Source organism: Actinokineospora inagensis DSM 44258 (assembly GCF_000482865.1).
GTDB classification, from domain to species: domain Bacteria; phylum Actinomycetota; class Actinomycetes; order Mycobacteriales; family Pseudonocardiaceae; genus Actinokineospora; species Actinokineospora inagensis.
Map to the genome: position 1 here is coordinate 1 of NZ_AXWW01000007.1, position 113778 is coordinate 113778.

The 113778-nt window shown below is 70.4% G+C and carries 115 protein-coding genes (1 of these 115 only partly in view); 74 read left to right on the plus strand and 41 right to left on the minus strand.

The features are described 5' to 3' along the window. Positions 1–143: 143 nt before the first annotated feature. From H504_RS0102120 to H504_RS0102130, 3 genes are read right to left on the minus strand one after another with little or no spacing between them, the layout of a single operon-like run. Positions 144–1289 (minus strand): hypothetical protein, encoded by a 1146-nt coding sequence (locus H504_RS0102120; protein WP_026421400.1) that lies wholly within the window; start codon positions 1287–1289, stop codon positions 144–146. 24 nt (positions 1290–1313) lie between these two features. Beyond that, positions 1314–2606 (minus strand): hypothetical protein, encoded by a 1293-nt coding sequence (locus H504_RS0102125; RefSeq protein WP_026421401.1) that lies wholly within the window; start codon positions 2604–2606, stop codon positions 1314–1316. 2 nt (positions 2607–2608) lie between these two features. Next, complete coding sequence (locus H504_RS0102130; protein ID WP_026421402.1) at positions 2609–3118, minus strand: SigE family RNA polymerase sigma factor; 510 nt, start codon at positions 3116–3118, stop codon at positions 2609–2611. A gap of 105 nt (positions 3119–3223) precedes the next feature. On the opposite strand from H504_RS0102130, the gene H504_RS0102135 reads away from it, so the two are divergent. Together H504_RS0102135 and H504_RS0102140 are read left to right on the plus strand one after the other, a co-directional pair. Then, on the plus strand, positions 3224–3589 hold the full coding sequence (locus tag H504_RS0102135) for a F0F1 ATP synthase subunit epsilon (protein ID WP_026421403.1): 366 nt from the start codon (positions 3224–3226) through the stop codon (positions 3587–3589). A 29-nt stretch (positions 3590–3618) separates the two neighbouring features. Further along, positions 3619–4053, plus strand: a complete 435-nt coding sequence (locus tag H504_RS0102140; protein WP_026421404.1) for a DUF2550 domain-containing protein — start codon at positions 3619–3621, stop codon at positions 4051–4053. On the opposite strand, the gene H504_RS0102145 is transcribed toward H504_RS0102140, so the two are convergent. Then, positions 4050–4433: a hypothetical protein gene (locus tag H504_RS0102145; protein WP_026421405.1), complete on the minus strand. Its 384-nt coding sequence runs from the start codon at positions 4431–4433 to the stop codon at positions 4050–4052. The two genes, H504_RS0102140 and H504_RS0102145, sit on opposite strands and share 4 nt — an antisense overlap. 197 nt (positions 4434–4630) lie before the next feature. On the opposite strand from H504_RS0102145, the gene H504_RS32940 reads away from it, so the two are divergent. Next, positions 4631–5935, plus strand: a complete 1305-nt coding sequence (locus H504_RS32940; RefSeq protein ID WP_051385413.1) for a helix-turn-helix domain-containing protein — start codon at positions 4631–4633, stop codon at positions 5933–5935. 35 nt (positions 5936–5970) lie between these two features. Beyond that, positions 5971–6963 carry an NsdA family TPR-like regulatory protein gene (locus tag H504_RS0102155; RefSeq protein ID WP_026421406.1) on the plus strand — a complete coding sequence of 331 codons (993 nt, stop codon included), beginning with the start codon at positions 5971–5973 and terminating at the stop codon, positions 6961–6963. Between the two features lie 918 nt (positions 6964–7881). On the opposite strand, the gene H504_RS0102165 is transcribed toward H504_RS0102155, so the two are convergent. Beyond that, positions 7882–8454, minus strand: a complete 573-nt coding sequence (locus tag H504_RS0102165) for a cob(I)yrinic acid a,c-diamide adenosyltransferase (protein WP_026421408.1) — start codon at positions 8452–8454, stop codon at positions 7882–7884. Positions 8455–8526: 72 nt separating this feature from the next. Here H504_RS0102165 and murA point away from each other — a divergent pair, with 72 nt between their 5' ends. Continuing rightward, a complete protein-coding gene (gene murA, locus H504_RS0102170) occupies positions 8527–9798 on the plus strand; it encodes a UDP-N-acetylglucosamine 1-carboxyvinyltransferase (RefSeq protein WP_026421409.1) in 1272 nt (423 codons plus the stop codon). 191 nt (positions 9799–9989) lie between these two features. Continuing rightward, positions 9990–11747: a gamma-glutamyltransferase gene (gene ggt / locus H504_RS0102175; RefSeq protein WP_035303073.1), complete on the plus strand. Its 1758-nt coding sequence runs from the start codon at positions 9990–9992 to the stop codon at positions 11745–11747. A gap of 55 nt (positions 11748–11802) precedes the next feature. Here ggt and H504_RS0102180 read toward each other — a convergent pair whose 3' ends face one another. Next, complete coding sequence (locus H504_RS0102180; RefSeq protein WP_035303074.1) at positions 11803–12090, minus strand: hypothetical protein; 288 nt, start codon at positions 12088–12090, stop codon at positions 11803–11805. Between the two features lie 90 nt (positions 12091–12180). Here H504_RS0102180 and H504_RS0102185 point away from each other — a divergent pair, with 90 nt between their 5' ends. After that, a complete protein-coding gene (locus tag H504_RS0102185; RefSeq protein WP_026421412.1) occupies positions 12181–14196 on the plus strand; it encodes a protein meaA in 2016 nt (671 codons plus the stop codon). On the opposite strand, the gene H504_RS0102190 is transcribed toward H504_RS0102185, so the two are convergent. Next, positions 14193–14750, minus strand: a complete 558-nt coding sequence (locus H504_RS0102190; RefSeq protein ID WP_026421413.1) for a cysteine hydrolase family protein — start codon at positions 14748–14750, stop codon at positions 14193–14195. The genes H504_RS0102185 and H504_RS0102190 overlap by 4 nt on opposite strands. Positions 14751–14848: 98 nt before the next feature. Between H504_RS0102190 and H504_RS0102195 the strand changes: the two genes are divergently transcribed. Then, a complete protein-coding gene (locus H504_RS0102195; RefSeq protein WP_026421414.1) occupies positions 14849–15796 on the plus strand; it encodes a GlxA family transcriptional regulator in 948 nt (315 codons plus the stop codon). A gap of 338 nt (positions 15797–16134) precedes the next feature. After that, entirely contained in the window at positions 16135–16917 is a 783-nt protein-coding gene (locus H504_RS0102200) for an enoyl-CoA hydratase-related protein (RefSeq protein ID WP_026421415.1), read from the plus strand. Between the two features lie 48 nt (positions 16918–16965). On the opposite strand, the gene H504_RS0102205 is transcribed toward H504_RS0102200, so the two are convergent. Together H504_RS0102205 and H504_RS0102210 are read right to left on the minus strand one after the other, a co-directional pair. Next, positions 16966–18489 carry a chitinase gene (locus H504_RS0102205; protein WP_026421416.1) on the minus strand — a complete coding sequence of 508 codons (1524 nt, stop codon included), beginning with the start codon at positions 18487–18489 and terminating at the stop codon, positions 16966–16968. Positions 18490–19367: 878 nt separating this feature from the next. Continuing rightward, complete coding sequence (locus tag H504_RS0102210; RefSeq protein WP_035303076.1) at positions 19368–19910, minus strand: NUDIX domain-containing protein; 543 nt, start codon at positions 19908–19910, stop codon at positions 19368–19370. Between the two features lie 35 nt (positions 19911–19945). Here H504_RS0102210 and nucS point away from each other — a divergent pair, with 35 nt between their 5' ends. Beyond that, positions 19946–20605, plus strand: coding sequence for an endonuclease NucS (nucS, locus tag H504_RS0102215; RefSeq protein ID WP_035303078.1), 660 nt, complete (start codon positions 19946–19948; stop codon positions 20603–20605). Between the two features lie 6 nt (positions 20606–20611). Here the strand turns inward: nucS and H504_RS0102220 are convergent, their stop codons facing one another. Both H504_RS0102220 and H504_RS0102225 read right to left on the minus strand, forming a co-directional pair. Beyond that, positions 20612–21703 (minus strand): HigA family addiction module antitoxin, encoded by a 1092-nt coding sequence (locus H504_RS0102220; protein WP_026421419.1) that lies wholly within the window; start codon positions 21701–21703, stop codon positions 20612–20614. A 10-nt stretch (positions 21704–21713) separates the two neighbouring features. Then, on the minus strand, positions 21714–22010 hold the full coding sequence (locus H504_RS0102225) for a type II toxin-antitoxin system RelE/ParE family toxin (protein WP_026421420.1): 297 nt from the start codon (positions 22008–22010) through the stop codon (positions 21714–21716). Positions 22011–22238: 228 nt separating this feature from the next. Between H504_RS0102225 and H504_RS0102230 the strand changes: the two genes are divergently transcribed. Continuing rightward, positions 22239–23447: an MFS transporter gene (locus H504_RS0102230; protein WP_026421421.1), complete on the plus strand. Its 1209-nt coding sequence runs from the start codon at positions 22239–22241 to the stop codon at positions 23445–23447. Between the two features lie 4 nt (positions 23448–23451). Here the strand turns inward: H504_RS0102230 and H504_RS32945 are convergent, their stop codons facing one another. Both H504_RS32945 and H504_RS0102240 read right to left on the minus strand, forming a co-directional pair. Beyond that, positions 23452–24336: a protein kinase family protein gene (locus tag H504_RS32945; protein WP_035303080.1), complete on the minus strand. Its 885-nt coding sequence runs from the start codon at positions 24334–24336 to the stop codon at positions 23452–23454. A gap of 31 nt (positions 24337–24367) precedes the next feature. Beyond that, on the minus strand, positions 24368–24841 hold the full coding sequence (locus H504_RS0102240; protein WP_026421423.1) for a glycine-rich domain-containing protein: 474 nt from the start codon (positions 24839–24841) through the stop codon (positions 24368–24370). A gap of 339 nt (positions 24842–25180) precedes the next feature. On the opposite strand from H504_RS0102240, the gene H504_RS0102245 reads away from it, so the two are divergent. The 6 genes from H504_RS0102245 to H504_RS39335 all read left to right on the plus strand — a co-directional run bounded on the left by H504_RS0102245 (position 25181) and on the right by H504_RS39335 (position 30578). Further along, positions 25181–26869 carry a sodium:solute symporter family protein gene (locus H504_RS0102245; protein WP_026421424.1) on the plus strand — a complete coding sequence of 563 codons (1689 nt, stop codon included), beginning with the start codon at positions 25181–25183 and terminating at the stop codon, positions 26867–26869. A 10-nt stretch (positions 26870–26879) separates the two neighbouring features. After that, a complete protein-coding gene (locus H504_RS0102250) occupies positions 26880–27143 on the plus strand; it encodes a hypothetical protein (protein WP_026421425.1) in 264 nt (87 codons plus the stop codon). Between the two features lie 114 nt (positions 27144–27257). Further along, positions 27258–29036 carry a 3-hydroxyacyl-CoA dehydrogenase family protein gene (locus H504_RS0102255; protein WP_026421426.1) on the plus strand — a complete coding sequence of 593 codons (1779 nt, stop codon included), beginning with the start codon at positions 27258–27260 and terminating at the stop codon, positions 29034–29036. Positions 29037–29152: 116 nt separating this feature from the next. Further along, complete coding sequence (locus H504_RS0102260) at positions 29153–29815, plus strand: DUF433 domain-containing protein (RefSeq protein WP_026421427.1); 663 nt, start codon at positions 29153–29155, stop codon at positions 29813–29815. Positions 29816–29849: 34 nt separating this feature from the next. Then, complete coding sequence (locus H504_RS41790) at positions 29850–30221, plus strand: PIN-like domain-containing protein (protein ID WP_169735306.1); 372 nt, start codon at positions 29850–29852, stop codon at positions 30219–30221. 150 nt (positions 30222–30371) lie between these two features. Then, entirely contained in the window at positions 30372–30578 is a 207-nt protein-coding gene (locus H504_RS39335) for an FmdB family zinc ribbon protein (protein ID WP_084467312.1), read from the plus strand. Here H504_RS39335 and map read toward each other — a convergent pair. After that, the gene (map, locus tag H504_RS0102270) at positions 30575–31339 is read right to left on the minus strand and encodes a type I methionyl aminopeptidase (RefSeq protein WP_026421429.1); all 765 of its coding nucleotides are present in this window, start codon (positions 31337–31339) and stop codon (positions 30575–30577) included. The genes H504_RS39335 and map overlap by 4 nt on opposite strands. Positions 31340–31385: 46 nt before the next feature. Between map and H504_RS0102275 the strand changes: the two genes are divergently transcribed. Further along, on the plus strand, positions 31386–31652 hold the full coding sequence (locus tag H504_RS0102275; protein WP_026421430.1) for a helix-turn-helix domain-containing protein: 267 nt from the start codon (positions 31386–31388) through the stop codon (positions 31650–31652). A 385-nt stretch (positions 31653–32037) separates the two neighbouring features. Here the strand turns inward: H504_RS0102275 and H504_RS0102280 are convergent, their stop codons facing one another. Continuing rightward, positions 32038–32973, minus strand: coding sequence for a carbohydrate kinase family protein (locus H504_RS0102280; protein ID WP_035303132.1), 936 nt, complete (start codon positions 32971–32973; stop codon positions 32038–32040). 216 nt (positions 32974–33189) lie between these two features. On the opposite strand from H504_RS0102280, the gene H504_RS0102285 reads away from it, so the two are divergent. Further along, positions 33190–33369, plus strand: coding sequence for a hypothetical protein (locus H504_RS0102285; protein ID WP_026421432.1), 180 nt, complete (start codon positions 33190–33192; stop codon positions 33367–33369). Between the two features lie 54 nt (positions 33370–33423). Here the strand turns inward: H504_RS0102285 and H504_RS0102290 are convergent, their stop codons facing one another. Both H504_RS0102290 and H504_RS0102295 read right to left on the minus strand, forming a co-directional pair. Further along, on the minus strand, positions 33424–33786 hold the full coding sequence (locus H504_RS0102290) for a HesB/IscA family protein (protein ID WP_026421433.1): 363 nt from the start codon (positions 33784–33786) through the stop codon (positions 33424–33426). A 120-nt stretch (positions 33787–33906) separates the two neighbouring features. Next, positions 33907–34932, minus strand: a complete 1026-nt coding sequence (locus H504_RS0102295) for a glycerate kinase family protein (protein WP_026421434.1) — start codon at positions 34930–34932, stop codon at positions 33907–33909. Positions 34933–34975: 43 nt separating this feature from the next. Between H504_RS0102295 and H504_RS0102300 the strand changes: the two genes are divergently transcribed. Both H504_RS0102300 and H504_RS0102305 read left to right on the plus strand, forming a co-directional pair. After that, the gene (locus H504_RS0102300; protein ID WP_026421435.1) at positions 34976–35626 is read left to right on the plus strand and encodes a DUF3043 domain-containing protein; all 651 of its coding nucleotides are present in this window, start codon (positions 34976–34978) and stop codon (positions 35624–35626) included. 10 nt (positions 35627–35636) lie between these two features. After that, on the plus strand, positions 35637–36620 hold the full coding sequence (locus tag H504_RS0102305) for an aldo/keto reductase family protein (RefSeq protein WP_026421436.1): 984 nt from the start codon (positions 35637–35639) through the stop codon (positions 36618–36620). A 238-nt stretch (positions 36621–36858) separates the two neighbouring features. Here the strand turns inward: H504_RS0102305 and H504_RS0102310 are convergent, their stop codons facing one another. Continuing rightward, on the minus strand, positions 36859–37134 hold the full coding sequence (locus tag H504_RS0102310) for a hypothetical protein (RefSeq protein ID WP_035303083.1): 276 nt from the start codon (positions 37132–37134) through the stop codon (positions 36859–36861). Positions 37135–37323: 189 nt separating this feature from the next. Here H504_RS0102310 and H504_RS0102315 point away from each other — a divergent pair, with 189 nt between their 5' ends. From H504_RS0102315 to H504_RS0102340, 7 genes are all read left to right on the plus strand, one after another. Next, the gene (locus H504_RS0102315; RefSeq protein ID WP_026421438.1) at positions 37324–38217 is read left to right on the plus strand and encodes a helix-turn-helix domain-containing protein; all 894 of its coding nucleotides are present in this window, start codon (positions 37324–37326) and stop codon (positions 38215–38217) included. A gap of 5 nt (positions 38218–38222) precedes the next feature. Further along, entirely contained in the window at positions 38223–38426 is a 204-nt protein-coding gene (locus H504_RS39340; protein WP_026421439.1) for a DUF397 domain-containing protein, read from the plus strand. Positions 38427–38431: 5 nt separating this feature from the next. Beyond that, positions 38432–38755, plus strand: a complete 324-nt coding sequence (locus H504_RS0102325) for a DUF397 domain-containing protein (RefSeq protein WP_026421440.1) — start codon at positions 38432–38434, stop codon at positions 38753–38755. Next, positions 38748–38936 (plus strand): DUF397 domain-containing protein, encoded by a 189-nt coding sequence (locus H504_RS43520; protein WP_084467313.1) that lies wholly within the window; start codon positions 38748–38750, stop codon positions 38934–38936. The genes H504_RS0102325 and H504_RS43520 overlap by 8 nt, the downstream gene beginning before the upstream one ends. Before the next feature lie 76 nt (positions 38937–39012). Next, a complete protein-coding gene (locus tag H504_RS39350; RefSeq protein WP_342668748.1) occupies positions 39013–39198 on the plus strand; it encodes a DUF397 domain-containing protein in 186 nt (61 codons plus the stop codon). 5 nt (positions 39199–39203) lie between these two features. Beyond that, positions 39204–39383: a DUF397 domain-containing protein gene (locus H504_RS0102335; RefSeq protein ID WP_026421442.1), complete on the plus strand. Its 180-nt coding sequence runs from the start codon at positions 39204–39206 to the stop codon at positions 39381–39383. Positions 39384–39574: 191 nt separating this feature from the next. Continuing rightward, a complete protein-coding gene (locus H504_RS0102340) occupies positions 39575–39871 on the plus strand; it encodes an Imm1 family immunity protein (protein WP_169735307.1) in 297 nt (98 codons plus the stop codon). 49 nt (positions 39872–39920) lie between these two features. Here the strand turns inward: H504_RS0102340 and asnB are convergent, their stop codons facing one another. After that, a complete protein-coding gene (asnB, locus tag H504_RS0102345) occupies positions 39921–41849 on the minus strand; it encodes an asparagine synthase (glutamine-hydrolyzing) (protein ID WP_026421444.1) in 1929 nt (642 codons plus the stop codon). Between the two features lie 300 nt (positions 41850–42149). Between asnB and ctaC the strand changes: the two genes are divergently transcribed. Together ctaC and H504_RS0102355 are read left to right on the plus strand one after the other, a co-directional pair. Next, a complete protein-coding gene (ctaC, locus tag H504_RS0102350) occupies positions 42150–43106 on the plus strand; it encodes an aa3-type cytochrome oxidase subunit II (protein WP_084467314.1) in 957 nt (318 codons plus the stop codon). Between the two features lie 31 nt (positions 43107–43137). After that, complete coding sequence (locus H504_RS0102355; RefSeq protein ID WP_026421446.1) at positions 43138–43539, plus strand: cytochrome c oxidase subunit 4; 402 nt, start codon at positions 43138–43140, stop codon at positions 43537–43539. A gap of 717 nt (positions 43540–44256) precedes the next feature. On the opposite strand, the gene trpD is transcribed toward H504_RS0102355, so the two are convergent. The 3 genes from trpD to H504_RS0102370 are packed head-to-tail and all read right to left on the minus strand — an operon-like array spanning position 44257 to position 46170. Next, on the minus strand, positions 44257–45294 hold the full coding sequence (trpD, locus tag H504_RS0102360) for an anthranilate phosphoribosyltransferase (protein WP_026421447.1): 1038 nt from the start codon (positions 45292–45294) through the stop codon (positions 44257–44259). Positions 45295–45298: 4 nt separating this feature from the next. Continuing rightward, on the minus strand, positions 45299–45709 hold the full coding sequence (locus tag H504_RS0102365) for a hypothetical protein (RefSeq protein ID WP_026421448.1): 411 nt from the start codon (positions 45707–45709) through the stop codon (positions 45299–45301). A gap of 53 nt (positions 45710–45762) precedes the next feature. Then, a complete protein-coding gene (locus tag H504_RS0102370) occupies positions 45763–46170 on the minus strand; it encodes a hypothetical protein (RefSeq protein ID WP_026421449.1) in 408 nt (135 codons plus the stop codon). Positions 46171–46253: 83 nt separating this feature from the next. On the opposite strand from H504_RS0102370, the gene ctaE reads away from it, so the two are divergent. From ctaE to H504_RS0102395, 5 genes are all read left to right on the plus strand, one after another. Then, positions 46254–46883: an aa3-type cytochrome oxidase subunit III gene (gene ctaE / locus H504_RS0102375; protein ID WP_084467315.1), complete on the plus strand. Its 630-nt coding sequence runs from the start codon at positions 46254–46256 to the stop codon at positions 46881–46883. Positions 46884–46948: 65 nt separating this feature from the next. Next, positions 46949–47746, plus strand: a complete 798-nt coding sequence (qcrC, locus tag H504_RS0102380) for a cytochrome bc1 complex diheme cytochrome c subunit (protein ID WP_026421451.1) — start codon at positions 46949–46951, stop codon at positions 47744–47746. Continuing rightward, positions 47743–48876: a cytochrome bc1 complex Rieske iron-sulfur subunit gene (gene qcrA, locus H504_RS0102385; RefSeq protein WP_026421452.1), complete on the plus strand. Its 1134-nt coding sequence runs from the start codon at positions 47743–47745 to the stop codon at positions 48874–48876. The genes qcrC and qcrA overlap by 4 nt, the downstream gene beginning before the upstream one ends. Continuing rightward, complete coding sequence (gene qcrB, locus H504_RS0102390) at positions 48873–50504, plus strand: cytochrome bc1 complex cytochrome b subunit (protein ID WP_026421453.1); 1632 nt, start codon at positions 48873–48875, stop codon at positions 50502–50504. The genes qcrA and qcrB overlap by 4 nt, the downstream gene beginning before the upstream one ends. Before the next feature lie 90 nt (positions 50505–50594). Next, positions 50595–51533, plus strand: a complete 939-nt coding sequence (locus H504_RS0102395) for a serine hydrolase (protein ID WP_245614039.1) — start codon at positions 50595–50597, stop codon at positions 51531–51533. A 331-nt stretch (positions 51534–51864) separates the two neighbouring features. Here the strand turns inward: H504_RS0102395 and H504_RS0102400 are convergent, their stop codons facing one another. Next, positions 51865–52143: an Lrp/AsnC family transcriptional regulator gene (locus H504_RS0102400; protein WP_026421455.1), complete on the minus strand. Its 279-nt coding sequence runs from the start codon at positions 52141–52143 to the stop codon at positions 51865–51867. A 65-nt stretch (positions 52144–52208) separates the two neighbouring features. Between H504_RS0102400 and H504_RS32950 the strand changes: the two genes are divergently transcribed. Continuing rightward, a complete protein-coding gene (locus H504_RS32950) occupies positions 52209–52616 on the plus strand; it encodes a YbaB/EbfC family nucleoid-associated protein (protein ID WP_051385415.1) in 408 nt (135 codons plus the stop codon). Here the strand turns inward: H504_RS32950 and H504_RS0102410 are convergent. Beyond that, positions 52595–54304 (minus strand): DEDD exonuclease domain-containing protein, encoded by a 1710-nt coding sequence (locus H504_RS0102410; protein WP_425394026.1) that lies wholly within the window; start codon positions 54302–54304, stop codon positions 52595–52597. The two genes, H504_RS32950 and H504_RS0102410, sit on opposite strands and share 22 nt — an antisense overlap. 110 nt (positions 54305–54414) lie before the next feature. Between H504_RS0102410 and H504_RS0102415 the strand changes: the two genes are divergently transcribed. The 6 genes from H504_RS0102415 to H504_RS0102440 all read left to right on the plus strand — a co-directional run bounded on the left by H504_RS0102415 (position 54415) and on the right by H504_RS0102440 (position 62260). Beyond that, positions 54415–55767 (plus strand): NYN domain-containing protein, encoded by a 1353-nt coding sequence (locus tag H504_RS0102415; protein ID WP_026421457.1) that lies wholly within the window; start codon positions 54415–54417, stop codon positions 55765–55767. A 48-nt stretch (positions 55768–55815) separates the two neighbouring features. Next, positions 55816–57597, plus strand: a complete 1782-nt coding sequence (locus H504_RS0102420) for a D-alanyl-D-alanine carboxypeptidase family protein (protein WP_026421458.1) — start codon at positions 55816–55818, stop codon at positions 57595–57597. 220 nt (positions 57598–57817) lie between these two features. After that, positions 57818–58003 (plus strand): hypothetical protein, encoded by a 186-nt coding sequence (locus tag H504_RS0102425; protein WP_051385416.1) that lies wholly within the window; start codon positions 57818–57820, stop codon positions 58001–58003. Between the two features lie 568 nt (positions 58004–58571). Continuing rightward, positions 58572–59627: an NlpC/P60 family protein gene (locus H504_RS0102430; RefSeq protein ID WP_026421460.1), complete on the plus strand. Its 1056-nt coding sequence runs from the start codon at positions 58572–58574 to the stop codon at positions 59625–59627. A gap of 103 nt (positions 59628–59730) precedes the next feature. After that, positions 59731–61089: a peptidase MA family metallohydrolase gene (locus H504_RS32955; RefSeq protein ID WP_051385417.1), complete on the plus strand. Its 1359-nt coding sequence runs from the start codon at positions 59731–59733 to the stop codon at positions 61087–61089. A gap of 19 nt (positions 61090–61108) precedes the next feature. After that, the gene (locus tag H504_RS0102440; protein ID WP_026421461.1) at positions 61109–62260 is read left to right on the plus strand and encodes a glycosyltransferase family 4 protein; all 1152 of its coding nucleotides are present in this window, start codon (positions 61109–61111) and stop codon (positions 62258–62260) included. On the opposite strand, the gene H504_RS0102445 is transcribed toward H504_RS0102440, so the two are convergent. After that, positions 62247–65066 (minus strand): NACHT domain-containing protein, encoded by a 2820-nt coding sequence (locus H504_RS0102445; protein ID WP_026421462.1) that lies wholly within the window; start codon positions 65064–65066, stop codon positions 62247–62249. The two genes, H504_RS0102440 and H504_RS0102445, sit on opposite strands and share 14 nt — an antisense overlap. A 75-nt stretch (positions 65067–65141) precedes the next feature. Then, positions 65142–66893, minus strand: a complete 1752-nt coding sequence (locus tag H504_RS0102450) for an AMP-dependent synthetase/ligase (RefSeq protein ID WP_026421463.1) — start codon at positions 66891–66893, stop codon at positions 65142–65144. Positions 66894–67017: 124 nt separating this feature from the next. Between H504_RS0102450 and H504_RS0102455 the strand changes: the two genes are divergently transcribed. From H504_RS0102455 to H504_RS0102490, 8 genes are all read left to right on the plus strand, one after another. After that, the gene (locus tag H504_RS0102455) at positions 67018–67398 is read left to right on the plus strand and encodes a hypothetical protein (protein WP_026421464.1); all 381 of its coding nucleotides are present in this window, start codon (positions 67018–67020) and stop codon (positions 67396–67398) included. 10 nt (positions 67399–67408) lie between these two features. Continuing rightward, a complete protein-coding gene (locus H504_RS0102460; protein ID WP_026421465.1) occupies positions 67409–68197 on the plus strand; it encodes a metallophosphoesterase family protein in 789 nt (262 codons plus the stop codon). A 34-nt stretch (positions 68198–68231) separates the two neighbouring features. Further along, positions 68232–68669, plus strand: a complete 438-nt coding sequence (locus H504_RS0102465) for an SRPBCC family protein (protein WP_026421466.1) — start codon at positions 68232–68234, stop codon at positions 68667–68669. Next, complete coding sequence (locus H504_RS0102470; protein ID WP_026421467.1) at positions 68670–69788, plus strand: ArsA family ATPase; 1119 nt, start codon at positions 68670–68672, stop codon at positions 69786–69788. A 52-nt stretch (positions 69789–69840) separates the two neighbouring features. Then, positions 69841–70209: a hypothetical protein gene (locus H504_RS0102475; protein ID WP_026421468.1), complete on the plus strand. Its 369-nt coding sequence runs from the start codon at positions 69841–69843 to the stop codon at positions 70207–70209. Then, positions 70206–71120, plus strand: a complete 915-nt coding sequence (locus tag H504_RS0102480; protein WP_026421469.1) for an ROK family protein — start codon at positions 70206–70208, stop codon at positions 71118–71120. The genes H504_RS0102475 and H504_RS0102480 overlap by 4 nt, the downstream gene beginning before the upstream one ends. Positions 71121–71202: 82 nt before the next feature. Continuing rightward, complete coding sequence (locus tag H504_RS0102485) at positions 71203–71442, plus strand: hypothetical protein (protein WP_026421470.1); 240 nt, start codon at positions 71203–71205, stop codon at positions 71440–71442. 6 nt (positions 71443–71448) lie between these two features. Then, a complete protein-coding gene (locus H504_RS0102490) occupies positions 71449–71667 on the plus strand; it encodes a hypothetical protein (protein ID WP_026421471.1) in 219 nt (72 codons plus the stop codon). Positions 71668–71893: 226 nt separating this feature from the next. On the opposite strand, the gene H504_RS0102495 is transcribed toward H504_RS0102490, so the two are convergent. Continuing rightward, positions 71894–73282 carry a class II 3-deoxy-7-phosphoheptulonate synthase gene (locus tag H504_RS0102495; protein WP_026421472.1) on the minus strand — a complete coding sequence of 463 codons (1389 nt, stop codon included), beginning with the start codon at positions 73280–73282 and terminating at the stop codon, positions 71894–71896. 126 nt (positions 73283–73408) lie between these two features. On the opposite strand from H504_RS0102495, the gene H504_RS0102500 reads away from it, so the two are divergent. Continuing rightward, complete coding sequence (locus H504_RS0102500) at positions 73409–74461, plus strand: DUF2891 domain-containing protein (RefSeq protein WP_026421473.1); 1053 nt, start codon at positions 73409–73411, stop codon at positions 74459–74461. Here the strand turns inward: H504_RS0102500 and H504_RS0102505 are convergent. The 4 genes from H504_RS0102505 to H504_RS0102525 form a co-directional block, all read right to left on the minus strand. Continuing rightward, entirely contained in the window at positions 74458–74685 is a 228-nt protein-coding gene (locus H504_RS0102505) for a hypothetical protein (RefSeq protein ID WP_026421474.1), read from the minus strand. The genes H504_RS0102500 and H504_RS0102505 overlap by 4 nt on opposite strands. Positions 74686–75140: 455 nt before the next feature. Continuing rightward, positions 75141–76496: an amidase family protein gene (locus H504_RS0102515; protein ID WP_026421475.1), complete on the minus strand. Its 1356-nt coding sequence runs from the start codon at positions 76494–76496 to the stop codon at positions 75141–75143. Between the two features lie 9 nt (positions 76497–76505). After that, positions 76506–76964, minus strand: a complete 459-nt coding sequence (locus H504_RS0102520) for a TspO/MBR family protein (protein ID WP_035303094.1) — start codon at positions 76962–76964, stop codon at positions 76506–76508. Between the two features lie 807 nt (positions 76965–77771). Further along, on the minus strand, positions 77772–79454 hold the full coding sequence (locus H504_RS0102525) for a DUF885 domain-containing protein (protein ID WP_026421477.1): 1683 nt from the start codon (positions 79452–79454) through the stop codon (positions 77772–77774). Positions 79455–79566: 112 nt separating this feature from the next. On the opposite strand from H504_RS0102525, the gene H504_RS32960 reads away from it, so the two are divergent. From H504_RS32960 to H504_RS0102540, 3 genes are all read left to right on the plus strand, one after another. Then, positions 79567–80217, plus strand: a complete 651-nt coding sequence (locus tag H504_RS32960) for an LppM family (lipo)protein (protein WP_051385418.1) — start codon at positions 79567–79569, stop codon at positions 80215–80217. Between the two features lie 243 nt (positions 80218–80460). Continuing rightward, positions 80461–80676 (plus strand): hypothetical protein, encoded by a 216-nt coding sequence (locus tag H504_RS0102535; RefSeq protein ID WP_026421478.1) that lies wholly within the window; start codon positions 80461–80463, stop codon positions 80674–80676. Next, positions 80673–80888, plus strand: a complete 216-nt coding sequence (locus H504_RS0102540; protein ID WP_245614041.1) for a cold-shock protein — start codon at positions 80673–80675, stop codon at positions 80886–80888. The genes H504_RS0102535 and H504_RS0102540 overlap by 4 nt, the downstream gene beginning before the upstream one ends. Positions 80889–80948: 60 nt before the next feature. On the opposite strand, the gene H504_RS32965 is transcribed toward H504_RS0102540, so the two are convergent. Further along, positions 80949–81509: a GNAT family N-acetyltransferase gene (locus H504_RS32965; protein WP_051385419.1), complete on the minus strand. Its 561-nt coding sequence runs from the start codon at positions 81507–81509 to the stop codon at positions 80949–80951. Continuing rightward, positions 81506–81688, minus strand: coding sequence for a hypothetical protein (locus H504_RS0102550; protein WP_026421480.1), 183 nt, complete (start codon positions 81686–81688; stop codon positions 81506–81508). Before H504_RS0102550 ends, H504_RS32965 begins: the two co-directional genes overlap by 4 nt. Positions 81689–82206: 518 nt before the next feature. On the opposite strand from H504_RS0102550, the gene H504_RS0102555 reads away from it, so the two are divergent. Beyond that, on the plus strand, positions 82207–83157 hold the full coding sequence (locus H504_RS0102555; RefSeq protein WP_026421481.1) for an acyl-CoA desaturase: 951 nt from the start codon (positions 82207–82209) through the stop codon (positions 83155–83157). A gap of 25 nt (positions 83158–83182) precedes the next feature. Here the strand turns inward: H504_RS0102555 and H504_RS0102560 are convergent, their stop codons facing one another. Together H504_RS0102560 and H504_RS0102565 are read right to left on the minus strand one after the other, a co-directional pair. Beyond that, a complete protein-coding gene (locus H504_RS0102560) occupies positions 83183–83644 on the minus strand; it encodes a hypothetical protein (protein WP_026421482.1) in 462 nt (153 codons plus the stop codon). Continuing rightward, positions 83641–84408 carry an alpha/beta hydrolase gene (locus H504_RS0102565; protein ID WP_026421483.1) on the minus strand — a complete coding sequence of 256 codons (768 nt, stop codon included), beginning with the start codon at positions 84406–84408 and terminating at the stop codon, positions 83641–83643. The genes H504_RS0102560 and H504_RS0102565 overlap by 4 nt, the downstream gene beginning before the upstream one ends. A 189-nt stretch (positions 84409–84597) precedes the next feature. Here H504_RS0102565 and H504_RS0102570 point away from each other — a divergent pair, with 189 nt between their 5' ends. Beyond that, positions 84598–85320, plus strand: a complete 723-nt coding sequence (locus H504_RS0102570) for a lysophospholipid acyltransferase family protein (RefSeq protein ID WP_026421484.1) — start codon at positions 84598–84600, stop codon at positions 85318–85320. A 10-nt stretch (positions 85321–85330) separates the two neighbouring features. Here H504_RS0102570 and H504_RS32970 read toward each other — a convergent pair whose 3' ends face one another. After that, positions 85331–86419 (minus strand): hypothetical protein, encoded by a 1089-nt coding sequence (locus H504_RS32970; RefSeq protein ID WP_051385420.1) that lies wholly within the window; start codon positions 86417–86419, stop codon positions 85331–85333. A gap of 43 nt (positions 86420–86462) precedes the next feature. Here H504_RS32970 and H504_RS0102580 point away from each other — a divergent pair, with 43 nt between their 5' ends. Beyond that, positions 86463–86966, plus strand: coding sequence for a polyadenylate-specific 3'-exoribonuclease AS (locus H504_RS0102580; RefSeq protein ID WP_026421485.1), 504 nt, complete (start codon positions 86463–86465; stop codon positions 86964–86966). Between the two features lie 102 nt (positions 86967–87068). Continuing rightward, entirely contained in the window at positions 87069–88094 is a 1026-nt protein-coding gene (locus H504_RS0102585) for a 6-phosphofructokinase (protein ID WP_026421486.1), read from the plus strand. A 24-nt stretch (positions 88095–88118) separates the two neighbouring features. Here H504_RS0102585 and metF read toward each other — a convergent pair whose 3' ends face one another. After that, positions 88119–89000 carry a methylenetetrahydrofolate reductase [NAD(P)H] gene (gene metF, locus H504_RS0102590; RefSeq protein ID WP_026421487.1) on the minus strand — a complete coding sequence of 294 codons (882 nt, stop codon included), beginning with the start codon at positions 88998–89000 and terminating at the stop codon, positions 88119–88121. Positions 89001–89140: 140 nt separating this feature from the next. Between metF and H504_RS0102595 the strand changes: the two genes are divergently transcribed. From H504_RS0102595 to H504_RS0102610, 4 genes are all read left to right on the plus strand, one after another. Further along, a complete protein-coding gene (locus tag H504_RS0102595) occupies positions 89141–90247 on the plus strand; it encodes a polyprenyl synthetase family protein (protein WP_245614042.1) in 1107 nt (368 codons plus the stop codon). 2 nt (positions 90248–90249) lie between these two features. After that, a complete protein-coding gene (gene crtI, locus H504_RS32975) occupies positions 90250–91770 on the plus strand; it encodes a phytoene desaturase family protein (protein ID WP_035303100.1) in 1521 nt (506 codons plus the stop codon). A gap of 140 nt (positions 91771–91910) precedes the next feature. After that, entirely contained in the window at positions 91911–93254 is a 1344-nt protein-coding gene (locus tag H504_RS0102605) for a hypothetical protein (RefSeq protein WP_157440163.1), read from the plus strand. After that, on the plus strand, positions 93233–94150 hold the full coding sequence (locus H504_RS0102610; protein ID WP_035303102.1) for a phytoene/squalene synthase family protein: 918 nt from the start codon (positions 93233–93235) through the stop codon (positions 94148–94150). The genes H504_RS0102605 and H504_RS0102610 overlap by 22 nt, the downstream gene beginning before the upstream one ends. Here H504_RS0102610 and H504_RS0102615 read toward each other — a convergent pair. Continuing rightward, complete coding sequence (locus H504_RS0102615) at positions 94119–94487, minus strand: Rv2175c family DNA-binding protein (protein WP_026421491.1); 369 nt, start codon at positions 94485–94487, stop codon at positions 94119–94121. The two genes, H504_RS0102610 and H504_RS0102615, sit on opposite strands and share 32 nt — an antisense overlap. A gap of 670 nt (positions 94488–95157) precedes the next feature. Here H504_RS0102615 and H504_RS0102620 point away from each other — a divergent pair. Next, on the plus strand, positions 95158–97332 hold the full coding sequence (locus H504_RS0102620) for a Stk1 family PASTA domain-containing Ser/Thr kinase (protein ID WP_035303145.1): 2175 nt from the start codon (positions 95158–95160) through the stop codon (positions 97330–97332). 3 nt (positions 97333–97335) lie between these two features. Here H504_RS0102620 and H504_RS0102625 read toward each other — a convergent pair whose 3' ends face one another. Together H504_RS0102625 and H504_RS32980 are read right to left on the minus strand one after the other, a co-directional pair. Then, entirely contained in the window at positions 97336–97908 is a 573-nt protein-coding gene (locus tag H504_RS0102625) for a GNAT family N-acetyltransferase (RefSeq protein ID WP_026421493.1), read from the minus strand. Continuing rightward, positions 97905–98444 carry a YbaK/EbsC family protein gene (locus H504_RS32980; protein WP_035303103.1) on the minus strand — a complete coding sequence of 180 codons (540 nt, stop codon included), beginning with the start codon at positions 98442–98444 and terminating at the stop codon, positions 97905–97907. The genes H504_RS0102625 and H504_RS32980 overlap by 4 nt, the downstream gene beginning before the upstream one ends. Positions 98445–98641: 197 nt before the next feature. Between H504_RS32980 and H504_RS0102640 the strand changes: the two genes are divergently transcribed. The 4 genes from H504_RS0102640 (at position 98642) to H504_RS0102655 (ending at position 102150) form a co-directional block, all read left to right on the plus strand. Continuing rightward, positions 98642–99052 (plus strand): SAV_6107 family HEPN domain-containing protein, encoded by a 411-nt coding sequence (locus H504_RS0102640; RefSeq protein WP_026421495.1) that lies wholly within the window; start codon positions 98642–98644, stop codon positions 99050–99052. Further along, the gene (locus H504_RS0102645; RefSeq protein ID WP_026421496.1) at positions 99049–99813 is read left to right on the plus strand and encodes a maleylpyruvate isomerase N-terminal domain-containing protein; all 765 of its coding nucleotides are present in this window, start codon (positions 99049–99051) and stop codon (positions 99811–99813) included. The genes H504_RS0102640 and H504_RS0102645 overlap by 4 nt, the downstream gene beginning before the upstream one ends. Before the next feature lie 867 nt (positions 99814–100680). After that, a complete protein-coding gene (locus H504_RS0102650; protein WP_026421497.1) occupies positions 100681–101412 on the plus strand; it encodes a VOC family protein in 732 nt (243 codons plus the stop codon). 9 nt (positions 101413–101421) lie between these two features. Further along, positions 101422–102150 carry a VOC family protein gene (locus H504_RS0102655; RefSeq protein ID WP_026421498.1) on the plus strand — a complete coding sequence of 243 codons (729 nt, stop codon included), beginning with the start codon at positions 101422–101424 and terminating at the stop codon, positions 102148–102150. A gap of 264 nt (positions 102151–102414) precedes the next feature. Here H504_RS0102655 and H504_RS0102660 read toward each other — a convergent pair whose 3' ends face one another. After that, positions 102415–107151 carry an ATP-dependent helicase gene (locus H504_RS0102660; protein ID WP_026421499.1) on the minus strand — a complete coding sequence of 1579 codons (4737 nt, stop codon included), beginning with the start codon at positions 107149–107151 and terminating at the stop codon, positions 102415–102417. Between the two features lie 281 nt (positions 107152–107432). Here H504_RS0102660 and H504_RS0102665 point away from each other — a divergent pair, with 281 nt between their 5' ends. The 7 genes from H504_RS0102665 to H504_RS0102695 all read left to right on the plus strand — a co-directional run. Beyond that, complete coding sequence (locus H504_RS0102665; protein WP_026421500.1) at positions 107433–109376, plus strand: Hsp70 family protein; 1944 nt, start codon at positions 107433–107435, stop codon at positions 109374–109376. A 79-nt stretch (positions 109377–109455) separates the two neighbouring features. Next, the gene (locus H504_RS0102670) at positions 109456–109650 is read left to right on the plus strand and encodes a DUF3046 domain-containing protein (RefSeq protein ID WP_026421501.1); all 195 of its coding nucleotides are present in this window, start codon (positions 109456–109458) and stop codon (positions 109648–109650) included. Positions 109651–109818: 168 nt separating this feature from the next. Beyond that, the gene (gene recA / locus H504_RS0102675; RefSeq protein WP_026421502.1) at positions 109819–110859 is read left to right on the plus strand and encodes a recombinase RecA; all 1041 of its coding nucleotides are present in this window, start codon (positions 109819–109821) and stop codon (positions 110857–110859) included. Continuing rightward, complete coding sequence (locus tag H504_RS43805; protein WP_084467318.1) at positions 110859–112001, plus strand: RecX family transcriptional regulator; 1143 nt, start codon at positions 110859–110861, stop codon at positions 111999–112001. Before recA ends, H504_RS43805 begins: the two co-directional genes overlap by 1 nt. Positions 112002–112519: 518 nt before the next feature. After that, positions 112520–112801, plus strand: coding sequence for a hypothetical protein (locus H504_RS0102685; RefSeq protein ID WP_026421504.1), 282 nt, complete (start codon positions 112520–112522; stop codon positions 112799–112801). A 54-nt stretch (positions 112802–112855) separates the two neighbouring features. After that, positions 112856–113638 (plus strand): hypothetical protein, encoded by a 783-nt coding sequence (locus H504_RS0102690; RefSeq protein ID WP_026421505.1) that lies wholly within the window; start codon positions 112856–112858, stop codon positions 113636–113638. 37 nt (positions 113639–113675) lie between these two features. Continuing rightward, on the plus strand, positions 113676–113778 hold the beginning of the coding sequence (locus H504_RS0102695) for a fumarate reductase/succinate dehydrogenase flavoprotein subunit (protein WP_026421506.1). The gene runs 1808 nt beyond the window's last position; only the first 103 of its 1911 coding nucleotides appear in the window; its start codon is at positions 113676–113678; the stop codon falls past the right edge of the window.

Here is a 113778-nt window from a genome sequence, read left to right on the forward strand (position 1 = left end):
TCGGCGGGTCCCGAGGCGCGCGGTGCTGGTTGGTGGGCTTCGTCGATTTGTGTCCGGTTTCGAGGGGTGCGGTGCCGGTTGATCGTGGTGCTTCACCGCACGACGGTTTCCGGGGGTGGCGATGGTTTGTTGTGGTGGTCGGCTCAGTTCAGTTCTTGGGTGCGGATGACGTCCCAGGCGAGGACTTCGACTTCGGTGGCGGTGGGTGGGAGGAGGGCAAGGTCGTAGCCTGCGCCTTGCCAGTCGGTGTTGGGGGAGTCGCGGTAGCGGAGGTTGCCGCTGGGGGCTTCTACGAGCCAGCCGAGGTTGTCGGGTAGGGCTACGTGCAGGCTGAGGGGCTGGGTGATGTCGACTGGGTTGCCCACCAGCCAGCGGGTGATGCGGGCTGAGTTGTCCCGTATGGCCACGTAGTAGCGGCTGCCGTCGGTTTGGTTGGTGAGGATTTCGATGGCGACGGCGCTGCCGCCGTTTGGAAGGCCTGCGATGGATTGGGCGCCGACTTGGACGCTTCCCGCCACGGGGTCGACCAGGCAGGCCGCCACCAGGTCGGGGTAGAGGTTGGTGCTGATCGGCGGTGAGTTGCTCGTGTCGTCGCGGGGGCGGTTGACGTGGCCGGGTTTTGATTGCAGGGTGCGGATTTCCGGTTCTGTTTCGCGGAGCACCGGTCTGGCGTAGTGGGTGGGAATGTGTTGGGCGTAGGTCGCCCTGCTCGGGTCGCCGGTGATGACGCGGAGGTCGTCGGGGATCGGTGGGTTGTCCAGGCGGGTGAACCAGGCGTCGTCGAGGTCGGTCATCGGTGTCCACTGGCGGGTGCTCTTGCCGTCGTCGCCGACCGTCCACTCCGGGGAGACGCTGAGGTCGGTGCCGACGGCGATGATGTAGCGGCTGTCGGTGCTGAACAGGAAGGCGTACCCGTTGCCCTGGTCCGGGACGAACCAGTCGGTCAGGGTGTCGGAGACGACCAGTCCGACGGCGGTTCGGCCACCGGTCAGGGCTTGTGTCGCGATGGCGACTTTCCCGCGTTCGGTTTGACCTGCCCAGTACACGTGCGGGTGGTCGCCGCCCAGCATCTCGGGTGCGAGCCCCAGCAGCCCGGCGCTGAGCGCTTTCGCGGCGATCTGGAGGAAGTCCTGGTCGCCTGCCAGGTCTCCCTTGGCGGGTGCTTGTGGTGTCGTGGTTGTCTTCGAGGTGGATGGCGGTTCGTGGTCCGGCCACAGCACGGTGATCCCGGCGAGCAGTGCCACCGTGATCACGCCGCAGACCAGCAACCTTCCCCGGGTGATCCGCATGGTTCCCCAGTCCTTTGTAGAGTGTCAGGTGATGTTCTCCACCACCGGTTCCCGGTTGTCGGTGGTGAGTTCGGCCTGGGTGGCCGCGGCGGGGACCCAGGCGACCTCGTCGCCCGCGTCCTGCCACGGTTGGTCCGGGTCGGTTCGGTACCGGAGGTGGGTGTTCCTGGCGGCCAGCAGCCACCCGGCGTCCTCGGGGAGGCGGGCTCGCACCAGCAGGTGGCTGCCCGGGGTGACCGGGTTGCCGTACGTCCACGTGTTGTTCCCGCCGTCACCGCGGACGGCCAGGTACACGTTGTGGTCGGGGCTGTCACCGGAGATCTCGACGGCGGTGACCTTCAGGCCGGTTGGCAGGTCGGCGTCGACCACGCACTCGACGCGGAACGATCGGGCGAGTGGGTCGAGGAAGCCCGCGTCGGTCAGTTGCGACCGGATGTCGCCCTCCAGTTGGGCTTGGTCGGTGCCGGGAAAGGTGAGGGCGACCGGCGGCGTGGGGTCGGGTTCCGGGGTCACGGGGGCCTGCACCGGGTCCGCGGGCCACTTGGCGGCGCGTACGACCCGGAGTTCCTGGTACGTGCTGTTCGGGTCGCCCGCCACGACGCGCAGGCCCGCTGTCGGGTCTGGCACCCTGGTCCACCACGCGCCGTCGCCGTCGACCATCGGGTCCCAGTAGCGGCGGCCCCGGTTGTCGTCCGCGACGATCCAGTTCGGGGACACCATGGGTGCGGTTGGGCTTTGGGACAGGGCAAGGGCGGTCTTGTCGCCGGGGCCGTAGAGGAACATGAGCCCGGTGACGAGGTCCGCGGCGGTGAACCGCGTGGCGACCACCAGCTTCGGTTGGCTGCCGGTGAGCACGCCCACAACCCCCTCGCCCCGCCAGCCCGCCTCGCCCGCTTGGTGGACCGGCTGCATGACGACAGCGATTTTCCCGGCGTCAGTGGCGCCCGCCCAGTACACGTGGGGTTGCCCGAGCCGGGAGCTCGCCGGGACCGGCAGTTGGTTGCTGAACGCCGCTGTGGCCGCCTCGGTGAACGTCTCGTCGCTCGCGAGTTGACCGCGCGCGGGCGTCACGTACACGGGGTCGGTGACCATGGCGACGCCCTGGTTGTCCTGGCCGTCCTGGGCGGACACGCGCAGCACCGTCACGGTGAGCGTGCCGGTCGCGGCGACCACCGCGGTCAGCGCGACGGTGATCGCGATCCGCCGCCGCAGCCTGCGTCGCCACGCCCCGCGCAGCACCGCCGGGACGAACGCCGGATCGGGCCGGATCTCGGCGGTGGCCGCCCGCATCGCGCGGGCCAGCTCGGTGGTGTCCATGGTCATCCTCGGGTCAGGTCGGGTTCGACGAGCAGTTCGCGCAGCCGCGCCACGCCCCGGGCGGTCTGGCTCTTGACCGTCCCCGGCGACACCCCCAGTGCCGCCGCGGTGTCGGCCTCGGACAGGTCGTCGAAGAACCGCAGGACCAGTACCGCGCGCACCCGCGCGGGCAGCAGTCCCAGGGCCTTGGCGATCCGGTCCCGGTCGAGCACGGTCCCCTCGTGGCCGCCGACGCCGGGGTCGTCGGCCAGTTCCAGGGGCGCCTCGGTCACGCGGCGCGACCGCGCCCGCCACCGGTTCGCCGACGCGTTCGCCATCGCGGCCCGCACGTAGGGTTCAAGGTCCCCGCGCACCCGGCCGCGGCGGGCGTACACCCGCTCCAGCACGTCTTGCAGCAGGTCCTCCGCCGCGCCCCGGTCACCCGCGCAGAGCAGGTACGCGGTGCGCAGCAGTGCCGTGGACCGCCGCGCGACGAACTGGGCGAACTCGTCGTCCGGTCTGATCGCGGCCACCTCCTCGTGTCGCCGTGCTCCACCTGCTTCGACACCGGCCTGCCTGGGGAGGTTGTCAGGTCTGCGACTAGACTGGTGGCAACCGCTCGCTGTGAGGAGATACGCGTGGCTGAGATGTCGGTCCAACTGGTCGCCGTGGAACGACGCCTGTGGTCGGGCACCGGCACCTTCGTCGTCGCGCAGACCACCGAGGGCGAGATCGGGATCCTGCCCGGTCACGAACCGGTCCTCGGCCAGCTCGTCCCCGGCGGCGTGGTCAAGATCGTGACCACCGACGGCGAGACCATCACCGCCGCCGTGCACGGTGGTTTCCTCTCGGTGACCGCCACCTCGGTCAGCATCCTCGCCGAGTCCGCCGAGCTCTCCCACGAGATCGACGTCGACAGCGCCCGCGCCGCCCTCTCCGGCGGCGACCGGGAAGAACGCGACCGGGCCGCCGCCAGCCTGCGGGCCGCCGGACACACGGCCTGATGACGGCCTGACGGGCAGGGGGGACGGCCGTGGACATCAGCCTGGTGGTTGTCACGGCCCTGGCCGTTGTCCTGGTTGTCCTGCTCGCCCTCGTCGGCCGCCGCGTGCGGTTGCTGCGCGCGGGCGGCATCCACGTCGCCCTCCGCACCCGCGTCGACGAGTCCGGCAAGGGCTGGCACTGGGGCGTCGGCCGCTACCAGGGCGACGACTTCGCCTGGTTCCGCGTCATCAGCCTGCGCGCGGGCCCCGACCAGGTCCTGCACCGCGACGGCCTGGAAATCGCCTCCCGCCGCGAACCGGAGCACGCGGAGGCGCCCAACCTGCCGCACGGGTCGCGGGTGCTGAAGTTCGTCCTCCCCGGCGTCCCACCGCTGGAGGTCGCGATGGCCCCCGACGCGCTGACCGGTTTCCTGTCGTGGATGGAAAGCGCCCCGCCGGGCCAACGCCTCCCCTGGGCTTCCTAGCTGAGGGCCTGCATCCGCAGCCAGTGCAGCACCCACTCGCCGGTCCGCTCACCGCCGATCCCCGCGGTGTCCTGTTCCGCCAACGGCGCCGCGACCAGGGCGATCGTCCCGTCCCACAACTTGCCGAACAGCAAGGCCCTCGCCTGGGTCGGGTCCTCCCGGAGGCACAGTGACGACTGCGCCAGGGTTTCCCACCACGCCAACAACCGCGCGCAAGCCACCGGCCGTGGCCCGGACACGTAGATCTCCGCGCGCCCACGCCCGCGTCCAGTGGTGAACAGGTCAACGCTCGCCACGTGCAGCGCCGGGTGCCGCTCAGTGTGCTCCCGCACCGAGTCGCCGAGCCTGGCCAGTTCGCCCCACAAGGTCGCGGTTGTCATGCCGGTGTTTCCTCCACCCGGATCGGTCGCTTGAGCGTGCCGCCCCGGACCCCGCCCAGGCGAGACCGAGGACTGGTTTCATCCCGCCCAACGTGACGCGGGTGTCACCACGCTGCGAATTGTCGGCGATATGCCCGGGATATATTTCGCGCATCTCGGGGATGACTGCACCCCCAGGCCGTTGTTACCGTGGGTACATGAGCGGTGACCCGCGCGCCCGACCGGACCCGGCGATCTGGGACCTGCCCACGATGCGCGCCGCACTCCGCCGCCGCGACATCACCACGGTCTACCGCCTGCTCAAACGGCACGGTGTCGCCCAGCGCCGGATCGCCGCCCTGAGCGGCCAAGCCCAACCCGAGGTGTCCCTCATCGCCCGTGGCCGCCAGGTCATGGCCTACGACGTCCTCGAACGCATCGCCGACGGGCTCGGCATACCGCGCGGATACCTGGGCCTGGCCTACAGCGACCATGTGGTGGACGGGGTGGTGACGACCGTGCCGGATCGTCGGGAGTTCATGGGCCTACTGGCCAAAGTCGCCATGGGCGCGGCCGTGACCGGGGCAGATCTGGTGCTCCTCAGCAATCCCGCCACGGCAACGCCGGTTCCCGCGCGGGTGGGAGCGACCGAGGTTGGCCAACTGCGTGACCTGACCAGTGTGCTGTGGGCACAGGAACGCAGGCTCGGCGGTGGTGCGGTCCGCGAGGCGGTGATCGCCCAGTTGGGCTGGGCTCGCGGGTTGCTCCAGGCTGCCCACACCGACCACGTCGGGGTCGAACTCCGGGTGATCTTGGCGGATCTGTTCGCGCTCGCCGGTCGGGCGTCGCACGACGTCGGGTTCTCGGGTGCGGCACTGCGTTACCTGGGACAGTCGGTGGTCGCCGCGCAGGAAGCCGAGGACTCAGCCAGGGCCGCGTTGGCGCTGGGTCAGATCGGCCGGTTGTACAGCCGATTGGGCAACGCGGACGCTGCCCGGGACTCGATCAACCTGGGCATGCTGGCTGCGGAACGGGTCCGCTCCGGTTCGCTCTCGGCGCTGCTTCTGTGCAGCCAGGCCCGCGCGCACGCCGAGTCGCGTGAACCCGGCCGGGCGATCGACTACCTGTCTCGCGCCGAGGACGCCATCGCGGGCGACAACTCGCCTGCCGAGCCAAGCGGTTTCAACCCGACACTCCTTGCCAGCGAACGTGGCCGGGTGCTGACGGTTCTCACCGTGCACGATCGCAAGTACGCCACCGAGGCCATCGAGACCTTGTTAGCCTCGAACGAACGCTTGGACCCGGCCCGAACCAAGCGTCTGGCGTTTGGGCTTACCGAGCTGGCGACCTGTCACTTACGCGGTGGTGACAGGGAAACGGGTGTTCGGTTGGGGCACCAGGTAATCGACTTGGCCGCCGGGATCAGGTCTGAGCGGCTGACGGAACATCTGGGCATGCTCCGGTCTGCCGCGAGCGCGCACGCTGGTGATGCGCGGGAGTTGGCGGAACGGATTCCTGTGTAGCGGGTCGGGCAAGTGGCCATGACGAGGTGATAGCGGTGCCGGATCGTCGAGAGTTCATCGGTCTGCTGGCTGGGTTGGCCGCGCTGACCGGGGCAGACTTTGCGTTGCTCAGCAGTCCCGCCATGGCGACGCCGGTTCCCGCGCGGGTTGGTGCGACCGATGTGGCGCAGTTGCGGGAACTGGTTCGGGTGCTGTGGGCACAGGAGCGCAAGCTCGGTGGTGGTGCGGTTCGCGAGGCGGTGATCGCCCAGTTGGGTTGGGTGCGCGGGTTGCTCCAGGCTGGCCACTCCGACGAGGTGGGTCGGGACCTGCGGCGGGTGTTGTCGGATCTTCTGGGGTTGGCCGGGTGGTCGTCCCACGACATCGGGTTGCCGGGTGACGCCCTGCGGTACCTCGCGCAGGCTGCGGTCGCCGCGAAGGAAGCCGATGATCCGGCTCGCACGGCGTTGGTGTTGGGCAGCATCGGCCGCGTGCAGGTCCACCAAGGTCACTACGACGCTGCCCAGGACGTGCTGGGGTTGGGCATGGTCGTCGCCAGGCGGGTGGGCTCGGGGGAGTTGGCCGCCCACTTGTTGTGCAACCAGGCGCGGGCGCACGCCGAGTCGAACAACCCCGCTCGTGCCGTGGAATGCCTTTCCCGGGCCGGTGACGCGCTCGCCCAGTCGGGGCCGCCTGCTCCGGACAGGTTCGACGAGCGCCTGTTGGCCAGTGAACGCGGCCGGGTGCTGACCATCCTCACGTTGCACGACCGCGCACACGCGGCCGTCGCCATCGAGACCCTGTCAGCCTCAAATGAGGCCTTGGACCCAGCCCGAACCAAGCGCCTGGCGTTCGGGCTGACCGATCTTGCGACCTGTCACCTACGCGGTGGTGACAGGGAGACCGGTGTTCGGCTGGGTCATCAGGTGGTCGACTTGGCCGCCGGGATCAGGTCCGAGCGGTTGAACGAACACTTGGGCATGCTCCGGTCTGCCGCGAGCGCGCCCCCGGGTGATGCGCGGGACTTGGTGGACCGGATTCCTGTGTAGCGAGGTGGTGACAGCGGTGCCGGATCGTCGGGAGTTCATCGGTCTGTTGGCCGGCGCGTTCCAGCCCCCGCGCGCCGGCACGTTCGAGTCATCCCGCACTCTCTGCGACTGGAGAGTTATCCACACTCCCCTCGGCTACCCACAGCCCACGACGCTGCCCCCTGTCGATCTCCCCCAACCGGTAGACTGGCACCGGGGACGCCCCCCGGGAAGGGTGGGGCTGGGCTGCGGGCGGCGGCCTGATTTTAGGCTCGTGGTGGAGGAATTGACGCTGGGCCAGTCCGATTTCGATCCAGCGGCACGCCGGACTGTCGGTTGGGGTGGCAGCCCTAACCGGGCTGACTTGGCGTTGTTCAGCGGTCCTGCTGGGGCGACTTCGGTGCCCGTGCGGGTCGGGGCGACCGAGGTGGGGTGACTGCGAGACTTGACCGGGGGTCTTGTGGGCGCGGGAGCACAAGCTTGGTGGCGGGGCTGTGCGCGAGGCCGTGATCGGCCAACTGGGGTGGGCTCGTGGGCTGCTCCAGGCTTCGCACACCGACCAGGTCGAGCAGCTTCGTGTCGGGTGGACGGCCTTCCCCCGGACGGTTTCGATGAGCACCTGTTGGCCAGTGAGCGCGGCCGGGTGTTGACCATCCTCACGTTGAACGATCGCACACACGCGGCCGCCGCCATCGAGACCCTGTTGGCCTCGAACGAAACCCTGGACCGAGCCCGAACCAAGCGTCTGGCGTTTGGGCTCACGGAGCTTGCGACCTGTCACTTACGCGGCGGCGACAGGGAAACGGGGGTTCGGCTGGGGAACCAGGTAATTGACTTGGCCGCCGGGATCAGGTCCGAGCGGCTGAACGAGCACCTGGGCATGCTCCGGTCTGCCGCGAGTGCACACCCCGGTGACGCCCGCGAGTTGGCGGAACGGATCTAGCGGTCGCCGCCCGGCTTCCACAGGATGTCCCCGTCCGGGTTCGCCACCCGGGACAGCACGAACAGCAGGTCCGACAACCGGTTCAGGTACTTCGCCGCCAAGATGTTCGTAGTGTCGGGTTCGGCTTCCAAGAGTGCCCACGCGCCCCGTTCGGCCCGTCGGGTCACCGTGCGCGCTGTGTGTAGTAGCGCGGCCCCGGGTGTACCTCCAGGCAGGATGAACGACGTCAGCTTCCCCACCCGTTCGTTGTAAGAGTCGATCCAGCCCTCAAGGCGGGTCACGTACTCCTCCGTGATGCGCAACGGCGGGTATGGGGGATCCGGCACTACCGGGGTGCACAGGTCCGCGCCCACGTCGAAGAGGTCGTTTTGCACCGTCCGCAGCGTGTCCACCAACTCGTCGGACAAGCCGCCCAGGGCTATGGCGACGCCGATGGTCGAGTTGGCCTCGTCGACGTCGGCGTAGGCGGTGAGGCGGGGGGAGGTCTTGGGGACGCGGCTGCCGTCGCCGAGGGCGGTGGTGCCGGTGTCGCCGACCTTCGTGTAGACGCGGTTGATGCGTACGGACATGGGGTCAGGGTAGCGAGGGGGAAAGGCGCCCCGGGGGTTCGGCAACCGGACAGCGGGGGCATCATTGCCCCCGTGACAGAGCATTTCCAGGTCCGTGGCGGCGCCCGGTTGGTCGGCGAGGTCGAGGTGGTCGGCGCCAAGAACAGCGTGCTCAAGCTGATGGCGGCGGCGTTGTTGGCGGAGGGCACGACGACGCTGACGAACTGCCCGGAGATCCTGGACGTGCCGTTGATGGGCGACGTCCTGCGCAGCCTGGGGTGCGCGGTCGACATCGACGGTGGTCTGGTCCGGATCACCACCCCGGCCGAGTTGAACCACCGCGCCGACTCGGCGTCGATGGGGAAGCTGCGGGCGTCGGTGTGTGTGTTGGGTCCGCTGGTCGGCCGGTTGCGGCGGGCCGTGGTGGCGTTGCCGGGTGGTGACGCGATCGGGTCGCGGCCGCTGGACATGCACCAGAGCGGGCTGCGGCAGTTGGGGGCGAGCAGCGAGATCGAGCACGGGTGCGTGGTCGCGCACGCCGAGGCGCTGCGCGGGGCGCAGATCTGGCTGGACTTCCCGAGCGTCGGCGCGACCGAGAACATCCTGATGGCGGCGGTGCTGGCCGAGGGCACCACGGTGATCGACAACGCCGCGCGCGAGCCGGAGATCGTCGACCTGTGCCTGATGCTGCAGCAGATGGGCGCCAAGATCGAGGGCGCGGGCACGTCGACGCTCACCGTGCACGGCGTGACCTCGCTCGCCCCCACCGAGCACCGCGTGGTCGGCGACCGGATCGTGGGCGCGACGTGGGCGTTCGCCGCCGTGATGACCCGGGGCGACATCACCGTCAAGGGGGTCAACCCGCACCACCTCGACCTGGTGCTGGAGAAGCTGCGGATGGCGGGCGCCGAGGTCACGGCCTTCGCCGACGGGTTCCGCGTGGTCCAGCACGGCAGGCCGGGGTCGGTCGACTTCATGACCCTGCCGTACCCGGGGTTCGCGACCGACCTGCAGCCGTTCGCGGTGGCGTTGACGGCGGTCGCCGACGGCACGTCGATGATCACCGAGAACCTGTTCGAGGCCCGGTTCCGGTTCGTCGAGGAGATGATCCGGCTGGGCGCGGACGCCCGCACCGACGGTCACCACGCGGTCGTGCGGGGGGTGCCGAAGCTGTCCAGCGCCCCCGTGTGGGCGTCGGACATCCGGGCCGGGGTCGGCCTGGTGCTGGCGGGCCTGTGCGCGGACGGCGTCACCGAGGTGTGGGACGTCTTCCACATCGACCGCGGCTATCCCCGTTTCGTCGAGAACATGCAGCGCCTGGGCGCCGATGTGCGCCGAGTGGACGCCGACCCCGAGCGCGCCTGATCCAACCGTCCCGCCTGAACGGTCCACGCCGTTCCCCAGGTCCCACCGGGTGACGCCGCGCGAACTGCCGGTGGCGGTCCGGTGTGGCGAGTACAACTCAGGCCACCTGTGCGATCAAACGGGAAGAGGTCCAGATGCGTGCTCGACTTCGGGTTCGGCGCGGTGCGGGGCGCGGTGCGGCGGTGGTCTCGATGCTGGCCGTCACGGCCGGTGTCGTGGTCGCGCCGTCCGCGTCCGCCGCCGCGTTGCCGCCCAAGGTGCCCGTGGCCAAGGGGACCGGCGGCGCGGTCGTGTCCGACACGGTGCAGTCCACCCTGGCCGGTCTTGACGTGCTGCGCCGCGGTGGGACGGCGGCGGACGCGGCGGTGGCGGTGGCCGCGGTGCTCGGCGTGACCGACCCCAACGTGGCGGGTCTCGGCGGTGGCGGCTACCTCGTGTACTACGACGCCCGGTCCGGCCGGGTGTCCACCATCGACGGCCGGGAGACGGCGCCGTCCACGGCCGACGAGAAGCTGTTCATCGACCCGGCGACCGGCCAGCCGTACGCCTTCTTCGACGCCGTGACCAGCGGCCTGTCCGTCGGCACGCCCGGCAACCTCGCCCTGTGGCAGCGGGCCCTGCAGCGGTGGGGTCACTACGACCTCGACGACCTGCTGCAGCCCGCGATCAAGGTCGCCGAGGACGGTTTCCCGGTGACGACGCAGTTGAACAAGGAGATCGACCAGAACAAGGACCGGTTCAAGCAGTTCAGCTCCACCGCCGCCCTCTACCTGCCCGGCGGCGCCCCGCCCGCGGTCGGCTCGACGTTGCGCAACCCGGACCTGGCGAAGACGTACCGCGAGATCGCCCGGCACGGCACGGACGCCTTCTACAGCGGTTCGATCGGTCGTGACCTGACCAAGGCCGTGCAGAACCCGCCGCTGGCCGCCAACGCGACCGTCAAGCCCCCCAAGGGCAAACTGGCTCTTGGCGACCTGCGCGCCTACCGCGCTCTTGACCACGACCCCACCCACATCGAGTACCGCGGCGCGGACGTGTACGGCATCGCCCCGTCGTCGTCGGGTGGCACCACGGTCGGTGAGGCCCTCAACATCCTTGAGCGGACAGACCTGAGCAAGCTCGACCGGACGCAGGCCCTGCACTACTACCTTGAGGCCAGCAAGCTCGCTTACGCCGACCGCGGCCGTTACGTGGGCGACCCCAAGTTCGTCGACGTGCCCACGAAGCAGTTGCTGTCGGACTCGTTCGCCGCTGTTCGCGCATGCCGCATCGACCCGATCCGCGCGGCCGTTGCCCCTGTCGCGCCCGGTAACCCCCTCAACCCCGGTAGCTGCACGCCCCCTCCGCCCGCGGTTGCGCCAGTCGCCGACCACGAGGTCCACACCAACCACTTCGTCGTCGCCGACAAGTGGGGCAGCGTCGTCTCTTACACGAACACGTTGGAGCAGATCGGCGGCAGCGCGATCGTCGTCCCCGGTCGCGGGTTCCTGCTCAACAACGAGCTGACGGACTTCAACTTCACCCCGACCCAGGGCACCGCCCCCGACCCCAACCTGGCCGCGGGCGGCAAGCGCCCCCGGTCGAGCATGTCGCCCACCATCGTGCTCAAGCACGGTAAGCCGTGGTTCGCCGTCGGCTCCCCGGGCGGCTCGACGATCATCACCACGGTCCTGCAGATCATCGTCAACCGGATCGACTTCGGCCTGTCCTTGCCCGACGCCGTCGCCGCGCCGCGCGCCAGCCAGCGCAACACGCCCACGGTGACCGCCGAGCCCGCGTTCATCGCCGGGAACCCCGGCCTGGCCACGTACGGCCACACCTTCACCGCCCAGGCCGAGATCGGCGCCGCCGCCGCACTGGAGTTCGTCGACCACGGCCAGGTCCTGGCCGCGGGCGAACCGACTCGGCGAACCGGCACCTCAGCCGGGGTCGTCCGCCCCTCCCGGTAACCACCTCACCCGAACGGGCCGCTCCTGGTGTTTCGGGGGCGGCCCGTTCGGGTGTTCAGTCGTCCAACAGGGCGGCGATGGCCGCGCGCTCGTCGGCCGGGAAGACCAGCACCCGCAGCCCCTCGCCGTCCTCGGCCGGGACGGTGGTGGCCCGCACGCCCACTGTGCGCAGGCGTTCCTCGACGACCTGGGCGGCGGTGCGGCTGGGGACCTTGGCGATCTCGCGGAGCAGGCCGTAGTCGCGCCCGCGCTCGTCGCCGGTGAACGCCCAGCGCAGGACCAGTCCGAGCGCCCCGACCACCAGGAGCGCGACCAGCAGGAGGTACGGCGCGGGCAGGTTCACCCGCACATCATCCGCCTGTGAGCAATTCCACGGGCGGCAAACTTGTTACCGCCCAGTACCCTCGGGAGACCAGGTGAACGGAGGTTAACGGTGCCGTACCCGACAGACCGCGAGCGTGACCGCCCGTGGGTCATGCGGACCTACGCGGGTCACTCCTCCGCCGCCAAGTCCAACGAGCTGTACCGCCGCAACCTCGCCAAGGGCCAGACCGGGCTGTCAGTGGCCTTCGACCTGCCCACCCAGACCGGCTACGACCCCGACCACGAACTCGCCCGCGGCGAGGTCGGCAAGGTCGGCGTCCCGGTCAGCCACCTCGGCGACATGCGGACCCTGTTCGACGGCATCCCGCTCGACACGGCGAACACCTCGATGACCATCAACGCGACCGCCATGTGGCTGCTCGCGCTCTACATCACCGTCGCTGAGGAGCAGGGTGACCCCGACGGCGCTGAGCAGGGGGGCGTCGGCGCGCTCGCGGGCACGACGCAGAACGACATCATCAAGGAATACCTGTCCCGCGGCACCTACGTCTTCCCACCCGGCCCGAGCCTGCGCCTGATCACCGACATGGTCGCGTACACCGTCGCCACCGCGCCGCGCTGGAACCCGATCAACATCTGCAGCTACCACTTGCAGGAGGTCGGCGCGACGCCGGTTCAGGAAGTCGCGTACTCGATGTGCACGGCCATCGCCGTGCTCGACGCGGTTCGCGACTCCGGGCAGTTGCCGGAGGAGGAGTTCGGCAACGTCGTCGCGCGCATCTCTTTCTTCGTCAACGCCGGAGTCCGGTTCGTCGAAGAGATGTGCAAGATGCGCGCGTTCACCGACCTGTGGGACGAGATCTGCCGCGACCGCTACGGCATCACCGACCCCAAGCAACGCCGCTTCCGCTACGGCGTGCAGGTCAACTCGTTGGGGCTCACGGAGGCGCAGCCGGAGAACAACGTCCAGCGCATCGTCTTGGAGATGCTCGCGGTGTCGTTGTCGCGCAAGGCAAGGGCGCGCGCGATACAGCTACCGGCGTGGAACGAGGCGTTGGGGCTACCGCGCCCGTGGGACCAACAGTGGGCGCTGCGCATGCAGCAGGTCCTCGCCTACGAGACGGATCTGTTGGAGTACGAGGACATCTTCGACGGCTCCCCGGTCATCCAGGCCAAGGTGGACGAGATCCTGACCGGCGCGCGCGCCGAGATCGACCGCGTGCAGGCGATGGGTGGCGCCGTTGCCGCTGTCGAGTCCGGTTATATGAAGACCCAGATGGTTGCTTCCCTCGCCGAGCGTCGTCGTCGGATAGAAGCGGGGCAAGAGGTGATCGTGGGCGTCAACAAGTTCGACACCACGGAGCCGAGCCCGCTGCAATCCGAAGGCGCCAAAGCCATCGAGACCGTTGACCCTGTCGCCGAGCGCGAGGCCGTTGACGCTATCCGCCAGTGGCGCGCCAACCGTGACGACAAGGCCGTGCAGGACTCGTTGGAAGAACTGCGTTCGGCCGCCAAGACCGACGCCAACCTCATGGCGCCGACCCTGAACTGCGCCAAGGTCGGCGTGACCACCGGCGAGTGGGCCGCCGTCCTCCGCGAGGTGTTCGGCGAATACCGCGCCCCGACCGGGGTTTCCGGCGCGTCGGCGGCGGGTGAGGCGGGCGAGCACCTGGCCGAGGTCCGCGACCAGGTCAAGGCCACCGGCGACGAACTGGGCGAGCGGCTGCGGATGCTGGTCGGCAAACCCGGTCTCGACGGGCACTCCAACGGCGCCGAGCAGATCGCCGTGCGCGCCCGCGACACCGGGTTCGAGGTCGTCTACCAGGGCATCCGGTTGACCGCCGACCAGATCGTGTCCGCAGCCGTCCAGGAAGGAGTGCACGTCGTCGGGCTGTCCATCCTGTCCGGCTCCCACCTGGCGGCCGTGCCCGCCGTCGTCGAGGGCCTACGAGCGGCGGGCGCGGGCGACATCCCGGTCGTCGTGGGCGGCATCATCCCGCCCGACGACGCCGAGACCCTCCGGGCCGGCGGGGTGGCGCGCGTCTTCACGCCCAAGGACTACGAGATGACCCAGATCATGTCCGAGATCGTCCGCGTCGTGCGTGAAGCCCACGGCTTGTCTTAGTCCAGCAGCCCCAAGACGTCCTTGGTGCTCGCGACCGTGGCGAACCGGCCGCCGTGCAGGTTGGTCGCGGTCGCCCGGTACAGCTCGTCCGCGGTCAGCACACTGCCGTCTGGGCCCGCCTGGTCGAAGGTGAAGGTCGCGTCCAGCGCCACGTGCACGTCGTAGCCGAGGTTGCCGCCGACCCGCGCCGTCGTCTCCACGCACAGGTTGGTCTGGATGCCCGCGATCGCGATCCGGTTGATGCCGCGACCGGTGAGCCAGGCGTTCAGGTCGATGTGGCCGTGGAAGGCCGAGTTGACGTTCTTGGTGAACATCAGGTCCGGCCGCGCCCCGTCGAGTTCCGGCTTGAACTGGATCCCGGGCGTGCCCACGGTCAGCGGCGTGTCCTCGAACAGCGAGTCGTGCCGCACCAGCACGACGGGCTGACCGGCGGCGGTCCACGCGTCCAGCAGGGTCTTGATGTTGGCCTCGGCGCCCGGGTTGTTGCGCGGCCCGAGGCGGGGGTCGTCGAACCCGCGCTGGACGTCGATCAGGATGAGTGCGGTGGTCGTCATGGCCACAACCGTGCCCGGTCCGACGCGTTCGGACGAGGTGCAGAAAAGGCGCGATGCGATACTTTCCTGCCGGGTTCCGGGCGGGCATACTCGTGGTCGTGCGCACGATCGGCGTCCTCCTGCTCCCCGGCACCCGGGTCTTCGACTTCGCCGTGGTCAACGAGGTCTGGAACCTCGACCGGACCCCGCACGACCTGGGCCCCTTCGAGTTCCGCCTGTGCGCCCCGGCCACCCGCTTGTTGCCCCTGCGCCCCGCCGGGTCCGTCACCCCCACCCACGGCCTCGCCGCCCTCGCCGACTGCGACCTCGTCATCGCCCTCGGCCGCGTCGACCCGCGCGCCCCCGTCCCCACCCCGGCCCGCGTCGCCCTGCGCGCCGCCCACGCCGCGGGCGCCACCGTCGCCGCCCTCTGCTCCGGCGCCTTCACCCTCGCCGCCGCGGGCCTCCTCGACGGCCGCCGCGCCACCACCCACTGGGCCCTCCTCGACGACCTGGCCACCCTGTACCCGTCCGTCCAGGTCGACCGCGACGTGCTGTTCGCCGAGGACAACGACATCCTGACCTCCGCGGGCGTCGTCGGCGGCCTGGACCTCTGCCTGCACCTCGTCCGCCGCGACCTCGGCCCGCGCGCCGCCACCACCCTCGCCCGCCGCCTCGTCATGCCCCCCGTGCGCGAAGGCGGCCAAGCCCAGTACGTCGAAACCCCGCTCCCCACCCGCCCCGACCGCGGCGACATAGCGTCCACAGTGGACTGGGCACTCACCGCGCTGGCCAACCCCATCGGCGTCCCCGACCTGGCGGGCCGCACCCGGATGAGCCCCCGCGCCTTCCACCGCGCGTTCGTCGCCACCATGGGCGACACCCCCGGCCGCTGGCTCCTCCTCCAACGCCTCCGCCGCGCCCAACTCCTCCTGGAAACCACCAACCTCTCCATCGACCGCGTCGCCGCTCACAGCGGCCTCGGCACCCCCACCAACCTCCGCCGCCGCATGCGCTCCGAGTTCGGCACCACCCCCTCCACCTACCGCCGCACCTTCGCAGGCTAACCCTCGCGGACCAGCCGCCTGGCCTACCGTCCCGCGACCTCAGCCAACCGACTCACCACCGTGCTTCAGCACCCGTCAGCCGTCGCCGACTCCCGATGGGGCGGCCCCCACACCGGCAGGTCGGCCCCCACGCCGGCAAGTCGGCCCGCCCGCGTGTTTCGCCGGCTCGAGTCATCCACATTCCGCCCGGCTGTCCACAGCCAACAACACCACCTCCCGTCGATCTTGCCCCGCCGGTAGACTGGCCTCGGGGACGCCCCCCGGGAAGGGTGGGGGCCGGGCCGCGCGCGGGGTGTGCCTGCGGGAAGAGTGTGCGGTGGGCATCTAGGGTCGGTCGTATGGCCGAGTACCAGCACATCCTGGTTGACCGCGGTGTCGACGACGTCGACACCGTGCGGATCACCATGAATCGTCCGACCAGGCGGAATGCGTTGTCCGCTGAGCACCTTGCCGAGTTGCTGGCCGCGTTTTGCGTCGCGGGTACCTCCGACGCCAAGGGGATTGTGCTCGCGGGTGCTGGGCCGGTGTTCTCGGCCGGTCATGACTTCGCTGATGTCGCCGCGCGGGATTTGCTGGGGGTGCGTGGGTTGCTCCGCTTGTGCACCGAGCTGATGCGCACCATCCAGACCGTGCCGCAGGTGGTCGTCGCCCGGGTGCACGGCCTGGCGACTGCCGCGGGTTGTCAGCTTGTGGCCACCTGCGACTTGGCTGTCGCCGGTCAGTCGGCTGGGTTCGCGTTGCCTGGCGGTAAGGGTGGCTGGTTCTGCCATACCCCGGCCGTCCCGGTCGCGCGGTCGGTGGGCCGCAAACGTTTGATGGAGCTCGTCCTCACCGGCGACCCGATTGACGCCGATACCGCGCTCGACTGGGGGCTGGTGAACAAGGTCGTGCCCGACGACCAACTCGATGACGCCGTCAAGGATTTGCTGGCCCGAGCCACCCGGGGTAGCGCCGCGTCGAAATCCCTGGGCAAGCAGACCGTTTACGCCCAATTGGACCGTCCCGAGGCGGACGCCTACGCGATCGCGCTGGAGGTCATGGCGGCTGCCTCGCAACTGCCGGGCGCCAACGAGGGCATGGCCGCGTTCCTGGAGAAACGCGACCCGGTGTGGCCGGACTGAAACGTGCGCGGCGGGCCCCCTCGTCCCGCCGCGCACGTCCCAACCGACTTACGGCAGGGTCTTCAGGAACGGCGCCACCGTGTTGGCGAAGCCGTAACCGGCCGTGGCGTCGTGGTTGATCGACCAGGTCATCGCGCCCCGGATGTCCGGGTACGTGGTCGACGGCTTGAAGGTGCCGCAGTTGGTGCCACGCGCGAGGCAGTTGAGCGCCGCGTTGACGTTGGACGGCGACTGGTAGCCGCCACCCGCCCCGGCGGGTGACGCCGGGAGGCCGAGGCCGACCTGGTCGGCGCGCAGACCGCCCTGGAGTTGGATGCAGGCGAGCGCGGTCAGGAAGTTGACCGTGCCCTGCGAGTACACCTGCTGGTCGCAGCCGAGCATCGTGCCCGAGTTGTAGTACTGCATGTTCCAGATGGTCAGGATGTCCTTGACCGCCAGCGCCAGTTGGAAGTACGCCTGCTGGGTGGACTGGCCGTCGATGGTCTGCGGCGCGAAGGTGATGATCTTGCCGCCGTTGGCGTAGATCGTCCGCAGCGCCGAGCCCATGTACTGCGCGCTGACGCCGTTCTCCAGGTCGATGTCGACGCCGTCGAAGCCGTAGTCGCGGATCAGGGTGGACACACTGCTGCCGAACGCCGCCGCCGAGGAGGAGTCACCGGCGTAGATGGTGCCCTTCTCGCCGCCGACCGAGATGATGACCTTCTGGCCGCGGGCCTGCACGGTCTTGATGTCGGCCTTGAACTGGTCGACGGTGTAACCGCCCAGTTGGCTGGACAGGCCCGGGTCGAGGTTGAACTCCACCGCGCCGCGGGTCGCGGGGACCGCGTCGGCGAACGCCACGGCGATGATGTCGTAGGTGGTGGGCACCTGCGCGAGCGTCAACGCCTTCGCGCCGTTGTAGAAGTTCTGCCAGTAGCCGGTGAGCACGTGCTTGGGCAGCGACGTGTTCGGGTTGCCCGGCGTGGTGGTCGTGGTCGTCGTCGTGGTCTTCGACGTCGTGCTGGTGGTGCTGGTCGTCGTGCTGGTGGTGGTCTTGCTCGTGGTCGTGACGGTGGTGGTCGACGACGGCGGCGTCCCCGGCCCGTCGAGGCTCACGTCGTCGGCGAGGTAAGCGGGTTGGCCGTACCAGCCGTGCAGGTAGATGGTCACCGACTTGGTGTTCGCGCCGGTGGTGAAGCTGGTGGAGAGCTGGACCCAGGACCCGCCGGTCGGGTTCCAGGTGCTGACGTCCGTCGTGCCGGTCCCCTGGGCGCCCAGGTAGACGTAGGCACCCTTGACCCAGGCGCTGAGCGTGTACTTCGAGCTGGGGTTCACGGTGACCGACTGCGAGCAGTTCGCGTTGTCGGAGCCCGCCGGGGCCGCGGTCAGCGCGTAGCTGCCGGAGTGCTTGTCCGCGCTGGTGATGCTGCCGCCGCCGGAACAGGTCCAGCCGGACAACGCGCCCGCCTCAAACCCGGGGTTCGTGACCAGATTGGCCGCGGTAGCGCTCCCGGCGAAGGCGAGGACAAGTCCAACGGTGACCGACAAGGCGGACAGCAGGGCGACGATCGCACGCTTGGCGTGGGACGTCATGGCTGCCTCCAAAGGGGCAAGTGCAGGTGCAGGGTGATCGAGACCACCTCAAAATGGACTAGACCAATAGCCCCTGTCAACCCCCGCGTCGTCGAGTGGTCACCCCCCGCTCCCCCCACGCCGCCACCCCCCGTAACCACCACCCCCAGACGTATGGCGCACGACCACCCCGCGCAACCATCCACAAGAGACTGTCACCCAACCAGACCACAGAGGACCAATCATGATCACGCAGCCCCCATTCACGACAGACCCCTCGCCCCCCAACACCCCACCCCCCTCACCGACGAAGCACCACCCCCACCCCACCCCCACGCGCCTCAACCCCCCAGCCCCCATCGACGAAACACCGCGACCACCCAGCACCGCACCCCTCGAAACCCACCCCACATCGACAAAGGCCGCCAGCCCGCCCCGCGCGCCTCAAAACCCCAGCCCCCCATCGACGAAGCGCCACCCCCACCCCACGCGCCCAAAAGCCAGCCCAGATCGACGAAGCACCACCCCACCCCACGCGCCTCGAAACCCGCCCCTCATCGACGAGGGTCGCCAGCCCGCCCCGCGCGCCTCAAACCCCTGTCCCTCATCGACGAAGCGCCACCCCCACCCCACGCGCCTCGGAACCCGCCGATCCCAACCGCCCGCTGGGGTGGAGTTGTTTTGTTTGGGGGAGGCGGGGGCCTAAGCCGGCCGGCGGGTAAGGCCACGCTTTCCAGTGGCCCCGCCTTTTAGCCTTACCCAGGCCACCGCACAGGGGCCCCAAACAAAACAACTTCACCCCAGCGGGCACCCCGCATTATCTGGCGCATCCAGCGGCGTCGCCGCCAGGCGACAAGCAGTCCCCCGAGGCGCAGTGCCCCCTCACACCCCATGCAAGCTCAACGATGATGCTCATGCAAAAGAAGCTGCGTATAAGCCGCCACCGACTGGGCATCAGTAATCTCCCCCGCACGAACCATCATCTCGAATGCAGCCCGCGGATACCACGCAGCCCGCATGTCCTGTTCCTCAAGTTCACGCTCGGCCAACCCCTCAGTCAGATCGGTGGCCAGGTAGACATGCCCCCGCTGACTCGACATCCCCGCCGCGACGTCAAGTGTCCCGATCCGAACCATGGACCCCGCCCGCAGCCCGGTTTCCTCACGGAGTTCCCGCGCCGCCAACTCCGCCGGGTCGAGTTCCGCGCGGTCCGGGGCGGTGCCCTGCGGGAACTCCCAGCGCCGGGCGCCCAACGGATAGCGGTACTGCTCCACGAGCATCAGGCGTTCGCCGTCAAGCGGGATGACGAGGGCGTAGTCCGGTTTGTCGATCACTCCGTAGATGCCAGCGCTGCCGTCGGGGCGGCGGATGCGGTCCTCGCGGACGGTCATCCAGGCGTTCGCGTAGACCCGGGTCGATTCGAGGCGTTCCACAGGGTGGATCCTGCCCTGTCCGCCGAGAGGGCTAACCTGCCCGGGTGCGTCTCGTGATCGCTCGCTGCCAGGTCGACTACGCCGGTCGGCTCACCGCCCACCTGCCGATGGCGAACCGCTTGCTGCTGGTGAAGGCCGACGGTTCGCTGTCGGTGCACTCCGACGACCGCGCGTACAAGCCGCTGAACTGGATGACCCCGCCGTGCTGGCTCACCGAGGAGCCGGGGTTGTGGACGGTGCAGAACAAGGCGGGCGAGAAGCTCGTCATCACGATCGAGGAAATCCTGCACGACGCCAAGCACGAGCTGGGCGCCGAGCCGGGCCTGGTCAAGGACGGTGTCGAGGCCCACCTGCAGGAACTCCTCGCCGAACACATCACCACCCTGGGTGACGGCTACACCCTGGTCCGCCGCGAGTTCCCCACCGCCATCGGCCCGGTCGACATCATGTGCCGCGACTCCGACGGCGCCTCCGTCGCCGTCGAGATCAAACGCCGCGGCGAGATCGACGGCGTCGAACAGCTCACCCGCTACCTCGACCTCCTCAACCGGGACCCCCTCCTCGCCCCCGTCCGCGGCGTCTTCGCCGCCCAACTGATCAAACCCCAGGCCCGCACCCTCGCCGAAGACCGCGGCATCCGCTGCGTCACCCTCGACTACAACACCCTCCGCGGCATCGAATCCGACGAGTTCCGCCTCTTCTGACCGGCTTCAGCCCTGCCGGGTCCCGCGGCCCCACGCCTCGAGGTGGGCGGTGGCGTTGGGGGCGTTCCTGACCAGCGTGCTACGCCACGGCAGTGCCCCTTCCCGCTGCAACCTGCCGATCACGACGATCGGGTGCACCCCGTGTTCCCTGGCGACCGCCGTCACCCAGGGCGCGCCGACCCGGGCAGGTGGTTTCGGGAGCGGCCGCTCGAACACCCAGCCGGACGCGAGTTCATCCGCTCGGTCCTCATCGCCCAGCGTGTGGTCGTCCTCGTCGATGAGGGGTGTTCCGTTGGTGGCGACATCGCCGCGAACGACGTGCGCGATCTCGTGCAACAGGGTGAACAGCACCTTGTCGAGCCGCTGGCCTCGACCTGACAGTGCGATGACCGGTCCGGCCTTGTCCGCGTAGGACGCACCGGAGATCTTGCTGGACGGGAACGCCGCCACGTACACCAGGCGCACACCGACTGCCCCGAACCGTTCCGGCAGGTCTTCGAAACCGGTCGGCTCGCGAACCAGTCGACTCACCTGCTTGGCGAGCGCCTCAAGCCCTCTGCGTGAGTAAGCCTGGGCGGGAGCCTCGGGGGCGGCTCTGCGTACGCAAGCGAACCAGCCGTTCTGAGTTGGTGTCAGCGGTTCGCCGTTGTTGGCGCGTCGTGCTGCCAGTTGCCATTCGGGCGGGTCGTCGAGGCTTTCGATGCCCAGGAGGCGCATGAGCTGCTCGGCTTGGTCACCGGTGGACGTGGCGGTGATGATCCCGCGCTTGCGCAACACGGCCATGGGAGCGAGCTCGTTGAGTTTCGCGCGGGTCCTGACCTCGTCGAGTCCTGCCTGGACGCTCGGATCTTGCCGCTGCTGCCGGAGGAAATAGGAATCCTGCAGGTTCAGCCAGAACTCGGCGCTGGTCCCGAGGGCCGCGCCGATCTGGGCCGCCGACTCCCGGGTGATCTCCTTCTTGCCCTGGACGATTTCGGAGACGAACTGGGTCGGACGGCCGAGGATGTCGGCGAACTCAACCTGCGTCCAGCCCCGGGCCGCCAGTTCGTCGGCGAGGTGCTCCCCGGCGGGAAACACCTCGGCGAGTGTGGTGTCCATCAGCGCCCCCCTAGTGGTAGTCGACGACTTCGATGATGACCGCGATGCGGCCGCCCTCCGTCTTGAAGGTCACGATCAGCCGGAACTGGTCGTTCAGACGCATCGAGTGCTGCCCGGCCCGGTCCCCGAGCAACTGCTCCAGCCGCAGGCCGCGGAGTGCGTACAGGTCACGCTCGTCCTTCGCGGCGAGGATGCGTTGGATCGTCTTCCGGTATGCCCTGACGACATCGCGCCCCCACCTCTTCGGTGCGTAAGTAGCGTCCTCGGCCAGTCGACGCAGCTTCTCGTCGCTGTACTGGACTCGCAACTAACCCTCACCCCATCACCCCTGGACTGAAGTTCCAGCTAGTGATCGAGGGTATCTCCGGTCATCGACTTGCCAGGCACTAGTGTACACAGATTCACCCATAAGGTGAAGTCTCAACGCAAATCTTGGTGGTGGCCTTGTTTGGTGGTAGGAGTACGGCCGGTTGCGCTGGTCCAAGGCCGGTAAACCCACTGGATCGATCTGGAAGCGACCGCATAGTCTCCCGTCGTGCTCCTCTCTACCGCCGTGCCGCCCCGCTTGTGGACGGCGAATTTCCGCCTGTACTTCGTCGCTCGCATCGTGTCGATGGTGGGGGACTCGATGGTGCCGGTGGCGACGTCGGTGGCGGTGTTGGGGCTTGGGTACGGCGTGAGCGGGGTGGGGTTCGCGCTGGGGGCGTGGATGGGCGCGTTCGCGTTGTTCGTGGTGTTCGGTGGGGTGTTCGCGGATCGGTTTCATCCGTTGCCGCAGATGGTGGGGGCGGACGCGGTTCGGTGCGGGTTGCAGGCGGGGTTCGCGGTTTACCTGTGGCTGGGGCATCCGGGGTTGTCGTTCATCATCGGGATCGGCGTGTTGGGCGGGGTCGCGACGGCGATGTTCCAGCCGGGGTTGACGAGCCTGGTGCCGCAGGTGGCGGCTGACCCGCAGCACGCGAACGGGGTACTGCGGGTCAGCGAGGGCACGGCGACGATGTTGGGGCCCGCGTTGGCCGGGTTCCTGGTCGCCACGACGTCGGCTGGGTGGGTGTTCGCGGTCGACGCGGGCACGTTCGCGATCAGCGGCGTCTGCCTCCTCGCGTTGCGCGTCCCGCGACTGACCACCGGCGCCACCGAGTCGACGTGGCGGAACCTGCGGTCGGGGTGGGAGGAGTTCCGCTCCCGGTCGTGGTTGTGGGGCGTCATCCTGATCTGGTGGGTGCTCGGCGTGTTCGTGTGGGGGCCGATCACGCCGCTCGGCGCCGCGTCCATCATCGGCGCGCACGGCAAGGCGGTGTTCGGCTACGCGGAGGCCGCGTTCGGCGCGGGTTCCATCCTCGGCGGCCTGATCGCGATCCGCTTCCGCCCGACCAGACCCCTGTTCGGCGGCGGTGTCGCCATGTTCCTGTTCCCGTTGATGCCCCTCGCCGCCGCCCTGGTCCCCGCCGTCCCCCTCCTGCTCCTCGGCTACGCGATCAGCGGCATCGGCTGGGCGTTCTGGGGCGTCCAGTGGTCGACGACGGTGCAAACCCAGATCCCGGCGGACCGGCTGAACCGGGTCGCGGCCTACGAGGTCGCCGGGTCGATCCTGGCCGTCCCCTTTGGACAGGCGGTGGCAGGCCCGGCGAGCGCGGTGTTCGGCATCCACCCGCTCCTGCTGGTCGCCTCCATCACCGCCGCCGGTTGCGCGGCCGCACTCCTGATCAGCCCACCAATCCGCCGGTTGACCCGGGCGCGGTGAGCCGTCACGGGTGGATGGAGTTCAACCGGCGGGTGAGGTGTTCGCGGGCGAGTTGGGCTCGGCGGGGTGAGCCGTGGCCGCCGGTGAGGGCGATGTGGGTCCAGAGCCCGGCGAGGTAAGCGGTGAAGGCGGTGAGGGTGGCGTCGTTGACGCCGGTGAGGGTGGCCCGGTCGCGGGCCCAGGCTTCGGCGCTGGTCGGGGTGTGTCCGGCTTCGATGAGGCGCAGGGTGAGGAAGGCGGTGTCGACCCAGGGCGCGGCGGCGGCGGGGAATCCCCAGTCGATGATGTGGAGGGTTCCGTCGTGGCCGATGCGGATCTGGTCGCCGTGCAGGTCGGTGTGGGTGAGGCGGTCGCCGTCGACGAGTTCGGGGACGTGCTGGGTGAGTCGGGTGAGGGCGACGAGGTCGAGGTCGGCCACGAGTCCGGGGTCGAGATCGGCGACGCGGGTCCACCAGTCGGTGGGCGCCCACCGGTCACGCAGGGGCCTGATGGGCGGGGTGGCGGGCAAGGTGGCGAGGTGTTCGAGGGCGTCGGCGATCAGGGGTAGGTCGGGGGAGTCGGGGGCGAGGCTCGCGGGGCGGCCGGGCAGATGGGTGAACCCGACGATCAACCAGTGTTCCCCGTCGGGCACGTCGAGGTCGGTGTGGAAAAGCACGGGGGGTGCGAGGTCCGCGGCGGCGTGGTTGCCTGCGATCTCGTTGCGCAGCCACCGCATCCGGCGGCTGACCCCGGCGACGGCCTTGACGAAGACCCGGGTGCCGTCGGCCAGGCGCAGGACGGCGGCGAGGTCGGCGGTGCTGCCGGTGATGGCGTCCTCGGCGCCGAGCACCGGCCCCAGGCAGCCGACGACGGCGTCGCGGACGGGGGTCGGTAGCTGGTCCCACCTCATCCGTGGTCCCTCGCCTTCGAATGTTTGGCCGTCACGGGTCTTTCGTGCGGGTGTCGGTGTTCTCGTTGCCGTCAGCGCCGGAGTTGCTGCAGTGTCCGTCTTCGTGGCACTGTCCGCAGTCCCCCCGCGATGACCACACCTGCTTGTCGATGAGGTAGCCCGCCGCGGCGATTGCCTCGATGCTACGGCTTACCGCCCCGGATCTTGCCGGGGGCGTGTCGTCGGGGACGTGGTGGAGGAACTGTCCGCCCAGCCGTTGGCACAGCTCGGTGTAGAGGTGGGTGTCCAGGATGAGTTGGTGCCAGCCAAGATCCACCAGCGCGCTGGGTACCAGTCCGGCCCCTGGCTGCCGCGCGGCGGCGGCCAGGAACGCGAGCGCTTGGTCGACAATCCGCTCGGCCAGTTCGGCGACCTGCGGGTCCGCGGCGGCCACCCGCGCGGATACCCGCTGGAACATCTCGGGATCCACCAGATCACGACCACGAGACGAGACGGCGGCGATCATGTCTGCCTCCTCAGAGGAGATGACATCGGCCTCTTGATCCCTACGCCACGCGCCGGTTCGACGCTATCCACCAACCCGGGAGGGATTCGAGATCCGGTGCGGCGCGGTTCCTGATCTGGGTCGGCATCGACCATGACCCGTGTCGACGGAACCAGGATCGGTGGTGTTGACCACCGGGGTCACCGCTGGATCCGTGGGCCATCCACCGTACGACGAATGGCCCAAGGCGTACCCCCGTTCCGCGCGGAATCCCGCCGGGGTGCGGTTCGTCGTGCGGTGGGGGGCGAAGGGGGCCATGCTGTGCCGGTGATCATTGCGAGGTGAACGGTGGTGGCTGGTATGCACCTTCTCGCGGATGCCGACCTGCGGCTCGACGCGGCTCCGATCGATTACGTCCTGCTGGCTCTGTACTTCGTCGTCGTGCTCGGGATCGGGGCGATGGCGCGGCGGTCCGTGTCGAGCAGTTTGGACTTCTTCCTGTCCGGGCGGTCGTTGCCGGCGTGGGTGACCGGGTTGGCTTTCATCTCGGCGAACCTGGGCGCGGTGGAGATCTTCGGGATGACCGCCAACGGGGCCCAGTACGGGTTGCCGACGATGCACTACTACTGGATCGGCGCGATCCCGGCCATGGTGTTCCTCGGCCTGGTGATGATGCCGTTCTACTACGGCTCGAAGGTGCGCAGCGTCCCCGAGTTCCTGTTGCGCCGGTTCGGCCGGTTCGCGCACCTGGTGAACGGGGTCAGTTTCGCGTTGGCCCAGGTGTTGATCGCCGGGGTGAACCTGTTCGCGCTCGCCACTGTGGTGAACCTGTTGCTCGGCTGGCCGTTGTGGTTGAGCGTGGTGGTCGCGGCGGTGATCGTGTTGGCGTACACGTCGTTGGGTGGGTTGTCGGCGGCGGTCTACAACGAGGTGATGCAGTTCTTCGTGATCGTGGCGATGTTGCTGCCGCTCACCTTCGTCGGTCTGCACAAGGTCGGCGGGTGGCAGGGGCTGGTCGACAAGATCACCGCCGCCAACCCGGCCACCGCTGACGTGCAGCTCTCGTCGTGGCCGGGGACCAACCTGACCGGCATCACCAACTCGACGTTGAGCGTGCTGGGCATCGTGTTCGGGCTCGGGTTCGTGCTGTCCTTCGGCTATTGGACGACGAACTTCGCCGAGGTGCAGCGGGCGTTGTCGGCCAAGAGCATGTCGGCGGCGCGGCGGACCCCGTTGATCGGCGCCTACCCGAAGACGTTCATCGCGTTGATCATCATCATCCCCGGCATGATCGCGGCGGTGGTGGTGCCGGAGCTGGCCCAGTTCAAGGCGGGGCACGACACCGGGGTCACCTACAACAACGCGATCCTGCTGCTGATCCGCGACCTGCTGCCCAACGGCATGCTCGGCATCGCGATCACCGGTCTGCTGGCGGCGTTCATGGCGGGCATGGCGGCCAACGTCAGCTCGTTCAACACCGTGTTCACCTACGACATCTGGCAGGCCTACGTCCGCAAGGACAAGCCGGACGAGTACTACCTCAGGGTCGGCAGGCTCGTCACGATCGTCGGGTGTGTGCTGGCGATCGGGACCGCGTTCATCGCCAGCAGCTTCAACAACATCATGGACTACCTGCAGACCCTGTTCGGCTTCTTCAACGCGCCGCTGTTCGCCACGTTCATCCTGGGCATGTTCTGGAAGCGGATGTCGGCGCTGGCCGGTGGTCTCGGCCTGATCGCCGGTACCGCCACCGCGGTCACCGTCGACATGTTGAACCGGGCAGGCGTGCTGCACCTGGCCGGTCAGGGCGCGAGTTTCGTCGCGGCGAGCGCCGCGTTCGTGGTCGACATCGTGCTCAGCGTGCTGGTTTCGCTGGCGACCCGGCCGAAACCGGAGGAGGAGCTGGTCGGTCTGGTGTGGTCGTTGACCCCGCGGGACCGGTTGCGGCACGACGAGACCGGCGAGAACGCGGGCTGGATCCGCAAGCCCGGGGTGCTTGCTATCGGCGTGCTGGCCGTGACGCTGGTCCTGAACATCGTGTTCTGGTGAGGAGTGGGTGATGGCCGAACCGAGGAAGCGCGCCGGGTTGTTCGACCTGCGCGGCGTGCTGGCGCTGCTGTTCGCCGTCTACGGGGTCGTGCTGACCGTCATGGGCATCGGGTTCACCACCGACGCCGACCTGGCGAAGGCCGACGGGGTGAACGTGAACCTGTGGATGGGCATCGGCATGCTGGTGTTCGCCGCGGCGTTCGGGCTCTGGGTGCGCCTGCGACCGCTCAGCGTTCCCGATACCGCCGATACCGCCGACAAGACCGACGCGTGACGCCGCGGGGTTTCGCGCGGGCGGGAGTGGCGTAGCTCACCTGGCGTGAGCGCGACCGCATGGCATCATCGAGCCACGAAGTTACCGATCGGTAGCATGCCGTGGAGGTGGCCAGTGGCGCGGGAGTTCGCGGTCGTCGGGGTGGTCGGACTGGGCACGATGGGCGCCGGGATCGCCGAGGTACTGGCCCGCGGCGGTGTGCGCGTGATCGCCGTCGAGGTGGACCCGGTAGGCGTCGAACGCGGCCGCGCGCACATCGAGCACTCGACCTCGCGCGCCGTCGCCAAGGGCAAACTGGCCGGGGACGCCCGCGCCGCGCTGCTGGACAAGATCGCGTACAGCACCTCGCTGGCGGATCTCGGCGACGCCGACCTGGTGATCGAGGCCATCCCGGAATCGTTGGACCGCAAGGCATCCGTGTTCGCCGAGTTGGACCGGATCATGCGGCAGGACGCGGTGCTGGCGTCGAACACCTCGTCGCTGTCGGTGACCAGGATCAGTGTCCACACCGGACGGCCGGGCAAGGTCGTCGGGCTGCACTTCTTCAACCCGGCGCCGGTGTTGCGGCTGGTCGAGGTCGTGCGCACGGTCGTCACCGAGCCGGACGTGGTCGCCGACGTGGTCGAGTTCGCCCGTCGACTGGGCAAGGAACCGGTGGTGATCGGCGACCGCGCCGGATTCATCGCCAACGCCCTGCTTTTCGGCTACCTCAACCACGCCGTCGCCATGTACGAATCCCGCTACGCCACCCGCGAAGACCTCGACGCCGCCATGCGTCTCGGCTGCGGATACCCGATGGGACCGCTGGCGTTGCTGGACCTCATCGGCCTGGACACCGCGTACGAAATCCTGGAATCGATGTACGCGCAATCCCGAAACCGCCTGCACGCGCCGTCGCCGATCCTCAAACAGATGGTCACCGCCGGATTTTTGGGCCGCAAGACCGGCCGTGGCTTCTATACATATGATGGTCTGGAATCGCCGAATGTCGTGGACGATTCACCGGCGCCGTCGTCGGATGAGGTCACTGCTCGGGTCGTCCGGCGGGTTGGTGTGGTCGGCACGGGCACGATGGCCACCGGCATCGTAGAAGTGTTCGCGCGCAAGGGTTTTGACGTTGTGTTGCGGGCTCGGTCGGTGGACAAGGCGTCGGCCGCGGTGGCGAAGGTGCGCAAATCGCTGGACCGCCAAGTCGCCAAGGGCCGTTTGTCTTCGGCGGAGCGGGACACCGTTCTGGAACGTGTCTCACCGGCCGTCGAGTTCTCAGAACTGGCCGACTGCGATGTGGTGATCGAGGCGGTCGCCGAGGAATTGCCGGTCAAGCAGGCAGTTTTCGGCGCCTTGGACGCTTGCGTGCGGCCCGGCGCTATCCTGGCCACCACAACGTCATCCCTCCCGGTCATCGAATGCGCGGCGGCCACATCCCGACCACAGGACGTCATCGGCCTGCACTTCTTCAACCCCGCCCCGGTCATGAAACTGGTCGAGGTCGTCTCCACGATCTCCACCGCCGCCGACGTCATCGCCACCGCACACACCCTTTGCGCGCAAATCGCCAAACACCCCGTCCACTGCACCGACCGGGCCGGTTTCATCGTCAACGCCCTGCTATTCCCGTACCTCAACGACGCCGTCACAATGCTCGAAGCCCACTACGCCACCGCCGACGACATCGACACCGCCATGAAAGTCGGCTGCGGCCTCCCCATGGGCCCCTTCGAACTCCTCGACGTCGTCGGCCTGGACGTCTCCCTCGCCATCGAACGCACCCTGTTCAACTCCTTCCACGAGTCCGGCTACGCCCCCGCCCCCCTCCTCGAACACCTCGTCACCGCAGGCCGCCTAGGCCGAAAAACCGGCAAGGGCTTCCGCGACTACAGCCGCCCCGCATAATTGCCCTGTGCCAAGCAGTTCCGCTGCTCGGCGCGTCATCGTGGCGTGCCCAGGTCATGGCAGCCATACTTGGGGCACGCGACGAGACATTGAGAGTGGAGAGTGGGTGAGACCAGGTGGATGTGCGGTTCGCAAGACCGATCGCCACGCTTGCCGACGCCGGCAGGCTTCTGGGTATCCCCAGGCAGACATTCCACCGCTGGGCGCGGGGGTACCCGCTGGGTGGCCCGCTGCTTCATGTCGCCCACACCGGCGGACAGCGCACGGCGACCGTGCCATTCATCGCGCTCGCCGAGGCATGGGTTCTGGCAGGGCTCAGGGCCGCGGGGGTGCAGCCCCAGCGGATCCGCCCAGCCCTCACTCGCCTCCAGATCGAATTCGGCGAGGAGTACGTGCTGGTATCGAAGTCGCTCGCCACGGAGGGCATCGATGTCCTGTGGGACTTCGCCAGGACAGAAGAGGGCGCGGGGCTGATTGAAGGAAACACCGGCCAAGCGGTGATCAGGGAAATAGTCCAGGACTACCTCCAATATGTGGGGTTCGAGGCGGATGAATACCCCTCATCTCTGCAACTGAAGCCATTTGAGCCGTCCAAAGTGGTTGTCGACCCATTCCGCGCGGGTGGCCAGCCGATGTTCCCGGCCTCGGGGACGCTCGTCGCCAACGTCGCAGGCATGCTGAGGGCGGGTGAAGATCCTGGAGTCGTCGCCGAAGAACACGGAGTCGGAGTCGACGATGTACGGGCCGCCGCCCGCGTCCTCCTGGGCCGCGCCGCCTGAGTTCTACTTCGACGAGAACGCGGTCACGCGGAGCGTGCTCAAGTTCCTGATCGATCTCGGCTATCGGTGCCACACCCCGGCGGAGTTGTTCGGCACACGGGACTCGGCGCTCGGTGTCCGCGATGAGGTCTGGCTTACCCGAGTTCGCGAGCACGACTGGGTAGTCCTCAGCCGGGACGCCAAGATCATGGAGCGCCCCGCCGAGCTGGCTGCTTATCGCGCCGCGAACGTGCACATGTTCTATTTGCCCGGAGAGGCGACGCGTGCTCAACTCCTGGAGTTGATCTCGGCAAACCTGCGGGACATCATCACCTATGCAAGCGCCAAAAAGCCGAATGTTTGGCAAATCAAGCGTACGGGTGTCTCGCTGTTCTCACCGAAGAGAGCACCGCGAAAACGCTCGTGAACCGACGGCTGGGAGGATCTTCCGCTGCTCGGTCTGGCCTCGGGGTGCGGCCCTCGACCTGTCCGGCCAGGGTGTCAGGCGTGGCGGGGGTTGCGGGTCGAGAAGCAGGTGAGGGCTTCCGCGACTACAGCCGCCCCGCATAATTGCCCTGTGCCAACCTACGAGTTCCGCTGCCGCGCCTGCGGTACCACCTTCGACGTCAACCGTCCGATGAGTGCCGCCGCTGATCCGGCTCAGTGTCCGTCCGGTCATGACGACACGGTCAAGTTGCTCACCATGGCCGGGTTGGCGGGGCGCGCGGGCGCTCCGACGCCGCCGGCTGGTGGTGGGTGCTGTGGCGGCGGGTGTTGCGGCTAGGGCGCGGTCAGGATCTGGGGGCCGTCTTCGGTGATGGCGATGGTGTGTTCGGCGTGCGCGGCGCGGGTGCCGTCGACGGTGCGGAGGGTCCAGCCGTCGGGGTCGGTGCGGTAGTCGTCGCCGCCGATGTGGAGCATGGGTTCGATCGCGATGGCCATGCCCGCGCGCAGCCGCAGGCCCCGGCCGGGGGTGCCCTCGTTCATGACCGACGGTGACTCGTGCATGGCGCGGCCGATGCCGTGGCCGCCGAAGTCCGGGGGGACGCCGTAGCCGCCTGCGCGGGCGACGGTGCCGATGGCGTGGCCGATGTCGCCGAGGCGGTTGCCGATGACGGCGGCCTCGATCCCGGCGGCCAGGGCGCGCTCGGTGGCGGCGATGAGGTCGACATCGGCGGGGTCGGCGGTCCCGACGATGAACGACTGGGCGGAGTCGCCGTGCCAGCCGTTGATGTGGGCGCCGAAGTCGATGCTGACCAGGTCGCCGTCGCGCAGGGGGGTGTTGTCGGGGATGCCGTGCACGATCGCGTCGTTGACGGACACGCACAGCACCGCCGGGTACGGGGTCGGCGCGAACCCCGGCCGGTACCCCAGGAACGACGACCCGGCGTTGTGCTCGGCCAGCACCTCCCGCGCGACCTCGTCCAACTCCACCGGCGTCACCCCCACCGCCGCGGCCGCCCGCGCCCGCGTCAACGCCTCCGCCACCACGCGCCCCGCCACCCGCATCGCCGCGAACTCCCGCGGCGTCTTCAACTCGATCATACCGATAACTATACCGGTATTTCTATCCCGCGCTACCATGGACCCCATGGTCCGACCCCCCTTGAGCGACGCCGACCGCCTCCGCGGCGAACACCTCGGTGCCCTCCTGCGCACCGCCCGCGGCGACCGCAGCATGGTCGACATCGCCGCCGCCGCGGGCATCTCGGTCGAAACCCTCCGCAAAATCGAACGCGGCCGCGTCCCCACCCCGGCCTTCTTCACCGTCGCCGCCATCGCGGGCGCCGTCGGCATGCCCCTCGAAGACCTGGTTGTCCACACCGCCCCGGTCGAGCCCGGCAAACTCACCGCCTAGCCGGACGAAAGCGGCGCAGTTGAGCCTGGTACATCGCGTAATGCCTTGAGGTGGACATAGCAATCCAGGGAAAGGCCACTCCCGAGACGCTGAACAATCCGCCTTGCGAATTGCCCACCCGGCGGCTACGGCCGGAGCCCACCCACCCGGGGGCCGGGGGCCCATTCCTGAAGGTAGCGCGGATGGCGACCTGTCAAGAGACGGCCGGGTTCGCCTGTGGACAGCCAGCGGAGTTGTGGACAACTCAGTAGTGACCCATCCCGACGTTCGCGGGCTGTCGGGCGACGAGATCAGTGGACTGTCGCGCGACCGGTCAGCGTGATCAACGAGGTGGCCGAGATGGCGAAGGGCCGCCGCGAGCCGCGACGGCCCCGCTGCACGAGATCTACCCGGGCAGGATGGCGCTGATCTCGGCGCCTGCTTCTGGGCCGAAGGCGCCGCTGATGCGGGTTACCGCGTCGGCCTTGGCGTACGTCCATTCCTGCGGTCCGTCGGCTTCCAGCACGAGCACCGCCACCATCGACCCCAACTGGGCGCACCGCTCCAGGGACAGGCCGTTGGTCAGGGCGGTCAGGAAGCCTGCGCGGAAGCCGTCGCCGACGCCGGTGGGGTCGACTTTGGCGGTTTCGGGGACGGCGCCGATGTGCAGGGACGTGCCGTCGGGGGTGACGATTTCGGCGCCTTTTTCGCCCAGGGTGGTGATGCGCAGGCCGACGCGGGACATGATGTCGGATTCGGACCAGTCGGTTTTTCGGCGGAGGAGTTCCCACTCGTAGTCGTTGCTGAAGAGGTAGTCCGCGCCGGTGATGAAGTCGCGGATTTGGGCGCCGTCCATGCGGGCCAACTGCTGCGACGGGTCCACGGCGAACCTGTAGCCGCGGGCGCGGCATTCGGCGGCGTGGCGGAGCATGCCCTCGGGGTCGTTGGGGCTGATCAGCACGAGGTCGAAACCGCCGACCCGGTCGGCGACCGGGGTCAGTTCGATCAACCGGGCCTCGGACATGGCGCCCGCGTAGAAGGACGCGATCTGGCACATGTCGTCGTCGGTGGTGCAGACGAAGCGGGCGGTGTTGGCGACGTCGGACACGCGGACACCGGAGCAGTCCACGCCGTGGCGTTCCAGCCAGGAGCGGTAGTCGGCGAAGTCGTCGCCGACGGCGCCGATCAGGACCGGGCGGGCGCCGAGGACCCCCATGGCGTGCGCGATGTTGGCCCCGTTGCCGCCGCGGCGGACGATCAGGTCGTCGACCAGGAAGCTGAGCGAGACGCGGTGCAACTGCTCGGTGACGAGTTGGTCGGCGAACTTGCCGGGGAAGTGCATCAGGTGGTCGGTCGCGATGCTCCCGGTGACGGCAACGGGCACGTGCGGCCCTCCCTGTCTACTCGGGCCGCGGTGGACGCCCGTGATCGACGTCGAACCCGGCTCGGCGCGGTCGTGGTCGTGCTGCCACCCGCCCGGGTGGCTATCCGGTCACCTTCGAACACTACCGCCTGGTACCGCTGGGAACCGCCGCCGTCCGCGCCTACCGTACGCCCAATGAGCGCACCGAAGCCCGACCTGCCCGACGACATGGGCGAGCTGATCGCCGACTGCGCCGCCATCCCACCGGCGCTGACCAGGCCGAAGCCCGCCCTGCCGATCCCGCGCACGCCCACCCGATGGACCGTGGACGACGCCTGCCACGCCCAGGTCGCCGATCTCGACGAGTACGTCTGAGCGCACGCCCAAAAGGGGCCTTGACCAGGTCAAAGCCCCTTCGGCGTGATCAACTCAGTGGAACGAGTCGCCGCAGGCGCAACTGCCGCCCGCGTTCGGGTTGTCGATGGTGAAACCCTGCTTCTCGATCGTGTCGACGAAGTCGATGGTGGCGCCCTGGACGTAGGGGGCGCTCATCCGGTCGACGGCGACCTTGAGGCCGTTGAAGTCGCGGAACAGGTCGCCGTCGAGGGTGCGCTCGTCGAAGAAGAGTTGGTAGCGCAGGCCCGCGCAGCCGCCGGGCTGGACGGCGATGCGCAGGTGCATGTCGTCGCGGCCCTCCTGCTCAAGCAGGGCCTTGGCCTTGGCCGCTGCTGTCTCGGACAGCTCCACACCGTGCGTCGCCGCGTCGGTGCCGGTCTCCTGAGCGGTCGTCATCGTTCTCCCTCGCAAAGGTCCTACTCGGGCACTCACCCGTGCACAACACGGCGTGCTCGGGCTTTGTTCCGTACCCCGTCAATGGTGGCACACCGCGCGGGGAACCCGGCACGGTTGCGCTCAGCGCCACTGCCGGGCGACGTGTTCGGCGAGGTCGGCGAGGGTACCGGCGGGATCGGCCAGCGCCGATTCCACCGATCCGGTGTGCTCGGCCACCGAATGGGCCTCGGCGACACCGACCGACCCGGCCTGTCTGCGCCCCACCGACACCTGACCGGCCAGCACCACACACGGCACTTCCCGCTCGGCCGCCGCACCCGCCACCGCTGTCACGAGCTTCCCGCGCAGTGACTGCCAGTCGAAGCTGCCCTCCCCGGTAACAACCAGGTCGGCGTGGTTGATGGCGTCGTCCACCCTGGTCGCCGCCCGCACTACCTGCGTACCGGCGACGACGGCAGCGCCCATCGCCATCAACGCGAATCCCAGTCCGCCCGCCGCCCCGGCGCCTGGTTCGTCGCGCAGATCTTGGCCGCACCGGGTCGTCAGCTCGTTCGCCCAAGCGAGGAGTCGAGCTTCCAACCGGGCCACGGCCGCGGCGTCCGCGCCCTTCTGCGGTCCGAATGTCGCCGCCGCGCCGTGTGGGCCGAGCAGCGGGTTCTCCACGTCGATGGCGGCGTACAGGTCTGGCAGCGGCCCGCTCAGGACCTCCAGCAGCCCGCGTCCGCCGTCCGTGGTCGCCGACCCGCCCAGACCGATGACGACCCTGGACACCCCGGCGTCCCGTGCCGCCAGCACCAACTCACCGACGCCGCGGGTTGTCGCCGTCTCGCACACCTCGGGCCGCCGCTCCGCCGGGACCAGGTGCAGCCCGATGGCCTCGGCGGACTCCAGGTAGGCGACGCCGTCGTGCACCAGCCACCGGGCCGACACGGGTTCACCCAGCGGCCCGGTGACCACCGTCGACCGCGGTTCGGCGCCCAACGCGGCCAGCAGGACCTCGACGAACCCGGTGCCGCCGTCGGCCAACGGGCACAACGTCAACCGGTGACCGGGAGCGCCGCGCGCCCAACCCGTGGCGATGGCGGACGCGGCCTGCGCGGCGGTCAGCGTGCCGCCGAAGCTGTCCGGGGCGATAACAACTCGCACGGGCGCAGCGTAACCACCACGGGCCTTGTCCTACCCTTGTCGTGTGAGGTTCCTGCGCCGCAACGCCGCCGACAGCCCCGACGCCGACCAGGTGGAGGCGGCCGCCGTCACCGTGGGCGACGCCGGCCCCAAGGGACACACCCCCGGCAAGGGCAAGCCGACCCCCAAGCGCCGCGAGGCCGAGGGCCGCAAACGCGGTCCGGTCGCCCCACCGCCGAAGACCACGCGTGAGGCCATGCGCCGCGCCCGCGGTTCCAAGGAGGAGCGCAAAGAGGGCGCCGCACAGCGCAAGGAACAGCGGATCGAGCAGCGCCGCCGGATGGCCGAGGGCGACGACCGCTATCTGATGCCGCGCGACCGTGGTCCGGTCAAGGCGTACGTGCGGGACCTCGTCGACGCCAAGCGCAACCTGCTCGGTCTGTTCATGCCGCTGGCCATCCTGGTGTTCGTGTCGCTGCTGGTGCCGTCGCTGCAGGTGCAGCAGTACGCGACGCTGATCTGCCTGGTGATGCTGGTCGCGATGATCGTCGAGGCCGTGCTCAACGCCCGTCGGGTGCTCAAGAAGGTGCGGGCGAAGTTCCCCAAGGAGCCCGCGAGCGGTCTGTCGATCGGCTGGTACTCGTTCGTCCGGGCCACGCAACTGCGCAAGCTGCGCATCCCGAAGCCGCGCGTGTCGCCGGGTGCTTCCGTCTAGTTTGGGAGGTATGGAGTTTCGTCGCCTTGGCCGCAGTGGTCTCAACATCAGTGAGATCTCGTACGGCAACTGGCTCACCCACGGTTCCCAGGTCGAGGAGGACGCCGCGCACGCCTGCGTGCGGGCCGCCCTCGACGCCGGCATCACGACCTTCGACACCGCCGACGTCTACGCCGAAACCAAGGCGGAGTCCGTCCTCGGCCGCGCGCTCAAGGGCGAACGGCGCGAGGGCGTGGAGATCTTCACCAAGGTCTACGGGGTCACCGGCCCCGGGCCGAACGACCGGGGACTGAGCCGCAAGCACATCATCGAGGCTGCGCACGGGTCGCTGCGCAGGCTCGGGACCGACTACGTGGACCTGTACCAGGCGCACCGGTTCGACCGGACGGTGCCGCTGGAGGAAACCATGTCGGCCTTCGCCGATCTGGTGCGGCAGGGGAAGGTGCTCTACATCGGCGTGTCGGAGTGGAGGTCCGACCAGATCACCCGGGGCGCCGCGCTGGCGCGGGAGCTGAACGTGCCGCTGGTGTCGAACCAGCCGCAGTACTCGATGCTGTGGCGGGTGATCGAGGACCAGGTGGTGCCCGCGTCGGAACGCGAGGGGCTGTCCCAGATCGTGTGGTCGCCGCTGGGGCAGGGCGTGCTGACCGGCAAGTACGCGCCCGGTTCGCAACCCCCGGCAGGCTCCCGGGCAACGGACGACCTGGGCGCGAAGATGATCGCCCACCTGCTGCGGGACGAGGTGCTGGTCGCGGTGCAGAAGCTACGGCCGCTGGCTGACGAGGCCGGGCTCTCGATGGCGCAGTTGGCGATCGCGTGGGTGCTGAACAACCCGAACGTGGCGTCGGCGATCATCGGGGCTTCGCGGCCGGAACAGGTCACGGAGAACGCTGCGGCGGCCGGGCGGAAGCTGGACGCCGACCTGGTGACGGCGATCGACAAGGTGCTTGAGGGTGTGGTGGAGCGCGACCCCCGGCTGACCGTCACGCCGTGAGTTGTCCACATCCGGGCCTGTTGTCCACAGGAGGTTCGCGCTGGCCTTGACAGGTCGCGGTTCGCGATAGGTTCAGGAATGGGCCCCCGGCCCCCGGGTGGGTGGGCTCCTGCGTGGACCACGGTGCGGTCGGTGTCAAGGGGTGGGGTTTCACCTGGTTGTGTGGGGGTTGGCTGGGTGGGCGTTTGCGGGGCAGGGGCCGTCTCGGGGGACCGGGGCGGCCCCTGGCTGTCGCGGTTCAGCTTTCGTCCGGGGCGACCCAGACGAGGTGGGCCTGGACCTGGTCTTTGTGGGCGAACAGGTTGAGGGCGGACTCGGGGGAGCGCAGGCTCATCCGCAGCGGCTGGTGGGTGGCGACGAGCTCGGTGTGCTCGGCGAAGGCCATGCCCCAGGCGGCGATGCGGGCGTCGGCCCGCTCGCCGAACTCCTCGACGACGGCGAAGAGGCGGGGTGCCTCGTCGGTGACGGTGCCGGTGATGAGGGCGGTGAACTCGTCGCGGGTGGGGGTGGTCATCGGGGATACCTCCGAGGGGTGGCGAGCGCGGGGCGCTACGGTGATGAGACTCAACATTCAAGATTTGACTGGGGAAGCGACTGTCCAGTGCGGTTGAGCTTATTGTGTAACTCCATTTTGTATAGTCACCTATTCGTGTGAACCGGTGCGGGTCACCCACGGTGATCGACTGTGAGAGGATCCGGGGCCATGACGAGCCCATCGCGGTCGATCAGCATGCAGCGACGGCTGCTCGGCGCGGAGCTGCTGCGACTGCGCGAACAAGCCGGGCTGACCCAGGACGAAGCGGCCGAACACCTGGGCAAAGCCGGGAACAAGATCAGCCGCGTCGAGTCCGGGAAGATCGGCATCGACAAGACCGACCTGGACGTGCTGCTGGCCCTGTACCGAGCGAGCGAGAAAGACCAACTCTGGTGCCGCGAACTCTCCCGCGCAGCCAAGCCAAAGCGCGGCAGGCCGACCGGTGAGACCACGTTCTACCTGGGGCCGCGTTGGTTCCGCGCGTTCCGAGACTTGGAGTCCGACGCCAGCGAGATCATGGAGGTCCGGTCGGAGATCATCACCGGCGTCTTGCAGACCGACGACTACATCCGAGCCATGTTCGACGCGCAGGGCATCGACCCGGACGACTCCGTTGTTGGCGACACATTGCGTGTCCGTGTCGACCGGCGCATCCTGCTGACCAGGGAGAACGCAGCCAAGTTCGCCTTCGTGCTCAGTGAGTCAGCGTTGCGACGCCAGATCGGTGGCCCTGCGGTGATGGCTGAGCAACTGCGTCACTTGGCCCAGGTAGCCATGCTCCCCAATGTGACTCTGCAGGTCATCCCGTTCGCCAGCCGCTCCTACGCGCCCCTGAGCACCAACTTCAAGATCTTCCGGTTCGGACACGAGATGGCGAACGACATCGTCTACCTGGAGATGTACTCCGATGCTGCCTACCTCGACAAGCCGCCGGAGACAGTTCGACGCTTCGCGGAATTGTTCGCGAGATTGCAGGGGGTAGCCCTCGGCCCGGTGGAATCGCGACACTTGGTGGAGACCGTGGCGAACGAGTACGCCGCGGTGGCAACTACAGGGAGTTGACAGCCATGACAGCACCCAGGGCGGGTGGCTGGGCCACAGTTTCGTTCCGCAAGTCCAGCCGCAGCGACACGAACGGTGGCGACTGTGTGGAGGTGGGGTTCCGTTCTGGGCAGGTCGCCGTTCGGGACTCGAAGTGTCCCGGCGGTGGGCTGGTCGTGTTGCCCGCCGGCGCGTGGGTGGCGATGTTGGCTTCCTTGTCGGAAAGGTGACCGCCGTGACTGACTGGGATGAGGTCCCGTTCCACAGGTCGAGCCACAGCGACGTGAACGGTGGCCAGTGCGTTGAGGTGGGCTTCCATCCCGGCGTGTTCCACAAGTCCAGCCGCAGCAGCACCAACGGCGGCAACTGTGTGGAGGTGGCGTTCCGCAAGTCCAGCCGCAGCGACACCACCGGCGGCGAGTGCGTTGAGGTGGCGTTCCGCCCAGGCTTGGTCGCGGTCCGGGACTCGAAGTGCCCGGATGGTGGGCTGATCGAACTGTCCGCAAGCGCGTGGGCTGAGGCGTTGGCCTCTTTGCCGAGAGGTGGTTGTCGTGACTGACTGGGCCGCGATCTCGTTCCGCAAGTCCAGCCGCAGCGATGTAAACAGTGGCAACTGTGTGGAGGTGGGCTTCCGTCCCGGTCTGGTCGCGGTTCGCGATTCGAAGTGCCCGAGCGGTGGGCTGGTCGTGTTGCCCGCCGGCACGTGGGTAGCGACGTTGGCTTCGTTGTCAGGAAGGTGATCGTTGTGACTGATTGGCCTCTGTCCCGTTTCTCAAGTCCAGCCGCAGCAGCACCAACGGTGGTGACTGCGTTGAGGTGGGGTTTCGAGCTGGCGCGTTCCGCAAGTCGAGCCGCAGCGATGTCAACGGCGGTGACTGCGTAGAGGTGGCCTTCCACCCTGGTCTGGTCGCTGTCCGGGACTCGAAGTGCCCAGGCGGTGGGCTGGTCGTGTTGGCCGCTGGCGGGTGGGCGGCGATGTTGGCTTCCCTGTCGGAAAGGTGACTGTCGTGACTGACTGGTCCAGTGTCGCGTTTCGCAAGTCGAGCCGCAGCAGTACGAACGGTGGCGAGTGCGTCGAGGTGGCGTTCCGCCCCGGCCTGGTCGCTGTTCGCGACTCGAAGTGCCCCGATCGTGGGCTGGTCGAACTGCCTGCGAGTGCGTGGACCGCGTTCTTGAAGTCGGTCTAGCGAAAGGCCGCCCGTCCACTCAGGACGGGCGGCCACACCTGCCTCGGAAAGGCGAAGCGGTGACCGACGCTCGGACGCCGATGACTCATTCGGGGTTTATCGCGCGTGATGAGCTCACCGGCGATGTTGATGTTGTCGGTGAGGTGGTGGGGCTCAACGCGGCTGGGGTGGCGGTTGGGTGGATGTGGGAAATGGGCGAGACCAGGCCGGGCCCTGACGCCGAGGAGGAGGGGCCGACGTTGGCGTTTGGGGTGTACAACGCCGTGGGGTTCCTGCAGTGGCACGATGGTCGGGATGTGTTCGTTCCAACTGTGGGGACCAATGCCGACTGGGTGGAGTACCACAGTGCGGGGCTGCACCCGGCCAACATCCGGCCCGGAGCGGAAGTTCCGGTCGAACTGGTGCTCGGCGCAGTGGTCGAGTACCTGGACGCGGGCGGGCGGCCGACGTGTGTGGAGTGGGAACTGAGCGTCTTGCCGAGACGCTGAATCGTCGAACTGCGGGGGCCGCCACCCGGCCGGGCGGCGGCCCCGCACCTCACAGCTTGACCGGGTAGTGCGGCTCGGGAATCACCGGCGTGATGCGGCGTTCGATGAAGATGCCGTGCCAGAGCATGAAGACGATCAGGGCCCAGATTCGCCGACTGTGGTCCAGCAGTCCCGAACGGTGTTCCTCCAGCAGCTTCAGCACGGCGTTCTTGTCGATCAGCGCGTCTGTCTGCGAGGCCATGACGATGTCGCGGGCCCAGTCGTGCATCTCGTCCTTGAGCCACAGCCGGATTGGCACCGGGAAGCCGAGCTTCCTGCGGTTCAGCACGTGCGCGGGGACGACCCGGCGAAGCGCCTGGCGGAGGGCGTACTTCGTGGTCTCCTTGGTGATCTTCTGCTCCAGCGGCACCTCGGCCGCCACCCGGAAGACCTCGGGATCCAGGAACGGCACCCGCAGCTCCAGCGAGTTCGCCATGGTCATCTTGTCGGCCTTGACCAGGATGTCGCCGCGCAGCCAGGTGAACAGGTCGACGTGTTGCATGCGGGTCACCGGGTCCCAGGACACCGAGTCCCGGTAGTGCGGGGCGGTGATGTCGCGGTGGCCGACACCCGGGTCGAACGTGCGCAGGACCGGGCGCAACTGGTCGTCGCGGAAGATGCGGGCGTTGCCGTAGTAGCGCTCCTCCAGCGACAGCGACGCGCGGCGCAGCAGGTCCTTGCCGCGGGTGCCCTCGGGGATCTTCGTCGACACGCGGCCCATCAGCTTGCGCAGCGAACCCGGCACCCGCTCGAACGGCGCCAGCGACAGCGGCTCGCGGTAGATCGTGTAGCCGCCGAACAGCTCGTCGGCGCCCTCACCGGAGAGCACCACCTTCACGTGCTTGCGGGCCTCGCGGGCGATGAACCACAGCGGCACCAGCGCCGGGTCGGCCACCGGGTCGTCCAGGTACCAGACGATCAGCGGCAGGGCGTCCATCATCTCCTGCGCGGACACCGTCCGGACCACGTGCTTGACGCCGATCGCGGCGGCCGACTCGGCGGCCACGTCCACCTCGGAATAGCCCTGGCGCTCGAAACCGGTGGTGAAGGTGATCAGGTCCGGGTTGTGCTCGCGGGCCAGCGCGGCGATCGCGGTCGAGTCGATGCCACCCGACAGGAACGAGCCCACCGTCACGTCCGCGCGCATGTGCACCCGGACCGAGTCGCTCAGCACACCGGCGATCCGCTGGTACAGCGTCTCCGCGTCGGCGGGCCCCCGGATCGCCGTCGGCGAGAACCGCGGCTGCCAGTACCGCTTGACCACCGGCTCCTCACCGGGCACCAGGGTGAAGCAGGTGCCCGACTCGATCCGCCGGATCGCCGTGTGCAGCGTCGCGGGCTCCGGCACGTACTGCAGCGTCAGGTAGTGCTGCAGCGACCGCCGGTCCAGCTCCTGCCGGATGCCCAGCAGCGGCGCCAACTCCAGGATCGACTTCTTCTCGCTGGCGAACGCCACCCCACCGGGGCCCGCCGCGTAGAACAACGGTTTGATGCCGAACGGGTCCCGCGCGCCGAACAGTGCCTGCCGGTGCGAGTCCCAGATCAGGAACGCGAACATGCCACGCAGACGGGTGACCGCGGCCTCGCCCCAATAGTGGTACGCGGCCACGATCGTCTCGCCGTCACCGTCGGTGGTGAACCGGGCGCCGTGCCGCTCGGTCAGCTCCGCCCGCAACTCCAGGTAGTTGTAGATCTCGCCGTTGAACAGCAGGGTGTAGCGCTGCGGGGACTCCGGCGGCCCCCACGGCAGCGGCTGGTGGGAGTGCTCGATGTCGATCATGGACAGCCGGTTGAAGCCGAAGACGACCTCACCGCCGGTCCAGGTGCCGCTCTCGTCCGGGCCGCGGTGGCGCTGACAGCGCATCGCCGCGCCGACGGCCGACCGCGCGGCGACGGCGTCCATCTCGGAAGGGCAGACCAGGCCAATCAGACCGCACACGCTGCTGCGCACCTCTCGTGTCGTGCCAGGGACCGGAAGACGCAAGTATGCCGGGCTCGGTTGCCTGAGCCCGGCAGGGACCGCCGGTCGAGCCTCACTCGGACGGGTCCAGCGCGGCCCATGGTGCCCCCCAGTGTGACCGACGTCCGATCACCCCTCAGGCGGTGTGGCCCAGGTCGCTGGGCTAGGCTCCGCAGTGCTCCCCACGAGCGCCGAACCGGCGTGTCCAACGGCTGGTCGGGGCTGGTGGCGAGCGGATCGACAGTGCCTGGAGGCACCATGTTGAGGAGGAGTCGAGCAGTGGGCACACCCAAGGCCGCCGGGAAGCGTTCGCCGGTCGCCCGGCTGGGCAAGGTCGCCGGTCTGGTCTCGCTGATCGCCCTTGGCGCCACCGGCTGCTCCACCGACGAGGTGCTGCGGTTCGGCTGGCCGGAGGGCATCACCCCCCAGGCGAACCGGATGCGGGAGTTCTGGACCTGGTCCGTGGTCGCGGCACTCATCATCGGTGTGATCACCTGGGCGCTGATCCTGTGGCCGGTGGTCGCGCACCGCAAGCGCGGCGAGACGCTGCCCAAGCAGTTCCAGTACAACCACTTCCTGGAGTGGATCTACACCGGAATCCCGGTCGTGATCGTGGTCGTGCTGTTCTACTTCACCGCCACCACCCAGAACTACGTGCAGGCCGAGACCGACAACCCGGACGTCACCGTCGACGTGCTCGCCTTCCAGTGGAACTGGGAGTTCGACTACGTCGGCTACCGCAACGGCGGCGCCGAGCAGAAGCCCGCCGCCCCCGGCGACACGACCGTGCGCACCATCGGCAGCTCCGCCGAGATCCCGCTGCTGGTCCTGCCGACCGGGCGCACCATCGAGTACAAACTGCACTCGCGCGACGTCATCCACTCGTTCTTCGTGCCCGAGTTCCTGTTCAAGCGCGACGTCTTCCCCCGGCCGGAGAAGAACGACCAGGACTCCACGTTCCAGAACCGGATCGACAAGCAGGGCTCGTTCGTCGGCCGCTGCGCCGAACTGTGCGGCACCTACCACTCGGCGATGAACTTCGAGGTCCGCGCGATCAGCCCCGACCTGTTCGACCAGTACCTCAAGCTGCGCACCCAGACCAACCCGGACACCGGCAAGGGCTACACCGCGGCCGAGGCGCTGACCAAGATGAACTGCGGCGACCTGTGCTCGCCCACGGCGGTCACCACCAAGCCGTTCAACACCGACCGCACGGCTCGCACGGCCACCAAGTGAATGCTCAGGCCCAGGTGAGGATGAGGACAGCATGAAGGTTGAAGCGAGGCTCTTCGACATCACGACGGGCTTCTTCTTCCTGGCCGCGATCGTGTACGGGGTGTGGGCGGGAGAACCGGTCGGGACAGTCGGGCTGATCCTCACCGGTGGGTTGTCGCTGATCGTCGGGTCGTACTTCCACTTCGTGTCGCGGCGGTTGGAGCAGCGGCCGGAGGACAACCCGGACGCTGAGGTCAGTGACGGGGCCGGTGAGTTGGGGTTCTTCAGCCCTGGGTCTTACTGGCCGGTGGGGTTGGCTGCTTCGGCGGCCATGGCGGGGTTCGCCATGGCGTTTTGGCAGATCTGGCTGTTGGTGATCGCGGTGGTGTGTGTGTTGTTCACGGTGGGCGGGTTGGTGTTCGAGTACCACACGCGGCCGAATGCGACTGATTGAGGATTGGTGAAGGGGCCCGTGCACCTGGTGGGTGTGCGGGCTTTTTCGGTTTTCTGGGCTGGTGGGGTGATCTTGGTTCGCGGGTCTTGATGGGGGTCTTGGTTGGATGATCTTGGTTTGGTGATCTTGTCGGGGAGTTCGTCTAGGCTGTGTATTCAGGGGCTCAAGTTCGGGTTGATCATGGTTGCCGGTCGGCTGGGCGGTCTTGTCGGTGGGCTTGGGTAGGCTGTGTATTTGGGGGCTTTGTGCTCGGTTGATCTTGGTGTGAGGGGGCACTGGGCCTCGGCTTCGCCTCGGGGGTCGGCCTGGTCGCCTGCCGGCGACGCCGGCCTCGGGCGCCAGATGAAAGCGGGGGTGCCCGTTGTGGTGAAGTTGTTTTGTTTGGGGCCCCTAGCGGTGGCCTGGGTAAGGCTAAAAGGCGGGGCCACTGGAAAGCGTGGCCTTACCCGCCAGCCAGCTTAGGCCACCGCTCCCCCCAAACAAAACAACTTCACCACAACGGGCGGTTGGTGTCGGCGGGTTTCGAGGCGCGCGGTGCCAGTGTGGGGTTTCGCTGATATGGGGGAGTGTTTTTTTGGGCGCGGTGCGCGTGTGGGGCTTTGTCGATATGGGGCGGGTTTTGAAGCGCGCGGTGTCGGTTGGCGGCCCTCGTCGATGAGGGGCGGGTTTCGAGGCGCGTGGGGTGGGGTGGGGTGGTGGCCTTTGTTGATGTGTTTCCTAGGCCAGTTCTTGGGAGCGTTGGATCCAGCGGTCTAGGAGGGTGGCGGTGGCGCCGGTGTCGATGGCTTCGGCTGCTTGTGTTAGGCCTGCCTCGAAGTCGGCGTAGAGGTCTTCGGTGAGGCCTCGGTGGGTGGCGATGGCGCCGGCGGCGTTGAGGATGACGGCGTCGCGGACGGGGCCTTTTTTGCCTGCGAGGAGGTCTCGCACCACTTGGGCGTTGTAGGGGGCGTCGCCGCCGCGGAGGTCTTCTGGGTGGGATTGGGGGATGCCGAGGTGGGTGGGGTCCAGGGTTAGTTCGCGGACGTTGCCGTCGGATACCGCCCATACCGAAGTTGTGGTGGTGGTGGTGATTTCGTCGAGGTTGTCGTTGCCGCGGACTACCAGGACCGAGGCGCCGCGGGAGGCGAAGACCTCGGCCATGACGGGGGCCAGGCGGAGGTTCGCGCAGCCGACCAGACCGGCCTTGGGTTGGGCTGGGTTCGTCAACGGGCCCAGCACATTGAACGCCGTGGGGATGCCGAGTTGGCTGCGGACGGGGCCCGCGTGGCGGAGGGCGGGGTGGAAGGCGGCGGCGAAGCAGAAGGCGATGCCGATGTCCGCGAAACAGGTGGCGACGGCTTCCGGGGACAGTTCGATGGCGACGCCGAGTTCTTCCAAGACATCCGCGGTGCCGCATTTCGACGAGGCGGCGCGGTTGCCGTGTTTCACCACGGGGGCGCCTGCGGCGGCGGTGACCAGGGACGTCATCGTGGAGATGTTGACCGTGTGGGCCTGGTCGCCGCCGGTGCCGACCACGTCCACGGCGGGGTGGTCGATGTGGACTCGGCGGGCGTTGGCCATCATGCCGTTGGCGAGGCCCGCGATTTCGGCGGGGGTTTCGCCCTTGCAGCGCAGGGCGACCACGAAAGCGGCGATCTGGGCGTGGGTCGCGGCACCGGCCATGATCTCGTTCATGGCCCACGCGGTGTCCGCCGCGTCCAGGTCGGTCCCGGAGACCAGTAAGTTCAGGACGGCCTTCCAGGAACGCTCGGCCATGGGGTCAGCCCCGGACCAGCGGGAGTCGCTTGGTGCGCAGGACGTCGGCGACGGTCTCGGCGGCGGTGAGCGGGTCGAGGGGGTGGACCAGCACGGCGTCGGCCTGGGACCAGGTGGCCAGCCAGCGGTCGTCCTTGCGGCGCACCGCGATCACGATCGGCGGGCACTCGGTGATCTCGTTCTTCAACTGCCTGCACAGGCCGATGCCACCGGTCGGCTGGGCCTCGCCGTCCAGGATGGCCAGGTCGACGCCGCCCGCGTCCATCTCCATCAGCACCTCGGCGATGGTGCCGACCTCGGTGAAGGCGACCCGGCCGATGTCCGCGGCCGGCCTGCGGCCGACCGCTGTGATGATCGTCTCGCGCACCTCGGGCCGGTGGCTGAAGACCAGGATCCTCAGGGCTGCAGTGCTCATGCGGCGGCGTCCTTCACTCAAGCGACGGGTGCACTGATGTTATCGGTCTCACGTCACCTGGTCTGCAGCACGTCCCACCCGAGCGCGTCGCCGCCGAGGCGGGCGGCCAAACCGGCCATACGGGACCGTTCCCGCGAGCACTCCAGGGCGGTCGGCACCTGCGCGCGCAGGGCATGCACCCTGGTCAGGCCACTGTCGTCGACGCCGATCTCGCGCAGGACGTAGCCGTCTTGAGCGATCAACCCGGCCGCCTCGTCGAGCCGGTCCGCGGGTAGCACCAGGTGGTGGCGCAACACGGCCGGTTCACCCGGCCGGAGCTCACCCGACCGCGTGAGCGCGACCGAGGCCGCCTCCGCGTCGTCGAAGCTGCCCGCGACCACCGCCAAGTCCGGTGTGTCCGGGCTCAGTTCCGGCCGTTCCCCGCTGGTGAACAGCGTACGAACCCGATCGAGAAAGCCCACGTCCCCGCCCTTCCCCGCCCGCCACCGGTGTGACGCGGTCTACTCGCGACCCGACCGGGCGAGCCGGGTACCCGCAAGACATAATGCGACCCGTGACTGCAGCAGCGCCCTCCATTGGCCAGCGTGTGCACTCGCTGAACCGGCCGAACATGGTCAGCGTCGGCACCATCGTGTGGTTGTCCAGCGAGCTGATGTTCTTCGCCGGGCTGTTCGCCATGTTCTTCACCGTCAAGGCGCAGAACGACACCGGCGTCTGGCCGCCGCCACTGGCCAACGGGGAGCACATCCACCTGAATGTGCCCTACGCGCTGCCGTTCACGATCATCCTGGTGGCCTCGTCGTTCACCTGCCAGCTCGGCGTCTTCGCCGCTGAGCGCGGCGACGTGTTCGGCCTGCGCCGCTGGTACCTGCTGACGCTGGTCATGGGCGCGATCTTCGTCGGCGGTCAGGCCTACGAGTACTACAACCTGGTGACCAACGAGGGGGTGACCATCCCGTCCGGGGCGTTCGGGACGGTCTTCTACCTCACCACCGGGTTCCACGGTCTGCACGTCATCGGCGGTCTCATCGCCTTCGTGTTCCTGCTCATCCGCACCAAGCTGAGCAAGTTCACCCCGGCGCAGGCGACCTCGGCCATCGTCGTCTCGTACTACTGGCACTTCGTCGACGTGGTGTGGATCGGCCTGTTCGCGGTCATCTACCTGGTCCCGTAGCGATGGCCCGGTTCCCTGACTCGCTGATGTCGCTCACCCGAACCGACAGCAAGGGTTGCCCTTCAATGATCAAGAAACTGCCGCGCCGCGGCAAGCTCCGCAGGCGGGTGGCCGGTCTGCTCGCCCTCGGGTTCGCGCTGATGTCGGTGGGCCTGCTGTACTCCGCGTTCGCGCCGGAGGCCCCGGTCGCGCACGCCGACGGCGACCCGGCCCTGGTGCGCAAGGGCGAGCAGATCTACAACAACACGTGCATCAGTTGCCACGGCCAGAACCTGGAAGGGGTGAAGGACCGCGGCCCCAGCCTGATCGGCGTCGGCGAGGCGGCCACCTACTTCCAGACCGCCACCGGCCGGATGCCCGCGGTCCGCCAGGAAGCCCAGATCGAGCGCAAGCCACCGAAGCTGAGCCCCGAGGAGATCGACGCGATCAGCGCGTTCGTCCAGTCGAAGGGCGGCGGGACCACCCTGCCGTCCGAGACCGGCGCGCAACTGCGCGGCGACAACCCGGCCCGCGGCGGCGAACTGTTCCGGCTCAACTGCGCGTCCTGCCACAACTTCACCGGCCGCGGTGGCGCGCTCTCCTCCGGCAAGTACGCCCCGGCGCTCGACGGGGTCACCGAGGAGGAGATCTACACCGCGATGCTGACCGGCCCGCAGAACATGCCCAAGTTCTCCGACCGGCAGCTCACCCCGGACGAGAAGAAGGACATCGTCGCCTACGTCAAGTCGGTGACCGACGGCAACAACAACCCCGGTGGCGACCCGATCGGCGGGCTCGGGCCGCAGTCCGAGGGGCTGATCGCATTCATCGTGGGGATCGCCGCGCTGGTCGGTGTGACCCTCTGGATTGGGGCTAAAGCATGAGTTCCACCGATCCCCAGGAGCTCCCCTCGGCGGACGAGCTCGCGGCCATGTCCCGCGAGGACCTGGTCAAGCTGGGCGCCAAGCTCGACGGTGTCGAGATCATCGAGTACCCGGACCCGTTCCCGGTCAAGGGCACCCGCGCCGAGAAGCGCGCCGAGCGGCTGGTCGCGCTCTGGTTCCTGCTCGCCGCCGTCGCCGGGCTCGCCTTCGCGGGCGTGTTCCTGTTCTGGCCGTCGGCCTACAAGGCGCCGGGCACCAGCGGCTACGACCTGTACTCGCTCTACACCCCGATGCTGGGTGTGACGCTGGGCCTGTCGGTCGCCTCGGTCGGCGTGGGCACGCTGCTCTACACGAAGAAGTTCATCCCGCACGAGATCGCCGTGCAGCAGCGCCACGACGGCGGGTCCACCGAGGTCGACAAGGCCACCATCATCGCGCACCTCGCCGACGCGGGCACCCGCAACGGCATCGCCCGCCGCTCGCTGATCAAGCGCACCGCGGGCATCGGCGCCGGGGCGATGGGCCTCGGGGTCGGCGTGTTCGCGCTCGGCGGCCTGGTCCGCGACCCGTGGGCGCAGACCGACAGCCCCAACTCGCTGTGGCACACCGGCTGGCAGCACAAGGACGGGGAGAAGGTGTTCCTGCGCAAGGACACCGGTGACCCGGAAGAGGTCGTGCTGGTCAAGCCGTCCGACATGGACGCGGGCGGCATGGAGACGGTCTTCCCGTTCCGGGAGAGCGAGCGCAAGGACCACGAGGCGCTCTCCGCCGCGCTGAAGCGCTCGGACAACCCGGTCATGCTGATCCGGCTGCGCCCCGAGGACGCCGCCAAGGTCATCAAGGCGCAGGGCCAAGAGGACTTCAACTACGGCGACTACTACGCGTACACGAAGATCTGCAGCCACCTCGGCTGCCCCACTTCGCTCTACGAACAGCGGACCAACCGGATCCTCTGCCCGTGCCACCAGTCGCAGTTCAACGCGCTGGAGTACGCCAAGCCCATCTTCGGCCCGGCGACCCGGAAGCTGGCCCAGCTTCCCATCGCGGTCGACGAGGAAACGGGTTACCTTTACGCCAGGAGCGATTTCACCGAGCCGGTAGGGCCGGCATTCTGGGAGCGTAAGTCATGAGCGCCATCACAACTCCCACCAAGCCCGACAACCCGGTCGCCCGTGCCGCGGGCGGCGCGGCCAAGTGGGCGGATGACCGCTACCACATGGCTGGTGGCCTGCGCCGCCAGCTCAACAAGGTCTTCCCCACGCACTGGTCGTTCCTGCTCGGCGAGATCGCGCTCTACAGCTTCATCGTCCTGCTGCTCACCGGCACCTACCTGGCGCTGTTCTTCGACCCCTCCATGCAGGAGGTCGTCTACAACGGCACCTTCGCCAACCTGCGCGGCCTGGAGATGTCCCGGGCCTACGAGTCGTCGCTGATCCTCAGCTTCGACGTGCGCGGCGGCCTGTTCGCCCGGCAGATGCACCACTGGGCGGCGCTGCTGTTCATGGCGTCGATCGTCACCCACATGTTCCGGGTGTTCTTCACCGGCGCCTTCCGGCGGCCGCGTGAGGTCAACTGGGTCATCGGCATCCTGCTGTTCCTGCTCGGCGCCACCGAGGGCTTCGCGGGCTACTCGCTGCCCGACGACCTGCTCTCCGGCGCGGGCCTGCGCATCATGTCCGGCCTGATCCTGTCCATCCCGGTGCTCGGCACCTGGGTGCACTGGCTGCTGTTCGGCGGCGAGTTCCCCGGTGAGGACATCGTGCCCCGGCTGTACACGGTGCACATCCTGCTCATCCCGGGCATCCTGCTGGCGCTGATCGGTGTCCACCTGGCGCTGGTCTGGTACCAGAAGCACACCCAGTACCCGGGGGTGCGGCGCAAGGAGACCAACGTCGTCGGCGTGCGCATCATGCCGGTGTTCGCGGTCAAGGGCGGCGCGTTCATGGCCGTCGTCGTCGGCGTCACCGCGGCCATGGGCGGCCTGTTCCAGATCAACCCGATTTGGAACTTCGGTCCGTTCAACCCGGCGCACATCTCCGCGGGTACCGTGCCCGACTGGTACATGGGCTGGACCGACGGCCTCATCCGGTTGTGGCCCGCGTGGGAGGTCTACCTCGGGAACTACACGATCCCGGCGGCCTTCTTCCCGTTCATGCTCGGTCTGCCGCTGCTCGGCGGCGTCGCGGCCATGTACCCGTGGATCGAGCGGAAGTTCACCAAGGACTACGCGCACCACAACCTGTTGCAGCGACCGCGGGACGTCCCGGTCCGCACCAGCCTCGGCGCGATGGCGATCACCTACTTCATGGTGTCGCTGCTCTCGGCCGCGAACGACGTGCTGGCGGACAAGTTCAACATCTCGCTGAACGCCACCACCTGGATGGGTCGCATCGGCCTGCTGGTCCTGCCGCCGATCGCGTACTACCTCACCTACCGCATCTGCCTGGGCCTGCAGCGCTCGGACCGCGAGGTGCTGGAACACGGCGTCGAGACCGGCATCATCAAGCGCCTGCCGCACGGCGAGTTCATCGAGATCCACCAGCCGCTCGGACCGGTGGACGACCACGGGCACCCGATCCCGCTGGAGTACCAGGGCGCGCCGGTGCCGAAGAAGATGAACAAGCTCGGCTCGGCGGGCGCCCCGGTGCAGGGCTCGTTCTTCACGCCGGACCCGCCGGAGGAGACCGCCGCGCTGGCTCGTGCGCGTGCGGCCCAGCACGGTGACGGGCATCGGGAACTGGAATCCGGGGACAAGTAGGTTCCGCGTTTGTGTGAGGGGCGGCACCCGGTTGGGTGTCGCCCCTCTCACGTCTGCCGGTGCCACCCGTTTCGCGGTAGCCTGCCGGGCGTGATCCAGCGGGTGTTACTCAGTGTGACGGTGTTGGTGGTTGGGGTCGTCGTCACGGGGTGTGCCGATCCGGCGCCCGCGGAGCCTGTGTCGCAGAACGCGATCGCGCCAGTGGCGACGTTGCCCGCTACGTCTCCGGTGTCCCCGTCGGCGTCTGCGCCGGTTGTCACGTCGACTTCGGTGGCTCCTGAGTGTCCGAAGACCGGGTTTGACTGTGACTTCCAGCGGCGGTTCGCGGCTGCTGAGGCTTATCTGGCGGCGCGGCCGGGGACTGTGGGCATCGTTGTGCGGGACCGGACGACCGGGGCTGTGTGGCGCAACGGGCATGCCGATGACATGACCTGGACGGCGTCGACGATCAAGTTGGCGATGGTTGTTGATCTCTTTCGTCGGGACCGGGCTGGGGTGATCACGTTGTCGGCGCGTGATCGGGATCAGATCGCTGCCATGCTGCACAGTTCGGATGATGATGCCGCTACTGCGCTGTGGGCCAAGTATGGCGGGTCTGATCATATGACGTTCAATGACGCCTTCCCGGGGTATGGGATGACGTCGTTGCAGCCTCAGCGGGGGTACAGCAAGACTTATCCGTATTGGGGTTTCCAGAAGTGCACTGCGGCTGACTTGGATCGCCTGATCAATTACGTTCTGGACAAGGTGCCTGCTCAGGATCGGAGCTATATTCTTGGGCAGCTTCGGCAGGTTGCGGTGAATCAGCAGTGGGGGGTGTGGGGGGCGGGGTCTGCTGCTCGTCCGGGGAACAAGGATGGGTGGTCTGAAGAGGACGGGGGGTGGGTGATGAACTCGGTGGGGTTTGTGGGGCCTGGTGAGCGGTACACGCTTGCGATCATGAACAACTTGCGAGGGCAGGGGGGGTATGACGAGGGGAAGGCGACTGATACGGAGGTTGCTCGGATTATCTTTGAGGGGCGGTTTTAGGGTGTGCTTGTCGCCTTCGGCGACGCCGCTGGATCGCGCCAGATTTTTCGGGCTGTGCCCGCTGGGGTGAAGTTGTTTTGTTTGGGGCCCCTGGCGGTGGCCTGGGTAAGGCTAAAAGGCGGGGCCACTGGAAAGCGTGGCCTTACCCGCCGGCCGGCTTAGGCCACCGCCTCCCCCAAACAAAACAACTTCACCCCAGCGGGCAGTTGGTGTCGGCGGCTTCCGAGGCGCGTGGGGCGGGTTGGCGGCCTTCGTCGATTTGTGTGGGGTTTTTGGGTGTGCGGGGCAGGTTGGCGGCCCTCGTCGATGAGGGTGGGGGTGGGGGGTGGGGTTAGTCGTCGCCGATGTTGAAGGCGGCTTCGGTGTCTTTTTGGGAGAATGAGCGGTAGGCGATGTGGGTGGCGGTGTCGAGGACGCCGGGGATTTTGCTGATGTGGCCGGGGATGAGGCGGGCCAGGTCCTCGTGGTCGGTGACGCGGAGGATGGCGACCAGGTCGATGTCGCCTGCGCAGGAGTAGACCTCGGCGACGCCGTCGATGTCGGCGATGGATTGGGCGGTTTCGGTGATGGCGTCGGTGGCGGCGCTGATCAGCACGATGGCGGTGATCACTGGGTCCCTCCGGTGTGGAAGATGTAGGGGTCAGGGTAGGGCAGCGTGGTGGTTACGCTGGGGCGGTGCAGACGCCGGATGAGTGGTTGGCTGAGTTCGAGGCGAAGGTCGCCGACCTGCAGCAGCGGGCGACGGAGTTCAAGCAGGCGGTGGAGGACTCGGCGACCACGGTGTGCTCGGCGGATGGGACTGTCGCGGTGTCGGTGGCCTCGAATGGGGCGTTGACCGGGCTGGTCATCCAGGACTCGGCGATGGGGAAAGCCGGGGCGGAGTTGGCTGACGAGATTTTGGCGTTGGTGCGGCACGCGCGTCAGACCGCCGCGAATGAGGTGGCGCGGGCGTTTGTGCCGTTGGGGGGCGACGCAGGCGTTGTGCAGCGCATCGAGGTGGCGTCGGATGAAGATGCCCCCAGGATTCCCAACGACGATGAGGACTTCTCGGCGCACCGGGTCTACCGGGACGAGTCCTGGTAGTCGGTGAGGGCCTTGTCCGCCCGGTCCAGCCACGGCCACCACTTCGCGGCCGACTGCGCCGGTTCGGCCCACGGGTGTGAACACTGCACCATCCGGGTTCCCGGCTTGTCCAACCAGCGCAGCACCACGCCGACCTCCTCGGCGGCCGCCCCGCGTAACGGACCCTCGTCCGGCAACACCGTCTCCGCCGACGCCACCAGCGCCGCCACCACCGGCATCGGCGGCACCCCGCGACCGGCCACCCCTGCCGACGCCAACCGGCCGTACCGCACCACCGCGAACTCCCAGCCGCCCGACCCGTCCGGCCGGGCGGCCACCAGCTCGGCGATCTCGGCGAGGGTGCTCAGCCGTTGGCAGCGGCCGAGGGCTCGGAGCAGTACTCGCATGCGGTCGCGGAACGCGCCTGCCTGCTCGTAACGCTGTTCGGCGGCCAACTCCGCCAGGCGCTGGTGCAACCGGTCGACCGGGGACAGGTCCCGTCCGGCCACCAGCGATTCCACGGACACCACGGCGGGCGCGTACTCGGCTGGGCTCTGCCGACCGACGCACGGCGCCCCGCACCGGCCCAACTCGGCCAGGGCGCAGGGCGTCGAGCCGCCGGTCGGGGAGATCCGGATCGTGCAGGGGCGGATGCCGGTGGCCTCCTGCAGGGCCGCCATCGCCTCCTCCGCCTGTCCACGCACCCGGAACGGCCCCAGGGCGCCCGCGCGTGGCTTGCGCACCAGGGACAGCCGGGGGAACGGTTCGTCGGTCAGGGCAAGCCACCAGGCGTTGCGGGGGTTCTTCGACCGGCGGTTGTACGCGGGTTTGTGCGCCGAGAGCAGCCGCAGCTCGCGGACCTGGGCTTCCAGGGCGTGCGCGCAACTGATCGTGTCGACCCGGACGGCGAGGGCGACCATCTCGCGCAGCCTGCGCCGGGTCTCGCTCGCGGTGAAGTACTGCCGGACCCGGCGCCGCAGGTCGCTGGCGGTGCCGACGTAGAGCACCTCCTCGGACGGGCCGCGGAACAGGTACACGCCCGGCTCGTGGGGGACGTGCTCGGCGAGGGTCCGCTTCCGGCGCTGCGCGGCCGTCACCTCGGGGATGTAGTCGAGCAGCTCCTCCAGCGACTGCACCCCCAGCGACCCGACCCGCTCCAGCAGGCCGTGCAGCACGTCGACGGTGGCGCGGGCGTCCGCCAGGGCCCGGTGGACCGGTTTGGTGGTCGCGTGGAACAGCTCGGCCAAGGCGGACAGCCTGCAGCTCGGCGCCTCCTCCCGGGTGAGCACCCGCCTGCCCAGCCGCACCGTGCACACGACGGCCGGTTTCGGCCACGGGTAACCCATCCGGGTGCAGGCGGCCTTCACGAAACCCACGTCGAACCCGGCGTTGTGCGCGACCAGGACGGACCCGGCGGCGAACTCCAGGAACGCGGGCAGCACCTGCTCCAGCCGCGGCGCGGTGTACACCATCGCGTTGGTGATGCCGGTGAGCTGCACGATCTCCGGCGGGATGCCCCGACCGGGGTCGACCAGGGTGGCGAACTCGCCGATCACCTCGCCGCCGCGCACCTTGACCGCGCCGAACTCGGTGATCGCGTCGGCGTCGGCGCTGCCGCCGGTGGTCTCCAGGTCGAACACCACGAAGGTGGTCTCGCGCAGCGGGGTGCCCAACTCGTCGAACGCGAGTTGGGCTCTGGGTTGGTTCACCGGCGGGCTCATCACGGCCGAAGCTAGATCAGCCCACCGACAGTCCCGGTCCCGTCCCACCGCGTGACTTCCCCTGCTGCGCGTCGCGGGCACCCGACTAGCCTTAGGGGATGGCGCTGTCGTCCCTGCCCGATCCACCCGACGGGCCCGAGTCGTCTACTTCGGACGGTTCGGTCCCGGTCGTCGAGTGGTCCGGCCTGCCCGAGCCGGTCCGCGGCAGGCTCGCGGAGCTGGGCGCGGTGGCGGTGGGGGCGCTGCCCAAGGTCGACGTACCGCAGCAGTTGCGCGCGGTCGCCCGGTTCGCCCCGGCCAAACGGGCCAGGTTGGGTGGGGCGGCGATCCTCGCTGGTCTGCGCGATGTGCCGGGTTTCCGGACCGCCGTCGTCGAGTGGTGCCGCGAGCACAAGCCCGCCGCGTTGGACCTGGGCGGTGACGACCCGGTGGCGGTGGCGGCCGCGGCGGTGCTGCTCGGCGAGGAAAGCGCGGTGCACTACCTGGAGCTGGTGTCGCGGCGCGCGTCCGACTCGTCATTGCGGGCCGAGCGGGACACGGCGGTGACCCGGCTGCGCAAGGTGGAGGTCGAGCTGGCCAAGGCGCAGGCCGAGCTGGCCGAGTCGGCCGGGCTGGCCGACCGGGTCCGCGCGGAGAGCGAGGCCGAGCTGGAGCGGCTGCGCAAGCGATTGCGCGAACAGGGGGCGCGGCTGCGCGAGGCCAAGGACGCCGCCGCCGCGGCCGAGGCGGCGGCGAACCTGGTGCAGACCAAGGTCAAGGCCGACCTGGCGGCGCTGACCGACCAGCGCGACCGGGAACGCGACCGGGCCGAGAACGAGCGGGCCCGCGCGGCCAGGGCCGAGGCCGACGCGGACATCGCCCGGCAGTCCGCCAGGGAGGCCAGGCAGGCCGACGAGGTCCGGCTGGCCCTGCTGGTCGACACCCTGGACGGCGCGGTCACCGGGCTGCGCCGGGAACTGGCCCTCGGTGGCGGCGGCCCGCGCCCGGCCGACCTGGTGCGCGGCGCGACGGCCGCCCAGGGCGTGGTCGGCCGGGTCGAGGACCCGGCCGCGCTGGAGCGGCTGCTGGCGCTGCCCGCCGTGCACGTGGTGGTCGACGGCTACAACGTCACCAAGACCGGTTATCCCGAGCTGTCCCTCGCCGACCAGCGGGAACGGCTGATCCGCCAGTTGGCGTCGCTGGCCGCCCGCACCTCCGCCGAGGTCACCCTGGTCTTCGACGGGGCCGGGGTGGTCGCGGTGCCGGTGGCGGCGCCGCGCGGGGTCCGGGTGCTGTTCAGCGACCCGGGGGTGCTCGCCGACGACGTGATCAAGGCGCTGGTCACCGCCGAACCGGAGGGCAGGCCGGTGGTCGTGGTCACCTCCGACCGGGCGGTCGCCGACGCCGTGCGCCGCCGGGGCGCGCATCCCGTGCCGTCCGCGGTCCTGTTGGCCAGACTGGGGCGGGTGTAGCGGTCGGCTGTCCGGGTCGGCCGCGGGGGTTGGCAGAGCGGAGGTCGCATGCGGTCCCGGCTGGTGCTCGTAGCCGCGCTGGCGCTGGTCAGCGGCCTGCTTGGCAGGCAGGCCGCCGCACAGACCGATCCGACACAGGCGAGTACGACGCAGGCCGCTCCGCCGCAGATCGAGTCCGGGGTGGCTCCCGGTACACCGCCGCAGGACACCCGACCGGGTGCCGCGTTCGCCGATCCCCAGGTCGCCGAGTTGCAGCACACCGCGGCCGACGTCCAGCGCGAGCTGGCGGGCCTGTCCGACCTGGCCAGGACCGCCGAGAAGCAACTGGCCGACGCGACCCAGCAGGTCAGCACGGCCACCGCGCGGCGCGAGGCGGCCGACCGGGCGGTCGCCGCCCAGCAGTCCGAGGTCGACGCCTACACCGCGGCGCTCTACTCGTCGGTGGGCAAGCCGGGGGAGATGCACGTCCTGCTGACCGCGGGCACCCCCGAGGACTTCCTCGACGGCAGCTCCATGATCGGGCGGCTGCGGACCGACCTGGACACCCGGTTGGGCGCGGCGACCGACCGGCGGCGCGCCGCCGCCGAGGCCGAACAGGACGCGCTGGGCGCCCAGCGGGTGGCGTCCGACCGCAGCGCCGAGGTGGACCGGCGCGACGCGGACGCGACCAACCGGGCCGCCGCCGTGTCGTCGGAACTACGCGGGCAGATAGCGAACACGGACGCTGCCGTGGTTGCGCTGCAGAAGGCCCAACAGGAACGCAACACGGCGACCGCCGCGAACTGGAAGACCTACACGGACAAGCTCGCGTCCGCCGAGATCGCGATCCCCACCGCGACGCAGTTGCGTGACCCGAACAACCTCCCGACTGGACTCCTGCCGCTCCTCGGCTCTGACGGTTCACGACAGCCCGGTGCGGCGCAGGTGGTCGTCAACGGCGACAGGGTGCTCGTGCTCCCCAAAGAGACTTTGGCCGCGGTCACGTTGGCGGTGGGGGCTCTCGGCAAGCCCTATGTGCCCGCAGTGGACGGTGAGGGTCCGGTCGCGTACTCGTGCGATGGGCTTGTCCGCGCCGCTTATGCCTCCGGTGGCATAACCCTGCCCGCTGGTGTGGGGCAGCAGTTCGGGGTTCTTACCCCCGTCGCCGAGCCCCGCCCGGGAGATGTCGTGTTCCTCGGCCCCGCTCGGCTCGGGGCGCAGGGTGTGGGAATCGTGCTGGACGAGAAGACCATGCTGACTGCTGACGCCAGGCTCGCGGGTGTGGCTGTGGAGGACCTACCGGCGACGGACACGGTCCTCGGCTTCGGCAGGGCCGCCCTCGCGCTCCGGGACCCGCAGCCCGCGCCCCAGGCGACGGATAAGGGCGTGCCGTGGCGGTGCAACGGGGTTCAGCTCCCCGCACGTTCGGCCGGGGAGGCTGCGGGCGCGTGGGGCGGGTTCCCCAACGGTCTTATCCCGCTCACGGCTCTATGTCCCATCGGGGTCGGCAGCCACGTCCTCCGGTGCGACGCGGCCCAGAACTACCAAGCCCTGTCCGCTGCCTTTGCGGGCGTGTTCGGACGGCCACTGTGCATCACGGACTCGTACCGCACCTTCGCCGCCCAGGTGCAGTTGTACTCGGTCAAACCGGCCCTGGCGGCCGTCCCGGGCACCAGCAACCACGGCTGGGGACTCGCCGTCGACCTCTGCGGCGGCGTCCAGACGGCGGGCTCGCCGGAATACCTCTGGATGATCGCGAACGCCGGTGTGTTCGGCTGGTCGAATCCGCTCTGGGCCCGCCCCGGCGCCGGTCGCGAAGAACCGTGGCACTGGGAGTTCGTGGCGGCCTGACCGCCCGCCCGTGATCAACCCGTGATCATCCGGCCGCGGTTGCCGCCGATGGCTTGATCACCACGTTCGGGGTAACCTTTCGAACAGGTGAGCGAAATTGTCGGTGCCCTCTCCTAATCTCAGGCCACAACCGCAAGCCGGGTCGATCCACCGGGTCGGCCGACACAGAGGACCTGGGGGCGCCGCCCCCGGGGCAGTGCCAGCTTGGAAGGGGACGGCCATGATCATCGACTGCGATAGCTGCGAGGTCCGCGGCAAGGCCTGCCACGACTGCGTGGTCACCGTGCTCCTCGGCGCCCCGCCCACCGTGGAGCTCGACCCCTCCGAGCAGCTCGCCATCGACGCCCTCGCCAGCGCCGGGATGATCCCCCACCTGCGGTTGGTGCCGATCGAGAAGTCCGCCTGAGCCGCGCCGCGGTCCGGGGTGGACCGTGCCGGTCCGGCCTGGGTTCCGGTCCGGCACCGGTCTGGACTCTGGTCTGAACCATGGTCGGCGAACCGGGCAAAACGGACCGCGATCCGATCGACACGCCCGGGGTAAGTCAACCGGGCGGTGAGTGGTCGCTTCGGTCGATGAGCGGTTCACCCGGCGGGGGACATGCAGGTGATCAGGGCTGTTGTCGTCATCACAGACGGCAGTCATCGCTGCTCCGTTGGAGTTTTCCAGCGACCGGCAAGTCTTTTTCCGCCCGGTCGGTGGACGGGTGGGCTCACTTTTCGTAACCTGTCCGAGATCTCGCGGCCCGCAGCCACCCACCCCGAGGTGGCTACGCGAGATCGCCGCCGAAATCGGCCCCCTCCCCGGGCTGAACCGGATTCCCCCACGGTGGGGTTGTCCTCGATCGGGCGTGCCCGTGCTGCTGGCGCGCGCCCGTGCCAGGTCGGCAGGTACCGCGGCACGTGCGCCGCGACCTGCCCGGCCGCCTCCGAGGCCGCCCCGTCGGCGGTGCGACCGACGAAGGAGTACGCGCGACGTGTCGTCGCATCGACTCAAACGTGCCAAACGCGGTGCCCTGACGGTCACGGCCGTCATCGCCGTGGTCGCCTTCTCGCCGTCCCCCGCCTTCGCCCAGCCCCCGGCCCCGCCGACCACCGCCTCCGAAGCGATGCAGCGGTACCAGGACCTGAGCCAGCAGGCCGAGAAGGCCAACGAGGATCTGCTCAAGGCCCAGACCGATCTCGACGCCAAGAACGCCGAGTACCAGAAGGCCACCAACGACGTCGCGCTCGCGGCGAACAACGAGAAGCAGGCGCAGGCGCTCGAGGAGCAGTTCCGGGACAAGGTGGACCTGCTCACCAACGCCTCCTTCCAGGGCGCCCGGTTCAACAAGCTCTCCGCCCTGCTGACCGGTTCGTCCGCACAGGACTTCCTGGAGCGCGCCTCCGCGCTCAACGTCCTCGCCGCGAACAACCAGCAGGCGCTGGACAAGTACTCCAGCGCGGTGAACACCGCCGCCGACGCGCGCAAGCTCGCCGAGGACGGCCAGCGCCGCGCCGCCGAGGCCAAGGCCGCCGCGGAGAAGCTGACCGCGGACGTCACCAAGACGTACAACGACCTGCAGGCGCAGATCAAGGACGTCACCGAGGCGAAGAACCGGCTCAGCGCCAAGGAGAAGACGGCCCTGCAGGGCACCCCGGACGACGGCGTCTACCTCGCCCCGCCCGGCGCCGCCGGTACCGCCATGGACACCGCCCTCGCCCAGCGCGGGAAGATGTACGTCTGGGGCGCCGACGGCCCGAGCACCTTCGACTGCTCCGGCCTGACCATGTACGCCTACGCGGCGGCCGGGGTCAGCCTCCCGCACTCCAGCCGCGCCCAGTACGGCTACGGCAAGTCGGTGTCCCGCGACTCCCTGCAGCCGGGCGACCTGATCTTCTACGGCAGCAGCGTGGCCTCGATCCACCACGTCGCGATGTACATCGGCGGCGGGCGCATCGTGCACGCGTCCACCTCGGGGGTGCCGGTGAAGACCGACACCATCGACGGCGGCGGCAAGGACTACATCGGCGCTCGCCGGATCGTCGGCTGATCCCGGCGCGCTGACCGGCGGATACGCCGGGACCCGGGGCGGTGCGCGCCCCGGGTCCCACCGCCGGTCGCCGCGCGGCCCGCCCGGCCCTAGGATTTCTCCGGTGACCACCAGGGCGAGGGTGCGGGCGTGGCTGAGCGCTGCCGTCACCGCGCTCGCGCTGGCCGGGATCGTCGTCGGCACCCTGCCCGCGCCGCAGGCACCACCGCAGGCCCAGGTCGGCCAGGCCAGACCGATGGGCGCGGTGCCGCCGCCGACCGAGTCCGAGCGGACCATGGCGGCCGAGCGCACCGCCGCCGTCGACGACCTGCTCCGCCGCCGAGCGGACGCCCTGCTCAACCGGGACCTGGCCGGGTTCACCGCCACCCTCGACCCGAACGCCGACCAGGCCTTCCTGGACGCGCAGCGGGCCCTGTTCGACAACATCGCGGGCATCCCGCTGGACACCTGGTCGTACCTGGTCAACCCGGACGACACCCTCGACCTCACCACGCTGGCCGCCCCCGCCGCCGACCCGACGGCCACCGAGCTGTGGGCCCCGGGGGTCGAGCTGCGCTACGCCCTGCACGGCATCGACCAGACCCCCACCACCCGCCCGATGGGCTACCTGTTCGCCAAGCGCGCGGGCGGCTGGTACCTGCGGTCGGACACCGCGCTGGCCGATCTGGGCAGGCGCAGTTGGCAGGGGCCGTGGGACTTCGGCCCGTGCGTGGTCACCGCCACGGCGAACGGCCTGGTCATCGCGCACCGGGGCAGCCAACCGATGATCGACCGGCTGGCCCATGAGCTGGACCCGTCGGTCGCCGCCGTCAGCGCGGTGTGGGGCGACGCCTGGCCCAAGCGGGTCGCGCTGATCCTGCCGGACAGCCCGGTGGAGATGCGCGCCCTGGTCGGGCCGGACTTCCCGGTCGAGTCCGTGGTCGCGGTCGCCATCGCCGACCGGGTCGACACGGCCAAGCACACCGCCACCGGCCAGCGGGTCGTGCTCAGCCCGACCGGGGCCAGGGCGCTGTCGGCCGCCTCGCTGCGAGTCGTGCTGCGGCACGAGATCACCCACGTCGCCGCCCGGTCGGTCACCGTGGACGGCTCGCCGATGTGGCTGCTGGAGGGCTTCGCCGACTACGTCGGCTACCGGGAGGCCGGCGTCACCCTCGCCCAAGGCGCCCCCGACCTGGCCCGACGCGTTCGCGACACCGGGCCGCCGACCGCCCTGCCCGACGACGGCGACTTCCGCGCCCGCGACCGCAGCCTCGACCTCGCCTACCAGCAGTCCTGGTCCATCGCCCGCTTCGTCGCCGACCGCTACGGCGAACCCCGCCTCGTCCAGCTCTACCGCGCCCTGGCGGGCGCGGGCCCGATCTCCGCCAGCGACACCGACGACCTGCTCCGCAAGGTCATCGGCCTGGACCGGGCGGGCCTGCTCAAGCAGTGGCAGTCGTACCTGCGCGCGACCCTGCGCTGACCGGGACTACGGTTGTCCGGTGCGCAAGACCCTCCTGGTCACCAATGACTTCCCCCCGCGACCGGGGGGCATCCAGACCTACCTGCACAACTTCGCCCGCTGGCTGCCCGGCCAGGAGTTGGTCGTCTACGCCCCCGCCTGGTCCGGCGCCGAGACCTTCGACGCCGCCCAGCCCTTCCCGGTCGTGCGCCACCCCACGTCGCTGATGCTCCCGACGCCCGGCGTCGCCCGCCGTGCCAAGGAGATCTTGCGCGCCGAGGGGTGTGACTCCGTGTGGTTCGGCGCGGCCGCCCCGCTCGGTCTGCTCGCCCCGGTCTTGCGCAAAGCCGGCGCCCGCCGCGTGGTGGCCAGCACCCACGGCCACGAGGTCGGTTGGTCGATGTTGCCCGGCGCGCGGCAGTCGTTGCGCCGCATCGGTTCCACGACCGACGTGGTGACGTACGTGAGCCGGTACACCAGGTCCCGCTTCTCGGCGGCCTTCGGCGCCCAGGCGGCGCTGGAGCTGCTGCCGTCCGGTGTGGACACTGACGTCTACCGGCCGGATCCGGCCGCACGGGCGGAAATCCGGGCCCGACACGGCTTGGGCGACCGACCGGTTGTCGTGTGCGTCTCGCGGCTTGTGCCGCGCAAGGGGCAGGACGTGCTGATCCAGGCGCTGCCCGCCATCCGGTCCCGTATCCCCGACGCGGCGTTGTTGTTGGTCGGCGGTGGGCCGTACCGTTCGCACCTGGAGGGGTTGGCCGCCCAACTGGGTGTCTCCGAACACGTGATCTTCACCGGATCGGTGCCGTGGGAAGAACTCCCCGCCCACTACGCGGCGGGTGACGTCTTCGCCATGCCCTGCCGCACCCACGGCAAGGGCCTGGACGTGGAAGCCCTCGGCATCGTCTTCCTCGAAGCCGCCGCCACCGGCCTCCCGGTCATCGTCGGCAACTCCGGCGGTGCCCCGGAAACGGTGCTGGACGGCGAAACCGGCCACGTGGTCAACGGTCGGGACGCCTCGGTGATCGCCGACCGCATCGCGGACCTCCTAGCCGACCCCGCCCGCGCCGCCGCGATGGGCGCCGCGGGCAGGCGGTGGATGGAACGCGCCTGGACCTGGTCCACCCGTGCAGGCCGTCTCGGCGAACTCCTGGACGGGGAAACGGTTTACCGCTTCAGCGCACATTGATCGCTTCCAGCAACGCCGTCCAGGTGTCGGCGGAGAACGACGCCAGGTACTCCGCCACATCGCTCTGATCTTCCAATCGCTGCGCGGTGTCGAGCAGCGCGGGCCACGGGTCCACCATCCGCTTCCATCCGGCCAGTTCGGTGAGCAGCCCGGCGTGCGCCGTCTCGGCGACCCGCAAGGCGTGCGGCGACAAGGTTGTATCGGTGCGCAACCGCACCATCCACTTGGCGTACCGCAGCACGTGGTCGTATGACCATTTGGGACTGTGCACGGCGAACACCGTGTAGGCGTGGTTCGCCAGTGCCGAGGTGACTTTGACCGGGACCGAGTCCGGCACCCGGGCATCGGTGAAGTCCAGTCTGCTCGTGCCGCACCCGGTGGACAGCAAGCCCAGCCAGCTCGCGGCGAAGTCCGGCCAGTCGTTGTCCAGCGGGGCGTGGTTGGTGAAGTCCAAGAGGGCGCGGCCGAACCGCTGTCGCTGTTCCAGCGCGAGCTCACCGCGCAACCGCGCGAGATCGATGTACCGGTCGCGGACCGGTCGGGACACGAAGACCGGGCCACGGTCCTGGCCCAGGGTGATGGTGGTCAGCACGGCGGAGAAGTCTTTCGGGTCCAAACCGGACTCCCACGCGCTGACCATCGCCCGCCACGCCCCGAGTGACCTGCTCGGCCACAGGTCGAACAGCCGCAGCGGGCCGAACAGCATCCGCAACAGCAGCAGGTTGACCGAATAGGCCGCCAGGGCGCGGATGGTGTCCGGCGGTGTCGGCTGGTAGCCGTACCGGCTGGTCGCCTGTCGTTGCCGGTGGCCGCTGATGAGCAGGTCGAGCGTCTTGCGCGCGGCGGTCAACTCGGGGCCGGACCAGGTGGCCATCCGCATGTCCAGGAAGCGGATGAGCGAGTCCTGGCCGCCGAGGTAGCGGTGGGAGAGCAGGCTGAACAGCAGGTCGTCCTCGGGGTCGTGCTCGTGGCGCCGCAGGAAAGCGCCCTCGGCGACGTCCCGCAACACCTCGGTCACCCTGGCCGCCACCAGGTATTCGGCGAAGGTGGCGTGCAGGAACTCGTAGCTGCGGTGCACCGACCCGGCCACGGCCTCGTTCGCGTACACGAAGAAGAACTCGCCCAGCAGGCGCTCGCCCCGGGTCGTGGGTTCGCGCAAGGCGGTCAGGTCCGTGGTGAGGTCGTCCTCGGTGATCCATTGCCTGCCGCGGTTGAACATCCCCAGCGCGGCGATGGAGAGCCGGACGAGTTGGCTGCGCACGGAGTCGTCATGCCGCTTGCGCGCGACCTCGCGGCGGGCGTAGGAGTCCAGCAGGCGTTCGTACAGGATGGCCTGGGACAGGTCGGTTGTGGCGTTGGCCGGGTCGGCCAGGTAGAGGCACAACATGAGCAGCAGCAGCGGTTCGCGCGCCAGGTCCCACTGTTCGAGGACCGTGTCCGGGTCCACCGGGCGCAGGGAACCGTTGACCTCGTTCCAGATCCGGATCCACTCGGTGATCTGGTGCCGGTCGAACGGCAGCAGCTCGACGACCGGACACCCGTCGGGCGTGCGAACCCGGTTGATCACCAGGGTGCGCGAGGTGACCACCACCGCCACCGGCCGCCCCAGGGCCGCCTCGGTTTCCTGGAACCGAACGACGTCGTGCAGGTAGTTCCGCCGGTCGGTGGCGGTCGCCTGCAGCAGCTCGTCCAAGCCGTCGAGGAGGACGACGCGGATGGTGTCGTCGCACTGGTCGGACAGGGCGTTCCACGTGACGCTGCCGTTGGTGGAAAGCCGGAGCGCCTGGTCGACCTGGGCGGCGATCGGGTCGTCGGCCTCCACGCGCCGCAGCGGGACGCGGACGACCGTGTAGGTGGTGTCCGGTAACCGGGCCGCCAAGACCTTCATCAGCAGTGACTTGCCGGAGCCGGGGTTGCCGAGCAGCAGCAGGGGGACCCGGGTGGCGTCGGCCGTGGTGAAGTGCCGGGCCAGGATGAGGTCCACCGGCCCGGTCTTCGAGTCGGGGGTCAGGAAGATCTCGCTCACCCGGGGAAAGACCGCGTCGATGCCGAAGCCGTCGTCGACGTCGACCACCGGGCGGTCGAGCTCGGCGCGGTTGACGTTCGCCAAGCGGCCGCGCAGGTCCTGGGGGCGCGCACCGGGGGCGGTGAGCAGGGTTTCCAGCCGGTGCAGGGCGTGCTGGGTCGCGGAGTGCTCGGTGAGGTCGGCCCAGACCTTGAACTCGGGGACCTGTTCGGCGAAAGCGAGGTAGTCGGAGCGGTACCGGTCGGTGACGGCCCGCAGGAACGAGAGCTTGTTGACGTCGAGGTCGCCGTCGAAGAAGTCGCGGACCTGTTGCATGGTGGTGAGTGCCCACTGCTGGACGAGGTCGGCGGTGCGGGTGAAGCCGTGTTCCGCCGAGGGGCAGGGGACCTCGGCCTCGTAGAGGCCGCGAACGACCGAGCCGCCTGCCTGCACCGGGGAGTCGGTGATCAGAGCCAGCTTCTCGCGGTCGGTGAACTCCCGGCCGAGGGTGTCGAACACGGCCGAGACGACGAGGACGGTGTGGGCGGAGATCACCAGTTGGTACCGGCTCAGGCCGCCGGTCCGGGTGAGCCTGCCGGTCGTCGCCCGCAGCAACTGGCCGAGCAGGCCGGTGGCCTCCTTCTTCTGGTCCACCAAGCCGAACAGGCCGGTCACGCTCCACAGACCGGACCCGAGGATCACCCCGCCGAGCACGGCATCGATGGCTTTCAGGGCCGCCGGTTCGTCGCGGCCGAGGATGCGCAGGGCACCCTTGAAGGTGATCGCCGGTTCGCGTCGCACCTCGTCGAGCTTAGGGCTCCAGGCCGGTGGTCCGGGTGGCCTTGTGGGACTCCGGCCTTGTGGGACAAGTGCGGGCTACGCCGGGTAGATCGTGGCGACGGCGGGTGCGCGGGTTTTCAGGATGGCCTCCCGGCGCAGTTTCAGGCTGGGGGTCAGCTCACCCGCCGCCTCGGTGAAGTCGTCGGGCAGGATCACGAACCGGCGGATGCTCTCGGCCTTCGACACCAGGCCGTTCGCCTCGTCGACCGCCTTCTGCACCTCGGCGCGCACCTCGGGGCCGTCCGGGTCGCTCGGGCCGTGCTTGGCCTGCCAGTCGGCGAAGGCGTCCGGGTCGAGGGTGACCAGGGCGGCGATGAACGGCTGCCGGTCGCCGATCACCAGGCACTGGCTGACCAGCGGGTGCCTGCGGACGGCGTCCTCCAGGGCGGCCGGGGCGACGTTCTTGCCGCCCGCGGTGACCAAGATCTCCTTCTTCCGGCCGGTGATCCGGAGGAACCCGTCGTCGTCGATGCCGCCGAGGTCGCCGGTGTGGAACCAGCCGTCGACCAGGGCCTCGGCGGTGGCGGTCGGGTTGTTCCAGTAGCCGGTGAACACCATGTCGCCACGCAGCGCGACCTCGCCGTCGTCCAGGATCCGGGCGGCCGCGCCCACCAGCGGTCGGCCGACCGTGCCGATCCGGGACGCCGCCTCGGTGTTCACGCAGACCGCCGCGGCCGTCTCGGTCAGGCCGTAGCCCTCGTACACCGGCAGGCCCGCGCCGCGGAAGAAGTGCGCCAGGTGCTCGCCGAGCGGGGCGCCGCCGGAGATCGCCGCCCTGCAGCGGCCACCCAGCGCCGACCGGATGCGGGCGAACACCAGCCGGTCCGCGACCAGGTGCTTGGCCCGCAGCACCAGCGACCCGGGGGAGCGGCTGTACTCGACCGCCACCCGCTCCGCGAAATCGAACACCCGACCCAATCCGGACGATTGGGCGCGTTGCCGGGCCGCGTTGTGCACCTTTTCGAAGACCCGCGGCACCGCGACCACGAATGTCGGCTTGAACGACGCGAGATCCCGGGTGAGCGTTGTGGTGTCCGGCAGGTGGCCCAAAGTCGTCCGGGTGTAAACGCACGCGACCGCGATCGCCCGTGCGAACACGTGCGCCAGCGGGAGGAACATCACCGTCGAATTGCCCGGTTCCAGCAAAGAAGGGAAGGAATCGAACTCGGCGCGCGCCTGGGACAACAGGTTCCGGTGGGTGAGCATCACCCCCTTGGGCCTGCCGGTGGTCCCCGAGGTGTAGACCAGGGTGGCCAGGTCGGCCGCCCGCGGCGCTCGCGCGGCGACCGCATCGTTGTCCACAGTGGACCCCAGTGCGGTCAGCTCGCCCACGGCGCGGGCGTCCAGCACCCACACCCGGTCGATCTCGTTGAGCCGGTCGAGCAGGCCGGACAGGGTCTCCCGGTGCGCTTCGGTCTCCACCACCACCGCGCGGGCGCCCGAATCGGCCAGGATCCAGGCGACCTGCTCCGGCGACGACGTCTCGTACACCGGGACCGTCACGCAGCCCGCAGCCCAGATCGCGTAGTCCAGCAGCGTCCACTCGTAGCGGGTCCTGGACATCAGCGCGACCCGGTCGCCCTTCGCCAGTCCCGCCGCCAGCAACCCCTTGGCCACGGCGCGCACCTGGCGGCCGAAATCCCGGGCGGTCACCTCCGCCCAACCACCGTCAACCGGACGGCGGAACACCGCCACATCCGGGAACCGGTCGGCGTTCGACCACACCATGTCGATCAGATTCTCGTCATCGGCCACCGGAGCGTTCACCGGCACGCTGTATTCCCGCACACCGACCTCCTGACAATCTCCACGGCCGAACGTACTCCGAACGAACGGCATCCGGTGAACGAGCGGTCCGGTGGACCCGGCGACCACTTCCACGGCACCCGCTTCACCGTGGCATGCTGCTGGTGTGGCGCAACTCGACGTGGTGGACGAGACATTCGTGGCCGTACCGCCGCGCGCGGTCGCCGCGGTGTTCACCGACCCCGCCGCGTGGCGCCGCTTCTGGCCCGACCTCGACCTGGCCGTCTACGCCGACCGCGGCGCAGAGGGCCTGCGCTGGACCGTGCGCGGCGCCCTCGTCGGCACCATGGAGGTCTGGCTGGAACCCGTCCTGGACGGGACCCTGCTGCACTACTTCCTGCGCGCCGACCCGGCCGCCGCGCTCGCCGGGCGCGGCCTGGCCGCCGAGCGAACCCGCCGCCAACTGGCCGCCAAGCGCGCGGCGTTCGCCGTCAAGTCCCTCCTGGAAGCCGGACGGGCCCCCGGAGTGGCCCCTGAGCACGCGTAATGTGATCGTCGTGCGGGTCAACGTGGTGTCGGATGTGCACGGCAACGCCGAGGCGCTGGCTCGGGCAGGCGATGGCGCCGACGCCCTGGTGGTGCTCGGCGACCTGATCGACTTCGTGGACTACCACGACCACTCCGGCGGCATCATGGGCCGCGTCTTCGGCCCCGAACGAGTGGCCCGGTTCGCCCAGTTGCGCCGTGAGCGCAGGCACACCGCGGCGGGCGCGTACGCGCGGGAGCTCTGGACGGGCCTGGAAGACGCGGCCGACGTCGTCCAGGAGGCGATCCGCGCCCAGTACAAGGAACTGTTCGCGGCCATGACCGCCCCCACGTACGCCACCCCCGGCAATGTCGACCTGCCGCACCTGTGGCCCGAGTTCGCGGGCGACGGCGTCGAGGTCCTCGACGGGCAGGCGGCCGAGATCGGCGGGCTCCGGTTCGGCTTCGTCGGCGGCGCCATGCTGCCGCCAGGGGCCACTCTGCGGCGCGGCTCGGTGTTCCAGCCGTACCTGCGCACCGCCGAGGACTTCGGCGCCGCGGTGGCCGCGCTCGGCCCGGTCGACGTGCTGTGCAGCCACGTGCCGCCCGCCGTGCCGGAACTCACCTACGACGTCGTCGCCCGCCGCGCCGAGATCGGTTCGACCGCCCTGCTCGACGCGATCACCGCGTACCGCCCGCGCTGGGCGGTGTTCGGTCACGTGCACCAGCCGCTGTCCGCCAGGGCCAGGGTCGGCGGCACCGAGTGCGCCAACGTCGGGCACTTCCAGCGCACCGGACAGCCGTACGTGCTGCGGTGGTGATCCCGCCGGAGTGGACTCCGGTAGCCTGCCGGTCATGGCCGACGAGTCCACCCAGTCCATCGTCGTCGACGCGCCCGCCGACCGGATCATGGCGGTGATCGCGGACTTCGCGGCGTACCCCGAGTGGGCGAAGGCGTTCACCGGGGTCGAGGTGCTGTCCCGGGACGCGGGCGGCCGGGCCGAACAGGTCGCGTTCGCCATCGAGTCCGGTCCGGTCAAGGACTCCTACACGCTGGCCTACACCTGGTCCGACGACGGAACCGCGGTGGACTGGACCCTGGTCAAGGGGCAGATGCAGCGGTCGCAGCACGGTCGCTACGCGCTCACCCAGGACGGCGACCGGACCACGGTCACCTACACCCTGTCGGTGCAGTTGGCCGTGCCGATGATCGGCCTGTTCCGGCGCAAGGCGGAGAAGATGATCATGGACACCGCGCTGCGCGAGCTCAAGCGCCGGGTCGAGCGGGGCTGAGTGCGGCTCCTGCTGTTCACCGGCAAGGGTGGCGTCGGCAAGACCACCCTCGCCGCGGCCACCGCCGCCCGGATCGCCGCCCGCGGCAGGCAGACCCTGGTCGTCTCGACCGACCCCGCGCACTCGCTGGCCGATGCGCTGGCCGTCCCACTCGGACCCGAACCCTCCGAAGTGGACACGGCGCTGGTCGCCGCGCACATCGACGCGCGCGCCCTGGTCGACCGGTCGTGGCCGTCGCTGCGAACCCATGTCGCCCGGTTCGCCACCGGACTCGGCCTGGACACCCTCGACGCCGAGGAGCTGACCGTCCTACCGGGAGTCGACGAGCTGTTGGCGTTGACCGAGGTGGCCCGGCTCGCCCGAACCGGCACCTGGGACGCCGTCGTCGTCGACTGCGGCCCGACCGCGGAAACCCTGCGGCTGCTGGCACTGCCGGAAGCGGTGGCGGGCTACCTGGCGCGGGTCCGGATCATCCCGGACCTCCGCGCCGCCGCCGCGGTCGCCGCCGAACTGGCCGACCACCTGGCAGGCCTGCGGTCCCTGCTCACCTCGCCCGCCACCGCCGTCCGCCTGGTGCTGACCCCGGAACGCCTGGTGGCCGCGGAAACCCGGCGCACCCTGGCCGCGCTCACCCTGCGCGGAATCCCGGTCGACTCGTTGATCGCCAACAGGGTCGTCCCGCGCGCCCGCCGTTGGCACGGCCCGGCGGCGGCCTGGTTGCGCACCCGACGGTCCGAACAGGACACTGTCCTGTCTGAAATGGACGGTCTACTGCCGGTGGCGCGGGTGGAACACCGCGCGGGCGAGCCGATCGGCCTCCCAGCCCTGCTCGCCGTCGCCGACGAACTCTACGGCGACACCGACCCGCTCGCCGTCCGCACCGGGCACGGGCCGCTGCTCGCGATCACCGCCGACCCGCCCGACCAGGTGCTGCGGATCGCCGTCCCGCTCCCCCCGGGCACCGCGCCGGACCTCGCCCGGATCGACGACGACCTCGCCATCACCGTCGACGGCGTCCGCACGCTCATCCCCGTCCCGCTCGCCCTGCGCCACCACACCATCACCGACGCCGAGGCCGACGACACCGGCCTCATCCTCCGGTTCACCCCCGTGGACTGAACCGGGGTCGTCCTGCCGCGCGCATCGTGCGGTTATACCGTGACCGACACCGATGACAAGGCCGGAAGGACCGACCGTGGTCGCGCAAGACCCAGGCAGCAGACTCGCCGACGAGGTGTCGCTGCTGCTCGCCGCCGTCGCGGACCGGGTCGGCCCGTGGCTGGACCAGGTCGCCGCGGCGGAGTACCCGGACGAGCGCTGCCAGTCGTGCCCGGTGTGTGCGGTGGCCGCCGTGCTGCGCGGCGAACCGAACGAACTGGCGGCCAAGACCGTCGAACGGCTGGCGGACCTGGTGGCGCTGCTGCGGGCCGTGCTGGCCGACCGGTGGCAGCCGGGGGAACCGCACATGCCCGGGTTCCGGCCCGAGCCCCCGCCATCGGGCCGGGTGCAGCACATCCCCGTGCGCCGGGCACCCCGATGACCACGATCGGCATCGACGTCGGCGGCACCAGCGTCCGGGCCGGGGTGGTCGACGGGACAGGCCGCGTCGTGGCGACTGCTCGCGGCCACACCCGGTCCACCGAACAGGCGCTGGAAGACGAGATCTGCGGGGTGATCGCGCGGTTGCGGGCGGACCACGACGTCGACGCGGTTGGGCTCGCCGTCGCCGGGTTCGTCGCCGCCGACCGCAGGACCGTGATGTTCGCGCCGCACCTGCCGTGGCGGGACGTCGCCGTTGCCGACCGGATCGCGGCGCGGATCGGCCTGCCGGTCGTGCTCGAACACGACGCCAACGCGGCGGGGGTCGCCGAACATCGCTTTGGGGCGCTTGCCGGTAGCCGGGTTGGGCTGCTCATCGCCCTTGGTACGGGGATCGGAGCGGCCCTCATCCTTGACGGGGAGATCTATCGCGGGGCTCACGGAGTTGCCCCTGAACTCGGCCACCTCCGTCTTGTGCCGGCGGGGCGGACCTGTCCGTGCGGCAAGCGGGGCTGTTGGGAGCGGTACTGCAGCGGCACCGCTTTGGCAGCGGTGGCCCAGGACCTCGCGGCGGGCGGGACTCCTACTGTGCTTGGGTCGCACCCCACTGGTCGCACGGTCGCTGCGGCCGCTCGTGAAGGTGACCCGGTGGCGCGTGCTGCTGTTGCTGACCTTGCTGCTTGGCTCGCGGAAGGGTTGGCCCTCGCCGCGGACGCCTATGACCCGGACACCATCGCGCTCGGGGGTGGCGTGTCGGTGTCCGCGGACCTTTTCCTTCCCGAGGCCACCAGCCGCCTGCGGGACCTGCTCACCGGCGCGGGGCACCGGCCCTACCCCGTTGTCCGCCCAGCCACCTATCCCGACCACGCGGGCATGATCGGCGCGGCCGTCCTGGCGGCGGCACTGGTCTGAGCTGTGTTCGGGGAATGGGCGGCCGGTGGTCGTCGATGTCGAGAAATGGAATGGCCAAGGAACCTTGTGGGAGACTTCCGGGGTGAAGCTCAAAGCATTCGCGGAGTGGTTGACGGCGGATCTGACCGCCCTCGACCACGACGAGTTGACGGTGGTGCAGGACATCAGCAAGGGCGCGGGTTCGGAAACGGAGCCGCACAACCACAACATCGTGCGGGTCGAGCACGCCAACGGGGCGGTCAGCACGGTGCAGGTGTACCGGGTGACCGGTCCCGGCATCCCGGCGTCGGCTGACTACCGCGTTCCCCGAGAGGCGTGGTGAGCTGAGGTGCGCAACCAGCGACTGCGCGATCTGATCGGCGACCAGGTGCGGGCGCACCCGGAGGTGAAGTCGGTCGAATCGGTCGACCATGGGAAAGCGGGCCGCGTGCAGAAGGTCACCTTCACCGATGGGGTGGTGGTCGAACTTCTGATTACGAGCACTTCGCCTGCGGGTGGGGACGACCACGCCCAACCCGAGAAGATCGTGACCAAGCAGAGGGGATGACCAGCGATGGCCGGTGGCGGTTACTGCCCGGTGTGTGGGCAAGCGGCGGCATCCAAGTCGGGCGACACGGTGAACTCGCACCAAGACCAGAACGGGGAGACCTGCCCGGGAAGCGGCAGCACGGCGACCTGATCCACGTGGTGTCCCTTGTGGAGGCTTGAGGTCTGGACGTACGAAAACGGCGGTGGCCCAGGTGCTTGGGCCACCGCCGTTTGTCGAGGTGGTGCTAGGAGCGGAGCATTTCGGCGACGAGGAAGGCGAGTTCTAGGGACTGTTGGGTGTTCAGGCGGGGGTCGCAGGCGGTTTCGTAGCGGCCTGCGAGGTCGGCGTCGGAGATTTCTTGGGCGCCGCCTAGGCATTCGGTGACGTCTTCGCCGGTCAACTCCACGTGGATGCCGCCGGGGTGGGTGTTGAGGCGGCGGTGGACCTCGAAGAAGCCTTGGACCTCGTCGACGATGCGGTCGAAGTGGCGGGTTTTGTAGCCGGTGGAGGACTCGTGGGTGTTGCCGTGCATGGGGTCGCACTGCCAGATGACGCGGTGGCCGGAGGCCTCGACCTTCTCCACGATGGCGGGGAGGACGTCGCGGACCTTGCCGTTGCCCATGCGGCTGATCAGGGTGAGCCTGCCCGGCTCGTTGCGCGGGTCGAGCCGGTGGACGTACTCGACCGCCATTTCCGGGGTGGTGGTCGGGCCGATCTTGAGGCCGATCGGGTTGGACAGCAGTTCGGCGAAGGCGACGTGCGCGCCGTCGAGTTGGCGGGTGCGTTCGCCGATCCACAGGAAGTGCGCGGACAGGTCGTACAGCTTGGCGTCCGGGCCGGAGTTGTCCATCCGGAGCAGGGCGCGCTCGTAGTCGAGCAGCAGGGCCTCGTGGCTGGCGAACACCTCGACGCTGTGCAGCGAGGAGTCCTCGACGCCGCAGGCCTGCATGAACCGCAGGCCCCGGTCGATCTCGGTGGCCAGCGCCTCGTAGCGCTCCCCGGCGGGCGAGGTGCGGACGAAGTCCCGGTTCCAGTCGTGGACCTTGGTGAGATCGGCCATACCGGCGCCGGTGAGGGCGCGCAGCAGGTTCATCGCGGCGCCCGCGTTCGCGTAGGCGCGGATCATCCGGGACGGGTCGGGGACGCGGGCCTCGGGCGTGGCGACCAGCGAGTTGACGATGTCGCCGCGGTAGACCGGCAGGCCGAGCGCGTCGGTCTTGGCGGAGCGGGGCTTGGCGTACTGGCCCGCGATCCGGCCGACCTTGACCACCGGCAGGCTGGCGCCGTAGGTGAGCACCACGGCCATCTGCAGCAGGGTGCGGATGTTGCCGCGGATGTGCGGCTCGGTGTTGTCGGCGAAGGTCTCCGCGCAGTCGCCACCCTGCAGCAGGAAGGCCTTGCCGTTGGCGACCTCGGCGAGCCGCCGGTGCAGGCGGTCGATCTCGGCGGGCACGGTGATCGGCGGCACGCTCTCCAGCACCGTGCGCACCTGGCGGACCTGCTCGCCGTCGGGCCACTCGGGTTGCTGGGCGGCGGGCAGGGACAGGGCGTCGTCGAGTCGGGTGCGCAGAGCGGGCGGTAGCGGCGGGAGTTCCGGGAGGGTGTCCACCGGCACATCGACGGTCCAGTTCACGTGACCAGACTACGAGTTCACCGCCGCCGGTTGGGCGGCGGGACGCAATATTTCACACCCGGTGCGAACTGGCGGAAAAACGTAACAGCACTGCCCACCCGCAATTGCGTTCGGCAAGATGCGCCGATGACCGCCACCGCGAACCCGCGCCCCGGACTCGACGTCGACACCGCCCGCCGACTGCTCGACACCGCGATCGCCAACATCGGCCGCGACTACCCCGTGCACTGGATCCACCTGGTCGAATCACCGGATGACCTGGTGTCGCAGCGGGCACTGCACCCGGTGTTCGCGGGCTCGTTCGACTGGCACTCGTGCGTGCACCAGACCTGGCTGGCCGTGCGAATCCTGCGTCTGTTCCCGCAGGCCGACCGCGCCGCCGAGACCGTCCTGGACGGGTTGATCACCCCCGGGGGCGCGGCCGTCGAGGCGGGGTTCTTCGGCACAAGTCAGGGGGCGTTCTGGGAGCGCCCCTACGGCTGGGCGTGGCTGCTCCTCCTCGACGCGGAGTGTCGCTCGTCCGCCACCGGAGCGCGCTGGGCGCAAGCGTTATCCCCGCTGGTGGTGGCCGTCCGCACGCGCTGGCTGACCTGGCTCGCCACCGCGCGGTGGCCCACCAGGGTCGGCACCCACACCAACTCCGCGTTCGCGATCTCACTCGTCCTCGACGCCGCTCGGGCCAACGGCGACACCGAGCTCGCGACCGCCTGCGAGGCCGCGACCAGGCGGTTCCACCTCGCTGACCGCGACTACGGCGGCATCGAACCCAGCGCCGCCGACTTCCTCTCCCCGGCCCTCACCGAGGCCGACCTGATGCGCCGGGTACTCCGCCCGGACGACTTCGCGGCCTGGCTCGACGCCTTCCTCCCCGACCTGACCGCCGCCCGCTGGGCCGACCTGCGCGCCCCCGTCCCGGTCGACGACCCCACCGACCCGCACGGCTCCCACCTCGCCGGGCTCGCGCTCTCCCGCGCCTGGGCGTGGCGCGGCATCGCCGACGGCCTGCCCGACGGACACCGCTACGCCGCACTGGCCCGTGCCGCCGAACGCGCCCACCACGAGGCGGGCTGGCGCTACGTATTCGGTTTCGGTTATGCCGCCGAACACTGGTTGGGCACATTCGCCGCATACCTGGACATCGGTGCGTTGGTCGACGAGGCACCCAATTCGGTGCGCTAAAGATCGAGATATTCCACCAGGTGGTCAATCGGACGTCCGAGTCTCTGCTGCCCGATCGCGACCAACGGCGCCATCGCCCGGCACCAGCCGTCCAGCCGCTCGGCGGACAGGTCGGTGATCGCCGCCAGGTCCGCGCACCGGGCCGCGACGTCGGCCGCGCCGAGGACGTAGTCGACCGCGTCGAACTCCGGGTCGCCCAGGGTGCCCGCCGGGTCGATCACCACCAGCCCTCCCATCGACGGGGGCAGCCAACCCGCCCCGCGCGCCTCGGAACCCGCCGATACCAACCGCCCGCTGGGGTGAAGTTGTTTTGTTTGGGGGGAGCGGTGGCCTAAGCCGGCTGGCGGGTAAGGCCACGTCTTTCCAGTGGCCCCGCCTTTTAGCCTTACCCAGGCCACCGCTAGGGGCCCCAAACAAAACAACTTCACCCCAGCGGGCACAGCCCGCAAAATCTGGCGCCCGAGGCCGGCGTCGCCGCCAGGCGACCAGGCCGAACCCCGAGCGCAGCGAGGTCCAGAGACCCCTCACCCCACGATCAACCCGCAGCAAAGCCCCCAAATGCACAGCCTAGCCAAGCGCAGGTCCCAGGTCTCCGCGAGCTCGTCGAGCCTGCGCGGCAGGGCTGCCAGCCACGGCGACACGGACGTCCCATAGCGCCGGGTCAGGCGTTCGTGGACCGTCACAGGGCAGGTCTGTCCTGTGACCACGGTCGAACCCCCTCGAACTGGCCGGACAGGGACAACAGCGTCCGCTCGGAGTTGGGCCTGCCGATCAACTGCACGCCGATGGGCACCCCGACATCGTCACGTCCCACCGGCAGCGCGGCAACGGGATAACCGAGGACGTTCCACGTGGGGAAGTACGGGATGCGCGCGCTGACCCCGAGCCAGGTCCGGACCAACCCCGCGCCGCGGAACAGGCCGACCTCGGGCGGTGTCCGGGTCCACCCCGGCTGCAAGATCACCTCGAACGGGAAGGCCGCCATCCGCTCGTGCAGGTCGTCCTCGGCGGCGCGGGCCCACCGCAGCACCCGCCCCGGCACCCGGCGACCGATCGCGGCGATGCGCCGGGTCCGCGGCTCCAACCACTCCGGGTGCGGCAACCCGGCGACGTCCTCGGCCACCCCACACAGGTACCGGACCACGAACTGCGGCGTCGGCCGGGCACCCAACGGCACATCCGCCGCCACGACCGTGTGACCGAGGCCGCGCAACGCGGCCACCGCGTCGAGCACGCCACGCCGGTACGCCGGGGCCAGCGGCGGCGCCCCCAGCGGAGTCCGCAACGCCAGCGCGATCCGGGTCGGCTCCGGGACGACGTCGGCGGCCGACCGGTAGCGGGCTTCACCGCCGGTGAGCCCGTCGAGCAACAACGCCGCGTCGACCACCTTGCGCCCCAGCGCCCCGACCGTCGAAAGCCCTTGCCAGCCACCAGGTCTCGACGCGACCACACCCCGGCTCGTCTTCAACCCGAACACCCCGCACGCGGCCGCCGGTATCCGCACCGACCCACCACCGTCCGACCCCGTCGCCGCCCCCACGATCCCCGCCGCGATCGCCGCCGCCGACCCACCGGACGACCCACCCGGCGTGCGCCCGGGATGCCACGGGTTGCGGGTCGGGTGGGTGGACCGCGACTCGGTGAACGGCCACAGACACCGCTCCGGCGTCCGCGTGTGCCCGACGATCACCGCACCCGCCGCCCGCAACGACGCCACCGCCGCACTGTCCTCTTCGGCCACCGGGAACTGCGGACGGCCGCCCTGCGCCGTGACATCCCCCGCCACGTCCAAGTCGTCCTTCACCGCCACCGGCACCCCCAGCAACGGCAGCCGCTCACCCGCCTCCAACCTGCGCTGAGCCGCCTCAGCGGCCGCACGGGCCGATTCGGTGTAGACAGTGCGGAACACGTTGAGCGTCCCGGCGAGCTCGCCCGCCCGCCGCAGGACCAACTCCAACAACTCGGGCGCGCTCACCCAACCATCACGCAACGCACGGGCCTGGGCGTCCGCACCCGCCCAGAGCAGTTCGTCCATGGCCGCACTCTAATTCAGCGCCGCCACCCCGGCATTGAGCGCCGACGCGAACAAGATCCACCCCAGGTACGGCGCCAACAACCACCCCACCACCCGCCGACCCCGAACGATCGTGGCGGCCACCGCCACGTCCAACAACACGATCACCACGAACGCGGGCCACAACCACCGCCACGCGAAGAACATCGGCGTCCAGATCAGGTTGAGCCCCAACTGCACCCCCCAGAGCGCCAACCCACCCCGATCCCGCCGCCGCCACACCACCCACCCGGCAACCGCGATCAGTCCGTAGAGGACTGTCCATACCGGACCAAACAGCCAGTTGGGCGGCGTGAAACCGGGCTTGCCCGCGCTCGCGTACCACCCATCCACGTTGCCGGTCGTCGCCAGCGCCCCGAGCGCGGCAACCCCGTAGCTCAACAGCCCGAACCCACCGAGCGCCCACCAGTCCTTCGATCGGGTGACCATGCCACTCAGTCCACCCCACTCAGGCCCGCCCCGCCACTCGAACCTCAGCCTGCTGAACATCCCCCTTTCCGACCAAGCGCGCCGACACCGCCATGTGACGCTCCACAGCCCCCGCCCCCAACACATCCCGGCTCCCCAACGGCTCGCCGCTCCGCTCCACAGCCACCGGCCCCGCGAGAACCGACCACACCGGGTCCGCGACATCACCCCACCCACCCGGCATCCCAACCAGCCCAAACCCACTTCGCCGGGAACCCCACCCACCCCCGGGCGGCCCCCACCCTTCCCGGGGGGCGTCCCCGAGGCCAGTCTACCGCCCCCGCCCGACAGTGGATCTTCGCCAGCGCGTCGCGGGGGGCTACCTGTGGATAACTTGTGTAGCCCGGAAGGGTGAAATCCGGCGCGGCGAATCGAGAGCTTTGCCTGGTGGGGGCCGGTTTTCCGGGCCTACCGCCACGCCCACCCGGAACCCCCACCCCGCCCAGCGCAAACCCGCTTCGCCGGGAACCCCCCCCACCCCCGGGCGGCCCCCACCCTTCCCGGGGGGCGTCCCCGAGGCCAGTCTACCGCCCCTGCCCGACAGTGGATCTTCGCCAGCGCGTCGCGGGGGGCTACCTGTGGATAACTTGTGTAGCCCGGAAGGGTGAAAATCCGGCGCGGCGAATCGAGAGTTGCCTGGTGGGGCGTGGTTCCGGCTGGTTCGCGATGGTCACCGGAGCAAGTGGTGCCGGACATGACCCGGTTCAACGCCCCTGCAGGCTCGGCACGCGGGGGCTCGGAGCCTGCAGGACCCGACCAGGTCGGCGGCTACAAGGCGGCCAGGCGTTCGCGGAGGGTGTCGAGGCCCATGGCGCCCATTTCGAGGGCGTTCTGGTGGAAGGTCTTGAGGTCGAAGTCGGCGCCGCGGCGGGATTTGACCTCGTCGCGGGCTTGCAGCCAGAGGCGTTCGCCGAGTTTGTAGGTGGGGGCCTGGCCGGGCCAGCCGAGGTAGCGGTCGATCTCGTCGTGGACGTGGGTGGGGTCGGTGATGGTGCGGGTGAGCATGAACTCCAGGCCGAGGTCCGGGGTCCAGCGCTCGCCTTCGTGGAAGCCCGCGCCGCGGGGGATTTCCAGTTTCAGGTGCATGCCGATGTCGACGATGACGCGGGCGGCGCGGAAGATGTGCGCGTCGAGCATGCCGAGCAGGTCGCCGTCGTCGGAGAGGTAGCCGAACTCGCGCATGAGGCGTTCGGCGTAGAGGGCCCAGCCCTCGCCGTACGCGGGGACCCAGGCGAGCAGCCGCTGGAACCGGTTGAGGCTCGCGGCCTGCAGCACGGCGGTGGCGATCTGCAGGTGGTGGCCGGGGGCGCCCTCGTGGTAGACGGTGGTGACCTCGCGCCAGGTGGAGAAGTCCTCGCGGTCGGCGGGAACCGACCACCACATGCGGCCGGGGCGGGACCAGTCGTCGGTGGGGCCGGTGTAGTAGGCGCCGACGCTGCCGCCGGGTGGGGCGATGCGGCATTCGAGGCGCATCACCGGGTCGGGGATCTCGAAGTGGACGCCGCGCAGGTCGGTCAGGGCCTGGTCGGACAGCCGCTGCATCCACTCTTCGAGCGCCTTCTGCCCGCGCACCTGGTACCGGGGGTCGGCGTCGAGCGCGGCGGCGGCCTCGGCGATGGTCGCCCCGGGGGAGATCCGGTTGGCGACCTCCTTCATCTCCGCTTCCAGCCGGGCGAACTCGGCCCAGCCCCACTCGTACGCCTCGACCAGGTCGAGGCGGGCGCCGGTGAACTCGCGCGACCACAACCGGTAGCGCTCCTCGCCGACGGCGTCCTCGGTGGGGGCTTTCGGGGCGAGTTCGGCGGTCAGGAACTCGGCCAGTTCGGCGTACGCGGTCGCGGCGGTCGCGGCGGCGGAGTCCAGGTCGGCGCGCAGACCCCCGTCGACGTCGGCCTTGGCGACCATGTCGGCGAAGAACGACGACCCGCCCTTCGCGCCCGCCCAGGTGCGGCACTGCTCGGCGACCTTGGTGACCTGGCGCAGCGCGGCGACGTGGCCGCGTCCGGCCGCCTCCAGCAGCGACGCGCGGTAGCCGGTGAGCGCGGCGGGCACCTTCGTCAGCCGCCGCGCGACCACGGCCCAGTCGTCGGCCGTGTCGGTCGGCATCAGGTCGAACACCTGCCGGACGTCCTGCGGGGGCGACGTGATCACGTTCAGCTCGGCCAGCCGCTCGCCCGCGTCGTACAGCTCCACCTGCAGCCCGACCCGCTCGGCGAACACCGCCTTGGCGTTGGCCGCGCCGACGTCGGACGGCTCGGCGACCGCGATGGCGGCCGCGGCGGCCCGCGCGATCTCGCCCCGCCGCGCCACCCCGTCCGGCGACAGGTCCGGCAGGTCGCCGCCGCTGCCCGGGACACCGAGGACCGTCGCCAGGATCGGATCCGCGGCGGCGATGTCGTCGACGTAGCGGTCGCAGATCTCGTGCACACCGTCGTGTGGGGAGGACGCCATGCCCGAACGTTACCCAACAGTCGGCGGCGAGCGCGGTGGACGATGCCGGCAGGATGGCCGCGTGTACCACGCCAAGCGACCACCCCGACCCCGTTTGCGCAGGTGGGCGGCCATGATCCCGCTCGCCTTGATCGCGCTGGTGACCCTTTCGGGGTGCGTGCGGGTGCAGGCGGCGCTCGCCCTGTCCGAGGACGACCTGGTGTCCGGGCAGATCGTGATCGCCGCCCTGCCCGGCAAACAGGGCGACTCGGGCCCGGCGTTGACCATCGCCCCGGAGCTCAAGGGCAAGGTGCGCACCCAGATCTACAGCGCCGACGGGTACGTCGGGCAGACCGTGTCCTTCCAGGGCCTCAGCTTCGCCGAGATCACCGTCCTGAGCGACACCATCAGCGGCGGCAAGCAGTACCGCGTCGGCTTCCGCCGCGCGGGCGACCTGGTGACCGTCTCCGGTTCGGTCGACCTCACCGAGCTCCCGGCCGACCGCTCCGACGTGCAGATCAAGATCTCGTTCCCCGGCAGCGTCACCCGCACCAACGGCGTCAACGACAACGGCACGGTCACCTGGAAGCCGAAGGCGGGCGCGGTCACCGAGTTCGACGCCACCGTGCAGTACACCGACCAGTCCGGTGTGTCCTGGAGCAAGTGGGTGGCCATCGTCGGCGCCTCGGCCCTCGGCGTGTCGCTGCTGGTCCTCGCCCTGGCGTTCTTCTCCCACCGCCGCAGCGTCCGCCTGGCCGGACCGCCGACCGTCAGCCGGTTCTAGCGGCTCGACCCGGAGTTCGTCGACCGGTCGAGTGGTCCGCGGCTGGTACGGTCGACCACCAGGGTTCGTGGTGCAGGCATCAGCCCGCACACCCCCTGGTTGAATCCGGGCAGGACTCTCGGGCCCGGGGACAGGAGTGCCGGCTTGTCGCCGGAACGCCAGTTCGTGTCGCCACCCTCTCCTCCCACCGCCGGTGCGGATGGTTCGCGCTGGACGCGAACGGGCCGACCGCCTGCGGCGGCCGTGGGGTTCGCCACCACCCGCGCCGATGCCGACCTCAGCGAGGCCGTGCAGCAACGGCGGGCCGCCCGTACCGTCGTCGGCCACTCGCTCGACCTCGACGACCGGCACGCGCTGCTGGACATGCTGGGGCTGACCGACCCGCAGCCGCCCGCGCCGCCCGCCGCCCCGGTCAAACCCGCCACGAGCGCCCATGGCGCCCAGTGGTGGACCGAATGAGCCCGGACGTGGCGACCGGGACCATGCGGTGGTTCAACGGTGCCAGGGGCTACGGGTTCATCGTCCCGGCCGCGGGCGGGGCCGACCTGTTCGTGCACCGCTCACAGATCCACGACTACAACCCGGCCCGGCTGGCCGCGGCGCAGTCCGTCGAGTTCCAGGTCGGGACCGGTCGCAACGGCAGGCACGCCTGCTCGGTCCGCGTCATCTGATCCGCTGATCCGCCTCGTCTGACCCGGCCGTGGACGTTCGCCGGGGGCGTCCACGGCCGGTCACACCCGCACGCTGTCGGCGGCACCGGGGTCGAGGTCGGCCACCCGCAGCCGGTACACCTGGGTCTTCCGCCCGAAGTACTTCGTCGTCTCGCCCACCCAGGACATGCCGTTGCGGCGGACCGCGGGCGGTTCCGCCACCCCGTCCGCGACGACCGCGAACACCTCGTCCGCGCCGTGGGCGAAGGCCCAGTCGGCCAGCGCGTGCACGCACTCGGCGGCCAGGTCGTCACGATCGTCCAGATCGCCGTGGGCACCGCCGTCGCCGTCGTGGCCGAACTGCCAGGTGATCCCCAGGTCCTCGTCGCCCGGCGGCAGCGGCAGCAGCGCGGCCCCGCCGACCGGCGTGCTCTCGCCCCGGCGCAGCAGCGCCCAGTGGCCGAGGTACGGGGAGTGCTGGTCGGCGTTCCACCGCACCAGCCGCGCCCGCATGTCGACCACGTCACGCACCTGGTGGGCCGCCGATCCGCCGTAGACGCGCAGCGCGGCGGGCGCGTCGTCCGGGTGCCACCGCCGGAGTCGGACGGCGGAGGTCCGCGGGTCCACTCGGGAAGCGGTCACGCGGTCTTCCCACCGCCGTCGTGGTCCGCGGGGTGCGGCACGTGTTCGCCGCTGGACGTCAGGAACCTGGGCAGGGGCGTGCGGCCCGCGACCTCGGGCGCCGCGTGGTCCTCAGTGGTCGGATGGCTGAACAGCACGGATCGAGCCGGTGCCCGCGGTGCGGTCGGTGGTGGGTTCACGTGATCTCCCTCGGTGGGGTTCGGTTGTGGCGGCGTCGCGCCATGTGCTCTGGGTGCTCTGGCGACCACATCGGACTGCTCAACGGCTCGGCGGCACCCGGTGGTACTCAAGCAGCGGCCAAGGCGAAATCCGCGCGGTACGCGCTGGGAAACAGGGTGGCGTCAACGGCCGGTGAAACGGGAAAGCGCCCACAAGGTGCGGGCGGTCAACAGTCCCTCGCGCCCAGTCTAACCCACGAACGGTGATTTCGGGTGTGACCACGCCGCGTGGCCCGCGCGTGGCGACCCGCGTACCGTCGGGTGCAGGCGGTCAACCGAGCGCAGGCCGACCGGGTGGACCCCGGCAGCGTTCCCGCCCCTGTCAGCCGAGTCCGCGGCAACCGCGGGTCCTCTTCCGGCACCGGGTGCCGTCCTGGCGATCAGACCGACCCAGCCCGACCCCAGCCCGACCCAGACCGACGTGCGCCGCCGCGGGACTCGACCGCGGGCGACACGCCCTCCCCCGAGCAAGGCGAAACATGACCACAGCCACCCCCACCGTCGAAAAACCCCGGCCGCCCGCGAAACCCCTGCTGGCCGAGCAGGCGGGCCGCGCCGAACTGGTGACCATCCGGATCTTCCTGCTCGTCCCGTTCCTGGCGTTGCTCGCCGTCGTGCCCGTCGCGTGGGGGTGGGGCATCGGCTGGGTGGACGTCGCCGTCGCGGCGGCGTTCTACACGGTGTCCACGCTGGGCATCACGGTGGGTTACCACCGCTACTTCACGCACAGCGCCTTCAAGGCGAACCGCCCGCTGCGCATCGCGCTGGCGGTGGCCGGGGGCCTGGCCGCGCAGGGCTCGGTGATCACCTGGGTGGCCGACCACCGCCGCCACCACGCCTTCTCCGACCGGGAGGGCGACCCGCACTCGCCGTGGCTGTTCGGCACCTCGCCGGTCGCCCTGGTGCGGGGCTTCTGGCACGCGCACATGGGCTGGCTGTTCGGCCGGGACCGCACGAACGTGGACCGGTTCGCCCCGGACCTGGCCGCCGACGCCGACCTGCGCGCGGTCGACCGGCTGTTCCCGCTCTGGGTCGCGCTCAGCGTCGGCCTGCCCGCGCTGCTCTGCGGCCTGATCACCTGGTCGTGGTGGGGCGCGCTGACCGGGTTCCTGTGGGCCGGGCTGGCCAGGGTCGCCCTGCAGCACCACGTGACGTGGTCGGTGAACTCGATCTGCCACATGGTCGGCGACCGGCCGTTCGCCAGCCGGGACCGGTCGGCGAACTTCTGGCCGCTGGCGATCCTGTCCATGGGCGAGTCGTGGCACAACCTGCACCACGCCGACCCCACCTCGGCCCGGCACGGCGTGCGCCGCGGCCAGGTCGACGTCTCCGCCAGGGTGATCTGGATCTTCGAGCGGTTCGGCTGGGTGCACGACGTGCGCTGGCCCACCCCGCGGCGGCTGGCCAGGCTCGCCGCCCCGGGCCGGTAAACCCGGACGGGCCGGACCGGACGGGCTAGACCTGGGCGCCGTTGTCGTCGTCGCCGGTGGGTGGCGTCTTGCGGGCGCGGAACAGCAGCAGACCGATGCCGAGCGCGAGGCAGACCAGCGCGGCCGGGGTGGTGACGCGGGCGTCCAGGTCCAGCAGGCTCGACAGGGCCAGCAGCAGGACCCCGCCGACCAGGGCCGCCAGCGCCACGATCGTCAGCGGCCGCAACCTCGGCAGTGGCGGCGGTTCCGGCGGCTCGTAGTGCTCGTGCTCGTTCTCGTTGGCCCAGTCGATCTCGGTCTCGTGGCTGCGCCACGTCGCGGTCGCGGGCGCGGCGGGCGGCGGGGCCGGGTCGGTGGGTTCCTGGGGGGCGCGGAGCTCGGCCGGGAGGTCCGCGTCCAGGCCGACGCCCTCGCGGCGGAGGTCGGCGACGATGGCCGCGAAGGCGGCGTCGACGTCCTCGGGTCCGTCACCGGGACGACTCTTCACACCCGATCACCCGCCCGCTCGGCACGCACCCGCCGGACGAACTCGACGCTGCGGTCGAAGATCACCGGCGCGTCGTGGTCGAGGGTGGCGACGTGGTAGCTGTTCTCCAGGACGACCTCGGTGACGTCGCCGCTGGAGACGCCGCCCAGGATCGCGGCGGCGTTCTCCGGCTCGACGACGTGGTCCACCGCCGAGCGCAGCAGCAGCACCGGCTGGTCGACCCTGGGGAGGTCCCGGCGCACCGTCTCCCACAGCTTGGCCAGACTCGCGAGCGCGCGCAACGGGGTGCGGGGGTAGGCGTGTTCACTGACCCCGGGTTTGGCGATGTCGTTGGCGATCGGGGTGACCGATGGCACGATCCGCGACAGCAGCGGGAGCAGCCGGATGGCCCGGCGCAGCGACAGCACGGACGGGTTGACCAGGACCAGCCCGGCCACCCGCGACCCGTGCTCCTCGGCCAGCCGCAGGCACAGCGCCCCGCCCATCGACAGGCCGAACACGAACACGGTGGCGCAGCGGTCGGTCAGCTCGGCGAACGCGGTTTCCAGTTCCGCGTACCACTCGGTCCAGACCGTGCGGTTCATCTCCTGCCAGGTGGTGCCGTGGCCGGGCAGCAGCGGCAACCGCACGCTGTAGCCCTCGGCGACGAGCCGGTCGGCCCACGGCCGCATGCTGATCGGTGACCCGGTGAACCCGTGGCTGAGCAGCACACCGACCTCGGTCGAACCGTCGTGCGCGAAGCGCAGGCCTTCCTCGACGGGCACCTGCCCCTCCTCAAGAATGATGCCGACCGGTGGTGGGGGTACGGCCATCGTCGCACGAATCGAGCCGCTCGTGCCCGGCGCGTCTCGGGAGATCGCCCGCGTGTCGTGCCGGTGCGCGTCCGTTGTGCCGAACGGCGGGACGTTCGTAGGCTCGGATGACCCAGGGTGGCCGAAGCGCGGGAGGACCGGATGCTGTACTGGCTGATGAAGCGGGTCTTCCTCGGCCCCGTCCTGCGGCTGTTCTTCCGGCCGAGGGTCGAGGGCCTGGCGAACGTGCCGACGACCGGCGGGGCGTTGCTGGCCAGCAACCACCTCGCCGTGTCCGACTCGTTCTTCCTCCCGCTCGTGGTGCCGCGGCGGGTGACCTTCCCGGCGAAACTGGAGTACTTCACCGCGCCGGGCGTCAAGGGGAAGCTGAAGAAGTGGTTCTTCACCGGCGTCGGCCAGATCCCGATCGACCGCTCGGGCGGCTCCGCGGCCCAGGCGGCCCTGGACACGGTGATCCGGCTGCTGCGCGAGGGCCACCTGGTCGGCATCTACCCCGAGGGCACCCGCTCCCCGGACGGGCGGCTGTACAAGGGCAAGACCGGCGTCGCCAGGATCGCGCTGGAGGCCGGGGTCCCGGTGATCCCGGTCGTCATGATCGGCACCGACAAGGCCAACCCGATCGGCTCCACGCTGTGGCGCCCGTACCCGATCCGGGTCAAGATCGGCGAACCCCTCGACTTCACCCGCTACGACGGCCTCGCAGGCGACCGCTTCGTCGAACGCTCCATCACCGACGAGATCATGTACGCCCTGATGGAACTCTCCACCCAGGAGTACGTCGACATGTACGCGGCCAAGGCGAAGGAGCTCCACCTCCCGGCCCAGCGCTCCCACGAGCGCGTCCCGGAGACCGAGGCGGGCTGATCAGCGCGGATCAGCGCAGTGCCGTGGCCTGGGTCGTCCACAGTGTGCCGCCGGAGACGAGGAAGGTGGTCGGGCCCAACGCCAGGGTCGCGGTGGGGGTGCCGGTCGGGCCGGTGAGGGTGTGCGCGGTCCAGGTGTTCCCGGTGAGGCGCAAGGCTTTGACCTGGTTGCCGTCCGCGGCGAACTGGATCACGGCGCCGTCGGTCTCGACGGGGGCGGCGAGGACGTCCTGGTCGCCCACCGGGATGGCGGGTGGGTCGGGGAGTGGGGTCCAGGTGTCGCCGGTCAGGCGCCACAGGGCGAGTTTTCCGTTGACCCGGCCCGCGGCCACGCAGCCGGAATCGGTGCAGTGGACGGACATCGCGGCGCCGGGGCCGCCTGCGGGCAACGGGGTTTTGGTCCAGCCGGTGGCGCCGGTGGGGGCGTGCCAGGCGGTGGGGGTGACGACGCCGTTGGCGAACTCCCAGCCGACGACGAGGATTCCGGGGCCGTAGCGGGTGGCGGCGATCGGGAACGGCAGGTGCTGGGCGGTCGATTCGAGGGCCGTTCCCGTTGTGGGCTGGCGGATCCAGTCGTCGCCGGTGGGCAGCCAGTCGGCGATGTCGAAGCCCGCGGTGGGGTTCTCCCAGCCGCCGACGACGGCGGGGGTGCTGGGGGTGATCATGACGCCGGTCAGGTCGCCCGCGCCGTAGCCGCCGAAGGTGCTGAAGCCCTGGCGCTTCTCGACGAGACCGGCCGCGGTGCCGTCCCAGACGCTCCAGCGGACGTTGCCGTGGGCGCCGCCGCGTTCGCCGCCGATGGCCACCACCCGGGTGCCGTCGGTGTCGATCGCGGTCCAGCGGGCGAGTTTGCCGTACGGGGTGGCCGTCGTCAGCGGGATCTCGGTCACCGCGCCGGACGGATCGCGGCGGAGCAGGCCGGGGACGACCGGTTGGCCTTCGCGGTGCGTGCCGATGAGCAGCGAGTCGCCGTACGCGGTCAGCGTCACGGGCTCACCGGGAAGATCAACCCTGGTGAGCGGCACCCCGGTCGGCGCGGCCGGTCCGCCGCACCCGGCGGCCAACGCGACCAGAACGGCCGCCAGAGCCCGTTTTCGCATGTCGATGAGTATCCACACGACGCAAGTGGCCTAGGCTCGCTCGGTGAGGTTCTTCTACGACACCGAGTTCATCGAGGACGGAACGACCATCGACCTGGTGTCGATCGGTGTCGTCGACGAGGACGGGCGCGAGTTCTACGCGGTCTCCACCGAGTTCGACCCGGACCGGGCCGGGCCGTGGGTGCGGGCCAACGTGCTGGACAAGCTGCCCTCGCCCGCGGACAAGGCGTGGTGCGACCGGGCGGAGTTGCGGCGCAGGCTGCTGGAGTTCCTCACCCCGCCGCACGCCCGGGACAAGATCGAACTGTGGGCGTGGTTCGGCGCGTACGACCACGTGGTGCTCGGCCAACTGTGGGGTGCGATGCCCGCGCTGCCCCGGGTGGTCCCGCGGTTCACCCGAGAGCTGCGGCAACGCTGGGAGGACGCGGGCAAGCCGACGCTGCCCCCGCCGCCGGACGACGCGCACGACGCGCTGGCCGACGCCCGGCACAACCTGGTCCGCTGGCGGGTGATCGACGCACAGTGGCGGCAGCGCAACGGAAAGTAAGCTGTCGACCTTGCTTGCTATACCGATTCAGTTGCCGGCACCCTGGGCGCGGAGAAGCAGTGATGCCCATCACTGGTACACGCTCGGGGAAGGTCGGTAGTCATGCGGGTCGGCGTACTCACCGGGGGCGGCGACTGCCCCGGGCTCAACGCGGTCATCCGGGCGGTCGTGCGCAAGGGGATCGAGGCCCACGGCTGGGAGATCGTCGGGTTCCGCAACGGCTGGAAGGGCCCGCTGGAGGGCGACCACCGGCCGATCGGCCTCGACGACGTCGAGGACATCCTCACCAGGGGCGGCACGATCCTGGGTTCGTCGCGGACCAACCCGTACAAGGTTGCGGACGGCCCGGAGCGCATCCGCGCGGTGCTGGCCGAGCACGGGGTGGACGCGCTGATCGCGATCGGCGGCGAGGACACCCTGGGGGTCGCCAAGCGGCTGACCGACGACGGCATCGGCGTGGTCGGCGTGCCGAAGACCATCGACAACGACCTCGGCGCCACCGACTACACCTTCGGCTTCGACACGGCCGTGCACATCGCGACCGAGGCGATCGACCGGCTGCGCACCACCGCCGAGTCGCACCACCGGGCGCTGGTCGTGGAGGTCATGGGTCGGCACGCGGGCTGGATCGCGCTGCACTCCGGGCTGGCCGGTGGCGCGAACGTGATCCTGGTGCCGGAGCGCGAGTTCAGCGTGCGCAAGGTCATCGAATGGGTGCAGCGCCGGTTCGAGCGGCAGTACGCGCCGATCATCGTGGTCGCCGAGGGCGCGCTGCCCGAAGGCGGCAACGAGGTGCTGCTGACCGGTGAGAAGGACTCGTTCGGCCACGTCCGGCTGGGCGGGGTCGGCACCTGGCTGGCCGAGGAGATCGCGCAGCAGACCGGTGAGGAGTCGCGCGCGGTCGTCCTGGGGCACGTCCAGCGCGGCGGCACCCCCACGGCGTACGACCGGGTCCTGGCCACCCGGTTCGGCCTGCACGCGGTGGACGCGGTGGCGGACGGCGACTTCGGGGTGATGGTGGCGCTCAAGGGCACCGACATCGTGCGGGTCAAGCTGTCCGAGGCGACCGCCGAACTGAAGACGGTGCCGCTGGAGCGCTACGCCGAGGCCGAGGTCTTCTTCGGCTGACCGGCTCGAGCCGGTTCCGGCCCGTCAGGTGCGGGCCGGGACCAGGCCGAGGCGGTGCACCACTTCCTTGGTCGCCTTGGACCGGTTGAACGTGTAGAAGTGCAGGCCCGGCACGCCTTCCTGGAGCAGCCGAGCACTGATCTCCGTCGCCAGGTCGATCCCCTCGGCCCGGAACGCGGCCGCCTCCGCGTGGCGGTTGAGGCGATCCGCGATGCGCGCGGGAACGTCTGCGCCGGAGAGTTCGACCATCTTGGCCAGGGTCTTGCGGGTGGTGATCGGCATGATGCCGGGCAGCAGCGGGGCCTCGCAGCCGCGGGCGGTGACGCGGTCGCGGAGCCGGAGGAAGTCCTCGGGCTCGAAGAAGAGTTGGGCGATGGCGAAGTCGGCGCCCGCGGTGAACTTCCGGACGAGGTTGTCGGTGTCGACGTCCAGGTCGTTGGAACGCGGGTGGCCGTAGGGGAAGGCGGCGACGCCGACGCAGAAGTCGCCCAGTTCACGGACCAGGCGGACCAGTTCGTCGGCGTAGTGCAGGCCCTGGGGGTGCGGGACCCAGTCGCCGTTCGGGTCGCCCGGCGGGTCGCCGCGCAGGGCCAGGATGTTGCGGATGCCGAGGGCGGCGTACCAGCCGATGACGTTGCGGAGTTCGGCGATGGAGTGGTCGACGGCGGTCAGGTGCGCCATCGAGACGAGGGTGGTCTCACGGGCGACGCGGCCGGTGGTGCGGATGGTGCGGTCCCGGCTGGAGCCGCCCGCCCCGTAGGTGACCGACACGAACGCCGGGTCCAGCCCCTCCAGCTCCCGGATCGCGTTCCACAGCCGCTGCTCGTCGGCGTGGTCGCGGGGCGGCATGAACTCCACGGAGAACACCGGCCCGGCCACGCGGATGCGCTGCACCACGGTCGTCATGCCGACCAGCCTAGCGGCCTCCCGGCCCGTGGGACGCGCCTCCCGAAGGGTGGGCCACCACCGGAGTAGCGCGGGCGGGTTCGGTCACACTCGGCGACCCCCGCTGCCCGGACGGCCGCGGCACGGCGGACGATAGGCGGGTGCGGCCTACCCCGGTGATCGACAATTCCATAGACGCCGCCCCGGCGGCACACGTCGAACGGGCCCTGGCCGACTACCTCGCCGCGCGGCACGCGGGCATGGCCGAGATGGCGCCGTCGTTCGGGTCGGCGGTGGAGTCGCTGGCGGCGTTCGTGCTCGGCGGCGGCAAGCGGATCCGGCCGACGTTCGCCTGGTGGGCATGGCGCGGCGCGGGTGGCGCCGGGGACGGCCAGGAGGCCGAGGCGGTGCTGCGCGCGGTGAGCGCCCTCGAACTGATCCAGGCGTGCGCGCTGGTGCACGACGACCTGATGGACGCCTCCGCGGTGCGCCGGGGCAAACCGACCGTGCACGTGGAGTTCGCCGCCCGGCACCGGGAGCGGGGCTGGTTGGGCGCGTCGGACCGGTTCGGCGCCGCGGCCGCGATCCTGCTCGGCGACCTGGCGCTGGCCTGGGCGGACGACATGTACGTCGGCTCCGGGCTCTCGGTCGAGCGGCGGACGGCGGCACTGGTGCCGTGGCAGGCGATGCGCGCGGAGATGCTGGCGGGCCAGTACCTGGACGTGCTGACCCAGGCCAAGGGCGACGAGTCCGCCGAGGCGGCGTTGAGCGTGGCCCGGATGAAGACCGCCGCGTACACGGTGGAGCGGCCGCTGCACATGGGTGCCGCGCTGGCCGGCGCCGACGAGGACGTGACCGCCGCGCTGCGGGCGTTCGGCGCGGACATCGGCGTGGCCTTCCAACTGCGCGACGACCTGCTCGGCATGTACGGCGACACCGACGTCACCGGCAAGCCCGCAGGCGACGACCTGCGCGAGGGCAAGCGGACGCTGCTGATGTCGGTGGGTCTGCGCCGGGCGGACGCGGCGGGCAGGCCGGCCGACGCGAGCCTGCTCAGAGGTGCGCTGGGTGACGAGGACCTCGACTCGGCGACCGTCGAACGGGTGCGCGAGCTGCTGGTCGACCTGGGTGCCGTCGCCGAGTCGGAACACCGCATCGACGAGCTGACCGACACCGCGATGCGCGCGCTGACCTCCGTCGACCTGGCCGACCCGGCGGGCGGGGTGCTGGCCGGGCTGGCCGTCGCGGCGACCAGGAGGACCAGCTAGCGATGGCCGGGACGCGGGCGATCCCCGGGCGCACCGACCACGTCGTGGTCGTCGGGGCCGGGCTGGCCGGGTTGGCCGCCGCGCTGCACCTGGCGGGCGCGGGCCGCGAGGTGACCGTCCTGGAGTCCGCGTCCACCCCGGGCGGCCGGGTCCGCCGGGAACGGCTGGGCGAGTACACGGTCGACACCGGCGCCACCGTGCTCACCATGCCGGAACTGGTCGAGGAGGCCCTCGCCGCGGTCGGCGCGTCCCTCGACCTCGACCTGATCAAGCTCGACCCGGCGTACCGGGCGCACTTCGCCGACGGCAGCACGGTCCACGTGCACACCGACGCCGACGCCATGGCCGAGGAGGTCCGCCGGGTCGCCGGTCCGCTCGAGGCGGCGGGCTACCTGCGGCTGCGGTCCTGGCTGACCAGGTTGTACCGGGTGCAGCGGGACCGGTTCATCGACACGAACTTCGACTCGCCACTGGACCTGCTGGTCCCGGACCTGGCGCGGCTGACCGCGCTGGGCGGCTTCGGCAGGCTCGGCCCGGCGGTCGCGCGGTACCTGTCCGACGACCGGTTGCGCCGGTTGTTCTCGTTCCAGTCGCTCTACGCCGGGGTCGCGCCGAACCGGGCGCTGGCGGCGTACGCGGTGATCGCCTACATGGACACCGTGGCGGGCGTGTACTTCCCGCGCGGCGGCGTGGGGGCGGTCGCGGAGGCGATGGCGGACGCGGCGGCCCGCGCAGGCGTGCGGTTCCGGTACGGCACGAGCGCGGCCTGGCTGGAGCGGGTCGGGTCGAGGGTGCGGGCGGTGCGGACCACGGCGGGCGAGCGGGTGCCGTGCGACGCGGTCGTGCTCACCGCCGACCTGCAGGCGGCCTACCGGCTGCTCGGCGTCACGCCGCGCAGGCCGCTCCGGCTGCGCTACTCCCCGTCGGCGGTTGTCCTGCACACGGGTGTCACCCGTTCATGGGATGTGTTGGACCACCACACGGTTTTCTTCGGCGCCGCCTGGGCCGAGACCTTCGACGAGATCACCCGCCGCGGCCTGCTGATGGGCGACCCGTCGCTGCTGGTCACCCGCCCCACCGCGACCGACCCGGCGATGGCGCCCGCGGGCAGGCAACAGGTCTCCGTGCTGGCCCCCGCGCCGAACCTGCGCACCGGACCGGTCGACTGGTCCCGGATCGGCCCGATCTACCGCGACGAGCTGGTCCGGGTGCTGCAGGACCGCGGCCTGACCGGCTTCGGCGACGCCATCGAGCTGCGCAAGCTGGTGACCCCGGCGGACTGGGCCGCGGCCGGTCTCGCGGAGGGCACGCCGTTCTCGGTGGCGCACACCTTCGCCCAGACGGGACCATTCCGGCCGCGGAACCTGGTGCCCGGCGTGGACAACGTGGTGCTGGCCGGCTGCGGCACCACGCCCGGGGTCGGCGTCCCGCCGGTGGTGATCTCGGGTCGGCTGGCCGCGCTGCGGGTGGTCGGCGCGGACGGTGTCCGGGTGTCCGGGCGCCGGTCGGTCGGCAGCCGGTGAGGTTATCTTTGGAGTCCGGCCAACCGGTGCCGTGATAATGCTCGCGGCGAGGTGGGTGGCGATTGGGAGCGGCGATGCGCTGGTCGGCTTGGCGGGGGCCCAGGGGAGTCAGGGGGGCTCGCGCGGTTCCGGTGCTCGCGGTGCTCGCCCTGGTGGCCGCGTGCGACTCGGCGGTGGCGGGGTCGCCGGTGGCGGCCACGATCGGCCCGCCGTCGACCTCCGACTCGGCCGCGCAGTCCCTGGTCGACCTGGGCGAGGCCGGGTTGCTGCACTACAAGGGCACCATGTCGACCGCGTCCGGCTCGCCGGTCGAGTTCGACCTGTCCGCGGCGAGCTCCGGTGAGATCGCCGGATCGCTGACCCTGGGTGGCAAGCCCGCTAGCGTGCTGGTCGTCGAGCGCGGCACGTACCTGAAGGCGGCGGCGGACTTCTGGGCCGCGCTGTCCGGGGTGACCAACGCGGAGAGCAAGGGCACGGCCGTGGCCGACCGGTGGGTCAAGGTCCCCGGCGGGTTGATCGGCATGGAGTTGGCCGACGTGTTCACGCCGCAGTCGCTGCGGCAGTACCTGATCCTCAACGCCGACGACGCGGGCAAACCGCTGGCCGACCGCAAGACCAGCGACCTGGCGGGCGCGAAGGTGTTCCGGCTGCCCGCCGTGAAGGGCGCGGTCTACCTGGCCGACCAGGCCCCGCACGGCGTGGTGAAGGTGGAGCTGGACACCGCGGGGCAGTCGGACACGACGACGGTCAAGAAGCTGTCCACCACGGTCACCGACACGACCACGGACCTGCCCAAGTTCTACCAGGACACGGCCACCGCGGCGGGGCAGTTGACGGCGCCGGTGGACGTGCTCAACACCGTGCAGGAGAGCGGCCACACCTTTGAAGGCTGTGGCGCGACGAGTTGTTCGATCGTCGTGCAGTTCACCAACGGCGGCAAGGCATCCGTCAAGGTGTCCGTGCGCGGTAACTGGCAGGGCGACAGCCAGCCGCTCGGTGTGTGTGAATCCCAGGCGGGTCCGATCGCGCCAGGGCAACCCGGTAGCGCCACCTGCACGTTGTCCTCCCCCGCGTGGGTGCAGTTCTACGCGAAAGCCAACACTGTGCCCGGCAATCACCCGTACAGCGTCGAGTGGTCGACCGTGGTGCTCGCCGACCCGCCCGACCTGACGAAGCTCACCGCCGCGACCAAGGCCACGCCCGCGGACGCCAAAGCGCACCAGACCGACGGCGCCTACTTCGTCTACTCCATCGGCCAGGCGAACAAGGTCTGGAAGTACGGCGTGTCCGACAAGCGCTGGACCGACGAGGCCAAGGGGCAGGCCCGGGTCTGCCTCGGCGTGACCGGGGCGGTGTGCCGGGTCGACCTGCTCACCGCCGCCGACACCGCGGGCTCGGCCTACGGGCTGCTCAAGCAGTTGGTCGACACCGCCAAAGCCGCCGGGGGCTGCCCGGCGGGGCAATGGGTGGGGTGCGCGCGCTGACCACGTTGGACGCGGCCTACGCGGGCAGCCGCGAGATCAACGCCCGCCACGGCCGCACGTACTACCTCGCGACCAAGCTGCTGCCACCGTCGCGCCGACCAGCCGTGCACGCGTTGTACGGCTTCGCGCGCGTGGCCGACGAGCTTGTCGACGACCCCGGGCCCGACCCGGCCGGTGACTTGTTCGCGTTGGAGCAGGCTCTTAAGTCAGCCTTCGATGGTCGTCCCACCCAAGAACCCGTGCTGCAGGCGCTCGTCGACACCGTGCGCCGGTACGACATCGACCAAGAGTTGTTCTCGGCCTTCCTGCAGTCGATGCGGATGGACCTGACCGTCACCGACTACGCCAACCTGGCCGAGTTGGCCCACTACACACACGGTTCCGCCGGAGTGATCGGCCTGATGCTCCTACCGGTCCTGGGCACTGTGTCCACCCGCGCCGAAGCCGCCCCATACGCGTCGGCACTCGGCGAGGCGTTCCAACTCACCAACTTCCTTCGCGACGTCGGCGAAGACCTCGACCGCGGCCGGATCTACCTGCCCACCGACCACTTGGCGGCCTTCGACGTCGACCGGGACCGGCTGCTCCACGCCCGCGCCCACGGACCGGACAAAGCCGTTCGGCAAGCGATCGCGCACTTCGCGGCCCTCGCCCGAGCCGCCTACCGGGCCGCCGAACCGGGCATCGCGCTGCTGGACTCGATGTCCCGCCCCTGCGTGGCCACCGCCACCCGCCTCTACGCGGCCATCCTGGACGAGATCGCCGCCGCCAACCACGACGTCCTCACCCGGCGGGCAGTCGTACCCGCCGGGCGCAGGATCGTCATGGCGGCACCGGGGTTGGCGCGGTGCGCGCTCGCCCGACTCAGAACGCGAGCGCCTGCGCCCGGCGCTTGACCTCACGCCCCCGGTCGCCACGCAATGCGTCAATCGGCCTGCCGGGCAAGGTGTCATCGGCGGTGAACAACCACCGGATCACCTCATCCGGCCCATACCCGGCGTCATTGAGCACGGTGATCGTGCCCGCCAACCCCTTCACCAACTCACCGTCGTCGGTGATGAACTCGGCAGGCACAACCAGCACCCCCTTACGCCGCACAGCAAGCAATTGGTGATCGCGCAACGCCTGGTGCACCCGAGTGATCGGCTGAGCGAGGCGGTCGGCGACATCAGGCAGCGGCAGTACCGGGACGTCCGGATCGAGCACATCGGTGGCCGCGGGGATTGAACTCACAGCCCGCAACGATGCCATACCCGCCGCCCCAAGGCAGTCGACTATTCACCCGGCCAGGGTGGTACCCAAGCCCCACCGCCATTCCCACCCACGCCCCAGCCCCACCCAGCCCGGCCCCACACGGCCAAGCTCAGCCCCACTCGGCTCCGCCCGCGCCCCAGGCCAGCCCCCACCCTCCCGGGGGGCGTCCCCGAGGCCAGTCTACCGGCTGGCGGAGATCGGCAGGGGCGGGTGTCGTGGGCTGTGGGTGGTCGCGGGGAATGTGGATAACTCAACCGACCCGCACAGCCAAGTTCGGCTTCGACTCGGCTCCACTCGCGCCCCAGGCCAGCCCTCGCCCTGTCCAGGGGCGTTCACGGGGCCAGTCTGGCCGGCGGAGATCGACGGGGGCGGGCGTCGCGGGCTGTGGACGGCCAGGAAGAACGTGGACAACTCAATCGACCCGCGCAGCCAAGTTCAGCTCCGCCCGTCCCCCAGGCCAGCCCCCAACCTTCCCGGGGGGCGTCCCCGAGGCCAGTCTACCGGCTGGCCGAGATCGACAGGGGCGGGTGCTGCGGGCTGGGGACGATCGAGGGGAATGTGGACAACTCGGCCGAGTTGACCGGGCCACAAGTCACAGATTCCCGGGGGTGGGCGCGTGCCGACCCGCCGCTCCGTACGATCCACCCTTGTGGAGGACAACGCGCCGGGTCTGGTCGGGGCGCTGCTGGAGCAGCGCTACCGGGTCGACGCGCCGCTGGCTCGCGGCGGGATGTCGGCGGTGTACCGGGGCGTGGACACCAGGCTGGACCGACCGGTCGCGATCAAGGTGATGGACTCGCGGTTCGCCGCCGACAAGACCTTCGTCGAGCGGTTCGAGCGGGAGGCCCGGTCGGCCGCCAAGATCCACCACCCGAATGTGGTGGCCGTGCACGACCAGGGTCTTGACGGCGACCACGTCTACCTGGTGATGGAGTTGGTCAGCGGCGGCACCCTGCGTGACCTGCTCACCGAGCGCGGCACGCTGCCGGTCCCGCTGGCGGTCGCGGTCATGGAGCCGGTGTTGTCCGCGTTGGCCGCCGCGCACCGTGAGGGTCTGATCCACCGGGACGTGAAGCCGGAGAACGTGCTGATCGGCACCGGCGGCATGGTGAAGGTCGCCGACTTCGGCCTGGTCCGGGCTGTCTCCAGCGTCGGCACCACCAAGAGCAGCGTCATCCTCGGCACCGTCGCCTACCTCTCGCCCGAGCAGGTCACCACCGGCACCGCCACCGCCCGCGGCGACGTCTACTCGGCGGGCATCGTGCTCTACGAGGCGCTCACCGGCTCCCCGCCGTACACCGGCGACAACGCCCTGACCGTCGCCTACCGGCACGTCAACGACGACGTCCCGCCGCCGAGCGCCGCCGTGCCCGGCATCCCGCCCATGCTCGACGAACTGGTGGTCCGCGCGACCCGCCGGGACCCGGCTGCCCGCCCCGCCGACGGCGCCGCGTTCCTGGTGGAGTTGCAGCAGGTCCGGGCGACCCTGTCACTGCCGCGGATGCGGGTCCCGATCCCCAATCCCGCGCCGCCGGACTCGACGACCACGTCCGCCCACTCCCTGTCCGGTCAACTGCCGTCCGGTCCGACGCACGCCGCCGCCGAGGAACTGGCCGCGCTGGACCCGGAGGACACGGTCAAGGTCCCGGCCGCCGCGATCGCCTCGAACCAGAACCAGAACCTGGACCCGGACTCGACGTTGCGCACCGCGCCGCCGCAGTCCGTGCCGTTCCCGCAACCGCAGTCGGGGGCGTTCCCGCAGGCCACCGTGGTGCACCAGGTCCCGGGGTTCTCCGCGGCCGGGCCGCAGGGGACCCGCGCGATGCTGCGTTCGGACCTGGACCGGGTCATCGAGTCGGCGCAGCAGCAGCCGGTCACCGGCCCGCACTCCATCCCGTACGGCATCCCCGCCGCTCCCGAGCCTGCCAAACCGGGGCTGGGCAACACCCGCAGGCTGGTGCTCCTGGGCATCGCCGCCGTGCTGGTGGTCGGCCTGCTCGCCACCGGCATCTGGTGGTTCTCCAGCGGCCGCTACACCCAGGTACCGGCTCTGGCCGGCCAGGACTCCGCCGCCGCCGAACAGGCCATCCGCTCCGCCGACCTCAGCCCGCAGGTCACCCGCGTCCGCGACAACAAGGTCGAGGCGGGTGTGGTCATCAGCACCGACCCCGCGGCGGGCGCGGAGGCGCTGCGCGGCGACGAGGTCAAGCTCGTCGTGTCCGCCGGGAAACCGGTCGTGCCCGACGTGCAGGCCGGGGTGACCAAGGACCAGGCCGAGCAGGCGGTGGCGGGCGAGGAACTGCAACCCCAGTACGACGACGGCAAGAACGTCTATGACGACAACGTCCCCGCCGGTCGCGTCGTGAAGCTGGACCCGCCCGCGGGCACCAAGCTCGACCTCGGGCAGCGCGTCGTGATCGTGCTGAGCAAGGGGCCCGCGCCCAAGGTCGTGCCGGACGTGCACGGCAAGACCCGGGACGAGGCGTTCCAGGCCCTCACCCAGGCGGGCCTCGAACCCTACGACGGGCAGCCCGAGTTCTCCCCGGACGTCGACGGCGGCCGCGCGGTGCGCACCGACCCGGCGGCGGGCGCCAAGGTCGACGCGGGCGCGTCCAAGCGGGTCGCGGTGATCACGTCGTCCGCGGTGACCGTGCCGGACGTGACCAACCATTCCGTGCAGGAGGCCCAGACCATCCTGGCCGGGGTGGGCCTGCAACTGGACCTGCAGCCGTTCTCCAACCCCAACGGCCGCGTCTTCACCCAGGGACCGGCCGCGGGCAGCAAGGCGCACCAGGGTGACAAGGTCACCGTCTTCGCCTGGTGACCCTCAGTCCGCCAGCGGCAGTTCGCGGCCCAGCACGCCGAACGGCCGCGGGTCGCCCGCGAACTGGTAGTCGCGCAGGACGTCGACGAACCGCAGCTTCCGGTAGAGGTTCCACGCCCGGGACGGGCCCTCCGGGGTGGACAGCAGCACGTGCCGGTTGGCGGCCCCCGCGACCAGCCTGCGGACCAGCTCACCGCCGATGCCCTGCCCCTGCGCGTCGGGCAGCACGTGCAGCTCGGTGAGCTCGAAGTAGTCGGCCATCCACGCGTCGGCCAACGGCGCCCCGTGCCGCTCGGTGACCCCGCGCTTGACCTGCTCGTGCCACCACTGCCCGGGGGCGCCCTGGTAGCCGTAGGCGATGCCTGTCATGCGGTCCTCGGCGTCGAAAGCGGCGACGCAGCGCCACCCCACGCGCAAGACGTGCGCCAGCCACATCGGTGCCCGCTGCTCGGCGGTGCCCCTGGGGTAGCGCATGGCGGTGACGTAGAGGGCCAGCGCCTCCCGCAGGCGGGTGCGCAGCTCATCGCCGGTCAGCTCGGCGAAGCGGGCCACATCGGGGGAAGGTGCGGCGGTCACGTCGACGGATCATCCTCCTCGGCGGCGACCCACGCAGCCGTGCCCCCGGTGAGGGTCACCAGATCGGCGTAGGTGGTGGGGAAAACCGACTTCGGGTGACCGGCGGCGGCCCACACCTCGGGGTAGCGCGCCAAGTGCTCGTCGACCACCGTGCGCACCGGCGCCGGGTGCCCGACCGGCGCGACCCCGCCGATGGCCTGACCGGTGTGCTCGCGCACGAAGGCGGGGTCGGCCTTGCGGACCTCGACGGCGCCGACCAACTCCGCCAGCCGACCGGTGTCGGCGCGGTGGTCACCGGAGGTGAGCACCAACAGCGGCCAAGGCCCGGTCCGCTCGCCCGAGCCCGGCTCGCCGGTCGCGATGAAGACGAGACTGTTGGCGATCGCGCCGACCGGCACGCCGAGGGCCGCCGCCGCGGCGGCCGCCGTGCGGACGTCGGCGGCGAGCAGGCGGATCCCGTCGGCCGCGGCGTCCAGTCCGGCCGCCCGGAGGGCCGCCGCGGTCCCGGCCACCGACCGGTGCTCGATTGCGCTCACCGCTCCATCCCACCACCCGGCCCGGCACGTCACACCGCGGGCCGCTTGAACCGGCGCCCACCTCGGGTTACTCTGGTTTTGTTCGAACACAAGTTCGAACACGCCCGGTGGTGGGCGGGGGAAGCGCCGCACCACCGGGCACCGCCGGCTCCCCTCGGCGTGTCGTCGCCCGACGTCTGATCGCGAGGAGGCCCTGAATGACCAGCACGCTGGACTTCCCCGTCACCCAGGCACCGCCGGCCGCGGCGGTCACCCTGCTGCGGCAGGCCGAGCTCGGGTTCGCGGCGGTGTCCCCGGACGCCGCGCCCGCGCACCTGTTCACCGAGTCGTACCTGTGCGCCCTGCGCGCCGCGGCCGCGTTGCTGTCCGCGCGGGGCAGGCCGCACCGCGGTCGGGCCAAACCGACCAGCGTGTGGACGCTGATGTCGTCGGTGGCCCCGGAGATGCGCGAGTGGGCGGCGTTCTTCGCGTCCTGCTCGGCGACCAGGGCCGCGGTGCAGGCCGGGATCACCAGCCGGGTCGGCCCGCGCGCCGCCGAGGACCTGCACCGGCACGTGGCCGAGTTCATCACCCTGGTCCACCGCGCCGTGCACGGCAGCGGGCGGTGACCGCGCTGATCGATGCCGACCGGCTGCTCGACGTCCTGGAAACCGAGACCTCGGCGGTGGCCGACCTCGCCGCCACCGCCGACCCGGACCGCCCGGTGCCCGGCTGCCCCGGCCTGACCGTCGGCGAGACCGCGCGGCACCTGGGCAGCGTGTACCGGGTCGCCGTCACCTGGATCCGCACCGGCGAACGCCCGACCCACTGGCGGCGTCAACCCCGCGACGGCGAACCGGTCGAGGACTACCTGCGCGACGGCCTGCGCACCCTGCTCGGCGAGTTGGCCGCGCACCCGTCGGACGCCCCGTGCCCCACCTGGCACCCCACCGACCTCACCTACGGCTTCTGGCGCCGCCGCATGGCGCACGAGGCCACCGTGCACCGGGTCGACGTCCAAGGCGCCGCCGGGGTCGACATCGACCCGGTCCCGGCGGACGTCGCGGTGGACGGGGTCGACGAGGTGCTGACCCTGTGGTTCACCCACCGCCTCGCCACCCTCGGTGTCGCGGGCACCAGGGCCACCAGCGTCGCCGTCCGCACCGCCGGTCACACCTGGCTGGCCGAGGTCACCACCACCAGCACCGCCGCCACCCCCGTCCCACCCCTGGCCGCCGCCCTCGCCGCCGCCACGGTCACCGCGTCCCCCCAGGAGCTCTACCTCTGGCTCTGGGGCCGCCGCGCCGTCTTCTCCAACGAAGTCCACCGCGACGGCGACCTCGACGCCCTCACCCAACTCTGGGCCCTCCTCCGCCTCGCCACCCGCTGACCCCCGCCGCGCCCCTGCTCCCCGACGGGCGGCGGGATCCCCTCCCACCAGCCACACCCCCTGCCCCTCCACTCCCCGCGGCCGGGCGGCCCCCACCCTTCCCGGGGGGCGTCCCCGATGCCAGTCTACCGGGGTGGCAAGGTCAACAGGGGGTGGTGCCGTTGGCTGTGGACCGCTGGGCGGAATGTGGACAACTCGATCTGCGCGGCCGCTGGGAAGGCCGGCAGACGCGGACAACTCGGCCTGGGCGAACGCCGGGAAGGCCGATAGAGGTGGACAACTCGGCCTGAGCGGATGCTGGGAAGCACGGGAGCGAGTGGACAGCTCGACCTGGGTAGACGGCTGGGAGGGCGGGGTGGCGGGTGGACAACTTCGACCTGAAGTGGATGGTCGGGAGGCTCGGGACAGTGGGTGGGCAACTTCGACCTAGGGCTGATGATCGGGAAGTCCGGGGGACAGGAGGGGCGGCTTGACCTGGGCAGATGGCTGGGAAGCCGGGGCGAGTGAGCGGGTGGTTGAGAAGCCCCCGGGGCGGGGAGTGGGCAACTCGACTTGGGGATGGCTGGAAGTCCGCAGGCAGGGGCGGATAACTGGGCTTGGGCGGGTGGCTGAGAAGCGGGGAGTGGGCAACTCGACCTGGGCGGATGGCTGAAGCCCTGGGCTGGGGGTGGGCAACTTGACTTGGTGGGTGGCGGGAAGTCGGGGAGGGCGTGCCCGGACGGAAGTCGGGGCAGGTTGTCAGGGCGAAGTTGTGGAACTCACCGCCTAGGGCTTCTTTTGTTGCGTGGCAATGGGTTTCGGGCGAAGTGCGGGGGTGGGAACGCGCGGGGGAGTTGTGGTGGGGCGGACAGGACTACGGTGTCGGATATGTCCACCCGCCTGGCGAGCCTCGTGATCGACGCGATCGACCCGGCGCACGCTGCCCAGTTCTGGTACATCATGCTCGGCGGCACCGCCACTCCCGGGCGCGCGGGCTGTCATCGGTTGGTGGCGCCTGACCTGGGGGGATGCGGGTTGGACTTGGCGTTCGTGCCCGCCAGGTGGGGGAAGACCGGGAAGAACCGGATCCACCTGGACCTGGCGACTGAGAGCGCGCACGAGTACCAGGTGCTGACGTCGTTGGCGGCTGATGTCGGGGCCACCGAGGTCAACGTCGGTCAGGGGCCGGGGGTGCCGTGGACGGTGTTCCGCGACCCGGAGGGCAACGAGTTCTGCATCCTGGAACCCGGCGACCTCTACCACCACACCGGTCCGCTGGCCGCCCTCGTCGTCGATGCCGCCGATCCGCTTCGCCAGGCCACTTTCTGGTCGGCCGCGACGGGGTGGCCGTTGGTGCACGCGGAGGAGAACTCGGCGGCCTTGCGCGCCACCGACACGACTGGGCCGTGGATCGAGTTCCTCCGCGTACCGGAGGAACGCCACGGCCCGAACCGGGTCAGCCTCGACCTCGCCGCCACCGACGACGACGCGGACACCTCGCACCTGCTCGACATCGGCGCGACCCGCGCGGACGGGGTGCTGCTCGACCCGGAGGGCAACGAGTTCCGGCTCGTCCCCACCCGGCCGGTTTCGTCGGCGGGAAACGGTCACGTGCACTAGCGTCCAGGCATGCCTACGCGCCTGGTCAATGTCGTGGTGGACGCCGTCGACCCGTTAGCGCTGGCCCGGTTCTGGGCCGACCTCCTCGGGTGGCGGGTGGCGGAGGCCGACGGCGGTGAGGTCGACGTGTCCGCGCCACCGGAAGACGGGTGGGACATGGACTTGGTGTTCGTTCCCGTGCCGGAGGCCAAGAACGGCAAGAACCGGGTCCACCTGGACCTGTCGAGCCTGTCCCCGACCGACCAGGACGCCACCGTCCGCCGGGCGTTGTCGTTGGGCGCGACCCGGATCGACATCGGCCAGGGCGATGTTCCGTGGGTGGTGCTCGCCGATCCCGTGGGCAACGAGTTCTGCGTGCTCGAGCCCCGCCCCGAGTACGCGGACACCGGTGCCGTCGCGGCGATCGTCGTCGACGCCAACGACCCCGGTGCCCAAGCCACCTTCTGGGCCGCCGCCACCGACTGGCGCATCGTCCGCGACGACCCCGCTTACGCCTCCCTGCACCGCATGGACCACCACGGCCCCTGGCTCGAATTTCTCCGCACCGACACCTCCAAACCCCCCAAGAACCGCATCCACCTCGACGTCGCCGCCCACCCGGGCGAGGACCAGCACGCCGAGGTCGCTCGCCTCCGCGCTCTCGGCGCCACCCCCGCCGACGTCGGCCAGCACAACGCCCCCTGGACCGTTCTCCGCGACCCGGAACACAACGAGTTCTGCGTGCTCACCTCCCGCTGAACCCGCGGCGAGGTCGTTGGACAACCCCGGGCCACCGAAAGGTGAGACACAACCTTGTGCCCCAAGCCGCGGAGAATGCGGGCGACACCGCACCTGCCAAGCCGAACACGTTGGTCGGGTGCGTTGAGGTTCTGCGGTGGGTGGCCGCATTGCTCGTCACCTTGCTGAGCGCTAACGGTTTCGGCTTGGTGCTGGTGTTCCTGGACGCATCTCCCAGTGAGTTACCTGTTGGCATCGCCTTTCCTGTTCGTTCGTGGTCGTGGGTCAGGCCCGGAGGCGCAGACCCTTGGGGGTGGCGTGGAAACCGGCGTCGCGGAGGGTGGTGGCCAGGGGGGAGGTGAGGGCGGTTTCGCCGTCGGCTTTTTGGACGGAGAGGGGGCCGAGCCAGCCTGCGCGGACGGCGTGGGTGAGGGAGGTGGCGGCGGCGTGGAGGGTGGGGGTGTCGTCGGTGAAGGAGAGGAGGGTGCGGCCGCCGCGTTCGACGTATAGGGCGGGGGTGCCGTCGACCAGGACGGTGAGGGCGCCCGCTTTGCGGGCTGGGCGGTGTTTGCCGTCGCCGACGGGGGCGGGCCAGTCGAGGGCGGCGCCGTAGGGTTGGGCGGGGTCGGCGGCGGCGAGGACGACGGCGTTGACCGGGGTGTCCGGTGTGGACGGTTGGCTGATGGCGGCGGGGACGGGCCAGCCGTCGGGGATGGTGACGTCGGGGGTGGGAACGGGCGAGTCGGGTCGGGAGAGGGCGCGGAGGCGGTCGACGGCGCCGCGGGCGGCGAACTGGGCGGCGCCGAGGCCCTCGACGACGTAGCCGCGGATGATCTGGCCGGAGTCTTCCATGGCGCGCAGCACCTTGTAGACGCCGCTGAAGCCGCCGACGACACGTTCGGTGTCGAGGGCGCCGCGGGTGAGGACGCCGTGGCGTTCGAGGAACGCCTCGGCGCGGGCGTGCGCGCGGCGGGTGGGGTCTTCTTCGCGGGGGAGCACGAGCGACCACCGGCCGCCGACGGTTGGTGGGCCGGTGCGGCTGGGCATCGCCGGTCGCGCGGTGCGGAGACGGGCGTACCGGCCGCGCGGAGGTGTTCGACGGGGCTTGTGCGCGGCCCCCTTGCCGGACACCAGCGCTCGTAGCGGGGCGATGGTGTCGTTGGTGACCAGGCCACCCCACACCAGGTCCCACAACGCGGACACCACGTCCTGGTCGGCGGGGGTTTCCGCGCCACCGTCGAGGAGGACGGCGCCGGTGCGGTCGGCGATCTGGCGGAAGAACAGCGCACCACCGTCCAATGCGGACAGAACCGCGCCGTGCAGTGGTGTGTCGGGGACGGCCTCTTCCACGTCCGGCAGCAACAGGTCCGCGACATCGCTGGGTGCGAAGGCGACCCAACCGTCGCCACCGGCCAGCGCCCCGGTGCCGCACCAGGTGACCTCGCCCGCCGCGGTCAGCTCGTCGAGCAGCGCGGGGCTGTAGCCGGGCAACCGGTTGGGCAGGATCAACGACTCGACCGCGCTCGCCGGAAGTGGTGCTCCGGCAAGCTGTTCGATGACCGACAGGACGTCGTCGGCGGTTGGCACGCCGCGCGGTTGCCTGCCGATGCCGTGCCAACTCGGCAAGAACCGCCCCAGCGCGGCGGCCTCCACCGGTTCCACTTCCGCCCGCAGCCGGGCCAAGGAGGTGCGCCGCAACCGGCGCAACACCTCGGCGTCGCAGTACTCGGTGTGGGTGCCACCCGGGCGCAGTTCGCCGCGCACCAACCGGCCGCTGCCCGCCAACCGCTCCAACACGCCCGTCACCACGGACACGCCCAGCCCGAACCGGACCGCCGCCTCTTGCGCGGGGAACGGTCCGTGTGTGCGGGCGTACCGGGCCAAGAGATCGCCCACGGGATCGGCGACGGGCTCGGTGAACGCCTCCGGTACACCCACCGGCAACGCGGTGCCCAGCGCGTCGCGGACCCGACCGGCGTCCTCGATCGCGATGTACCGTTCCGCGCCTGCGATCCGGACGCGCAGCACCCGCCGGGCCGCGACGAGCTCGGTGAGCCACTCGGGCCGCACGCCGCGTTCGGCGGCCTCCTCGACCGACAGGTCGCCGAGGAAGCGCAGCAGGTCGGCGGCGTCCTCGGCGTGCCGGGCGTGCCGGTTCGGGTCCAGCCGCTGCAGCGACCGCTCGACCTCGGCCAGCACGTCGACGTCGAGCAGTTCGCGGATCGCCTCGGAGCCCAGCAGTTCGGCCAGCAGGGCGCTGTCCAGCGACAGGGCCGCCGCCCGCCGCTCGGCCAGCGGCACGTCCACGCCGTAGAGGAACATGCCCACATAGCCGAACAGCAGGCTGCGCGCGAACGGCGACGCCGACGGGGTCTCCACCTCGACCACCCGGACCCGCCGCGCCCGCACGTCGGTCATCAGCTCGCGCAGGCCCGCCACGTCGTACACGTCTTGCAGGCACTCGCGCATGGCCTCCAGCACGACCGGGAACTGCTCGTACTTCGCCGCCACCGACAACAACTGCGCCGATCGTTGCCGTTGCTGCCAGAGCGGCGTGCGACGGCGGGGATCACGGCGCGGTAGCAACAACGAGCGCGCGGCGCACTCGCGGAACCGGGAGGCGAACAACGCCGAGCCGCCCACCTCGGCCACCACGATCTGCTCCACCTCATCGGGATCCAGCAACACGTCCTCGACCCCGGCGACCACCTCTTGCCCGGCATCGTCCACCGCGTCCGGTAGCCGTATCACGATGCCGTCGTCGGAGTGCGCCATCTGCGCCTCTATGCCGCGTCTTTCCCGTAGGCGCGCGCCGATCGCCAACGCCCACGGCGCGTTCACCTGTGCGCCGAAGGGGGAGTGCACCACCAGCCGCCAGTCGCCCAGCTCGTCGCGGAACCGCTCCACCAGCACGGTCCGGTCGTCGGGGATGTGCCGGGTCGCCGCGCGCTGTTCGCCCAGGTATGCCAGCAGGTTGTCGGTCGCCCACTCGTCCAAACCGGCCAGCGCCGCCCGCTCGCGCGCGGCCGGCTCCTCCACTGAGGACAGTTCGCGGACGAACGCGCCCAGCGCCCGGCCCAGCTCCAGCGGCCGCCCCGGCGCGTCGCCCTTCCAGAACGGCATCCGCGCCTGCTCGCCGGGAGCCGGGGTGACGATCACCCGGTCGTGGGTGATGTCCTGCACCCGCCAGGCCGAGGTGCCCAGCAGGAACGTGTCGCCGACCCTGGACTCGTAGACCATCTCCTCGTCCAGCTCGCCGACCCGGGACCCGGAGCCGCGCTCGTCCGGCGGGGTCATCACGGTGAACAGGCCGCGGTCGGGGATCGTGCCGCCGGAGGTGACCACCAGCCGCTGCGCCCCCGGCCGCCCGCGCAGCTCGCCGCTGACCCGGTCCCAGGTGATCCGCGGCCGCAGCTCGCCGAACTCCTCGCTCGGGTACCGGCCCGCCAGCATGTCCAGCACCGAGTACAGCGCCGAGTCCGGCAGCGACGCGTACGGCGCGGCCCGGCGCACCAGTCCGACCAGGTCCGCCACCGTCCACGGTTCCAACGCGGTCATCGCCACGATGTGCTGGGCGAGCACGTCGAGCGGGTTGCGCGGGTAGCGCACCGCCTCGATGGCCCCGCCCGCCATCCGCTCCGCGACCACCGCGCAGGACACCAGGTCGCCGCGGAACTTCGGGAACATCACCCCGCGCGACACCGCGCCGACCTGGTGGCCCGCCCGGCCGACCCGCTGCATCCCGGCCGCGACCGTCGGCGGGGCCTCGATCTGCACCACCAGGTCGACCGCGCCCATGTCGATGCCCAGCTCCAACGAGGACGTCGCCACCACGCACGGCAGCCGGCCGGACTTCAGGTCCTCCTCGACCACGGTCCGCTGCTCCCGCGACATCGACCCGTGGTGCGCCCTGGCCACCACCGGCGCGACCATCGTGGTCACGCCCGACTGCCCAACCGCCTCCGCCGGGAACCGGCCGAGTGCTACCGCCGGGTCGCCGTTCGCCCGCGGGTCCACCGCCTCGGCCGCGGGCTGCCCACGGCCGATCGTGTCGGTGGCGAACCGTTCCACCGCGGCGGGGGTGGCGAGTTGCTCGGCGGCCAGTTCGTTGAGCCGGGCGGTCATCCGCTCGGCGAGCCGCCGGGAGTTGGCGAACACGATGGTGGACCGGTGGGCCCGGACCAGGTCCAGCACCCGCCGCTCCACCAGCGGCCAGATCGACGGGCGGTCCGGGGCCTCCGGCGCGTCCGGGTCGACCGGGGTGGCGGGGCCCTCGCCCAGGCTCGCCATGTCGGCGACCGGGACCTCCACGCTGACCTGAACCGTCTTCGCGGTTTCCGGCCGCACCACCGTGACCGGTCGGCCGCCGCCGAGGAAAGCGCTCACCTCCTCGACCGGCCGCACCGTCGCCGACAGCCCGATCCGCTGCGCGGGCCGCTCCAACAGGGCGTCCAACCGCTCCAACGACAGCGCCAGGTGCGACCCGCGCTTGGTGCCCGCCACCGCGTGCACCTCGTCGACGATCACCGTGCCGACCCCGCGCAGCGAGTCCCGCGCCGCCGAGGTGAGCAGCAGGAACAGTGACTCCGGGGTGGTGACCAGCACGTCCGGCGGGGTCCTGGCGAACGAGCGGCGCTCGTCGGCCGGGGTGTCGCCGGTGCGGGTGCCGACCGCGATGTCCGGCTCCGGCAGGTCCAGCCGGTGCGCGGCCTGCCGGATGCCCGCCAGCGGGGCGCGCAGGTTGCGCCGGACGTCCACCGCCAACGCCTTCAGCGGTGACACGTAGAGCACCCGGCAGCGCCGCTTGGCGTCCGACGGCACACCTTCCGCCGCCAACCGGTCCAGCGCCCACAGGAAAGCGGCCAGTGTCTTGCCCGATCCCGTTGGGGCGACCACCAACGCGTGCTCGCCCGCCGCGGCCGCCCGCCACGCCCCGGCCTGGGCGTCGGTCGGCGCGGCGAACGCCCCGGCGAACCAGTGCCGGGTCGGGGCCGTGAAGAGGTCGAGCGGGTTCGTGGTCACGAGTCCATGGTTACCCCAGGTGGCCGACAACGCCACGGCCCGACCGGGGCTGTGCACAGCCCCGGCGAATGTGGACAACTCCGCTGAGTGTCCACCCGGGACCTCGCCGTGGTGGACGTGGGAGACCGCCGCGGGCCTGGGTACGGTAGGGCGCCACCGCGGGTGACCTCGGGCACGTGGCGATCTGGGCGACCGAGCCCACGCGGCGTGTCACACATGGGAGCATCTGCGACGACACCCTGGGGGGATGCCCGAAGCGGGCGCGCGTTGAGGGGAGAGCAGTGAACGTCCTGTCGGTCGATCTCGGCACGTCGAACACCGTGGCGGTGCTGTGCGCGCACGGCCGCCCGCCGCGGGTGGTCGACGTCGACGGGGCCTCGATGATGCCCTCGGCCGTGTTCGCGGGCGAGGACGGCGGCCTGGTCGTCGGCCGTGACGCCGAACGGCGGGCCCGACTGGACCCGTCCCGGTTCGAGCCCAACCCCAAGCGCCGGGTCGACGAGGGCACGCTGCTGCTCGGCGACACCGTCATCCCGGTGACCGACGCGCTCGCAGGCGTGCTGCGCAGGGTCGCCGACGAGACCTCCCGCCAGTTGGCGGGCAAGAAGCCGGACGAGGTGCGGCTCACCCATCCCGCGCAGTGGGGGCCGGTGCGGCGCAACGTGCTGCTGTCGGCGGCGCGGCAGGCGGGCATGGGGTCGAACCTGGTCCTGGTTCCCGAACCGGTCGCCGCCGCGGCGCACTTCGCTTCGTTCCCCGGGCAGACCCTCGGTTCCGGGCAGGCCCTCGCGGTCTACGACCTCGGCGCGGGCACGTTCGACGTCGCCATCGTCGGTGCCACGCAGAACGGGTTCGTCGTCCTCGCCGAGGCTGGCCTGCCGGACCTCGGTGGTCTCGACGTGGACCAGGCGCTGCTGGAGCACGTGGGGCGCCAGGTGTCGCACCGCGACCCGGTCGGTTGGCAGCGGCTGCTGCGCCCCGAGTCCACCGCCGACCGGCGCGCCCAGCGGGCCCTGCGCGAGGACGTGAAGGCCGCCAAGGAAGCCCTGTCCCGGCACCCGCAGACCGAGGTGCCGCTGCCGGAGCCGTTCAACGACGTCCTGGTCACCCGGGTCGAACTGGAGGCGCTGATCCGGCCGGGCATGCTGCGCAGCGTCGAGCTGTTGGCGGCCACCATCCGGTCCACCGGGATGACCCCTGACCGGCTCGTCGGCATCTACCTGGTCGGCGGCTCCAGCCGGATCCCGCTGGTGGCGACCCTGATCGCCGAGCAGTTGCGGGTGGTGCCGACCAGCCTGGACCAGCCGGAGACCGCCGTCGCCCTCGGCGCGCACCACGTGCCGCAAGAGGGCATCACGATGCGCACCGGCGACATGTCCGGAGCCATTGACGCTGTCCGCCGCGCGCGCACGACGGTCCCACCGCGCACAGGTGGCTTCACCGCGCAGCCGTCGCAGACCGCGCAACCCGCGCAGGCACCCACCCCGCAGACGTTCCCGAGCACGCAGCGGGTACAGGGTCCACCGTCGCGGCCGATTCCGGCGCAGGCCCCGCCGTCGGTGCCAACGCCCGCGCAGAACCCGCCGTCCATGCCGACCCCGGTGCAGCACCAGCCGTTACCGGTACCGCACCAGAACGCCGGTCAGAACCCGGGCCAGAACTCCAACAAGGTCTGGTACATCGCCACCGCCGTCGTCGCGGTCGTGGTGATCGGCATCGTCAGCATCATCATCGCCACCAGCGGCAGCTCCGGCGGCGTCACCGCGGACTGCACCGACAAGACCACCGACGCGCAGGGCTTCACGCCGTGCATGCGGGAGGTCGCGGGCCAGGTCGCCAACGACGACTGCGCGGCCGGGATGAAGATCAACGGCTCCGAGCAGGCGACCCCCGGCGCGATCGCGGTGACCTGCAAGCCCAGCGGCGGCTACTACGTGCTCTACCACCAGTTCACCTCCGAGGACCTGGTGCAGCAGAACATCGACGCCGCCTTCGCCGTGGTCGCGGGCAAGTCGTCCGCGCAGAACGGCAACTGGGACGGCGGCGGCAAGAGCGGCAAGTACCAGGTGGCCGACCTGGGCAGCGGCACCGCGCTGCTCATGTTCACCGTGTCCGGCACGCCGATCATGGGGACGGTGATGGCGCTGCCGTCCACCTCCGGCTCCGGCGACGGCGACGTCCTCGGCTACTTCAACGACCACGTCAAGCCCGGCAGCACCGCCTGACGGCCGACGACCACCCCGTCCGATGACCACCCCGGCCGCGCGGCTGTCCGCTCGGGGTCGGGCCACTAAACTGGCGGCGATGCGAATCACCGCTTTCCGAGCCATGCTCGCCGACGAGTTCGGCCCCCAGCGGGCCGAGACCATCGCCCACGACCACGTCTTCGCCGCTCTCGGCGGCCGCACCGTCGACCAGGCGATCGACGCCGGGCTGCCGACCAAGGAGATCTGGCAGGCCGTCTGCGACGCGTTCGAGGTGCCACCGGACCGCCGGTGACCCGCGCACCGGCGTGTCGGCGGTCGAGGTCGAACAGGTGTTCGCTACCCTCCCGGGGAGACGACGCCCGACGTTTGTCCACAGACCGGCGGTGCCCGCCGACAATCGTCGGTCCCTGCCCGTAGCGTGCCCCCCGTGAGCACGAAACAGACCCGAGGTGGATCGAAGATGGCTGCAGCACCCGACCGGGACAAGGCGCTCGAACTCGCCCTTGCCCAGATCGACAAGAACTTCGGCAAGGGCTCGGTGATGCGCCTGGGCGAGGAGGGCCGTGCCCCGATCGCGGTCATCCCGACCGGTTCCATCGCCCTCGACGTGGCCCTGGGCATCGGTGGCCTGCCGCGCGGCCGGGTCGTCGAGATCTACGGCCCGGAGTCCTCCGGTAAGACCACCGTCGCCCTGCACGCGGTGGCCAACGCCCAGCGCGCGGGCGGCATCGCCGCGTTCATCGACGCCGAGCACGCCCTGGATCCGGAGTACGCCAAGGCGCTGGGGGTGGACACGGACGCGCTGCTGGTCTCCCAGCCGGACACGGGTGAGCAGGCGCTGGAGATCGCGGACATGCTGATCCGCTCCGGCGCGCTGGACATCATCGTGATCGACTCGGTGGCCGCCCTGGTGCCGCGCGCCGAGATCGAGGGCGAGATGGGCGACAACCACGTCGGCCTGCAGGCCCGGCTGATGAGCCAGGCGCTGCGCAAGATGACCGGCGCGATGAACAACTCCGGCACCACCGCGATCTTCATCAACCAGTTGCGCGAGAAGATCGGCGTGATGTTCGGGTCCCCGGAGACCACGACCGGTGGCAAGGCGCTCAAGTTCTACGCCTCCGTGCGGCTGGACGTGCGCCGCATCGAGACCCTGAAGGACGGCGGCGAGCCGGTCGGCAACCGCACCAGGGTCAAGGTCGTGAAGAACAAGGTCGCCCCGCCGTTCAAGCAGGCCGAGTTCGACATCCTCTACGGCAAGGGCGTCAGCCGCGAGGGCTCCCTCATCGACATGGGCGTCGACCAGGCCATCCTGCGCAAGTCCGGCGCCTGGTACACCTACGAGGGCGACCAGTTGGGCCAGGGCAAGGAGAACGCCCGCAAGTTCCTGCTGGAGAACCCGGACGTGGCCGACGAGATCGAGAAGCGGATCAAGGAGAAGCTCGGCATCGGCGCCAAGTTGGACGCCGACGAGACCGCTCCCGCCCCCGTCGAGTTCTGATGCCCGACCACACCCCCGCCGGGTGGTGGACCGAGCCCGCCCCCGAGCCCGCCCCCGGGGCCGCCGAGGCAGCCCCGGGGACCTGGTGGGCCGAGCCCGACGCCGAGGCACCCGCGCAGGCGGGGGAGTGGTGGAGCACCGAGGAGAACCCGCCCGCCACCCCACCCGAGCCGGACGACTGGTGGGCGACCGGGCCGGACAAGTCCACACAGGACAGTCCACGGCAGACTGCCGACGGCCGGGAAGCTGCTGACCCGTCGGGTGGTTCCGCCCCGACCGGCGGCGCTGGGGCGCGGCGAACCGCCTCGCCCCGGGCGGGTACGACGGGTGTCGCGGCTCGTCCCGACACCATCTCGGCACGCGCGTCCCGAAGCGCCGCCGCACGAGAAGACTTGAGCACCTCGGCTGAAGAAGGCGCCGAGGCGCCCGAGTTCGCCGTCCTGCGCCGCAGGCTCGCCGCGTCGGACGAGCCCGGTGGCGGCCGCGCGGCCACCCGGCAAACCGAACGGCCTGGCCTCGATCTGGAGACGTCGGAGCCGACCGGTGGCGAGCGTGATCGCCGTGGGCGGGCGGCCTCCCGGCGAGCCGGTCGGCGCGGTGCCGATCCCGAGGCGCGGGGCGCGGACCACCAGGACTCGACCGGTGGCGAGCCGGACCGGGCGGAGTTGGCCGCCAAGGCCAGGGATCTCTGCTACCGGCTGTTGGCGGGCCGGGACCGGACCCGGCTGGAGCTGGCGCAGGCGCTGCGGCGCAAGGAGATCCCGGACGACGTCGCGGCCGGGGTGCTGGCGAAGTTCGACGCCGCCGGGCTGATCAACGACGTGGCGTTCGCGGAGAGCTGGGTGCGGTCGCGGCACGAGCACCGGGGGCTCGGGCGGCGGGCGTTGGCCACGGAGCTGCGCCGCAAGGGGGTCGACGAGGACGTGGTCGCCGAGGCGGTCGCGGCGGTGGACACCGACGCCGAGGTGGAGCGGGCGGCCGAGCTGGTCCGCAAGAAGCTCCCCGGTCTGCGCGCCCACGACGACCAGGTGAAGATCCGCAGGCTGGTCGCCATGCTGGCCCGCCGCGGTTACTCGGAGGGGCTGGCTTACCGCGTCGTCCGCACCGAGATCGACGCCGACCGGGCCGACCAAGCCGACTAGTCCCCGCGGGTCGACCAGTCCGGAAGCGGGTTCGCTTCCGCTTCCTCCAGCCCTGCCTTGATCCGGCAGACCGGTGGCGGTAGTCGGCACGGTCGTGCGCGGGTGGCCCGACTTGTCCGGGTTCCCGGTCGACAACCCGCGTCCGCGTCATCACGGCCAGTGAGTGGGCGGCGGAGGTCGCGGCAATTCCCGGGGGCGAAAACCGGGCGGGCCGCATGCCTGGAACGACCTTGAGGGCCGGCCACAGTGGGCAGTGTCACAATCGACAGTTGCGGCTCACTTCCCTTGCCTCGCAACGGTTTCACCAGCCCTAACAACACAAGACCAAGGTCAACGTGTGCGCGAGATCACAGGTGTTGACCACGGTTGGCGAGGGGGTGATCACCCATCGACCCGCCGCGTGTGGTACTTGTCACATCTGCCGTCGCAAGGCACAGTCGGCGACGAGCGGCGTCGCGGGTCCACGGACGGCTACGGACCCCGACACCGCGACCGGACCCGGGTACGGAGGTGTGCACATGTCGAGTACCGAGATCAGTGAGCTGCAGCGGACCATCGGTCAGCTCCGGCAGTGCGTCGGCGCCCTGCGCGCCCGCTACGGCGACGTGCCCGCCGTGCGCAGGCTCGTCAACGACATCGAGCGGATCGACATCGACGCCGCGGACCTCACCGGCTCGTCATCGGCCCCGGTGCCGCGGCGGGCGGAGGAGGTCGACGTCGTGGTCGTGCCGGACACCCCGTACGACCCCGCGCTCTGGCACGGGGCCGACGACGAGGGTGTCGGCGGCTACCAGCGCTAGCCCAACCAGGGCCGGCGCGCGGCGCCGGTCGACAACAGGATCGACGAGGACACGATGACGTCAGGTGTTGGCGCCCCCGCACGGGCGAGTATCCCCGCGCGCACCCTGCGGACCGACCGGTGGTGGCTGCCGCCGCTGCTGACGAACCTGGGCCTGCTGACCTTCATCGTGTACGCGACCGTCCGGTCGTTCATGGGCAAGTGGTACGTGGTCGAGCAGTACGGCTACCTGACGCCGTTCTACTCGCCGTGCCTGAGCGAGTCGTGCCTGCCGGGATCCAGCCACTTCGGCACCCCGCTGCCGGAGCTGCCCGGCTGGATCCCGCTCGGCTTCGTGGCGCTGCCGTTCCTGCTCGGCTTCCGGCTGACCTGCTACTACTACCGCAAGGCCTACTACCGGTCGGTGTGGCAGTCGCCGCCGGCGTGCGCGGTGGCCGAGCCGCACGGGTCGTACTCGGGGGAGACCCGGCTGCCGCTGATCGTGCAGAACGCGCACCGCTACTTCTTCTACGTGGCGCTCGTTGTCTCGGTGATCAATACTTACGACGCGATCGTGGCCCTCACCCACGGCCTCGGTCTGGGGAACCTGGTCCTGCTGCTGAACGTGGTCCTGCTCTGGGCGTACACGTTGTCGTGCCACTCGTGCAGGCACATCGCGGGCGGCAGGCTCAAGCACTTCTCCAAGCACCCCCTGCGCTACCGCGCGTGGACACTCGTCTCCAAGCTCAACGTCCGGCACATGCAGCTTGCTTGGACGACGCTGGGCACGCTGGTGTTGACCGACCTCTACGTGATGCTCGTCGCCAGCGGGACCATCTCCGACTTGCGCTTCTTCTAGAGGCGCCAGGGAAAAAGCCAGATTTCGAGAGGAACACATGACCGAGGTCGAGCGCCACTCCTACGACGTGGTGGTCATCGGGGCTGGTGGCGCCGGGCTGCGCGCGGTGATCGAGGCTCGCCAGCGCGGGTTGCGGGTCG

Bases quoted from the DNA above. Each gene is read 5' to 3' on its own strand.
- H504_RS0102120 (WP_026421400.1), bottom strand. From the start codon at position 1,289: ATGCGGATCACCCGGGGAAGGTTGCTGGTCTGCGGCGTGATCACGGTG.
- H504_RS0102125 (WP_026421401.1), bottom strand. From the start codon at position 2,606: ATGGACACCACCGAGCTGGCCCGCGCGATGCGGGCGGCCACCGCCGAG.
- H504_RS0102145 (WP_026421405.1), bottom strand. From the start codon at position 4,433: ATGACAACCGCGACCTTGTGGGGCGAACTGGCCAGGCTCGGCGACTCG.
- H504_RS32940 (WP_051385413.1), top strand. From the start codon at position 4,631: ATGAGCGGTGACCCGCGCGCCCGACCGGACCCGGCGATCTGGGACCTG.
- H504_RS0102165 (WP_026421408.1), bottom strand. From the start codon at position 8,454: ATGTCCGTACGCATCAACCGCGTCTACACGAAGGTCGGCGACACCGGC.
- ggt (WP_035303073.1), top strand. From the start codon at position 9,990: ATGCTGGCCGTCACGGCCGGTGTCGTGGTCGCGCCGTCCGCGTCCGCC.
- H504_RS0102190 (WP_026421413.1), bottom strand. From the start codon at position 14,750: ATGACGACCACCGCACTCATCCTGATCGACGTCCAGCGCGGGTTCGAC.
- H504_RS0102200 (WP_026421415.1), top strand. From the start codon at position 16,135: ATGGCCGAGTACCAGCACATCCTGGTTGACCGCGGTGTCGACGACGTC.
- H504_RS0102205 (WP_026421416.1), bottom strand. From the start codon at position 18,489: ATGACGTCCCACGCCAAGCGTGCGATCGTCGCCCTGCTGTCCGCCTTG.
- H504_RS0102220 (WP_026421419.1), bottom strand. From the start codon at position 21,703: ATGGACACCACACTCGCCGAGGTGTTTCCCGCCGGGGAGCACCTCGCC.
- H504_RS32945 (WP_035303080.1), bottom strand. From the start codon at position 24,336: ATGAGGTGGGACCAGCTACCGACCCCCGTCCGCGACGCCGTCGTCGGC.
- H504_RS0102240 (WP_026421423.1), bottom strand. From the start codon at position 24,841: ATGATCGCCGCCGTCTCGTCTCGTGGTCGTGATCTGGTGGATCCCGAG.
- H504_RS0102245 (WP_026421424.1), top strand. From the start codon at position 25,181: ATGCACCTTCTCGCGGATGCCGACCTGCGGCTCGACGCGGCTCCGATC.
- H504_RS0102250 (WP_026421425.1), top strand. From the start codon at position 26,880: ATGGCCGAACCGAGGAAGCGCGCCGGGTTGTTCGACCTGCGCGGCGTG.
- map (WP_026421429.1), bottom strand. From the start codon at position 31,339: ATGATCGAGTTGAAGACGCCGCGGGAGTTCGCGGCGATGCGGGTGGCG.
- H504_RS0102275 (WP_026421430.1), top strand. From the start codon at position 31,386: ATGGTCCGACCCCCCTTGAGCGACGCCGACCGCCTCCGCGGCGAACAC.
- H504_RS0102280 (WP_035303132.1), bottom strand. From the start codon at position 32,973: ATGCACTTCCCCGGCAAGTTCGCCGACCAACTCGTCACCGAGCAGTTG.
- H504_RS0102285 (WP_026421432.1), top strand. From the start codon at position 33,190: ATGAGCGCACCGAAGCCCGACCTGCCCGACGACATGGGCGAGCTGATC.
- H504_RS0102290 (WP_026421433.1), bottom strand. From the start codon at position 33,786: ATGACGACCGCTCAGGAGACCGGCACCGACGCGGCGACGCACGGTGTG.
- H504_RS0102305 (WP_026421436.1), top strand. From the start codon at position 35,637: ATGGAGTTTCGTCGCCTTGGCCGCAGTGGTCTCAACATCAGTGAGATC.
- H504_RS0102310 (WP_035303083.1), bottom strand. From the start codon at position 37,134: ATGACCACCCCCACCCGCGACGAGTTCACCGCCCTCATCACCGGCACC.
- H504_RS0102315 (WP_026421438.1), top strand. From the start codon at position 37,324: ATGACGAGCCCATCGCGGTCGATCAGCATGCAGCGACGGCTGCTCGGC.
- H504_RS39340 (WP_026421439.1), top strand. From the start codon at position 38,223: ATGACAGCACCCAGGGCGGGTGGCTGGGCCACAGTTTCGTTCCGCAAG.
- H504_RS0102340 (WP_169735307.1), top strand. From the start codon at position 39,575: ATGGGCGAGACCAGGCCGGGCCCTGACGCCGAGGAGGAGGGGCCGACG.
- H504_RS0102355 (WP_026421446.1), top strand. From the start codon at position 43,138: ATGAAGGTTGAAGCGAGGCTCTTCGACATCACGACGGGCTTCTTCTTC.
- trpD (WP_026421447.1), bottom strand. From the start codon at position 45,294: ATGGCCGAGCGTTCCTGGAAGGCCGTCCTGAACTTACTGGTCTCCGGG.
- H504_RS0102365 (WP_026421448.1), bottom strand. From the start codon at position 45,709: ATGAGCACTGCAGCCCTGAGGATCCTGGTCTTCAGCCACCGGCCCGAG.
- ctaE (WP_084467315.1), top strand. From the start codon at position 46,254: ATGCGACCCGTGACTGCAGCAGCGCCCTCCATTGGCCAGCGTGTGCAC.
- qcrC (WP_026421451.1), top strand. From the start codon at position 46,949: ATGATCAAGAAACTGCCGCGCCGCGGCAAGCTCCGCAGGCGGGTGGCC.
- qcrA (WP_026421452.1), top strand. From the start codon at position 47,743: ATGAGTTCCACCGATCCCCAGGAGCTCCCCTCGGCGGACGAGCTCGCG.
- qcrB (WP_026421453.1), top strand. From the start codon at position 48,873: ATGAGCGCCATCACAACTCCCACCAAGCCCGACAACCCGGTCGCCCGT.
- H504_RS0102415 (WP_026421457.1), top strand. From the start codon at position 54,415: ATGGCGCTGTCGTCCCTGCCCGATCCACCCGACGGGCCCGAGTCGTCT.
- H504_RS0102420 (WP_026421458.1), top strand. From the start codon at position 55,816: ATGCGGTCCCGGCTGGTGCTCGTAGCCGCGCTGGCGCTGGTCAGCGGC.
- H504_RS0102425 (WP_051385416.1), top strand. From the start codon at position 57,818: ATGATCATCGACTGCGATAGCTGCGAGGTCCGCGGCAAGGCCTGCCAC.
- H504_RS0102465 (WP_026421466.1), top strand. From the start codon at position 68,232: ATGGCCGACGAGTCCACCCAGTCCATCGTCGTCGACGCGCCCGCCGAC.
- H504_RS0102475 (WP_026421468.1), top strand. From the start codon at position 69,841: ATGACAAGGCCGGAAGGACCGACCGTGGTCGCGCAAGACCCAGGCAGC.
- H504_RS0102480 (WP_026421469.1), top strand. From the start codon at position 70,206: ATGACCACGATCGGCATCGACGTCGGCGGCACCAGCGTCCGGGCCGGG.
- H504_RS0102500 (WP_026421473.1), top strand. From the start codon at position 73,409: ATGACCGCCACCGCGAACCCGCGCCCCGGACTCGACGTCGACACCGCC.
- H504_RS0102515 (WP_026421475.1), bottom strand. From the start codon at position 76,496: ATGGACGAACTGCTCTGGGCGGGTGCGGACGCCCAGGCCCGTGCGTTG.
- H504_RS0102520 (WP_035303094.1), bottom strand. From the start codon at position 76,964: ATGGTCACCCGATCGAAGGACTGGTGGGCGCTCGGTGGGTTCGGGCTG.
- H504_RS0102525 (WP_026421477.1), bottom strand. From the start codon at position 79,454: ATGGCGTCCTCCCCACACGACGGTGTGCACGAGATCTGCGACCGCTAC.
- H504_RS32960 (WP_051385418.1), top strand. From the start codon at position 79,567: ATGATCCCGCTCGCCTTGATCGCGCTGGTGACCCTTTCGGGGTGCGTG.
- H504_RS0102540 (WP_245614041.1), top strand. From the start codon at position 80,673: ATGAGCCCGGACGTGGCGACCGGGACCATGCGGTGGTTCAACGGTGCC.
- H504_RS0102555 (WP_026421481.1), top strand. From the start codon at position 82,207: ATGACCACAGCCACCCCCACCGTCGAAAAACCCCGGCCGCCCGCGAAA.
- H504_RS0102570 (WP_026421484.1), top strand. From the start codon at position 84,598: ATGCTGTACTGGCTGATGAAGCGGGTCTTCCTCGGCCCCGTCCTGCGG.
- H504_RS32970 (WP_051385420.1), bottom strand. From the start codon at position 86,419: ATGCGAAAACGGGCTCTGGCGGCCGTTCTGGTCGCGTTGGCCGCCGGG.
- H504_RS0102585 (WP_026421486.1), top strand. From the start codon at position 87,069: ATGCGGGTCGGCGTACTCACCGGGGGCGGCGACTGCCCCGGGCTCAAC.
- metF (WP_026421487.1), bottom strand. From the start codon at position 89,000: ATGACGACCGTGGTGCAGCGCATCCGCGTGGCCGGGCCGGTGTTCTCC.
- crtI (WP_035303100.1), top strand. From the start codon at position 90,250: ATGGCCGGGACGCGGGCGATCCCCGGGCGCACCGACCACGTCGTGGTC.
- H504_RS0102610 (WP_035303102.1), top strand. From the start codon at position 93,233: ATGGGTGGGGTGCGCGCGCTGACCACGTTGGACGCGGCCTACGCGGGC.
- H504_RS0102640 (WP_026421495.1), top strand. From the start codon at position 98,642: ATGACCAGCACGCTGGACTTCCCCGTCACCCAGGCACCGCCGGCCGCG.
- H504_RS0102650 (WP_026421497.1), top strand. From the start codon at position 100,681: ATGTCCACCCGCCTGGCGAGCCTCGTGATCGACGCGATCGACCCGGCG.
- H504_RS0102655 (WP_026421498.1), top strand. From the start codon at position 101,422: ATGCCTACGCGCCTGGTCAATGTCGTGGTGGACGCCGTCGACCCGTTA.
- H504_RS0102670 (WP_026421501.1), top strand. From the start codon at position 109,456: ATGCGAATCACCGCTTTCCGAGCCATGCTCGCCGACGAGTTCGGCCCC.
- recA (WP_026421502.1), top strand. From the start codon at position 109,819: ATGGCTGCAGCACCCGACCGGGACAAGGCGCTCGAACTCGCCCTTGCC.
- H504_RS43805 (WP_084467318.1), top strand. From the start codon at position 110,859: ATGCCCGACCACACCCCCGCCGGGTGGTGGACCGAGCCCGCCCCCGAG.
- H504_RS0102685 (WP_026421504.1), top strand. From the start codon at position 112,520: ATGTCGAGTACCGAGATCAGTGAGCTGCAGCGGACCATCGGTCAGCTC.
- H504_RS0102690 (WP_026421505.1), top strand. From the start codon at position 112,856: ATGACGTCAGGTGTTGGCGCCCCCGCACGGGCGAGTATCCCCGCGCGC.